Source organism: Streptomyces sp. NPDC088733, assembly GCF_044751185.1.
In the GTDB taxonomy this organism is placed as follows: domain Bacteria; phylum Actinomycetota; class Actinomycetes; order Streptomycetales; family Streptomycetaceae; genus Actinacidiphila.
Genome location: NZ_JBIVLH010000013.1, coordinates 1 through 113,165, shown reverse-complemented (window position 1 = coordinate 113,165; position 113,165 = coordinate 1). Strand labels below are relative to the sequence as shown.

Sequence of the window (113,165 nt, the reverse complement as noted above, 5' to 3'; positions counted from 1 at the left end):
GGCGCCGACCACGACCGCGTCGGCCTTGAGGTCGTCCGCCGCCTTGGACAGACCGCTGAAGGCGTCCCCCTGGAAGGTGTGGAACTCCCACCGCACGGCGAAGACCCCGCGCAGCCTCTGCACGGCCTTCTCTATCTCCGCCTTGAGCTCCTCGGCGATCCCGGCGGTGGCCTCCGCGACCGGCGCGCCGAACGCCGCGCCCGTGGCCAGGACCGGCTGGACGTAGACGATCGCCAGCAGCGACCCCTGCCGCCGGGCCAGCCCGGCCGCGTACGCGGCCGCCCGCCACGACGACTCGCTCCCGTCCACCCCGGCCACGATCACCTTCGGGCCGTCGGTGCCCCGTTCGAAGGGCCCTTTGTCGCTCACGTTCCGAGCCTACTGGCGCGGCCGCCGCGCGCGGCGCACAGGGCGCACGGAGTCCCTGGTCGTGGCCAAATGTCCCCCGACCAGGCGCGGCGACGCGGCCCGACCCGCCAGAACTCCGCCGCGCGCTGAGCCCGCGTCAACGGACGGGACCCGCTCGCACGGTCCCAATAATCGTTCGGCACGGCGGAGGGACGTCCCTACGATGAGCGGGCATGACGCACTCGCCCCGTCGGCATCACGACGTCCCTGCCCGGCCCTCTCTCGATGGGCTCGAAGCGACCTGGTCGCGGCGCTGGGACGAGACGGGCGTACACCGCTTCGACCGGTCGCGGCCCCGCGAGGAGATCTTCTCCATCGACACCCCGCCGCCCACGGCCAGCGGCACCCTGCACATCGGTCATGTCTTCTCGTACACCCACACCGACACCGTCGCGCGCTACCGGCGCATGCGCGGGCAGACGGTCTTCTACCCCATGGGGTGGGACGACAACGGCCTGCCCACCGAGCGCCGCGTCCAGAACGTCTACGGCGTCGCCTGCGACCCCTCGCTCCCGTACGACCCCGGCTTCACCCCGCAGGAACGGCCCGGCGCGGGCCGGATCCCGGTCTCCCGGCGGAACTTCATCGAACTGTGCGAACGCCTCACCGCCGAGGACGAGCAGACCTTCGAGGAACTGTGGCGCGGGCTCGGCCTGTCCGTCGACTGGACGCTCACCTACCGGACCGTCGGCGACCGCGCACGCGCCGCGTCCCAGCGCGCCTTCCTGCGCAACCTCGCCCGCGGCGAGGCCTACAGCGCGGAGGCGCCCACGCTCTGGGACACCACCTTCCGCACCGCGGTCGCCCAGGCGGAACTGGAGGACCGCGAACGGCCCGGCGCCTACCACCGGCTGGCCTTCCACCGGCCGGACGGCGGCCGGGTCGTCGTCGCCACCACCCGGCCGGAACTGCTGCCGGCCTGCGTCGCGCTCGTCGCCCACCCCGACGACCCGCGCTACCGCGAGCTGATCGGCACGACCGTCCGCACCCCCGTCCTCGGCGTCGAGGTCCCCGTCCACGCCCACCGGCTCGCCGACCCGGACAAGGGCACCGGCATCGCCATGATCTGCACCTTCGGCGACACCACGGACGTCACCTGGTGGCGCGAACTGCGGCTGCCCACCCGCCCGGTCCTCGGCCGCAACGGGCGCTTCCTGCCGGACCCCCCGCCCGGCCTGGACTCGGGCCGGGCCCGCACGGCGTACGCGGGACTTGCCGGTGCCGGCGCCTTCGCCGCACGGGAACGGCTGCTGGAACTGCTGAGGGAGAGCGGCGACCTGGAGGGCGAGCCCGAACCGGTCGTCCACGCCGTCAAGTTCTACGAGAAGGGCGACCGCCCGCTGGAGATCGTCACGACCCGCCAGTGGTACCTGCGCAACGGCGGCCGCGACGAGGCCGTGCGGGCCGCCCTGCTGGAGCGCGGCCGTGAACTGAGCTGGCACCCGGAGCACATGCGCGTCCGGTACGAGAGCTGGGTCGAGGGCCTCAACGGCGACTGGCTGATCAGCCGCCAGCGCTGGTTCGGCGTCCCGGTCCCCGTCTGGTACCCGCTGGACGCGGCGGGCGAGCCGGTCCACGACAAGCCCCTCGTCCCCGACGAGTCGGCACTGCCCGTCGACCCCGGCACCGACGTCCCCGCCGGCTACCGCGAGGAACAGCGCGGCATGCCCGGAGGCTTCGCCGGCGACCCCGATGTCATGGACACCTGGGCGACCTCCTCGCTCACCCCGCAGATCGCCGCGGGGTGGGGGACGGACGACGAGCTGTTCAACAAGGTCTTCCCGATGGACCTGCGCCCCCAGGCCCACGAGATCATCCGCACCTGGCTGTTCGCCACGGTCCTGCGCGCCCACACCGAGCACGGCACCCTGCCGTGGCGGCACGCCGCGATCTCCGGATGGATCCTGGACCCGGACCGCAAGAAGATGTCCAAGTCCCGCGGCAAGGCGATCACCCCGGGAGACCTGCTGGAGCAGTACGGCTCCGACGCCGTCCGCTACTGGGCGGCCAGCGCCCGCCCCGGCACGGACACCGCCTTCGACACCGGCCAGATGAAGATCGGCCGCCGCCTGGCGATCAAGATCCTCAACGTCGGCCGGTTCGTGCTCACTTCGGGGACGGACGGCTCCGGTACCGCTGACAGCACCGGCGGCGGCACGGACGCCGTCACCGCGCCGCTGGACCGCGCTCTGCTGGCCGCGCTCGCCGACACCGTCCGCGCGGTGACGGACGCCATGGAGGAGTTCGACCACGCCCGGGCCCTGGAATGCGCCGAGACCTTCTTCTGGGACTTCTGCGACGACTACGTCGAACTCGTCAAGGCCCGCGCCTACGCGGGTGACGCCTCCGCGCTCGCCACCCTCGACCTGGCACTCTCCGTCCAGCTCCGGCTCTTCGCGCCCTTCCTGCCCTTCGTCACCGAGGAGGTCTGGTCCTGGTGGCAGGAGGGCTCCGTCCACCGGGCCCCCTGGCCCGACGCGGACGCCCTCGACGCGGCGGCCGCGGACGGCGACCCCCTCGTCCTGGACACCGCGCGTGCGGCTGTCACCGCCGTCCGCCGGGCCAAGTCCGAGGCCCGGCTGTCGATGCGCGCCGACGTCGCGGGGCTCGTCGTGACCGGACCGTCCGCCGCCCTGGCCCGCTTCGCGCTCGTCGCCGACGAGGTCGGCGCGGCCGGACGGGCGGGCTCGGTGGAGCTCGCCCCGCCCTCCGGCGACGCGCTGGGGGTGGAGGTGCGCTTCTAGGGACGCGCCCGGCCCTTCCCGCCATCGGGACGTCACCCGCTACGGCACCGGCCGCGGCGGCCGGGGGCCCACGTAGTGGCCGCTGGGGCGCATGCGCAGGGGGGGTTCCTCGTACTCCTCCAGGGCGTGGGCGATCCAGCCGGCCGTGCGGGCCACCGAGAACACGGTCTCGCCGGCCTCGGGCGGCATGCCGCAAGAGAGGGAGAGCACGGCCAGGGCGAGGTCGACGTTGGCGTGCAGCGGCGTGTCGCGGGACGCGGTGGCGACGACCTCGCGGGCAGCGCCGAGAGCCGGGGCGGCGTGGGGAACCGCCTGGAGCAGGCGGAAGAGCATGACCGCGCGCGGGTCCTCGCGCGGGTAGAGACGGTGGCCCAGCCCCGGGACGCCCCGCCCGGCGCGCAGGTGGTCGGCGACGACGGCGGCCGCGCTGCCCCGCTCCAGCACCTCCGCGAGCATGCGGTGCGCCAGCCCGCTCGCGGCGCCGTGCAGCGGGCCGTCGAGCGCGCCGAGGCCGGCGGAGACCACGGCGTACGGGTGCGCGCGGGCGGAGGCCGCGACGCGCGCGGCGAGGGTCGAGGCGGCCAGGTCGTGGTCGATCAGCAGGACGAGGGCCGCGTCCAGCACCCGGAGTGACGCCTCGTCGGCAGGTCGCGCGGTCAGCCGTGACCACAGCCGCCACGCCGCCCGTCCCTCGCCGCGATGCTCCTGCCCGGCCGCGGGAAGCGCGTCGATCAGGACGGGGATCAGCGTGCGCCCCACGCCGACCACCGCCTCGGGGGCGAGGTCGAACCGCAGCGGGTCGGCGGCCGCCATGGCGATCGCGGCCACCCGCAGCCGGTCCGCCGTTCCGCTGTGCGCGGGCAGCGCGGCCACCGCCGCGCGGGCGGCGGCCAAGGCCTCGGCCGGCGCGGTGAAGCGCGTGCCCGGGGTCATCACCCCCGTCCACAGCCAGTCCGCCGTCTCCTCGAAGCGGTGGCGGTCGGCGAGCGCGGTGGCGTCGACGCCGCGGTAGTAGCAGCGGTCGCCGTCGATGAGCGTGATGCCGGTGCGCACCACGCCGATGCCGTTCCCGGCGTCGTCGCCCGACGGCTGCTGTGCGGGGCGCCGGGTGCGGCGGACCAGTGCGTCGACCTCCCGGGCGTCGAAGGTGCTGCCCCGTCCGTCCGGTGCGCGGCGGCTGCCGAGCAGGCCGCGGCTGACGTAGGCGTACACCGTCTCGGGCTTCACGCCGAGCCGTTCGGCGGCCTGCCGGGTGGTGAGCCGTTCCTCGGTCGTCATGACTCCATCCCATCACATATTGATTCAATCAATATTGACGTGCATTGAATCAATGACAGATGGTCGAGTCACGTTCGAAGGAGGACACCACCGTGACCGTCATGCCCGTCACCCCCGACGTGCCCCGCGTACCCCGCGGACTCAAGGGCGTCGTCGTCACCGAGACCGCGCTCGGGGACGTCCGCGGCACCGAGGGCTTCTACCACTACCGGCAGTACTCGGCCGTCGAACTCGCCCGCGGCCGCACCTTCGAGGACGTCTGGCACCTGATGCTGCTGGGCACGCTCCCCGACGCCGCCGGACGGGCCGCCTTCACCGCCCGCGTCGCGCCGCTGCGCCGGCTGCCACGCGACATCCGGGACGCGCTGCCCGCCATCGCCCGCTCCGGCGCGCTCAGCGGGCCCCTCGCCGGGCTGCGCACCGCGCTCTCACTGCTGGGCGCCGCCGCGGGATTCCGCCCGCTGTACGACATCGACGCCGAACGGCGCCTGGCCGACGCCCTCATTGCGAGCGCCGCCGTGCCGACCCTGCTCACCGCCCTGTACCGGCTCGGGCAGGGCCTGGAACCGGTCGAGCCCCGCGACGACCTGCCCTTCGCGGCCAACTACCTCCACATGCTCACCGGGGAGGAGCCCGACCCGGTCCGCGCACGGGCGATCGAGCGGTACCTGATCTCCACCGTCGACCACGGGTTCAACGCGTCCACCTTCACCGGCCGCGTCATCGCCTCCACCGGGGCCGACCTCGCCGCGTGCCTCGTCGGTGCCGTGGGCGCGCTGTCCGGCCCGCTGCACGGCGGCGCGCCGAGCCGTGCCCTGGACACGCTCGACGCGATCGGCATTCCCGACCGCATCGACCCCTGGATCCGCGAACGCGTCCTGGCCGGCGACCGCATCATGGGCTTCGGCCACCCCGTCTACCGCACGGAGGACCCCCGCTCCCGCATGCTCAAGGAGATCGCCCGCGACTTCGGCGGCCCGCTGGTCGACTTCGCGCTCCAGGTCGAGGCCCGCGTGGAGGCGATCCTCGCCGAGCTCAAGCCGGGCCGCGAGCTGCACACCAATGTCGAGTTCTACGCGGGCGTCGTCATGGAACTGTGCGGGCTGCCGCGGGAGATGTTCACCCCCACCTTCGCCTGCGCCCGCGTCGTCGGCTGGTCGGCGAACATCCTGGAACAGGCGGAGGACAGCAAGATCATCCGTCCGGCCGCGCGCTACGTCGGCCCCGTGCCGCCGCAACCCGTTCCCGCGGTGTAGCGCGACGGCGACTCCGGACCGGGCGCGCGCCCCCGGCACACCGCCGCCCGGGGCGTGCGCCCCCGGCACACCGCCGCCCGGGGCGTGCGCGCGGGTCGTTCCCCGCGGCGGGCGCCGGGCGGGCTTACGGTGCGGCACATGGCTCTGAGCATCCGCAACCAGATCGCCGGGAAGGCCGAGTCGGTGGTCACCGGCGAGGTCATGGCCGTGGTCACCGTCCACCTCGACGGCGGCGGCCCGGCCTTCACCGCAGCCGTGACCGCCGAGGCCGTCCGTGAACTCGGCATCATCCCCGGCGGCGGGGTGACCGTCCTGATCAAGGCCACCGAGATCTCCCTCGCCACACCACCGCTCCCCGGCGGCCTGACGATCCGCAACCGCGTCCCCGGCACCGTGACCGCGGTGACGGAGGGTCAGGCGATGGCGACGGTGCGGCTGGCGTTCGCCGGGGGCCGCGAACTCACCGCCGTGATCACCCGCGAGGCCCTCGACGAACTCCGGCTCGCCGAGGGCTCCGAGGTCGTCGCTCTGGTGAAGTCGACCGACGTCGCCCTGTCCACGTAGCGACTACTTCACGGCACCCGGAGGGCCGGCCGGCCTGCGGTCGACCGGAGTGATCGGCATCACCGTCTCCTCCAGAGTGCGGCGCGGACCGGACCAGGGCGCCGGGACCGCGTCGAGGAGATGCGCGAAGCGGTAGGCGAGGTCCTCGTAGTTCACCCGCCAGCCGCGGAAGTGCGGCCAGGCCTCCTCCGGGGTGCGCTCCAGCGGATAGCCGTTCGCGGCGGCGTGCGCGACGGCCGCCGCGAAGTCCTCGTACGTGAGCCGGATCGTCGCATCCGGGGAGGGGTCCTGTTCGTACGGGATCCGCCAGATGTCGGCGATGTCGCGCAGGCACACGAAACCCGCCCGCAGGGCCAGCCGTGCCTCGGCCTGCGGGCGGCCGGGGTTCAGGGCGAGCTGCATGGCGGCGGCGTCCATCACCGCGAGGAGGGCGACCAGCCAGTTGCGGTTGGACTGCGGCGAGCGGAAGCGGCTCAGCACTATGTAACTGGTGTGGCTCTCGCTCACCTCGGCCGCCCACCGCTCCCAGTTGCGGAACATGTCGGCCAGGCTGTCGGTCACACCGATCTGGGCGTAGCGCGCCAAGATCTCCGGCCCCCACGGCGGGCTGCCCGCCCGGGCCTGCAGCAGGGTCACCTCGGCCTCGCGGCGGGAGTACGCGGCGTACAGCGTCGGCAGGTAACCGATCTGCAGACCGATGGTGATCGGACCGGTCGCGGCGGCGCAGAAGTCGATGACGGTCAGGTCGACATGGCGGCTGCTGGCGAAGCCGAGCGTGAACAGCGAGGAGCCGGCCTCCCGCAGCGCGTCCAAGGCGCCGAGGTCGCTCACCGCCGCCTGCAGCAACGCGTACCCGAGCCAGAACGCGACCAGCCAGCTGATCAGGTTGAACAGGATGGACACCGCCGCCACCGGGGCGAGCACGCGGTCCTTGTTCTCCGGCGTGCGGCAGCGGTCGGCGACGAACTGGAAGGGGAAGTGCACCATGGCGTGCACGCTCCGGGTGAAGCCGGATCTTGTCGGCCGGGGGATGACCAGCGTGCGCAGGACGGAGGAGAACGTCCCCCCGACGATCAGCGCACCGAGCAGGCCGTACAGGACACGCACTGGTCTTCCTTCCGGGAACGGATCACAGCACCCGGCGGCGGACCAGGGCCGCGAGCACCAGAACACCGGGGAGCAACGGCAACCATACGGTGACGATCCGGTACGCGAGCACCGCGGAGGTCGCCGCCACTCCGGTCGCCCCGGCCGTGACCAGTGCCAGGGCCAGCGCGACGTCCAGCGAGCCGAGTCCGCCCGGCGTCGGCAGCAGCGCGGCGGCCGCGCTCCCCGCCAGGTACGCCAGGGCGACGTGCCCGGCCGGTACCGGCGCGTGCAGGGCCCGGACGACCGCGACGAGCACCGCCGCGTGCATTACGGGGAAGGCCAGGGAGCCGGTCCACAGTGCCGCCGCGCGCGAGGAACTGCCGTGCACGGCGCGTACGTCGGAGACGACCGTGCCGAGGAAGGAGGTGACCGGGCGCCGGATCGGGCGGACCGACAGCAGGACCACGAGCGCGGCGAACAGTGCGGCCCCGGCCGCCAGGGCGAGCCCGCGGTGCGCCTGGGGCGGGGCCACCCGGTGCAGGTCGAGCGCATGCGGGAAGACCGCCAGCAACACCGCGAGCAACGCCACCCGCACCACGCAGGCCGCCATCGCCCGTACCGCGAGCGCCGCCGCGCAGCGGCTGGGGGACAGGCCGCAGCGCAGCAGGAACCGCAGGTTGACCGCGTTGCCGCCGACACCGGCCGGCAGAATGTGGTTGACCGCCGAGGCCGCGAACTGCGTGGCCAGCAGCCGTCCCGCCGGGAGCTGTTCGAGCACGGCGCCCTGCTGCGCGGCGGCCGAGCAGACCCAGGCCAGCAGGGTCGCCGCACCGGCGGCGAGCAGCCACTCGCCGTCCGCGGAGCCCAGCCGGTCGGTGCCGGCGTCGACGGTCGGCCACTGGTGCAGCACGACGGCGGCGACCAGCAGCAGCGGTGCCACGGCGAGGATCTGACGCAGTGGGACGCGCCGCAGCATGGTCATCGCCCTTCCGGTTGGCGCGGTCGCCCGCGTCGCCGTGAGGCGCCCCCCTCGCCCTGCCCCGGCCGTACCTGTGCCCGACCATACGTGGCCGGGACCCGTACTGCTCAGCGGCCGTGCCGATGACATGGGCGGCGATGACCCACCTGCGTCGTGCCGCGAGCTACCTCGGGCGCTCGTCCACGACGCGGCGTATCTTCCCGACGGACCGCTCCAAGGTCTCGGGATCGGTGATCTCCACGGCCACCGTGACGCCGACGGCCTCCTTCACGCCGCGCCCGATGGCCTCGGCCGCCGCCGCGCGCGCCTGCGCGCCGGCATCGGGGCGGGCCTCGGCGCGCACGGTGAGTTCGTCGAGCCGTCCGGTGCGCGTCAGACGCAACTGGAAGTGCGGCGCGACTCCTTCCGTGCGCAGCACGATCTCCTCGACCTGGGTGGGGAAGAGGTTGACACCGCGCAGGATGATCATGTCGTCGCAGCGCCCGGTGATCCTCTCCATCCGCCGGAAGGCGGGCCGGGCCGTACCCGGCAGCAGCCGGGTGAGGTCGCGGGTGCGGTAGCGGATGATCGGCATGGCCTCCTTGGTGAGCGAGGTGAAGACCAGTTCGCCGCTGCCGCCGGCGGGCATGACCTCGTCGGTGACGGGGTCCACGATCTCCGGGAGGAAGTGGTCCTCCCAGATGTGCAGGCCGTCCTTGGTCTCCACGCACTCCTGCGCCACGCCGGGGCCGATCACCTCCGACAGGCCGTAGATGTCCACGGCGTCGATCCCGGCGCGCTCCTCGATCTCCTCGCGCATCGCCTCCGTCCACGGCTCGGCGCCGAAGACGCCGACGCGCAGCGAGGTGGAGCGCGGGTCGACGCCCTGGCGCTCGAACTCGTCGAGCAGGGTGAGCATGTAGGACGGCGTCACCATGATGATCTCGGGGCGCAGGTCCTGGATGAGCCGCACCTGCCGCGCGGTCATGCCGCCGGAGGCCGGGACGACGGTGCACCCGAGCCGCTCCGCCCCGTAGTGCGCCCCGAGGCCGCCGGTGAACAGGCCGTACCCGTAGGCGATGTGGACCTTGTCGCCCGGCCGGGCGCCGGCGGCCCGCAGGGACCGGGCCACCACGTCGGACCAGGTCTCCAGGTCGCGCTCGGTGTACCCGACGACGGTCGGCAGGCCGGTGGTGCCGCTGGACGCGTGGATGCGGCGGATGCGCGACTCCGGGACCGCGAACATGCCGTACGGGTACTGGTCGCGCAGGTCGGCCTTCGTGGTGAAGGGGAAGCGGTCCAGGTCCGCCAGGGTCCGGCAGTCCTCGGGGCGGACGCCGGCCTTGTCGAACGACGACCGGTAGAACGCCACGTTGTCGTACGCGTGCCGCAGGGTGCCCTGCAGACGCCGCAGTTGCACGGCCTCCAGCTCCTGCCGGGTCATCCGTTCGGCCGCGTCGCGGAACCCCTCGCCCACGGTGTCCATGGCCCCCACCCTTCCCAACCGATCGTTCGGTAGCCTCTGGCGGGACCAGTAATCCATCATCCGACCTGCGCGTCAAGACACCTGCCGGCCGCCTGTGGACAACCGCGCGGACAGCCTGCGGCGGCGCGGCTCCGGCACGGCCGCGCGGCGTGTCCCCGCGGCCCCGCCGTCGGACATACCGACTGGTCGGTGTTACGGGATATCGTGACCCCGGACGACACGACGTACGTACGCAAGCGGAGGGAGTCGCGGTGCGCGCGATCCAGATCACCGAGTTCGGCGGGCCGGAGGTGCTGCGGCAGGTGGAGCTGCCCGACCCCGTGCCCGGACCCGGACAGCTCCTGGTCGAGGTCGGCTCGGCGGGCGTCAACTACGCCGACACCCACATGGTCGAGAACTCCTACCTCTCCAAGGCCGTCCTCCCGCTGGTCCCCGGAGGCGAGGTCGCCGGCCGCACCCCCGACGGCCGCCGCGTGGTCGCCCTCACCGACAACGGCGGCTACGCCGAGAAGGCCGTCGTCGAGGAGTACCTCGCCCACGACATCCCCGACGGCGTCACCGACACGCAGGCGCTCGCCCTGGTCGTCCAGGGGCTCACCGCCTGGCACCTGCTGCGCACCTCCGCCCGGATCGCCGAGGGCGAGTCCGTCGTCGTGCACGCGGCCGCGGGCGGCACCGGCTCGCTCGCCGTCCAGCTCGCCAAGGAGTTCGGCGCGGGCCGGGTCATCGCCACCGCCTCGTCCAAGGAGAAGCGCGACCTGGCCCTCGAACTCGGCGCCGACGTCGCCCTGGACGGCAGCCCCGAGGGCCTCAAGGAGCGACTGACCGAGGCCAACGGCGGCAAGAAGGTCGACATCGTCCTGGAGATGACCGGCGGCCCCGTCTTCGACGCCTCCCTCGCCGCGCTGGCGCCCTTCGGCCGCATGGTCACCTACGGCCTCGCCTCCCGGGTCCCGCCCACGCCCGTGCAGGCCGCCCAGCTCATGGGCCGGTCGCGCGCGGTCGTCGGCTTCTGGCTGATGCACTGCGTCGGCCGCCCCGGCATGTACCGCGAGCCCATGGCGGAGCTGATGGCGATGACCGCCGAGGGCCGGCTGCGGCCGCAAGAAGGCGGCGTCTACCCGCTCTCCGAGGCCGCCCGGGCACACGAGGACCTGCGGGCCCGGCGTACTTACGGCAAGCTGACGCTCGACGCGGCACGCTGATCCCGTACTCCGGCCGCGCCGTCGCGACCCCGCCGTTCGTGCCTCTGCGGAGGCACAATCGAAGCGGAGCACGACGCCGCGGCCGGCGGCCCGAGAACACGGGAGGGGCCATGGACAGGACCCGTTTCGCCCCCGACAAGGGGCTGACCACACGCATGGTGGTCACCATGTTCATGATCGGGCTGCTCTACGTGGTCTTCGTCGGCGCGCTCCTGGCCCTGCTGCGCGGCGCCTGGCCGCTGATCCTGATCGTCGCAGGCGGCCTGTTCATCGCCCAGTTCTGGTTCAGCGACCGGATCGCCGCCTTCAGCATGGGCGCCCGTGAGGTGACCCCCGAGCAGGCACCCGAGCTGCACGGCGTCGTGGACCGCATCTGCGCCCTGGCCGACATGCCCAAACCGCGGGTCGCGATCGCCCAGAGCGACGTGCCCAACGCCTTCGCCACCGGACGCAACGAGAAGGCCGCCCTGGTGTGCGCCACCACCGGCCTGCTGCGCCGCCTGGAGCCCGACGAGCTGGAGGGCGTCATCGCCCACGAGCTCTCCCACGTGGCCCACCGCGACGTCGCGGTGATGACCATCGCCTCGTTCCTGGGGGTACTCGCCGGCATGATCACCCGCATCGGGCTGTGGGGCGGTCTCGGCCGCAACAGCCGCGACCCCGGCACCACCATCGTCGTCATCCTGATACCGCTGGTCAGCGCCATTGTGTACGCGGTCAGCTTCCTCCTCACCAGGATGCTGTCGCGCTACCGCGAGCTGTCCGCCGACCGCTCCGCCGCGATGCTCACCGGGCGCCCCTCCTCGCTCGCGTCCGCGCTCACCAAGGTCACCGGCCAGATGGCGCGGATCCCGACGGAGGACCTGCGCAAGGCCGAGCCGTTCAACGCCTTCTACTTCGCCCCCGCGTTCGCGGGCGGGCAGAGCCTGGCGCAGCTGCTGTCCACGCACCCCACCCTGGAACAGCGCCTCGCGCAGCTGGGCCGGATCTCCGCCGAACTCGGGCGGCGCTGATGGGGCTGTTCGACGCGCTCCTCGGCCGCAGCAAGCCCGTCAAGCCCGACCTGGACCAGCTCTTCGGGCTGCCCTCGGCCGCCGTGACCCTGGAGGCCGGCGCCGGGTTCCGGCCCACCGGGGTCGGCTCGGTGTGCTTCGCCGCCGTCGAGGGCGGCGCCTTCGCGGAGGTCCAGCAGGACGTCCGCGCACTGCTGGACCTCGACACCGGACAGGGCGGCGTCCCCGTGGAATCCACCCGGGACGCGTACGGCTACACCTGGCTCGTGGCACGCCATCCCGCGGACGACATGCCGACCCTGGTGGGCGATCTGCACGCCGTCAACTCAGCCCTGGAAAGCCATGGCTTCGGGCCGCAACTGCTCTGCTCCCTGGCCGGCTTCCGCGACGACTCCGGCCGCTCGCTCGCGCTGGTCTACCTCTACAAGCGCGGCACGTTCTATCCGCTGGCCGTCCGGCCCGGCGAGCAGAAGCGCGACAACGCGCTGGAGTTGCAGGTGGCCGGCCTCCTGAAGAACGACCTCCGCGTCGAGGAGGACCTCACCCGCTGGTTCCCCCTGTGGGGTGCCCCCGGCATGGGGGACTGAGGCTCCGCTTCACTTGCCTTCTCCGCCGCCGTGGGTCCTGAACACGCCGATGCCGTTGGCGACCGCGCGTTCGACGCCACCCGTGGGGTGGTTGCGGACGGTGACGCGGGGGGCGCCGGGGGCGCGGGTGACCAGGGTGGAGGAGCCGCCGCCGTCGAGGTTGACGGCGGAGTCGCAACCCAGCGCGTACATCAGGCCGGCCAGTTCACGTACCGTCAGCCCCGCGCCGCTCTCGGCGTTGCCGTCCAGGGCCATCAGGTACAGGGTCTGCCCGCCGTCGCCGAAGCCCGCGGCGGTGCGGGTCGCCGCGGTGCCGTTCTCCAGGCCCGCCAGCGGGGTGCGGTCGCGCAGGATCGGGTAGCCCCCGACGGCGAAGCGCAGGTCGCCGCGCTGGGAGACGGGCAGCAGCCGACTCTGCACGACCACCGGACGGCCGGGCGCGAGCGTGCGCAGGAAGCGCGCGCCGCCCTCGCGGCCGAGCAGGACGACCGTCCCCGGGGGAATGCGGCCGCGGCCCGCGGAGCCGCTCGTCTTGACGACCCGGCCGTTGCGGACGGTCACTTCGTACGTGGGTCTTCCGCACGGATCGGCGCGGCGGAGGTCGCTGCCGCAGACCGCGCGGCGCCGGGAGGCGGAGCCCCAGTCGGCGGTGTACGCGCCCACGCCGTTCTGCGGCAGCGCGTACTGGTTGAAGCCGCGCAGCGCGACGGTGCTCCGGCCGGAGCGCACCGTGCCCGTGAGACGGAGCCGGTCGAGGCGTGCCCTGCGGTCGGAGCCGATGCCGAGGACGTTCTCGGTGGAGGTGCCGGGGGGCAGCGAGGGGCCGAAGCGCTGACTCGACGGCACTGCCGCCTTGAGCTGCCGGCCGTGCGCGATCGCCGGGCCGACGGGGGCGCCCGTCGCCGGGACGCCTCGGTGCTGGGTCTCGCTCATGTGGAAGAAGTCCGCGTTGATCCCGCCCACGGCATGCGCCGTGTTGGCCAGCCGGGACACCGTGCCGCGGCCCGTGACGGTACCCGGGTAGAGCAGGTCGACGGAGAGGTCCCGGCGGCGCAGGTCCACCGTCAGCAGGTGGCCGTGGGCCGTGCCGTGGGAGCCCGCGTAGTCGAACCTCCGGTAGTCCACGCCCGGCGCGAGCGCCGTGCGTGCCGCGTAGCGCACGCCCTTGCCGGTCTTCGCGACCGCGCCGCCCGTGCCCGCCAGGAGCGTGCCCAGCGCCAGGACCACGGTGATCGCCGGGCGTGCCCGGCCCCAACGTCGGCTCATCGTCACCCCAGCTGAACGCCGTTCATCTGATGTCTGATGGGAGGTCAATCGTTTCCCGTGCAGGGCACGGTGCCCGTGCACCACGCCGCGCGCGGGCGAAATCGCGGCTCCGCACGGCGAGGACGGGTGAAGAACCGCCCCGCGTCCGGACCGTCGGCGGGTCAGCCGGGGAAGGCGTACACGGTGGTCGCGTGGGCCGCGGGCTCCTCCGCGCCCTCCGGCGTCATCTCGACGTCGATGAAGCCCAGGCGCCGGCCCAGCTTGGTGACGCGGGCGGTGACGAGGACGTCCGTGCCCGTGACGGCGCGCTGAAAGGTCGTGGACTGCTGAACGGTCGTCATGGGGCCGAAACCGCCTCGCGCGGCGGACACGGCGATCACGGTCGCGGTGTCGGCGGCCGCCATCAGGGCCTGGCCGGACAGGGCGCCGCCCTCGCGGGCCAGCCGGTCGGACCACGGCAGCCGCAGGATCGCGTGGCGTTCACCGGTCTCCTCGACCGTCAGGCCCAGATCCCGTACCCAGGGAGCGAAGTTGTCGGCCAGTACCTTGTCCGCCTCGGCGGTGGTGATCGTCACGCGCGACATTCTTCCGTTCACATCACGTCACCACCAGAGCGCGTGCGGTCGTCCTCGCGCGCTGCGCGCCCTCCCCTGTGCATCCGACGGGAGGTTTGCCCGTGAGCCCTACATGCCGTTGCGCGTATATAGCTGTAGGTGTATGTTCGAGACGTGTCCATTCCCTTTGACGTGCTCGCGGAACCCACCCGGCGGCGGATCCTGGACCTGCTGCTGGAGCGCCCACGGCTGGTCGGCGAACTCACCGAGCGGCTGGGGCTGAGCCAGCCCGGCACCTCCAAGCACCTGAGGGTGCTGCGCGAGGCCGGCCTGGTGCGGGTGCGCGCCGAGGCCCAGCGCCGGTGGTACGAACTGCGTCCCGAGCCGCTGCGCGAGGTCGACGCCTGGCTCACCCCCTACCGCAGGTTGTGGGGGGACGGACTCGACGCACTGGAGCGGCACTTGGACGCCATGCCGGACGAGACGGAGGAACCCCGATGACCGGTGAGCCCACCGAGACCCTGACCACCGCTCCGGACGGCCGCACCGCCCTGCGCCTGGTGCGCAGGCTCGCCCACCCGCCGGAGAAGGTCTGGCGGGCCCTGACCGAACCCGGGCATCTCGCGCACTGGTTCCCCTCCGACGTCGAGCTTGAGCTGCGGCCCGGCGGCAAGGTGCGTTTCGTCTTCCGGCACGGCGAGATGCCCGCTCTCGACGGCGAGGTCACCGAGGTCGACCCGCCCCGCGTGCTCGCCTACACCTGGGGCGGCGACCTGCTGCGCTGGGAGGTGGAACCCGCGGCCACCGGGTCCGTGCTCACCCTCACCCACACCTTCGCCGACCGCCCGGGCGCGGCGAGCTTCGCCTCCGGCTGGAACACCTGCATCGCGGGCATCGACCCCGCGCTGGACGGCCGCCCCGCGCCCCCGCCCGGCGACATCAACGCCGCGCACGAGCACTTCGTCGGCGAGTTCGGCCTGGACAGGGGAACCGCCTCCGGCGACGGGGAGGGCTGGCGGGTGCGCTTCGAACGGCAACTCACCCAGCCCGCCGCGACGGTCTGGCGGACCCTGCTCGGCGAGGCCGCCGCCCCCGAGGCCGGCGGCACCGTGCCGAGCGGCTTCGCGACCGGGGAGTTCCGCGCGGGCCCGGTGGCCGAGGTGCGGCCTCCCGTCCTGCTGGCGTACGCCTGGGACCAGGACGGCCGGCACGGCGGCACAGTGCGCTGGGAGCTGACCGAGGGCACCGGCCACGGGGCACGGCTGATCCTCACCCACACCGGCTCGGCCGAGGCCGCCGGCCGGCGCCCGGCTGCCCTCGACGCCTGGCACGACCATGTCGAGGATCTCGCCAGGAGCCTCGCGCGAATGCCACGCTGACGCCATGGTGGCGACGACGCACGGCAACACGGTCGACGGAGTCCTGCGGCGCAGCGCGCGCCGCGTGCCCGAGCGGACGGCGGTGCGCTTCGCCGACCGCGCCTGGACGTACCGCGAACTGGACGACGCGGTCTCCGCGGCCGCGGCCGTGCTCCTCTCCGAGGGACTGCGGCCGGGTGACCGCGTCGCCGCCTACGGCCACAACTCGGACGCCTACCTCGTCGCCTTCCTCGGCTGCGCGCGGGCCGGGCTGGTGCACGTCCCCGTCAACCACCACCTTGAGGGCGAGGAACTGCGCTATCTCGTCGAGCAGTCCGGCAGCGCCCTCGTCCTCGCCGACCCGGCGCTCGCCGGGCGGCTGCCGGCGGGCGTGCGCACCTTGGCGCTGCGCGACACCGAGGAGAGCCTGCTCGCCCGGCTGGCGGCCGCGGAACCCGCGGACGACCTGACGCCGCCCCGCGGTGAGGACCTCGTCCAGTTGCTCTACACCTCGGGCACCACGGCCCTCCCCAAGGGCGCGATGATGACGCATCGCGCCCTTGTGCACGAATACGTCAGCGCCATGGTCGCGCTGGACCTGAAGGAGACCGACCGGCCGCTGCACTCGCTGCCGCTGTACCACTCGGCGCAGATGCACGTCTTCCTGCTGCCCTACCTGGCGGTCGGCGCGGAGAACACCATTGTCGCGGCCCCCGACCCTGTCACGGTCTTCGGCGAGGTGGAGGCCGGCCGGGTGGACAGCCTCTTTGCGCCGCCCACGGTGTGGATCGCGCTCGCCAACCACCCGCATTTCGCCACCCGCGACCTGGGCGCGCTGCGCAAGGCGTACTACGGAGCGTCGATCATGCCCGTCCCCGTGCTGGAGCGGCTGCGCGGACGGCTGCCCGGACTGGCCGTCTACAACTGCTTCGGGCAGAGCGAGATCGGGCCGCTGGCCACCGTGCTCGGACCGGACGAGCACGAGGGCCGCATGGACTCCTGCGGCCGGCCGGTGCTGTTCGTGGAGGCGAAGGTCGTGGACGAGTCGGGCAAGGAGGTTCCCGACGGGACCCCCGGCGAGGTCGTCTACCGTTCCCCGCAGTTGTGCGAGGGCTACTGGGACAAGCCCGAGGAGACCGCGGAGGCCTTCCGGGACGGCTGGTTCCACTCCGGTGACCTGGTGGTGCGTGACGCGGAGGGCTTCTTCACCGTCGTGGACCGGGTGAAGGACGTCATCAACTCCGGTGGAGTGGTGGTGGCGTCACGGCAGGTGGAGGACGCGCTGTACGGCCACCCGGCGGTGGCCGAGGTGGCGGTCGTCGGGCTCCCGGACGAGCGGTGGATCGAGGCGATCACCGCCTTTGTCGTCGTGCGCGAGCAGGTGGTCGTCACCGAGCAGGAGCTGATCGCCTTCGCCCGGGAACGGCTCGCCGGCTTCACGACCCCCAAGCGCGTGGTGCTCGTGGACGGGCTGCCGCGCAACGCCAGCGGCAAGATCCTCAAGCGGGAGCTGCGCGACCGTTACGCGTCCGAACCGGCCGCGGAGGCGTAGGACGCCGCCTCCTCACGGACCTCGATCCCGCGGCGCACCGCCGCGTCCTCACCCGGCCACCACACGGCCGGGCGCACGGCCACGTCACCTGCAACCGACCTGCCCGGAGACGAAGGGTGTAACTTACTAGTGGTAGGTTACGAAAGGTAGGTTGTACGTCTTCTGGGAGTGGACTGATGATCTCTGTGTTCCTCGGCTCCGGAGCCGACGCGTGAAGCGGGTACTCGTGGTGGGCGGCTACGGAGTCGTCGGCCAATGGGTCGTGCGGCTGCTTCGGACCGCATGGGGCGACCTGGACGTGGTGATCGGCGGCCGCCGGCCCGAGGCGGGTGCGGCGCTGGCCGAGGAGTACGGCGCACGCCTCGCGCACACCGACACGGTCGACGCGGAGGCCGGACTCGCCGCCCTGGGGCCGGTCGACCTGGTGGTGGCCGCGGTGCAGGACCCGGACGACGCTCTGCTGCGGGCCTCGCTGCGGGCGGGCTCCGCGCACATCGGCATCGTCCGCAAGGTGGACAAGCTCGGCCCGACCGCGATCATTGCGGCTGATCTCGCGCAGCGCGCCGCCGTCGTCATGGGCCACTGGCAGGCCGGTGCCGCGACCTTCGCGGCGCTGACGACGGCGCGCGAGTTCCAGCGCGTCGAACGGGTGGAGCTCGCCGGCCTGTTCGACCCGGCGGACTCCGCCGGGCAGATGTCGGCCGACGACAGCGGAACGTTCTTCGCGAGGGCCCTGGTCCGCAGCGACGGCCGGTGGCGGCATCTCGCCGAGGGCGAGGGCGTCCGTACGGTCGACAGGGGAGATCCGCCGCCGTTCGCGGCGCAGCCGATGGGTGTGCTGGACGTTCCCGCGGTCGCGGCCGCCACCGGCGCCGCTCACGTGCGTTTCGACATCGGCACCGGTGACTCGCTGGGGACCCTGGCCGGTCTGCCGGCCTCGCACGAGATCTATGCCGACCTGTGGGGGCTGGACCGGCAGGGTCTGCCACTGGCCCGGCGGACGGTCGTGAGCGACCCGCGGGGGCAGGCCCATCTCACCGCGGCCGGCGCGGTGATCGGCGTCGAGCGCGTGCTGGGACTGGACGGCGGGACGCCGCCGCCCGCGGGGCTTGTCACGGCGGAGGGCCTGATCGACGCGGGCCGGGCCGTCGACCGGCTGCGGCAGTTCGGCGTCTCCGTGATGACCGGCCCGCTCGCCGCGCCGCACACGGGCTCCTGACCGAGTTCCTGTCGGAGCCGGTCAGGCGGAGCGCGGTCGCGGCGGAGGGCCGGCCGACGTGCCCAGCATGATGCGGCTGATCGCCCGGATCGCCGATGCGCGGTCCAGGCGCCCGTCGGCGACCTCGCGGGCGAGGACTTCGCAGGCGCCGACCACGCCCAGCATGACCGGACGGCTGTCGTCCTCCCCGGCGGGCCCGAAGCGCTCGAAGGCGTCGAGGACGATGGCCGCGTAGCGCTCGCGCGCCGTGCGGAGCAGGGTCTCGGTCCCCGCGATGGAGCCGAGGGCGGCCGTGACGGTGCCGAACTCCCTGCCCGCATTGAGCGCGCAGTCGACGTACGCCTCGGCGAGGACCGCGACCGCTTCCTCCAGACTGTCCGCTCGTGCGTCGAGTGCCGCGCGGGCGGACTGGACCTGGAGGTCGTCCATACGGTGGTAGAGCGCCGTGAGCAGGCCGGTGCGTGTCTCGAAGTGCTCGTAGACGACGGGCTTCGTGACGCCGGCCCGCTCGGCCACTCGGGCGAGCGTCAGAGCGCCCGCCCCCTCCGTGCCGGCCATCGCCGCCGCCGTGTCGAGCAACTGGAGGCGTCGTTCGTCGTGCGACATCCGACGCCTGGTCACCATGGTCTCCGTCCCCTCAAGCTACCGACAGTAGCTTAGACCGTGTCCTCTGGAGCGGGGCGGACGAGTCGCGTGCGGCGGCAGGGGGGTCAGAACCGGTCGCGGGCGTCCCGGAGGAAGTCACGGGTGGGCTCGGCCGGGAGGGCCTGGGCGCTCATGCGGTCCAGTGCCTCGCGGAACTGGGAGACGTCCTCGCGGTCGTCGAGGTAGACGGCGCCGATCAGGCTCTCCACGTACGCGATGTCCGGCAGCTCCGGGAGCGGGAAGCGGAAGATGTGGAAGGGCCCGTACATCGCCGGGTGCGGGCCCGAGGCGAACGGCATCACCTGGAGCCGGACCTGGGGCATGGCGCAGGCCTCGATCAGCCGGTCGACCTGGTCGCGCATCACCTGGGGGCCGCCGATGGGGCGGCGCAGCACGGTCTCGTCGATCACGACCCACAGCAGTGGCGGCTGCTCGCGGGAGAGCAGCGCCTGCCGCTCCATGCGCAGTGCCACCCCGCGCTCGATCTCCTCCTGGGAGGCGTGCGGGCGCCCGGCCCTGAGGACCGCCTCGGCGTACTGAGGGGTCTGCAGGAGTCCGGGCACATAGTGCGGTTCGTAGGCGCGGATGAGCTCGGCCTCGCCCTCCAGGCTGACGAAGGCGCTGAACCACTCGGGCAGCACGTCGCGGAAGCGGTGCCACCATCCGGGGCGGTTGGCTTCCCGCGCAAGGTCGAGGAAGTTGGCGATCTCCGCCGGGTCGGTCACGCCGTACGTCTGCAGCAGCTTCTCGACGTACGGGATGCGCAGACCGACTTCCGCCTTCTCGATGCGGCGGATCGTGGCGTGGGTGACGTCGAGGGCGCCGGCGGCGTCCTCGTAGGAGACGCCGGCTTTCTCGCGGAGGTCCTGGAGGCGCTTGCCGAGTACGACGCGCAGCACAGTGGGTGCACTCGACGATCGCGCTTCGCTCACGAGTAATCCTCCAACCCCACTGATCCACGGGCAGTTTGGCACGGTGTCAGTACGTTGCAAAGCGTGTCGGCGCCGCTTTGCACATTGCAGGTTGCACCTTGCCATGCATTCAGGCAGGCGCGCATAGTAGCGGAGTGGCATCCTCCCATGACGCGTTCCTCTTGGCCGCGCAAGGCGCCGCGGTCGCCGAGGCGCGACGCCGCGTCAGGGCGCGGCTGCGCGACTGGGGGGTCGCCGAGGGGATCTGCGACGACGCGGTCCTGGTGGTCTCCGAACTCTTCACCAACGCTGTCCGTCATTCCGGCGGCGAGAAGGTGGCCTGCGCCGTCCGTGTCGAACGCGGCGTCGTGCGCGTGGAGGTGGCCGACCAGGGCATAGGACTGACGGCCCCTCAGGTAAAGGTCGCTGACGTCGGCGAGGAGTGCGGACGCGGCCTGCTGCTGGTCGGAGCGGTGTCCCGGGCCTGGGGCGTGGTGACCGGCCCGGACGGCACGGGCCGCGTGGTCTGGGCCGAGTTGGGGGCCGCGACGGATCTTCCATAGGATCCGCCAATGATCATACGCAAACGGCTGGCGGCGGGAGTGTGCGCTCTCGCGGCCATGCTGGCCACCGCGCTCTTCCCGGCCGCGGCACCGGCCGCCGCGGACGACGGGCCGGAGACGCCGCGCGAGGCCCCCAAGGTCGAACTCGTCCTCGACGTGAGCGGTTCCATGCGCGCCACCGACATCGACGGCAGATCCCGCATGTCGGCCGCCAAGCAGGCCTTCAACGAGGTCATCGACGCGGTCCCGGAGGAAGTGCAGCTCGGCATCCGCACCCTCGGCGCCAACTACCCCGGCAAGGACAAGAAGGTCGGCTGCAGGGACACCGCGGCCCTCTACCCGGTGGGCTCGGTCGACCGCACGGAGGCCAAGACCGCGGTCGCCACCCTCGCCCCCACCGGCTGGACGCCGATCGGCCCCGCCCTGCAGGCCGCGGGCAAGGACCTCGCGGGCGGCGACGCCACCCGCCGGATCGTCCTCATCACCGACGGCGAGGACACCTGCCAGCCCCTCGACCCCTGCGAGGTGGCGCGCGAACTCGCCGCCGAGGGAACCCACCTGGTGGTCGACACGCTCGGCCTGGTCCCCACGACCAAGATCCGTGAACAGCTCAGCTGCATCGCCGAGGCCACCGGCGGCACCTACACCGCCGTGGACCACGCGGACCAGCTCACCGACCGCATCAAACAGCTCGTCGACCGCGCCGCGGACAACAACGTCGTCGTCACCCCGACGGCCACCGAGGGCGCCGGCACCTGTACCGACGCCCCGCTGCTCGGCGCCGGCATCTACACCGACCGCGAGGAGTTCGCGGAGCACCGCTGGTACCGGGTGAGCGTCACCGACGGCCAGGAGCTTCGCACGTCCGTCAGCGTCGGCGCCGACCGCGCCGTCAACCGCGACTACGGTGTGCTGGTGCGCGCCGTCACCCCCGGCGGCCGCGAACTCGTCCGCGGCACCGACGCGGGCAGCGACCGCACCGACGTCATCTCCGCGGGCCTGCGCTACGCGTGGCCCGAGCGCGACGACGCGGACGCCGCCACGGCGCGCACCGTCTGCCTGGAGATCAGCAACTCCTTCTCCGCACCGGACGCCGTCAAGCGCGCCCCGGGCCTGCCCGTCGAGCTGAGCATCGACCTCGTGTCCTCGCCCGACCAGCCCTCCGACGTCGCCTCCTACGGCCTCGGCCGCGGCTGGTGGCTGCTGGCCGTGCTCGCCGTCACCGGCCTGGTCGCCGGCATCCTGTGGGGCTGGATCTCGCGCTGGCGCCTCGCCGTCTGGAGGACCAACTGATGCGCAGCATACGTACGATCCGTACGGCCGCCGCCGGACTCCTGCTCGGCGGGGCACTGCTCGCGACCGGCGCGGGAACGGCCGTCGCCGACGACGCCACGCCCAGCCCGACCGGATCGGAGTCGTCGGGGACGACGGAGACCACCGCCCAGCCGGGAACGGGCTTCCGCACCGCGGGGCACATCGGTCAGGGCGTGACCTCCACCCCGGTCAGCGCCTCGACGGGCGACTACCTGTACTGGGTCACCCCCGCCAAGGCCGGCCAGATCCTCACGGTCTCCGCGACCGTGCAGCTCCCCGAGTCCGCCTCGCGGCACGGCGGACAGACCTGGCAGCTGGACGTCTACGACGGCATCCGCCGCCACCAGGCCTGCACCGCGGGCAAGCCGACCGTCACCGCGGCCGCGGACGCCGCCACGGTGGAGCTCAGTTGCCGGCTGCGCACCGTCCGCGCGTGGTCGGAGGCCTGGGCCAACGACCCGCTGCCGGGTGCCTACTACATCCGGCTGACCGTGGTCCGCCTCGCCGATCAGGACCTCGGCCTGCCGGTGCAGGTCCAGCTCGGCACCGCCACCAAGGACGCGGGCGGCTCTCAGGCCGTGGACGGCGAACTGGCCGCCCCGCTCACCCCGGTGGCCAAGGCGGGCGCGACGCTCGACCCCAACGCGCAGCCCTCACCGGCCGCGACCGAGGAGAGCCAGGAGGAGGCGGACCCCAGCGCCTCGCCCGTCGCGGCCGGGCTCACCGAGCCCGACGGCGGCTGGGGCGGCGGCTGGTGGTCCGACCGCTGGGTCTGGACCGCCGTGGGCGGTGCGGTCGGCGCCCTCGCGGGTGTGGCCGGGTACAGCATGACCCGTGGGCGGGGACGCCGCCCGGTCGCGTAACCCACGCCGACCGCCGACGCCGACGACGCGCCGGTCACGGGCCCGTGAAGGGGCCCGGGACCGGCGTGTCGTGCGTGCTCAGCGCGCGGCCGCGGCCGTCAGCAGCAGCGCCGTCAGCGGATGCCCGCCGCGCCCGGCCCAGTCGAGCGGCGCGCGTCCCGTGCCGTGGTCCTCGCGCAGGACGGGGTCGGCGCCGTGGGCCAGGAGCAGCCGTACCGTCTCGGTGTGGCCCCAGCAGGCGGCGGCGCACAACGGTGTGCCCTCGTCGCCGTGGCCGCTCTCGGTGTCGGGCCGGGCTCCGGCCGTCAGCAGCAGCGCCGTTACGTCCGCCGCGCCCTGGACCGCCGCCGCGTACAGGGGCGTCGTGCCGTCCGCGTCGGGGAGTTCGGGCGAGGCTCCGCGCCGCAGGAGCCGGGCGGCCGTCCCGGCGTCACCCAGCATCGCGGCCGTGACCAAGGCGCGGCTCAGCTTCTTGCGGCGTCTGCGGTTCACGGACGCAGCGTACGAGCGTCCGTTCGTGCCGGGAAGTCATCCCCCGTCCGCCTCAAGGCGCCGGGTCCCGGTCCGCGCCGTCCTCCGCGGTCAACAGGACGTCGTCGGCGGGGACTTCCCGGCCCAGGACGGACACCGCCTCCACGGCGCGTTCGGCGGTCTCCGTGGCGCGGGGGGAGAGGCACGCGCGGGCCAGGCGGGCGGCGCGGGCGGCGAGGGCGCGGGCGCCGTCGGGGTCGCCGGACAGGACTCGGGCGAGGGCGGCGTGGGCGGTGTGGAGGGCCAGGTCGCGGCGGTGGGACGGGGGCAGGAGCGGCAGGGCCTTGTCCAGGGTGCGGGCGGCCTCGCCGGGGTGGCCGAGGTCGAGCAGCGCGAGGCCGCTGTGGGCGAGGAGTCGGGCCTCGGCGTCGTCCCGGGCCGGGTCGAGCAGGCTTGCGGCCTCCTCCAGGGCGCGGCGGGCGGCCGGTTCCTCGCCCAGGCCCGCGTGGGCGCGGGCGCGGCACATGGCGAGCGTCGCGCGGACGGCGGGCGGAAGGGCGGCGGGCGCGTTCTCGGCGGCCGTCACGCCCGCGAGCGCGTCGTCGTGGCGCCCGTTGAGCACCGCCTGAAGGCTCAGTTCGCCCCACAGGCGGGCCGCCTGGGTGCTGTCGCCCGACGCGTGCGCGAGCCGCAGCCCGGTGAGGAAGTACCGCTGGGCGGCGCCGTGCCGGCCCGTGTCGACGGCGGCGCGGCCGCCCAGCCGGGTCAGTGCGGCGGCCGTCCGCAGCAGCCGGACGTCGTCGGCGGCCGCGAACGGCCCCCGCCGGATCAGTTCCAGGGCGATGCGCAGGTCGGCCTCGACGCGGTGCCGTACCGCTCCGCCGCCGAGCCGGTCGTCGAGCCGGCGCAGCCCGTGCAGTCCCCACTCCAGCCAGGCCGTGGTCTCCACGTCGAAGTCGTCTCCGTTCGCGGCCGGTCCGGACGCGTCGGGATCACCCGCGGGCGCCGCACGGGACCACTCCGCGATCGCGACGCGGAACTCCGGCCCCTCCACGACCGGGTAGCCCCGCGGGTCGCGCCCCCCGCTGTCGAGCAGCACCTCCAGCGCGCCGAGGGCGCCCGCTCGGTCCCAGCCCAGTCCGTCCGGCAGACCCGCCGGCGCCGGCAGCCAGCCGGGCCACGGCCGCGCGTCCACGTCCCGCAGGGGCACGCCGAGCGCGCGGGCGAGGGCGCGCTGGCTGTCCCGTTCGGGCACAACGCCCCAGTGCTCCCAGCGCCAGACCTTCTCCCGTCGCGCCGCCATGGGCACGCCGAGGGCGCGCGCGTTCTCCGCGACGACCCGGGCGAGGTCCTGGTAGCTCCAGCCATGGCTCCGCCTGACGTACGCCAGGGGATGCGACGGCGCGGGCGCGGTCTCGTCCGCCACCGAATGACTCCTTCGTTCCCGCTTCGTACGTTCGAATATCAGGCGTACGCCACCTTGCGCAGCCGTTCCCGCCGAACCTGTCCGTTCCGTGCCCTGATGCCCCGTTGGCTGTGGTGACAGGCGTTCGGCCGGGGGCGCGTGGGACTACATCGAGACAACGGGACCGCTCTTGAAGCGGACCTGTCTGTACCGGTTGGCTGTGCGTGATCAGCTGATCACCGGACGCCGAAGGGGAAGTCCCGACCCGGGCCGGAACATGACGTGCGCGCCGTGGAGGCACCCCGAGGATGACTCCTCCACCCCCGTTCGGATTCCGCTCCCGCGACGAACTGCGGTTCGACCCCGCCCTGGACGACGAACCGTTGGCGGCTGCCCGCGCCGCCTTCGCCCAGGGCCGCTGGTCCGCGGCCCGCACCCTGCTCGCCGAGACCGGGGACGCCTGGGACCGGCGCGGACACCGTGTGGTCGTGCTCGGCGAGGGCCGCGCGAGCGGCACATGGGCCCGCGAGTGGCAGCTCGCCGAACCGGACAGCCCCGACGCGGCCGCCCTGCTCGGCTGCGCCCTGGTCTTCCGCGCCGTCGCCGGCAAGGAGAGCCCCGAGAGCGCCCGCGAGGCCTGCCTGGCCGCCGCCGCGCTGGCCCCCGCCGATCCGACGCCCTGGCTGTGCCTGCTGATCCTGGCCCGCCACACCGGCACCGACGACGACCGCATGCGCGCCTTCGACCAGGTGCGCGGCCGTCACCGGGACCACCACCACGGCCACCAGCTGATGGCCGCCTGCCTGGCCGAGCGCCCCCTGTCCCCGGACGACGGCAGCCACTTCCACGAGGTGTACGAGTTCGCCGAGTGGGCCGCGGGCGACGCGCCCGAAGGATCCCCGCTGGCCGTGCTGCCGGTCGTCGCCCACGCCGAGCTCTACCGCGTGCAGGCGGCCGCGGGCGCCGAGCCCGAGGACCTGGCGGCCTCCGAGCACTGGCGCGGCTGGCGCGCCCGGCAGGCCCTCAAGCGGGCCTTCGACTGGTGGCTGGAGTGGGACGACCGCGACCATCCACGGCTCTACCTCGACCTCAACTTCCTTGTGCACGCCCAGTACCTGCAGGGCCGCAACGCCGAGGCGGCGGCCCTGTTCAACCGCATCGGCGGTTACGCCACCCGCATCCCGTGGGCGTACCCCGACCGCGACCCCAAGAAGGCCTTCCGCGCCGCGCGCGAGGCCGTGCTCGGCCCCGGATCCCCGTAGGGACCCCCATCGACGCACAGCACATCCCGTCATCCACAAGGAAAGGACCCGCCATGTTGAGGGGCAATACCGGGATCAGCACGTTCAAGGGCGAGGAGAGAGCCCTGCGGGCCGACCGGCTCGGCCTGCCCGGCCTGCTGCTGTCCGTGGTCGCCGCCAATGCCCCGCTGATGGTCGTCGCGGGCGTCATGCCCACCGCGTACGGCGTCATGGGCATCGTCGGGCAGCCGCTGCTGTTCGTGATCCTCGGTGTGGTGCTTGTCCTCTTCACCGTCGGATACGCCGAGATGAGCCGCCACGTGCACAACGCGGGCGCCTTCTACGCGTACATCGCGCGCGGCCTCGGCGGCACCGCCGGCGCCGGTGCGTCGATCGTGGCGCTCGTGTCCTACAGCGCGCTCCAGTTCGGCGTCTACGGCCTCTTCGGCTTCGAGATCTCCGGACTGTTCGAGACCTACCTCGACACCACGATCGCCTGGTGGATCCCGGCGCTCCTCGGGGTCCTCGTCGTCGGCGCGCTCGGCTGGCTGAAGATCGACCTCAACGCCAAGGTCCTGGGCGTCCTCCTGCTCATCGAGATCACGCTCGTCGTCGTTTTCGACATCGCCGCCATCGGCCATCCCTCCGCCAAGGAAGGGCTGTCGCTGCACGCGTTCGACCCGGGCACCCTCAGCGGCGCGGGACTCGGCACCGCGCTGTGCCTGTGCATCGCCGCGTTCGTCGGCTTCGAGCAGCCCCCGGTGTACGCGGAGGAGACCAGCCGGCCGCAGGTGCTCGTCGCCCGCGTGACCTTCCTCGCCGTCAGCTTCGTCGCGGTCTTCTTCGCCATCAGCTCCTGGGCGCTGAGCGTGGCCGCCGGCCCGTCGCAGATCGTCGGCCAGTCGCAGAAGCAGGGCCCTGGGCTGCTGTTCGGGCTCAGTGAGTCGATCATCGGCGCGACCTTCACCGACGTCCTCCACGTCCTGTACGTGACCGGCATGTTCGCCTGCCTGCTCAGCTTCCACAACGTCGTCGCCCGCTACGCCTTCGCCATGGGCCGCGAGGGCCTGCTGCCCGCGGCCTTCGGCCGCACGAACCCCAAGAGCGGTGCGCCCGCCCACGGTTCGCTGCTGCAGACCGTCATCTCCGTCGTCGCCGTTGTCGGCTTCGCCGTCGCCGACGGCAGCGCCGCCGCCGACCACGACCCGACCGCGCCCGTGCTCAAGCTCTTCACCTGGGGCGGCAACGTCGGCGCGCTGGGCATCATCGTGCTGCTGGCCACCACGGCCTTCGCCGTCATCGGCTACTTCGTCCGGCGCGACGCGCTGCGCACCCAGGCGCCGAGGATCGCCGCCTCCGCGCTGGCGGGCGTGGCACTGGTCGTCATCGCGGTGTACGCCGTCAAGGACTTCGACGTCCTGGTCGCCGGCGCCGGCTCCGCGGTCTCCTGGATCCTGCCCGGGATCATCGGGGTCACCGTCGTCGGCGGCCTCGTCTACGGACTGGTCCTGCGCAGCACGCGTCCCGAGCTGCACGCCCGTATCGGCCTGGGCAACGAGGCGTTCCGCATCGAGCAGGCCCGCGAGAGCGCGGCCGGCCCGGGACAGACGGAGCCCGCCGCCTCCTGACGCCGCCCGGCCCGCCGCACCCCGGCAGGGGAGCGGCGGGCCGGATGCATGTCCGCACCGTCCCGTAGCGCAACGACCCACGTACACCGGAGAGTTGTCCCATGTCCTCCTGCTGCCACACCGACGCCGGCACCTCTCCCGCCGCGCCGCACCCCCTCGATCCGCTGACCGCGGACGAGATCGCCGCCGCCCGCCGCATCCTCACCGAGGAGGGCCTGGTCGGCGACGCGACCCGCTTCCCCCTGGTGCTGCTCAACGAGCCCGACCGGCACACCGCGGACGCCCACCGCGACGGCGACCCCGTCGTCCGCCGTCTGCGCGTCACGCTGCTGGACTCCGCGACCGGCGCCGCCGCCGAGGTCCTGGTGGACGTCACCGCGGGCGCCGTCGTCGCCCACCGCGCGCTCGACACCGCGCAGGAGGGCCAGCCGCCCGTCACCTTCGAGGAGTACGAGATCGTCGAGCAGGTCGTCAAGGCCGACCCGGGCTGGCGCAAGGCCATGGCCGAGCGCGGCGTCACCGACCTGGACCTGGCCATCGCCGCCCCGCTCGGCGCCGGCCCGCTCCGCTTCGAGGACCGGCCCGGCGCCCGCCTCATGCGCTCGCTGACCTGGCTGCGCTGCGACGCCACCGACAGCCCCTGGGCGCACCCGGTGGCCGGGCTCGTCGCCGACGTGGACGTGATCGAGCGCAAGGTCGTCCGCCTCATCGACACCGGCGCCGTCCCCGTCCCGTCCGAATGCGGCCGCTACGAGGCCGAGTTCAACGGCCCCGCCCGCACGGACCTGCGCCCCCTGGAGATCACCCAGCCCGAGGGGCCGTCCTTCACCCTCACCGGCCGGCTGATGACCTGGCAGAAGTGGCGCTTCCGCATCGACTTCAACAGCCGCGAGGGCCTGGTCCTGCACCAGATCGGCTACGAGGACGGCGACCGCGTCCGCCCCGTGCTGCACCGCGCCTCGCTCGCCGAAATGGCCGTCGCCTACGCCGAGCCCGGCGACGACCGCAATTGGGTCGCCTTCCTCGACGCGGGCGAGTACCAGCTCGGCCGCAACGCCAACGCCCTGACACTGGGCTGCGACTGCCTCGGCGAGATCGCCTACCTCGACGCCGTGCTCTGCGACGACCTGGGCAACCCGGAGACGCTGCCGAACGCGATCTGCATCCACGAGGAGGACTACGGCCTGCTGTGGAAGCACACCGACATCTTCAACGGCATGGCCGCCGACAGCCGCCGCTCCCGCCGCCTGGTCGTCTCCTACATCGCCACCGTGGGCAACTACGACTACGGCTTCTACTGGTACTTCTACCAGGACGGCACGATCGGCTTCGAGGCCAAGTCCACCGGCATCGTGCAGACCTCCGCCGTCGTGCCGGGCACCGCCGACGCCGTCGGCACGGAGCTCGCCCCGGGCCTGCTGGCCCCGTTCCACCAGCACATGTTCTGCGTCCGGCTGGACGCGGCGGTCGACGGGCACGCCAACACCGTCGAGGAGGTGGACGTCGTCCCCGTCCCGCACGGCCCGGACAACCCCAACGGCAATGTCTTCACCACCCGGGTGACCGCGCTCGCGGACAGTGCCGAGGGCGGCCGCCTCGCCGACCCGCTCGCCGGCCGGCGCTGGCGGATCACCAACCCCGGCTCGCTCAACCGCATGGGCAAGCCGGTCGCGTACACCCTCGTCCCGCAGCCCGGCCCGGTGCTGCTGGCCCAGCCGGACTCCGCCGTCGCCCGGCGTGCGGCCTACGGCACCAAGCACGTGTGGGTGACCCGCCACCGTCCCGAACGGCGCTTCCCCGCGGGCGACTACCCCAACCAGAACGCGGGCGGCGCCGGGCTGCCCCGGTGGACCGAGCCCGGCGAGTCGCTGGAGAACACCGAGCTGACCGTCTGGCACACCTTCGGCCCCACCCACCTGCCCCGGCTGGAGGAGTGGCCCGTCATGCCGGTCGACCACAGCGGCTTCACGCTCAAGCCCACCGGCTTCTTCGACCGCAACCCCTCGCTCGACCTCCCCAAGGAGACGCCGGGCGGCGAAGGGGCGCACTGCCACGCCGAGTAGGCGGGTTCGGCCCCGCGGTCCGTGCGGACCGCGGGGCCTGCCGGTCAGGGGCGGCGGACCGGGACGTTGTCGTGGACCCGCTTGGGGTCGGTGACGGCGACCGGCTCGAGGATCTCCTCGATCCGCGCCATCAGCTCCTTCTCCAGGACGACACCCGACGCCTTGACGTTCTCCGCGACCTGCTCCGGGCGGGAGGCGCCGACGATGGCGGCGGAGACATTGGAGTTCTGGAGCACCCAGGCGACCGCCAACTGGGCCAGGGAGAGCCCGGCCTCGGCGGCCAGCGGCTGGAGCCGCTGGACGGCCTCCAGCACCTCGTCGCGCATCCACCGCGCGATCATGTTGGCGCCGCCCTTGTCGTCGGTGGCCCGCGAGCCCTCCGGCGGCTGCTGGCCGGGCGCGTACTTGCCGGTCAGCACACCCTGCGCGATCGGCGAGAAGACGACCTGCCCGATGCCCAGTTCGGCGCAGGTGGGAACGACCTCGCCCTCGATGACCCGCCACAGGGCGTTGTACTGCGGCTGGTTGGAGACCAGGGAGATGCGCAGCTCGCGCGCCAGCGCGTGGGCGCGGCGGATCTGCTCCGCCGGCCACTCGGAGACGCCGATGTACAGGGCCTTGCCGGAGTGGACGACGTCGGCGAACGCCTCCATCGTCTCCTCCAGCGGCGTCTCCACGTCGTAGCGGTGGGCCTGGTACAGGTCGACGTAGTCGGTCTGCAGGCGGCGCAGCGAGCCGGCGATCGACTCCATGATGTGCTTGCGCGACAGGCCGCGGTCGTTGCGGCCGCTGCCGGTGGGCCAGTAGACCTTGGTGAGGATCTCGATGCCCTCGCGGCGCTCGCCCTTCAGCGCCTCGCCGAGCACCGACTCGGCCCGCGTCCCCGCGTAGACGTCGGCGGTGTCGAAGGTGGTGATGCCGGCGTCCAGGGCGGCCTGCACACACGCGGTGGCGGCGTCGGCCTCCACCTGGGAACCGTGGGTGAGCCAGTTCCCGTAGGCGATCTCGCTGATGAGCAGACCGCTGCGGCCGAGATGGCGGTATTCCATGGGAGCGAAGCCTCCGTTGGCGGGTACGGGATGCGGAAAGTGTCAGTGCTGATAATGCTCTCCGATCATTACATGCCTGCCCCTGCCGCCCGTGAGCGGTCCCGGAGTTCGTGCCGCGACCGCGGTGCGCCGGCGCCGCACCCGCCTCAGCGGAAGTCCGGGGTCCACAGCCGCACCGCCGCGAACTCCGCGCCGGGGCGGGTGCGGGAGTACGCCGTGCTGCCGTCGGCCTCCAGGAACTCGACCGTCGGGCCGCCCGCGTCGCGCGGCCCGGAAACCCGGCCGCGGGCGCGGATCCGGGTGCCGGAGGGCTGGCTGAGGTAGGCGCGGACGTCGCAGGCGCCGTCCACCTGCCGGTACTTGCGGGACTCGGCGTCGAGCCGGTAGGCGCCGTTGGTGTCGGTGAACCAGAGCGCGCCCGGCTCCCCGTACACCGGTTGCAGATCCACGCCCTGCCCCTCGAAGTGGATCACGCTGTGCTCGGTCAGCATGGTCGCCGGGCCCCTGCCGGACAGCGCGTAGCGCACCAGCCGCTCCTCGCCGATCGCCCACAACGCCGCGCGCTCCGGGTCGTAGAGCACGCCGTGCGCCCGGGGCAGCGGGAGCGTGAGGAAGGGGCCGGACTGCTCGGTGTCCGTGTACAGCCGCAGCCGCCCGGGCGCCGCGGAGGCCACCGCGATCACCCCGCCCGGGATGCGCTCGATGGCGCGCGGGGTGTCGGCCGGCGTGATGGTCTGCCAGACGATCGCCCCGGTGTCCTCGCGGACCATCGCGGCACGCCCGCCGAGTGCGGTGACCAGCACGACCCGCCCGTACGCCTGGGTTCTGCGCAGGCGTACGTCCGACAGGTGCTGCCAGCTGGTGCCCGTCCCGCCCGGAGCCCTCCAGCGCCAGGCGACCGAGGCGTCCTGCGACCAGTCGGCGGCGCCGGGGTGGAAGACGAGGACGTCGTTCCCGGTCTGCTCCGTGGTGGCGATGGGATGGCCTGTGCGCGCGGCGTACCGCGTCATGTCCTGCCCCCGTGTCGTTGAGACGCCAACGAATAACCGGAGGATAGTCACGCGGCGCACTGCCACGATGGGCCCTGTGACCGTACCGCGACAGAACATCCACGCTTCGCCCGTATGGGAGATATCGCCGCTCTCCGTTGACGACCCGGTGTCGAGGGACCTGCTGTGGCGCTACTACGACGACATCGTCAGCCGCTACTACGGCAGGCCGATGACCCGGAAGGAGATCGACGACCTCCTCGCCGAGGACACCAGCGACGACCTCGCCGGCCCCACCGGCGCGTTCTTCGTCGGGCGGTACGGCGGGACCCCTTCCGGCTGCGCGGGCGTGCGGCTGCTGGCCCCCGGCGTCGCCGAACTGCGCCGGGTCTGGGTCGTTCCCGCCGCCCGCCGCACCGGAGGTGCCGCGCTGCTGGTCGCGGCGGTGGAACGAGCGGCCGCGGAGCACCTGGGCGCCCGCGTCGTCCGGCTCGACACCCGTCCCGACCTGGTGGAGGCCAGGGCGCTGTACGCCCGGCTCGGGTACCGCGAGATCGACGACTACAACGGTGACCGCTACGCCGGCCACTGGTTCGAGAAGCCGCTGGCCCAGGACTCCGGCGCGGCTTCGCCCCCAGGCTCGCGGCACGGGGGCCGGGCTCCGCAATAATGCAGCGGTAGTCCAGCCAGAAAGCAGGTCGCACATCGTGACGACAACGGTCTCGGTCGAGCGCAGGATCGCCGAGGAGCTCGGCGTACGGGAAGGGCAGGTCCAGGCGGCCGTCGATCTCCTCGACGGCGGCGCGACCGTGCCGTTCGTGGCCCGGTACCGCAAGGAGGCGACGGGCGCCCTCGACGACGCCCAGCTGCGCACGCTCGAGGAGCGGCTGCGCTACCTGCGGGAGCTCGACGAGCGGCGGGCCGCGATCCTGGAGTCCATCGAGTCCCAGGGCAAGCTCGACGACGCCCTCAAGGCGCAGATCCTCGCCGCCGACTCCAAGGCGCGCCTGGAGGACATCTACCTGCCCTTCAAGCCCAAGCGCCGCACCAAGGCGCAGATCGCCCGCGAGGCCGGTCTCGAACCGCTCGCCGACCGGCTGCTGGAGAACCCCGGGCTCGACCCGCAGCAGGAGGCGGCCGGCTTCGTCGACGCCGACAAGGGTGTGGCGGACACGGCGGCCGCCCTGGAGGGCGCCCGCGCGATCCTGACCGAGCGGTTCTCCGAGGACGCCGACCTCGTCGGCGAGCTGCGCACCCGCATGTGGGAGCGCGGCCGGCTGGTCTCCCATGTGCGCGAGGGCAAGGAGGAGGCCGGCGCGAAGTTCGCCGACTACTTCGACTTCGCCGAGCCGTTCGGGAAGCTTCCCTCGCACCGTGTGCTCGCCATGTTCCGCGGCGAGAAGGAGGAGGTCCTCGACCTCACCCTGGAGCCCGAGGAGCCGGTCGAGGACGGACCGTCCAGCTTCGAGCGCAAGATCGCCCACCACTTCGGTGTCACCGACCGCGGCCGCCCCGCCGACAAGTGGCTGGCCGACACGGTGCGCTGGGCCTGGCGCACGCGCTTCCTCGTCCGCCTCGGCCTCGACCTGCGCGTGCAACTGCGCCAGGACGCCGAGGACGAGGCGGTCCGGGTCTTCGCCGCCAACCTGCGCGACCTGCTGCTCGCCGCCCCGGCCGGCACGCGCGCCACGATGGGCCTGGACCCCGGCTTCCGCACCGGCGTGAAGGTCGCGGTCGTCGACGCCACCGGCAAGGTCGTCGCCACCGACACGATCTTCCCGCACGTGCCCCGCAACCAGTGGGACGCCTCCATCGCCACGCTTGCCAAGCTGGCGGCGGCGCACAAGGTCGACCTCGTCGCGATCGGCAACGGCACCGCGTCCCGCGAGACCGACAAGCTCGCCGGCGACCTGATCAAGCGGCACCCGGAGCTGAAGCTGACCAAGGCCGTCGTCTCGGAGGCCGGTGCCTCGGTCTACTCCGCCTCGGCCTACGCCTCCGCCGAACTGCCGGACATGGACGTCTCGCTGCGCGGCGCGGTCTCCATCGCCCGCCGCCTCCAGGACCCGCTGGCGGAGCTCGTGAAGATCGACCCCAAGTCGATCGGCGTCGGCCAGTACCAGCACGACTTGTCCGAGCTGAAGCTGTCGCGTTCGCTCGACGCCGTCGTCGAGGACTGCGTGAACGGTGTCGGCGTCGACGTCAACACCGCCTCGGTGCCGCTGCTGCGCCGCGTGTCCGGCATCACCGAGGGCCTGGCCGCCAACATCGTCGCGCACCGCGACACCAACGGCCCCTTCCGCAAGCGCACGGCGCTCAAGGAAGTCGCCCGGCTCGGCCCCAAGGCGTACGAGCAGTGCGCGGGCTTCCTGCGCATCCCGGGCGGCGACGACCCGCTCGACGCCTCCAGTGTGCACCCCGAGTCGTACCCGGTGGTCCGCCGGATGAGCACCGCTGCCGGCACCGGCATCGAGGCGCTCATCGGCAACAGCGCCGTCCTGCGCGGGCTCAAAGCCGACACGTTCGTGGACGACACCTTCGGTCTGCCGACGATCACCGACATCCTTGCCGAGCTGGAGAAGCCGGGCCGCGACCCCCGTCCGGCCTTCAAGACCGCCGAGTTCAAGGAGGGCGTGGAGGAACTCAAGCACCTTGAGCCCGGCATGCTCCTGGAGGGCGTCGTCACCAATGTCGCCGCTTTCGGTGCCTTTGTGGACGTCGGCGTCCACCAGGACGGTCTCGTCCACGTCTCCGCGATGTCGAAGACCTTCGTCAGCGACCCGCGCGACGTCGTGAAGCCGGGCGACATCGTCCGCGTCAAGGTGCTCGACGTCGACATCCCGCGCAAGCGCATCTCGCTGACGCTCCGGCTCGACGACGAGGCGGCCGCGGCGGCGGGCGGCGGTGCCGGAGCCGGCAGCGCCAAGGGCAACGTCGGCGGTGGACGCGGTGAACGGGGTCCGCGTCCCGAGCGGCGCGGCGGTGCGCCCCGTCAGTCGCGCGGCGGCGGCGACCGTCCCGCGCCCTCCGGGGCCATGGCGGACGCCCTGCGCCGCGCCGGCCTGGACAAGGGCCTGGGCGGCGGCGGGAACGGCCGCCGCGGCTGACGCCCAGGACGACGGGGAGGACGGGACCCGTCCCGTCCTCCCGGCGCGCGGGCGTCCGGCGACGGCTCAGCGGCAGACCGCGCCCGCGGGCGGCAAGGTGCCCCGCAGCAGGAAGCGGTCGACGGCCCTGTCGACGCAGGCGTTCCCCCGGTGGTAGCCGGTGTGGCCGTCGCCGACGCGCGTGAGCAGCCGCCCGGACTCCAACTGCCCCGCCAGTGCCACGGCCTGCGGGTACGGGGTGGCGGGGTCTCGGGTCGTGCCGATCACCAGGATCGGCGCGGCGCCCCGTGCGCGGATGGCGCGTGCGGGCTGGCTCGAAGGGACCGGCCAGTGCGTGCACATCACCAGGGTGTCGGCGAAGGCCCGGCCGAACTGGGGTGAGGCGCTGAGGAACCGGGGCAGCTCGGCCGTCGCCCTGACGGCACTGAGCCGCGGCCCGATCGTGGAGCTCAGGCAACTGACCGCGGTCTGCGCCTGGTCGCCCTCCCTGGTCGTCTCCTGGCCCGCGGCGATGATTTCCTGGAGGTCGTGGGTGTCGCCCGTCCGCAACCCGCGCAGGGCGTCCCGGAGCCGTCCCCACGCGGGAAAGCGGAGGCCGTCCACGACCGCCGAGGTCAGGTCGTCCCCGGTGACCTCGTCGTCCTTGCCCTGCCGGAGCGGCGCGCGGTCGAGGGCGGCCCGCAGGGTGTCCAGCGCGCGGGCGGCCCCCGGCAGGCTGCGGCCGACCGGGCAGTCGGGGCGGCTCGCGCAGTCGGCGGCGAAGGCCTCCCAGGCGACCTGGTAGCCGCGCGCCTGGTGCAGCGTGGTGCCGAACGCGTCGAGGGCGGGGTCGAGGGCGCCGTCCAGCACCACGCGGCCGACCCGTGAGGGGAACAACTCGGCATAGGTCGCGCCCAGGTAGGTGCCGTAGGAGAAGCCCGCATAGTGCAGCCGGCGGTCGCCGAGGAGCGAGCGCAACATGTCCATGTCCCGCGCGGCGTCGGGTGTCCCGACGTACGGGAGCAGCCCGCCGGCGTGCCGCTCGCAGTCCCCGGCGGTCTTTTGGAACATGGTGTCCCACGCGTTGATCTCCGCCCGGTCGGGCGTGGGCGGCACGGGGGACTGCATGAAGGAGACCGGCCGGCCCCTGCCGCAGTCGACCAGCGTGCTGTGGCCGACTCCTCTGGGGTCCATCGCGACGAGGTCGTAGGCGCCGCGCACCGAGGAGGAGTAGACCTTGGCGGCCTTCCACAGGTAGTCCATCGCGGACGCGCCGGGGCCGCCGGGATTGAGCTGGAGGGAGCCGAGCCGCCCGCCGCCGGTGGACCTCTTGCGGGTCGCCGACACCAGGATGTCGCCGGCCTCGGGATGGGCGTAGTCCAAGGGCACGCGCATGGTGGTGCACTGGAACCCGTCGGCCTGGTCGCAGGACCGCCACGCCAGCCTCTGCCCGTAGTAGGGACGCAACCGCGGTGCCACGGCGGCCGTGTCGTCCGTCACCAGGGCGCTGCCGGTCGGCGCGGGGCGCGGTGCGGAGGAGGTGCGGGCAGGGGCGGCACAAGCGGTCAGCAGCACAGTGCAGGCGCCCAGCGCCGCGAGCAGGCGCCGCGGCGTGCGGCGGGAGGCGGTGCCGGAAGGAAGGCCGGCGCCGGGGCCGGACAGGGGGCCGGTGGTGCGGGCAGCGGTCATTGCCGGCGTTCCTTTCGCGCCCCGGCGGTCCCCGGGGCCAATCGGGATTCGGCTGCGGTCCCCGGGGCGTGTGCCACCCGTCGAGCCGTGGTCCGGGTCCGCTGCGAGGGATGGCTTCGCGGTCCACCCGTCGACCCGGCTGCGTGACCAGCTCATCACGTGGTGTGTTCGCCGGACAGTTCGGCTACGCCGAAGGTGTGAACCGGACCGGGTGCCACGGCTGTCCCGCAGGGGTTTGCCGGCCGCGCCCGGCGTGGCGGGCGCCTGCCAAGATCCATGGCGCGGGCGAGAGTTGGCCGGGAACCTGCTGTTGGCATGCTACGGCCAAACGTTAGCGTCCGCGGGTGCCCTCGCTGCCGCGCATCCTCCGCCCCCGCGCGCTGTCCGTCGTCGCGACGGTCGTCGCCGCCCTCGCCGCCGTCCTCCTCCCCGTGACGACCGCGCACGCCGCCTCCGGCGGCACTGTGCGGGACGGCCTCAGCCGGCCCGACTACTCCTACGCCGACGCCATCCGCGAGGCGGTGTGGGTCGACACGGGACGCGACAGCGACGGCGACGGCCGCACCGACCGGGTCGCCGCGGACATCGTGCGGCCCCGGGAGGCCGCCGCCGCGGGCCGCAAAGTACCGGTGATCATGGACGCGAGCCCGTACTACTCCTGCTGCGGGCGCGGCAACGAGAGCCAGACCAAGACCTACGACGCCCAAGGGCGCATGGTCCAGGCGCCGTTGTTCTACGACAACTACTTCGTGCCGCGCGGCTACGCGGTCGTCCTGGTCGACCTCGCCGGGACGAACCGCTCCGACGGCTGCGTGGACGTCGGCGGCCCCTCGGACATCGGCTCCGCCAAGGCCGTCGTCGACTGGCTCGGCGGCCGCGCCACCGCGTACACCTCGCGCACCGGCACCGGCACCGCCGCCGCGCGCTGGTCGACCGGCGACGTCGGCATGATCGGCAAGAGCTGGGACGGCACCATCGCCAACGGCGTCGCCGCGACCGGGGTGAAGGGGCTGCGGACCATCGTCCCGATCAGCGCCATCAGCTCCTGGTACGACTACTACTTCCAGCAGGGCGCCGCCCTGTACGACTCCGGCCCCGACTGGCTGTCGGACTACGTCGAGAGCCCCGGCGCCCGCGCCCGCTGCGCCACCGTGCAGCAGCGGATCGTGGACGGCGCGCCCCGCACCGGCGACTGGACCGGCTTCTGGAGCGAACGCGACTACACCCGGCACGCCGGCAAGGTCCGCGCCAGCGTCCTAGCCGTCCACGGCATGCAGGACCTCAACGTCCGCACCAAGCACTTCGGTCAGTGGTGGCAGGCCCTGGCGGCCCACGGGGTGGAGCGCAAGGTGTGGCTGTCGCAGACCGGCCACGTCGACCCGTTCGACTACCGCCGCGACGCCTGGGTCGCGACGCTGCACCGCTGGTTCGACCACTACCTGCTGGGCGTCCGCAACGGCATCGACCACGAGCCCGCCGCCGACATCGAACGCGCCCCCGGCCACTGGACGACCGACCGTGCCTGGCCGCCGGCCGGTACCGCGCGGACCCGGCTGAGCCTGCGCCCCGGAGCCACGCCCGGGCTCGGGGTCCTCGGCCGCACACCGGCCGCGCCGGGCAGCACCGAGGTCTTCACCGACGCGCCGGGCCGCGGCGAGGAGGACTGGGCCGCCGCCGCGGACACCGCGGGCCCCGACAAGACGGTCTTCAGTACCGGCACCCTCACCGCCCCGCTGCGCCTGTCCGGCAGCGGCACCGTCACCGTGACCGCGTCGGCCTCCACCACGAGCGCGCACCTGTCGGCGGTCGTGGTGGACCTCGGCCCCGCCCGTATCAGGGACTTCCTCGGCCCCAAGGAGGGCATCACCGACCTCACCACCCGCTCCTGCTGGGGCGCGAGCGCCCCCGGTGACAGCGCCTGCTTCTTCGACACCGCGGCGGACGCCGCGGACGTCACCCATACCGTCGTCAGCCGCGGCTGGGCCGACCTTGGGCACGCGGCCTCCGCCCGGCACGGCCGCCCCCTCGTCCCGGGACGCGCCTACACCGCCACCATCACCCTCGCCGCCACCGACCACGTCGTCCCGCCCGGGCACCGGCTCGCGCTGATCGTCGCCGGCACCGACGCCGGCCTCCTGGAGCCGCCCGGCAGCACCCCGGCGGTGACGATCGATCTCGCCCGCTCGTCCGCCCTCCTGCCGCTCGCCGGAACCCTGCCGGGGGCAGCGCATTCCCGGTAGTGACCGGGGCGGGTAGGGTCGGCGGGTCAGCGATAGTTGTACAAGGAAGCAAAAGGCCCCGTGGACAGCACCAAGAACACCGCCGGCACCCCGATAGAGGACGCGGCGCGCGCCGCCGACGACGAGCCCTGCGAACCCGAGCGCCGCACCGGTGTGCGGCGCTGGCTGATGGACACCCGCCCCGTGCGGCACCCCGCCTACCGCCGCCTGTGGACCTCGACCACCGTGACCGCCGTGGGCAGTCAGCTCACCGCGGTCGCCGTGCCCAAGCAGATCTACGACATCACGGGCTCGTCCGCGTGGGTCGGCTACTCCAGCATCGCCGGACTCGTCCCGCTCGTCGTCTTCGCCCTGTGGGGCGGCGCCGTGGCCGACAGCATGGACCGCCGCAAGCTGATGCTCGTGACCAACATCGGCGTCGCCGTCACCTCACTGCTGTTCTGGGTGCAGGCCTTCCTCGGCGCCGGCTCGGTATGGCTGCTCATGCTGCTGCTCGCCGCACAGCAGGCCTGCGCCGGCATGAACGCCCCCGCGCGCAGCGCCGCCGTCGCGCGGCTCGTGCCCCCGCAGGAACTTCCCGCCGCGGTCGCGCTCGGCTCGACCGTCATGCAGACCGGTCTCGTCGTGGGCCCGCTCCTCGCCGGCGCCCTCATCCCCGTCCTCGGACTGTCCACCCTCTACCTCCTCGACGCCGTCGCGCTCACCGCGACCGTCTGGGCGGTCTTCCGGCTGCCCGCCCTGCCCCCGATGGACCAGAGCGGCGCCGCGGTCGCCCGGCGCGGCGGATGGCGCGAGGTCGGGGCCGGCTTCCGCTACATCACCGCCCAGCGCATCCTGCTCCTGTCGTTCGTCGCCGACATCATCGCGATGGTCTTCGGCATGCCGCGCGCCCTGTTCCCGCAGCTCGCCGCCACCACGTACGCGCCCTGGGGAGAAGGGCTGTCCCTCGGCCTGCTCTTCGCGGCGATCCCCATCGGCGCGGTCGCCGGCGGTCTGTTCTCGGGCACCTTCTCGCGGGCCAAACGGCACGGCCTGATGGTCGTCTTCGCCGTCGCCGGCTGGGGCGTGGCGATCGCGGGCCTCGGACTCAGCAGCAGCCTGTGGTGGGCGACGGCGTTCCTGGCGCTCGCCGGCTTCGCCGACATGGTGTCGATGGTCTTCCGCAGCGCGATCCTGCAGTCGGTGGCCACCGACGACATGCGCGGCCGCATGCAGGGCGTCTTCACCGTCGTCGTCGCGGGCGGGCCGCGCGTCGCGGACCTGCTGCACGGCACGGCCGGCTCGGCGCTCGGGACGCGGACGGCGGTCACCGCGGGCGGTGTGCTGGTCGTCGTGGCGATGCTGGGCCTCGCGGCCGCGTTCCCGGTGTTCACCCGCTACCGGGGGGCGTGAGACCCGGAGTTGCCGAGTGCCCCGGTCCCGCTGTGGCGGACCCCGGCGGCGACCCGGCCGCCCGCCCCGTCCGGGTCAGGACCACGGGGGCGGTGCACCACTGCGAGCGTGGTCGGCAGCGTGCCGGTCCCGAGGCTACCGGGTGGCCCCGTGCTATCCGGCGGCGGGACCGGCACGGCACCCGGATGGCGGCGGGATCCGTCAACCGGAGAACTCCCCGCGTACGGCCTCCGTATGAGCGCCGAGGGCCGGCACCTCCCGCATCGGGGCCTCCCTGCCCGCGACGCCCACCGGCGGCAGCAGCCCGCGCAGCGGTCCCACGGGGGAGCCGAACTCCCGCCAGCGCGCGCGTGCCGCGAGCTGCGGATGGCCGGCGAACTCCGGGACCGTGCGCAGCCGGGCATTGGCGATCCCGGCACGGTCCAGCAGCGCCATGGCGCCGTCCGCCGTGTGCCCGGCCAGGCACTTCTCCAGCTCCCCGGTGAGCTCCCCGTCGTGCGCGCTGCGCAGCGGGTTGTCGGCGAAGCGCGGGTCGCGGGTCAGCTCCGGGCGGCGCAGGACCTGTTCGCACAGCGCCACCCACTCCCGGTCGTTCTGGACACTGAGGAAGACCACCGCGCCGTCGCCGCAGCGGTAGGGCCCGTACGGCGAGATCGACGGATGCCGGGCGCCGCTGCGCGCGACCGGCTCGCCGCCGTAGGCCTGCGCGTAGAACGGGTGGCCCATCCACTCGGCGAGCGCGTCGAGCAGGGACACCTCCAGGGCCGTGCCCGCGCCGGTCCGCACCCGCTCGTACAGGGCGGACAGGATCCCCGCGTAGGCGTACATGCCACCGGCGATGTCGGCGACGGAGATGCCCGGCCGCGCGGGGGCCTCCGGGCCGCCGGTGATCGACACCAGCCCCGCCTCGCACTGGACCAGCAGGTCGTACGCCTTCTTGTCGCGGTAGGGCCCGTCCGGCCCGTAGCCGGAGATGTCGCACGTGATGAGCCGGGGGTCACGGGCGCGCAGCGCCTCCGCGGAGAGCCCGAGGCGCCCGGCCGCGCCCGGCGCGAGGTTCTGCACGAAGACGTCCGCGCGGGCGACGATCCGGTCCAGCAGCGCGCGGTCCCCGGGCCGCTTGAGGTCGAGCACGACGCTCTCCTTGCCCCGGTTGCACCACACGAAGTACGCCGACAGGCCCCGGACCGTGCGGTCGTAGTGGCGCGCGAAGTCGCCGCCGGGCCGCTCCACCTTGATGACGCGGGCCCCCAGGTCGGCCAGGTGCCGGGTCGCGTACGGCGCGGCGACGGCCTGCTCCAGGGCCACCACCGTGATGCCCTCCAGAGGCTGCATGCGCGGTTCCTTCCGCGGGCGTTGGGTCGGCAGGGTGAACGCGTGCGTCGATCAGCCTAGTGAGCAGCGGGGTTGCGCGCCCGGCCCGGTAAGGAGGGAGGAGTACCCATCCGGAGGAGCAGCGCATGCCGCACAACGCAGGGCGACCTCCGGGCCTGTTCCGGCCTGCGGGCCGGCCGGTGCTGTTCGTGGCCCTGGCATGCCTGTTGCACGCACTGTGCGTCCTGTGGGGACCGGTTGCCGAACCGCTGCCCGAGCGGACGGCGGCGGTGGCCGCCGTCACCGAGGGCGCGGGCGCGGAGACGCACCACCACCCGGCGCACGTCGCCCGGCGCGCCGCCCCGCACGCCGGCCCCCAGCACCGCGGCGCCGCTGCCCAGAACCACGCCTCGGACGCCGCCCACGACACGGCCGCCGCTGACCCCGTGGCCGCCGCCGTGTCCGGCCCGGCCCGGCACACGTCCCCCGCCGGGCCCCCCGGCCACCTGCACGCCGTCCTGCGCTGCTGACAGCGCCCGGCCGCCCACCGCATCGCCGAGGCACTGCGCCGTGCGGCCCGCCGTCATGCCCCGCACCAGGACGAACACCGCAGGAGAAGCACCATGCCCGTGGACATCTACGCCGCCCTGAGCGCGCTCGTGCGCGCCGAGGCCACCCGCGCCCTCGAACGGCGGGCCGCCGCCTCCGCCGCGGCCCCGGCCCCCGGGGACGCGCCGGAAGGCCCCCGGACGGCCGACGCGGGAGCGCAGCAGCCCCGTGAGGACTCCGCCGTGAAGGACGACTGATCCCGTCCCGGACCCCGTTCGCCTGCCGCACCCGATAGCCGGGTCCGCAGCACCGCCCGGCCGGGCGCCGGCCGGGAACCGCCACGGCGCGTGCCGCGTTTACCCATGTGAGCGCGGCGCGTGCCGCGGACGGAGGCAGGGAAGATGTCCAATCGCGCGAAGTACGTCATCGGCGGCCTCGCGGTCGGCCTCGTGGCGTTCTGGGTCCTTGCGGCGTTCCTCCCCAACTGGATCGCCCTGCTGATCGTCCTCGGCGTCCCCACGGCGGCCTACCTCACCCTCGACCCCTCCCAGCGCCGCCGCCTGCGCCGCGCGGGCCGCAAGCAGATCGGCCGCTAGACCACGCAGCACGGTCGGGCGTACGCCCGGCGAAGGGACGGCATGCGGGCCGAGGACCACACCGGGTGGGGCAGGGACTTCCCGGTCGCGTATCTGCTGGTCAAGGAGGACGAGGACGGCGTCGATCGCCTGTGGGCGCGGTGTGCCGGTGCCGACGGATTCTTCGCCGACCGGGTGGCGCCGCCCCGGGAGATCCTGACGCTGCGGGGGTGCCGTCCCGAGGGCCTGCTGCGTGACGCGATCGAGGAACTGGCCGACGACGGCCACGGCGGGCGGACGTTCGGGGACCTGCTGATCGAGGTCTGGGACGACCGGCGACCGGTCCAGTGGCTGACCCTACGCGACGCCGTGGTCATCGCCCGGCTGCCCTGCAGCACCGGGCCTTCGTCGGTGGACGTCGTTGTCGGGGCCTCGGTCGAGCAGGACCCCGCGGAAAGCCGCGAGGTGCCGAAGTCCCCGCGTTTCGAGCTGTACGCGAAGGGCTCCCTCGGGACCTGCCTCGGTGTGGACGGCCTGTTCGACGAGCGCGACGGTCCCCCGAGCGTGCCGATGCAACTCCTCGGGTGCGAGCCCGCCGAGCCGCTGCTCGCCGTGCTGCGCCGGCCGGAGAAGTGCCGGTGGACGTGGGTCGAGCTCTGGGCGCTGGACCGCACCGGCCGCAGGATGCACCGCCATCCGCTGCCACTGGACGTCGCCGGCACACGGCCGTCGGTCCTGGGCGGCGCCCTCGTCGACATCACGCTGGCCGACGGGGGCACCGACCGTCCTCCGCTGCTCGCGCGCCCGGTGTGGGAGACCTGGTACCGCGGCATGCCGGCAACCCCCAACCCGTGGGCCCGCCACGGCAGCGAGGGCAGGGACGCCTGGCTGCGGCTCACCCTCGGCGGCTACGTCGGCCGGCGCGGGCCGGACCGCTCGGGCGGGGTCCATCACATGGACGGACGGTATGCGACCGACGTTCCCGGGCTGCACTGCGCGATGGCGGAGGCGATCGTCGGACCGGGCCGGTACTACGGCTGGGGAGGAGACGCCTTCGACGACTGCCTGATCGGCGGTTTCGGTGTGAAGCCACCGTTCACGCTGGTCTGGCACGACGCCGCCGGCGCCCGGGAGGCGCTGGCGGACGTCGTGTCCGGCGCAGGGCTCGGCTACTTCGAGGAGATCGTGCGGCTCCTGCACAAGCGCGGGGTGACCGTCGTCCTCGACTGACGCCCCGGCGTCAGGTCACCGAGCCGGCCGCGGCGCCCGTGGCGAGGTCGGGGCCCCAGCGGTCGAGGGCGGCCTGGAGGTCGAGGGGACGGGGGCCGATGACCTCCTGGGTGGTCGGCCAGTCCTCGCGGGGGACGCGCCACATGACCTCGAACTCGTTGCCGTCGGGGTCCTTCGCGTACAGGGACTTGGACACCACGTGGTCGCTGGTGCCGACGAGCGCGCCCCGTTCGGTGAGCGCGCGGGCGGTGTCGGCGAGTTCGCCGAGCGTGCCCACTTCCCAGGCGAGGTGGTAGAGGCCGACCCGGCCCTGCTCGGGGCCCGGCGCGTCCGGGCCGATGGCGAACAGCCCCAGGTCGTGGTCGTTGAGGGTGTCCTTGGCGCTCAGGAAGGCGGCGCGTCCGGGGATCTCCACGTCGACCGTGAAGCCGAACACCTCGCGGTAGAACGCGACGGACCGGGCGACGTCGCGGATGTAGAGCACGGCGTGATTGAGGCGGCGTACAGGCATGGCCCCAGCGTAGGGAAAACTTCTTGAAGTCTCAACAATTGATTCGGCTAGGCTGACGATCGTGCAGCCTGGACGAGGGGAGCGCGTTCCATGACTGTTGCCGCGACCGGCACCGTCGTCTCCGTCAGCCGCGACGAGGGCCACCACTTCAGCAAACCGGCGCACCCGTGCATCCGTCTGCTCGCCGGCCTCGGCGTCGAGGGGGACGCGCATCTCGGAGTGACGGTGCAGCACCGATCGCGGGTGGCGCAGGACCCGACGCAGCCGAACCTGCGTCAGGTCCACCTGATCCACGGCGAACTGCTCGACGAACTGCTCGCGGCGGGATACGAGGTCGCCCCGGGCGAACTCGGCGAGAACGTCACCACCCGCGGCGTGGACCTGCTGGGCCTGCCCGTCGGCACCCGGCTGCGGCTGGGGGCCGAGGCGGTCGTCGAGGTGACCGGGCTGCGCAATCCGTGCCTGCAGATCGACGCGTTCCGCAGCGGGCTGCTCAAGCAGGTCGTCGGCCGCGACGAGCACGGCGCGGTCGTCCGCAAGGGCGGCATCATGGGCGTCGTGCTGACCGGCGGCGAGGTGCGGCCCGGGGACGGTGTCGGTGTCGAACTGCCCCAGGAGCCGCACCGCCGGCTGGAACGGGTCTGATCAGCCGAGCGTGCAGGAGTTGACCACGTCGCCGTCCGCCGGACGCGGGACCGTGCGGTCGCCGGGCGGCGTACGCCCGTGCTCCACCCAGGCCGTCAGCGCGCCCAGCGCCTCCCGGTAGCAGGGCAGGACCGGGCGCAGCCGGTCCGGGTAGGTGTCGTACAGGCCGTCCACGTGGTTGCCGCCCGCCACGCGGTAGTAGCGGTGCAGCCGGCCGCGGCCCGCGCCGTCGACCATGCGGTCGTAGACGTCGGAGTCGGCCGCGATCGGCAGGAGCGAGTCCAGGGTGCCGTGCAGGGTGATCATCGGTTTGCCGATCCGGCCGGTGAGCGCGACCCGGGCGACGGCGCGGTGCACCGAGGCGGGCCGGGCGGCGTAGTCGTAGTCCGCGTCCGAGGCGCAGGGCGCCAGGATCTCGGGGACGGTCGTGCCGGCGCTCGTTCCGGGGCAGGCCGGGTCGTAGGCGGGGTCGAACAGTGCCCGGTAGGTCTTCTGCGTGATTCCCCAGTACGCCTGCTGGTGGTACGGCCACAGGAATTCCGAGCCCGGCGCGAACCCGGCCGCGATGAGGTCCGCGTCGGTCGCCCGGCCCTGGGCGCGGGCCACCGTGACGGGGAGCGAGGTCAGCAGATTGGGTCCGTCCGCCGTCCAGAGGGTGCCCTCCCAGTCCACCCCGCCGTCGTAGAGCGCCGGGTGGTTCTCCAGCTGCCAGCGGGTGAGGTAGCCGCCGTTGGAGATCCCCGTCATGTAGGTGCGACGTGGCGCGTGGCCGTAGCGGCCGGCGACGGCGGCCTTCGCGGCGACGGTGAGCTGGGTCGTCCGCCGGTTCCACTCGGCGATCGCGTCCCCGGGGCGGCTGCCGTCGGTCCAGAAGTCCGGGCCGTTGTTGCCCTTGTCGGTCGCGGCGAAGGCATAGCCCTGCGCGACCGCCCAGTCGGAGATGAGCACGTCCAGCGAGTACTGCTTGCGGGTGCCCGGGGCGCCGGTGACGATCAGGCCGCCGTTCCAGCGGTCCGGCATGCGCAGCACGAACTGCGCGTCGTGGTTCCAGCCGTGCGTGGTGTTGAAGCCGGAGCTGTCCGGGAAGTAGCCGTCGACCTGGACGCCGGGCACACCGGAGGGGCGCACCGTGCCCGCGGCGGACAGCCCCGCCTGGTCGGCCGTGTCGGTGTACGGGGTGCCGGCCAGGCCCGTGGTTGTCAGGTCCGGCAGGCACGCGCGCTGCGCGAGGGCGGCGCCGGGCACCACCACCCGGTCCAGCCGGGCGCAGTGGCCCGCGGTCGCGGTCCGCGCCTCCGCGGGCACCGCGGCGGCACCCAGCACAAGGGCCGCGGCGGCGAGCAGGGGGACGCTCTTCGGGACACCTCTGGTGAGGCCTCTCCAGGGGCGCATGGTGCCTCCAGGGCACGTCGGGGTCGGTTGCCGCCACATCGTGTCCGCCGCCGCGCGCTCGGACCATGGCGCCGCCCCACGTTCGCGGACCCCGGTTCATGGGCCGGGGTGACATGGGTCACGGAGTGTCGCCGTCCCCGGCAGTACCCTTGGCCCATGCTTCTGCTCGTGCGCCGCCGACACGTGGACTTCGTCCGCGTCACGAGCATGTCCTGTCGCCGCAGCGGCTGACCCCCGGCACCTCGCCTTCTTCCCCCCCTCCCTTCACCCGGCCCGCGCCGCCGCCCCAACAGGGCCCCGCGCGGAGCGTCCGGCCGTCGCCGCCGCTGCCGGGACACACCCTGCGGAAAGACACATGACGCTCCAGCTCCCCGTGATCGACCTGTCGGCCGCCGACCGCGGCCCCGAGGCCCGCGCCCGGCTCCACCGAGACCTGCACGCCGCCGCCCACGACGTCGGCTTCTTCCAGCTGACCGGCCACGGCGTCACCGCCGAGGAGACCGCCGGCCTGATGCGCGTGATCCGCGCGTTCTTCGCGCTCCCCGAGGCGGAACGCCTCGCCCTCGGCAACCTCAACTCCCCGCACTTCCGCGGCTACACACGCATCGGCGACGAGCGCACCGGCGGCAGCCAGGACTGGCGCGACCAGCTCGACATCGGCGCCGAGCGGCCCCGGCACGTCCCCGCCGCGGGCGAACCCCCGTACTGGTGGCTCGAAGGCCCCAACCAGTGGCCCGCCGGCCTCCCCGAGCTGCGCGAGCGCTCGCTGCGCTGGATCGACCGGCTCAGCGGTGTCGCGCACCGCCTGCTGCACGAACTGCTGGCCTCCATCGGCGCCCCCGAGGACTTCTACGACGGCGCCTTCGCCGACGAACCGCATCTGCACCTGAAGCTGGTCCGCTACCCCGGCACCGCCCCCACAGGAGACGGCCAGGGCGTCGGCGCGCACAAGGACTACGGTTTCCTGACCCTGCTGCTCCAGGACGAGGTCGGCGGCCTCCAGGTGGAGCGCGCTGACGGCCGCTTCCACGACGTCCCGCCGCTGCCCGGCGCCTTTGTGGTCAATCTCGGCGAGCTCCTGGAGGTCGCCACCGACGGCTGGCTCAAGGCCACCAACCACCGCGTCGTCAGCCCGCCCGGCGCACGCGCGCGCTTCTCCGTCCCCTTCTTCTACAACCCGCGGCTCGACGCACGGATCGCCCCGCTGCCCTTCGCGCACGCCCACCACGCCCCGGGCGCCACCAAGGACCCCGCCAACCCCTTGTTCGCCGAGTACGGACGCAATGAGCTCAAGGGGTGGCTGCGCGCCCATCCCGAGGTCGCCCGGCGTCATCACCCGGAACTCGTCGCGGCCACGAGGGCGGCCGCCCGCTGACCCGGCGGCACCGGCCGACCGCGGTTACCGTGCCTCTATGGGGACGGTTCCCGCCGAGGACGGCACACTGCAGATCTCCCCGCTGCCCGGGTGGCTGCGCCTGCTGCCGGTCGCCCTCCTGGCCGCCCTGATCGTCGCGCAGGGCGTCACACCTGGTGACGTCGAACTGGGCGCGTACTATGCGGCGGTCTCACCGCTGGCCGCCCTCACCTACGGGGTGCTGGGCACGGCGGTCATCGCGGTCGCCGTGGTCGTCGTGATGATGCTCCCCGTTGTCGGCTCGGGCAGTCTCGCCGGCGAGGAAGTGGGCGCCGTTGTGCTGATCGGTGTTCTCAGCGTGGTGATCGCGGCGGTGGGCCAGCGGTCCCGGGGCCGTCTGGTGGAGGCCGGTTCGGTGGCCGAGGCCGCCCAGCACGCGGTACTGGCGCCCGTGCCGCCCCGGGTCGGCGCGGTCCGGTGCGGTGCGCTGTATCGCGCGGCGCAGCGCGGCACCCTGGTGGGCGGCGACCTGTTCGACGTACGGGACGGACCCCACGGCGTGCGGGCGCTGATCGCCGATGTGCAGGGCCACGGTCTCGCCGCGGTGTCGACCGTCGCGTCCCTTCTCGGCGCCTTCCGTGAGGCGGCGCTCGACCAGCCGGATCTGAGAAGCGTCGCCGGACGCCTGGAGCGGCGCCTGCTGCTGGACGCGGACGCCAATGGCGAGCTGTTCGCGACGGCGCTGCTGCTGGAGTTCCCCCAGGGCGGCTCGGTGGTGCGGGTGGCCTGTCACGGGCACCCGCCGGCCCTGCTGCTGCGCGACGGCGCGGTGCTGGAGCTGGCGGCCGACCCCGCGCCGCCGCTGGGCACCGGACTGCCGGGCCTGCCGCTGCCGGTGATCGCGGAAGTGGAGTTGCTGCGGGGCGACATGATCCTGGCCTACACCGACGGCGTGACGGAGGCCAGGAACGCGTCCGGGGTCTTCTATCCGCTCGCCGGCCGGCTGGCCGTGCTGCTGGCCCGGGCCGCGAACCCCTCGCCGCGCGAGGTGGTCGACGCGGTCTGGGAGGACCTGAGCCGGTACGCGGGCGCGGTCGGTGACGACGTCGCGCTGCTGGCGCTGACGTCCGCACGGCTCCGGCCGGAGAAGTGACGACGGGGCGGCTCCGGCCCCCGTTCTCGCCCGTCAGCCCTTGCGCGCCTGCGGCCGCCCCTGCAGCCGGGCGGCCTCGGCGCGGATGGCGGGCAGGGCGGCGTACAGGGCGTTGCCGGGGCAGTCGGTCATGAAGGCGTCCCGGTGGCCCGCGATCACGTGGAAGACCGCGTGCTGCCCCTTGTGGAAGCGGCTCTGGTCGTTGCTGGACACCAGGGTGACCTTGGAGCGGGGGTCGATGCCGGAGATCCCGAGTTTCCAGGCCGCGAGCCGGGCGATTCCCTCCTCCAGCGCGTGCGTCACGCTGCCGGGGGCGTCGAAGGTGCCGACCGCGGCGACGCCGATGGTGTCCTGGTTGAAGCCGACCGCGTGCGCGCCGGTCACCGGCTTGGCCAGGCCGCCGGCCCGTCCCTCGTAGATCGTGCCGCACTTGTCGACGAAGAAGTTGTAGGCCACGTCGTCCCAGTGCTTGCCGCGCACATGGCCGGTGTAGATGTTGCGGATGATGCGCGGCACGTCCTTGCAGGCGTAGCCGTTGCCGCTGTCCGTGTGGTGCAGGAAGACCGCCTCCACCACGTGACCGTAGTGGGGTGCCTCATGGCGCAGCGATTCGTCCGCCCCCCACGAGGCGCGGGTGACGATCCGCGGCTCCGCGGCCGGGTAGGCCGGGACCCGGTGCATGGTGACGCGGTCGGCGAGGTTGGGGAACGGCTGTTCCTGCGGGGTCGGTGCCGGGCGGGCGTACAGGACGGGGGAGGGGGAGTGGACGACGGCACTGTGCACGCCCCACGCCGTCAGGGCGACGAAGCCCACCGCTCCGGTGCCGACGACCAGGACGGTCAGCGTGCGGCGTGACCGCCGCACGGCCCGGTGCGCCCCCTTGGGGTGGCGGTGCGGCCCGTCCGACCCCTGGCGCGAGCCGCGGGTTCCGTGGTGCGAGCCCGCGGCCGCATGCCTTGACTGCATAAAGGAACATCAGCTCATATGCCTTAACGGGCAGGAGAGGACACGCCGCGCACCGCCACCGCCTCACCCGGATGCGCCGCCCGTGGACCCGGCGGCGTCTCGGCCGTCCCGGGCCGTCAGTAATAGCGGCGCATCAACTCCCCGGCCCATCCCGGTTCCACGACCTCGCCCCGCGGGCCGAAGCCGGTCATCCACGGCTTGATGTCGAGCACCGGAGTGCCGTCCACCGCGTCGAGGCCCCGCACGTGGACGTCCAGCCCCTCGACGCGCAGCAGCTCGCATCGTGAGACGCCCAGCCGGTTGGGCCGTTCCTTGCCGCGCTGCGCGAAGATGCCCACGAGCGGCCAGGCGCTGTTGCCGCGCGGATGGCGTGCCGCGGTCTGCTCCCGCTCCTCCGGCACACGGTCGAAGCGGTAGACCACCTCCAGGTGCGAGAAGGCGTCGAGTCCCAACAGCGCCTCGGGTCCGAACCGGGCGGCGTCCAGCCGGATCACCGCCTCCACCGCGCCCCAGTCGTCGTCCTCGACTGCGGTGCGGCCTCCGGCCACCCGGCCGACGGGACGCGCCTCGATCACGGACATGCCCACTCTCCTTCTCGTCCACTATGTGAGACGTTGGGTATCATTTGGTGGGCATTCGACGTCGCCGGTGCCGCACCTCCGCCTGCTCGACGCTACCCCCGTGCACGCCACTGACTGCGCCGGACCGGTGCGCGGCCGGCCGCGACCGAACTGCGCCTGGCCGAGGTCGGTTTCACCTGTACGACACAGGACTGCTCCGGTGCCCTGTCGCGCAATGCACTTGCGGCGCAGGACACCGGTGGCGGACGATCACTACCGCGCCGCCCCAGGCGCCCACGCCCCCGGCCACCGCCGGGGTCCAGGAACACTCCCGAAGAGAAGTCCGCACTCTGTACACGCACTTCGAGCACTTCGATCACCTTCCCTTCCCGGCCCGGATGCGGGCCGTCGCCGAGCACGGCCGTTCCCTCGATGAGGACGGCTATCGAGCCGCCCACGCGGCGCTCGCAAAGGGGAGCCCGGACGAGCGGCACCTCGCGCTCTTCCTCGCCGTCGTCCGCCGCGACATCGACGCCGTGGCCGTCGCGCTCGACGACCCCCGGTTGCGCCGCCGCGCCCTGGCGGCCGCCATCCGCCTGCCCGTTCCCGACGCCGCCCTGGCGCGGCTCGCGCTGAGCGGCACTCGTGGCGTACGACGCGACGCCTACCGCATCCTGCGGCTGTCCCGGCGCCGTGAACTCGCGGCACGGCTGCTGCCGGAGGTCCACGAGCGGTACGGGGAGGCCGAGGCGGCACAACTGCTGCCGGCCTGCCCTGCCGGCACGGTCGAGGAATGGCTGCCCCGGCTCGGCGCTCCCTTCGGCGTGCTGGCATCGCTGGTCCGTACGGCACCGCGGGCGGTCGCGGAACACCTCGTCCAGGCCGGCGAGCGGGCCGAGGGAGCCGGCGGGTGGTACCGGTTCGTCCGCCGTTACGCGGACCTGGCGGAGAGCGTGGCCCGGCGGGACCCCGGAGCCGCGCTGAGCCTCGCCGAGAAGGCGCCGCGCCTCCTGTCCGGCGAGGCCGTGGTCGCCGTCCTGCGCCGCCCGCGCGACCTGCTTGCCGCCGTCGGCCGCGCGGGCGTCACAGAACTGCCGCTGGCCGACGGACCGTTGCCCAGGAGCGTCCGTCGTGCGCTGCGCGAACTGGCCCCCGAGGAACTCGCGGCCCTGACAGCGGTGTGCCGCCCCCAGGACGACGAGCACCGGGAACTGACCGAACCCGTCACCGAGGATCCCCTCCTGGCGCTTCTTCCGCCCGTCGAGCGCGTCCGCCTGGTGCGCGAACGCGTGCCAGGCGGAAACCGGCACAAGGCGCCGGTCAGCGCGGTCGCCGCGTTGGAGCCCGCGGACCGCGCCGAGTTCCTCCAGGACCTGTCCGTCGTCCCGGGGCCCGAGCGCGACGTCCGGCTGCGCTTCGGCGTGCTCCTTCCGCTTGCGGAGGCCGAACCCCTCTTCCGCGGCCTGGCCGACGACTTCACCGTCCATCGGAGACGCTCCGCCTGGCCGGGACTCCTCGCCGCCGCGGCCCGGCACGGCGACCTCGCGGAGTACGCCCGCATCTTCGTCACGTGTGAACGCGCCTGGCACGACCAGTGCACCGTACGTCAGGCGGCATTGGAGCAGGCGGCGCTCGCACCGGCCCGGCTGCTCGCGGCCGTCCCGTACACGGCGTTGCGGGACGCGGCCCTGACCACCGTCCAGTCCTACGACTCGACCGCCTGCACCCTCCAAGCCGCCGAACGGCTCCTGCGCCGGGTGACCGTGGCGGCCGCCACGCGCGGTGACCACGAACGCGCCGCGGCTGTCGTGCCGTTGCTCGCCCAGGTCGTCACCGACGCCCGGTTCCCGGGTCGCGCGAGGCCGCTGGACGTCGACCGGTCGGCGGCCCGCGCGATCTGGGCGGCGGGCACCGGGGGCGGAAGCGCGCGGAACGCCCTCGGCATGGCCGCACTCCTGGAGCGCCACGCCGCCGCCCTGCCGGGCTGTGACGACCTGCTCGTCCGTACCGCCCTGGGGAGTGACGATCCCGACGCCGCCGCACACGCCGCCGGGGCCTGGCTCGCCGACCCCGCGACACGGGAGGCCCGTGCGGCGGAACTCCTGGCGTCCGGCAGGCGGTTCGCCGCGGTGCCGCGCCTTGAGGAGACGGTGACGCGGCGCCGTACCGACCTGCTGGAGCGTCTGCCCGCCGCGGTCCCGCAGCCGTGGCTGCCGGGGCTGCCCGGGACCGCCGAGGGGCGCTGGCTGCCGGTGCAGCGGGCGCTGATCGCCCGGCACTTGGCGGGCATCGCCGCCGACGAAGACCTGCCGCTGAGGCAACGCACCAAGGCCGCTGCCCATTTGCGCGACGCATCGGCCCTGCGGCGGCTCACCGGGGGAGAGGTCCCGCAGCCCGTTGTGGCTGCCGCCCTGGCCTCGCTCGGCCGGATGGCCGACCCCGCCGCGCTCGGTCCGCTGCTGGAGCACGCCGGCACGGGTGGCGTGCGCGGCCGGGCAGCGATGGCCGCGCTGCGCCGTCTCCTCGACGCGATTCCCGACACGGAGGCGATCGAACGGCTCGGTGCCATCGCAGCCGACCCGAGGGCACCGGTCGGCTCGCGGAAGGAGGCTGCGCGGGCCCTGGGCGAACGCTCCGGCGAGCAGGCGTTCCTCGCCCTGCTGGCCGCGTGGGACGTGCCGGGCCAGCACCACGACGTGCTCGCCGTTCTGGCCGTGCCGCTGACCGCCGCCCTGGACCGGCCCGGCATCGCCGCCTGCCTGCGGGCCCGGATGGGGCAGCCGGCGGTCCGCAAGGCCGTCATCGACAGCCGCCGGGACGCGGCCCCGGCCGCTGCGAAGGCCCACACGCACTTCCTGGCCGCCCTGGTGCGCGAGGGAGGCGACGCGGACGTCGTGGCGGCCGCCTGCGGTGCGCTGGGCGCGGTCGCCCGCGACCACGGCGCGGACGAGGTGGTGGCCGGAGCGCTGGCCGCCGCACTGTCCGACCCCGCACGCCCGCACGGCGAGCGGTACACCGCCGGGTACGCGCTCGCCAGTGCGGCTTCGCGCTCCGAGGCGGCGACCACCGCGCTGGACGGCGCGCTCCGCGCCCTGGGGTCGGGCCGGGAGGGGCTGCGCCTGCTCGACCGTCTGTCCACGAGCCACTACCGGTACGCCGCCCCGGCGCTGGACGCTTACGCGAAAGCCCTGGAACGTGCGGGGCTGGGACGCGCCGCCGCCCGCGCGGCCTTCGGCGCCGCATTCGCGGCGCTGCGCGAGGGCGACACCGGCGAGGAGCGGTGGGAGTACTGCCTTCGGCTTCTCGAGGGGCACCCGTACGTCCTGCCCTTGGACGACCAGCGTTCCGTGGTCGTCGGTGCCCGCGACGGCCGGACGTCCCCGGGTCTCCTTGATCTGGCCCGCGCCTTGAGCAGGCGCCCCGGCACGCCGGCCGGCCTGCTCGCGGTGCTCCTCGTCCGCGCGGGCGGGGATGCCACGGGATGGACGGACCCCTGGGCGGCCGAACTGGACTCCCTCACGGCGCACCCCGACCCCGACGTGGCGGAGGCCGCCCTGACCGCCGACCTGAGACGCCCGCTCGCCCCGGGCGCGGGAAGCTAATGCCGCATCACGCGACGTTCGCCCTGCCTGTACGGTCGCGGCATGGACGCCGGCAGCCCCCCGACTTTTGACGAGATCGAAGATCGCTTCCTTGGCCTTGTCGCGGGTCGGCTGTCCCGGGACGAGGTCGACCGCTGGGCGGCGGGCTGGGTACTGGAGGACGGGATCGTCTGGGGCGACCTCGAGTGGTGGGCGCTGAACTGCCTCTATGGAATCGATCTCCCTGCGGGCGAGAGCGGCGGTTACCTGCACGACGACGAACAGGTACGGGCATGGCTCGCTGAGCTGAGGCAGCGCCGGGCGATGTGAAGCGGGCGGCGCTGCCGCCACCCCCGCTCGCTGCCGGGACGTGCGCATGGCCGAGCGGGCCAGTGACTGCTGCGCATCATCCGCAGGGGCACCGGATCGGTGGTGAGAGGGCAGCGAGCTCAGATGGTGCTGCTGACCGCGCAGGGCGTGGCCCCTGGCGAAGGTCCTACCCCGCCGCGCGCACATGGAACCGGTCGGCATGATCCGTCGCTACGAACGTCGCCTGATAAGGCGCTAGTCCTCAGTCAGGGGCACCGCCGGTGCCTGCGGTGCCTGGAGCAGCACATTGTGCACGTAGTCCTCGACCGTGGCGTCCAGCCCGACATCGTGCTGCGCCTGCTCCGACATGAACCAGCGGTGCTCCAGCAGCTCGTGGTAGACCTGCGCCGTGTCCATGCCGCGGCGCAGCTCGCGCGGGACGGCGCGGACGGTCGGGCGGAAGACGTCGCGGACCCAGCGGTGGGCCAGCACCTCGGGACGGGCACCGAGGGGGTCGCCGGGGGCGTAGTCGTCCTGGGTGGCCATCCAGGTCTCCAGGTCGTTGAGGAGGCTGCGGGCCTGGTTCTCCTCGGCGTCGAGGCCGGTGAGCCGGAGCAGCTGGCGCTGGTGGTGGCCGGCGTCGACGACCTTGGGCAGGAACGTGACCTGGTCGCCGTCCGGCGACTTCTGGATCTGCATCTCGGCCACGTCGAAGCCGAGTTCGTTGAGCCGCCGGATGCGCCGGTCGATGTAGTGCCGCTTGGCCACCGGGTAGACCGACTCGCGGGTGAGCTCGTGCCACAGCTCGTCGTAGCGGTCGGCGATGGCCTGGCCGAAGGTGATCGGGTCCACGGAGGGGTGCAGGGAACCGCCCGCCTCCAGGTCCATCAGCTCGCCCGCGATGTTGACCCGGGCCACCTCGATGTCGTACTCGCGCTGGCCGCGGGAGAGGTTGGCCTGGATCTGGCCGGTCTCGGCGTCCACCAGGTAGGCCGCGTACGCACCCGCGTCGCGCCGGAACAGGGTGTTGGACAGCGAGCAGTCACCCCAGGCGAAGCCCGCAAGGTGCAGCCGGACCAGGAGGACGGCAAGCGCGTCGAGAAGGCGGTTGACGGTGCCCGGCCGCATCGTCGTCTCGAACATCGAGCGGTAGGGCTGAGAGCCGCCCAGGTGCCGGGTGATCAGCACGGGCTCGAGCGGCGTACCGCGGTCGTCCTTGCGGCCGGTGACCACGGCCAGCGGGTCCACCGCGGGGATGCCGATCCGGTCCAGGTCCCGCAGCAGCCCGTACTCGCGGACGGCCGCCCACTCGCCGACCTCCTTGACCGCCACCACCTCGTCCCCGGCGAGCGCGAAGCGCACCACGTGCCGCGAGATACCGCGGGGCAGGGCCACCAGGTACTCCTCGGGCCACTCCTCCAGCGGCACGTTCCACGGCAGGTCGAGGAGGGCGGCCGGATGCTCCGGGGAGGTCGCGGTGATCTGGAGGTCCATGACGCACAAGTGTGCGGCACGGGGGTGGCCGCGCACGATACCGGGGGGCGGGCGCATACGCTGCGTCCATGACGGAACGGCTGGTGGTCATCGGGGGCGACGCGGCGGGCATGTCGGCCGCGTCCCAGGCACGCCGACGCAGGGGCCCGGACGATCTGGAGATCATCGCCTTCGAACGCGGCCGCCGTACGTCCTACTCGGCCTGCGGCATCCCCTACTGGATCGCCGGGGACACCGAGGGCCCCGGCGAGCTGATCGCCCGCTCGCCCGAGGAGCACCGGGCCCGCCACATCGACGTGCGACTCGGTACCGAGGTGGTCGGCATCGACATGGACGCGCGCCGGGTGCGCACCCGCGACTCCTCCGGTGCCGAGGACTGGACCGGGTTCGACCAGCTCGTGATCGCCACCGGGGCCGTCCCCAAGCGCCCCGGCATCCCGGGGATCGACGCCGACGGGGTGCACGGGGTGCAGATCCTCGACGACGGGGAGGAGATCCTCAATGCGCTCGACGGCACCCCGGCACGGAACGCGGTCGTGGTCGGCGGCGGGTACATCGGCGTCGAGATGGCCGAGGCCATGCTGCGGCACGGGCTGCGCGTCACGCTGATCGAACGGGCCGACGAGCCCATGTCCACCCTCGACCCGGACATGGGGCACCTGGTGCGCAAGGCCATGGAGGGGCTCGGGATCACCGTTGTCACCGGTTCCGCTGTGCGCGAGGTGCTGACCGGCGCCGACGGCCGGGTCCGCGCGGTGGCCACCGATGCGGGCGAGTACCCGGCCGACGTCGTCGTGCTCGGCCTCGGCGTGGCTCCCAACACCGGATTGGCGCGGGAGGCCGGACTCCCGCTCGGCGAGCACGGCGGGCTGCTCACCGACCGCGCCATGCGGGTGCGGGGCGCGGATGGCATCTGGGCGGCGGGCGACTGCGTGGAGGTCCTCAACCTGGTGTCCGGCGGGATGCAGCACATCCCCCTCGGCACCCACGCGAACAAGCAGGGCCGGGTCGTCGGCACGAACATCGGCGGCGGCTACGCCACCTTCCCCGGGGTCGTCGGCACGGCGGTCAGCAAGGTCTGCGACCTGGAGATCGCCCGCACGGGCCTCAAGGCCTCGCAGGCCGCCGCGGCCGGCCTGCAGTACGTGACGGCCGTGGTGGAGTCCACCAGCCGGGCCCGCTACTACCCGGGCTCGGCGCCCATGACGGTCAAGGCGATCGCCGAACGCGGCACCGGGCGGCTGCTCGGGCTGCAGATCGTCGGACGCGAGGGCGCGGCCAAGCGGGTCGACATCGGCGCGGTGGCCCTGACGGCGGGCATGACGGCCGAGCAGGTGACCGCCCTCGACCTCGGCTACGCCCCGCCGTTCTCGCCGGTGTGGGACCCGGTGCTGGTGGCGGCCCGCAAGGTCGCCGAAAAGGTGCACCAGGACCCGCGCGAGGACCCCCGGGCGGGCTGAGCCGGGAGTGCCGGCCAGGGTGCTGCTGGTGCGCTGTCCTGCGACAACTGGCGGCGCCGGCCGTCAGATGGCTCCGCCGTTGATGAAGAGGGTCTGGCCGTTGATCCAGCGGCCGGTGCCCGCGAGAAAGGCGACCGTCCCTGAGACGTCGTCCGGCTCGCCGAGTCGCCCGAGCGGCGGCTCGGCGGAGATGCGGTCGATCACCTCCTGGCTCTTCCCTTCGAAGAACAGGGGCGTGGCGATGGGGCCGGGGGCCACGACGTTGACGGTGATGTCCCGCCCCCGCAGTTCGCGGGCGAGGATCAGGGCCATGGCCTGGATCGCGCCCTTGGTCGCCGCGTACGCGGTGTAGCCGGGCCGGCTGAACTTGGTGATGGAACTGGAGAAGTTGATGATGGCGCCGCCGGAGCGGAGCCGCTTCGCGGCCTGCTGGTTCACCACGTAGGTGCCGCGGACGTTGACGCGCAGCAGCCGGTCGAGCTGGTCGAGGTCGAAGTCGACCATCGGGCCGACGGGCATGATCCCAGCCGCGTGGACCAGGACGTCGACCCCGCCGAACTCGGTCTCCACCTCGTCGAACATGGCCGCGACCGCGACCTCGTCCGCCACGTCCGCGCGTTTTGCCACGACCGCCCCGCCACTGGCGGCAATCTCCTTGACGGTGTCGTTCGCCTGCGCCTCGTTCCCCGAGTAGTTCACCACGACCTGGTAGCCGAGCCGGGCGAGATAGCCCGCCGTCTCCCGGCCCATGCCGCGCGTACCGCCGGTAACAACAACCACGCGCCCCGCGCCTTGCTCTGCCTCGCTCATGATCTGCCTACCTCTCGTCCTGTTGTGAGTCCGACGACGGCCCCGTGGGGTCGAGCACAGCGGCGAACCGGTGGGGAGCACCACTGCGTGCGCCGCCGAAACCCCATCCAGTGTCTACTCATCCTGATGGCAGATGCACGGCGGCGCTTGTTCGCCGACGGTGCGCCGTCCGGGGGCGACGGGCCCGCACGGGGGCCCTGGCGGGCCGGCTCAGCTGGGCCGGGCGGCCAGCTTGTCCAGGGCTTCCAGCAGTCCCGGCAGTTCGGGGCCGCGGCCGACCGGGAGTACTTCGCCCGGCTCCTCGTCGAGCAGCACGAAGGCGACGTCGTCGGTGCGGGCCACCAGGCTCCAGTCCGTCCCGTCCACGCGCAGCGTGCGGACACCCTCCCCGGCCGCCGTCGACCGTATGCGGCCGGGCGGCGGAGGGGTGTTGACGTACTCCTGGGCGGCGGTCAACGCGCGGCGCACGCCCGGGTGGAGGCCGCTCCCCGTGTGCGTGTCCGGCTCTGCTTCCCCGTCCTCGCCGGACCCGGCCGGTTCGCCCAGCTGTTCACGCCAGGTGCGCCACTGGAGGGCGATCTCGTCGGCGCCCATGCGCCGCTGGGCCGGCCCCCACTGCTCGCTGTCCGGTGGCGAGAGCGGGTGTCCCGCGTCCTTCTCGTCGGGGTCGTGGGGTGCGGCGACCCCCGGGGCGGCGACGGCCACCGGCAGCGGCCAGCCGGGCAGGGCGGCGATCACCGAGTGCTCGTCGGGGGACAGGTCGTACTCCAGCCCGCAGTCCCAGGCGGCCAGGGCGCACGCCACAAGGGCGGTGTCGTTGACCGCCACGGTCCACCGGGCGCCGGCACCGTCCTGCCCGAAGATCAGGCCGTAGCCGCCGGTGACCGCTTCGAGGCCGAGCTCGGCGCAGGCCGCCGGGTAGTCGTCGGCGAGGACGCTCGGGAACTGCGCGGGCGTCAGCATCGCCGCCGTGAGCACGAACAGCGCGTCGTCGTCCGTCGCGGACACGGGCATCCCCTTCCGAGTGGTACTCCGTGGTGCGCGCACCCTAACCAGCCGGTGAGACCCGCGTCGAGAGCGGAGCCACGCCTGTGGAAAACCCTTCACCAGCCCGGAAGCGCTCCCGGGAACCGCCGCGGCGGCCAACTTCCGCACCCCGCAAGGCGGCTGCCTGCGCGGATGCGGTACGGGTGCCTCCGCTTCGCGGCCGTGCGGGAGCGGTGAACGGCATCGCGGTCGGCAAGGCCTATGCCTTCATCGCGGCCGTCGCCAGGAACCGGTCGCCGGTGTCCGCGTAGCCGGTCATCGTCCAGCCCGCCCCGTCGAGCAGGGGCCGCAGGTTGGGCTCGGCGCGCAGGTCGTCGGGGGTGAGCCGGCGGCCCTGCCGGGCGGCGAGTGCGGCCCGCCCGATGGGGTGGAAGAGGGCCAGCAACCCGCCGGGCCGGGTCACCCGGGCCAGTTCGCGCAGGCACGCAGCGGGGTCCGGCAGGTGGCCGATGAGCCCGGCCGCGAAGACGGCGTCCACGACGTCGTCGCGCAGCGGCAGGCGTGCGCAGTCGGCCAGCACCAGGGCGCCGTCCGCCCCACGACCCGCCCGGACCGCTGCGGTCAGCATCTCGGGGGTCAGGTCGGCGCCCACGACCGCCCCCGACGGGCCCACCGCGTGCCGGAGGAACGGCAGCGCGCGACCGGTGCCGCAGCCGGCGTCGAGCACGGTCTGTCCGGGACGCAGGCCGAGTTCGGCCACGGCCGCCCTGTAGGCGGGACCGTCGTTGGGGAACCGGGTGTCCCAGTCGGCGGCCCGGGCAGCGAAGAACTCACGCACATGAGCGGGGTCGGAATGCATGTCGGACACCTCTGGTGGGGCCGCGGTCGGCGCAGCGGGGGCGCGGGGCATCATGGTCGCATGCTCACGCTCCGTTCGATCGCCCTCTTCGTGCTTGCCGCGCTCCTTGAGATCGGCGGCGCCTGGCTGGTGTGGCAGGGCCTGCGCGAACACCGCGGCTGGGCCTGGATCGGCACCGGTGTGGTCGCGCTGGGCCTGTACGGATGTGTGGCCTCCCTGCAGCCGGACGCCCAATTCGGCCGCATTCTGGCCGCCTATGGCGGCGTGTTCATCGTGGGCTCGCTCGCCTGGGGAGTGGTTGCGGACGGTTACCGGCCCGACCGATTCGACGTCATCGGGGCACTGGTGTGCCTCGTGGGCGTCGGGGTCATCATGTATGCGCCCCGTGGCTCCTGAAACACCGCTGGCCTGTGCAGGTTCGGGCTCTGCGCGATCGTTCGGCAGCGCACGGGGAAAGCACCCTGTCAATTAACGCAGGGTTCCGTCATGGCCGAAGCCGGGTGCCGCGCCCGCACTAGCGTCCGGTGGCCATGGGACACATGGACCACGCCGCCTTCGGCTGGCTGACGCCGCTGCTCTCGTACGCCATGGCGTGCGTCGGGGCGGCCCTCGGACTGCGCTGCACCGGCCGCGCCCTCGCCGCCACCGGCCGCTCCCGCCGCAACTGGCTGCTCACGGCCACGAGCGCGCTCGCCACCGGCATCTGGACGATGCACTTCGTCGCGATGCTCGGTTTCCGCGTCAGCGGCACCGAGATCCGCTACAACGTGCCGCTCACGGTGCTGAGCCTGCTGGTCGCGCTCGTCGTCGTCGGTCTCGGCGTCTTCGCCGTCGGCTACGGCAAGGGGCGCTTCCTGGCGCTGGCGGCCGGCGGGCTCACCACCGGCCTGGGCGTCGCGAGCATGCACTATCTCGGGATGGCGGCGATGCGCCTGCATGGCGAGGTCTCCTACGACCCCTGGGAGGTGGCCCTGTCCGTGTCCGTCGCGGTGGCCGCCGCGACCGTCGCCCTGTGGGCGGTGCTCACCGTGCACCGGCCCGTCGTCGTCGCGGGGGCGTCGCTCCTCATGGGCGTCGCGGTGAGCAGCATGCACTACACGGGGATGCTCGCCGTACGGGTGGACGTGCGGCCCTCGGCCGCCGAGCTGGGCGGGGCCGGTGCGACCGCCTTCCTCTTCCCGCTCATCGTCGGTCTCGGTTCGTACCTCTTCCTCACCTCGGCCTTCGTCGCGCTGTCCCCGACGGCGAGGGAACGCGGGGCCTCGGCGGCCGCCGCGCGGCTCGGGGAGGGTGCCGCGTGACGCCGCAGCGCGGTCGCCGGGCGCACGCCGGTCTTCCCGCCGACGAGCGGCCGCCGCGGACGTCCCTGCCGGGCCTGCGGCCCAGAACCGTCCGCGCGAAGATCGTCTGCCTGCTGATGGTGCCCGTAGTCTCCCTGATGGCGCTGTGGGCCTTCGCCGCCGTCACCACTGCGCAGGACATATCCGGTCAGATCAGGGCGCAGCGCATTGCAGAAACGATCCGCGAACCGGTCGTCACCACCATCACCGCGCTGGAGGCCGAACGGCGCGCCGCGGGGCACTCCATGGCGGAGCCGACGTCCACGGCCGCCGCCGCCGAACTGCGGCGCCGGGCCGCGGCGACCGGCCGCGCCGTCGCCGAACTCCGCCTCGGCAAGGACCACACCGTGGCCGACGGAACCGGACTGCCCAGTGAAGTCGCCGACCGCGTGCGCGCCTTTGTCGGCGCCGTGGACGGCCTCGACGCGCTGCGCCCCGCCGACAGCGGGGCACCCGCCGAGTGGGGCCGGGTCTACCAGGCCTACACGGACGCGATCACGGACGCCTTCGCCATTGCCGACGCGATCGCCGAATCGCCCCAGTCCCGCGTCGCCCTGGACATCGGACGCGCGGCCGAGCAACTGGCATGCGAGGACGCCCTGCTGTCCACCGCCGCCTTGGAGCACGACCTGCCCACCGCGCGCTACGGCGACGTCAGCGGGGCCATCCGCGCCCGCCGGCTCCTCCTTGCCGCCGCCGTGCCAGGGCTGACCGGCGACAACCGCCGTGCCTGGGAGCGGCTCAGCGGGTCCGAGGAGTACGCGGACCTTGCGGTGGTGGAGGACGCAGTCCTGGCAGCGGGCCCCGGCAAGGCCGCGGCCGACGCGGCTCCCGCCGCCGCCTGGGAACCGGCCGCCAGCCGCGTGTCGAGTGGCCTGGCGGCGATCGCGGTGGGCACGGCCCCCGCCCAGCAGCCCGTTCTTCACAGCCTCCTCAGCCGATCCGGCACGGCCGTGCTCCTCGGACTGATCGCCGTCGTCGCCTCGCTGCTCATCTCCGTGCGCATCGGGCGCGGTCTGGTGGTCGAACTCGTCGAACTGCGCAACACCGCCTTCGACCTCGCCCGGCGCAGACTGCCGCGCGCCATGCGGCGCCTGCGCGCGGGGGAGTCGCTCGACCTGGAGGCCGAGGCCCCGCTCGGGCGCCACGGAAGCGACGAGATCGGACAGGTCGCCGAGGCACTGGCCACCGTGCAGCGCTCCGCCCTGCGGGCCGCCGCGGAGCGCGCGGAACTCCTGAGCGGCGTCTCCGGGGTTTTCGTCAACCTCGCCCGCCGCAGTCAGGTGCTGGTGCACCGTCAGCTCGCCCTGCTCGACTCCATGGAGCGGCGCACCGAGGACCCCGAGGAGCTGGAGGACCTGTTCCGGCTCGACCACCTCAGCACCAGGATGCGGCGCCACGCGGAGGGCCTGATCATCCTCTCCGGGGCGGCACCAGGTCGCGCCTGGCGCAAGCCCGTACCGCTCGCCAATGTGGTGCGCGCCGCGGTCGCCGAGGTCGAGGACTACGCGCGCGTCGAGGTCCGGCGGTTGCCCAGGACGGCCGTGGTCGGCGCCGCGGTCGCCGACCTCACGCACTTGGTGGCCGAACTGGTCGAGAACGCGACCCAGTTCTCGCCGCCGCACACCAAGGTGCGCGTCTACGGCGAGCAGGTCGGCAACGGCTTCGTCCTCGAAGTGGAGGACCGCGGGCTCGGCATGGGCGCGGGAGCCATGGCGGAGGCCAACCGCCGTATCGGCCAGTCCCAGGCGCTCGACCTGTTCGACAGCGACCGGCTCGGCCTGTTCGTCGTGAGCAGGCTCGCCGCCCGGCACGACGTCAAGGTCGCGCTGCGCCCCTCGCCCTACGGGGGCACGACCGCTGTCGTCCTGCTGCCCAGCGCCCTGCTGCAGATCGGCGCCCAGGAGCCCGACACCGCCAAGGCGCCCGTGACCAGGAGCGTGGCGCCCACGGTCCACGGGAGCGGCACCCTGGCCGAGGAGCCCGTGACCGCGGTGGCGGCGTCCCCGCGCCGGCCCGGTGAAGGAGCGCGGACCGCTGCATCCGGCCCGGTACCGGAACGCGAACCGGCCGCCACGCCGATGCCCTCGACCGGACCCGCCCCGGCTCCGACCCCTGTGTCCGTCGCCCCCGTGCCGGCCTCCGCCGAACGCGAAGGGGCGAACGCGGGGGACGGCCCGCTCCCGCGCCGGGTACGGCGGGCCAGCCTCGCCCCGCAACTGCTCGAACGGCCCGCCGTCGACGGCATGTCGGCCACCGGGCCGGAGCGGGAGGCGCCGGAGCGCTCCCCCGAGCAGGCACGCGCGACCCTGGCGGCCTACCGCAGCGGCTGGATCCGCGGCGGGGGCGCTCTGCCGCGCGAAGGCGACGGCGACACGGACAGTGCCGCCCGCCGTCCGCTGCGGGCCGCTCCGCCGTCCGAGCACGACCACAACGGTGCCCGCGGCCACGGCGGCCCGCGTACGGCCCCGGAGAACGGCGACACCGACACCGGCCGTACCCCCGGCAGGGCATCCCGCGAAGGAGAGCACGGATGATCGACGCATCGAACCGGTCCGGTGAGCTGGACTGGCTCCTGGACGACCTCACCGAGCGGGTCACCCAGGTCCGCCACGCCGTGGTGCTGTCCGGCGACGGACTGGCGGTGGGCGCCTCGCGCGGACTCAGCCGCGAGGACGCCGAGCACTTGGCGGCCGTCGCCTCGGGATTCCACAGCCTCGCCAAGGGCGCCGGCCGGCACTTCGACGCGGGTGCGGTCCGGCAGACCATGGTCGAACTCGACCACGGCTTCCTGTTCGTGGCCGCCGCGGGCGAGGGCTCCTGCCTCGCCGTGTTCACCACGGCGGGCGCCGATGTCGGCCTGATCGCCTACGAGATGGCCAGGCTCGTCAAGCGCGTCGGCGAACATCTGCACACACCGCCGCGCCTCGGGGCCGCCGGCCCCGTCGCCGGCTGACCGGGCCGAGGGGTGATGAACGGCGGGCACCCGCGCCGTACGGGCGACCACTGGTACGACGACGAAGCCGGGCCCATGGTGCGGCCGTACGCCCTGACAGGCGGCCGGACCCGCCCCGGGACGGCCGGTGCCGGACTGGACCTGATCGCCCAGGTGATCGCCGAGCCCGGTGCGGCCGACGACCCGTCGCTCACCCATGAGCACGCTGGCCTGCTCGGGCTGTGCCGGCGCACCGCCCAGTCGGTCGCGGAGCTCGCGGCCGAGTCCGACCTGCCGGTGGGCGTCGTGCGCGTCCTGCTCGGCGACCTGCTGGCGCTCGGCTGCGTACGGGTCCGCGGCCCGGTGCCGCCGGGGCAACTCCCTGACGTGAGCATTCTGCGAGAGGTGATCAATGGACTCCGGGCACTCTGACACACCGCCCATGGCGCTGAAGATCCTCATCGCCGGCGGCTTCGGGGTGGGCAAGACCACGCTGGTGGGGGCGGTGAGCGAGATCCGGCCGCTGCGCACCGAGGAGCAGCTCACCGAGGCCGGGCGGGGGGTCGACGACACAGATGGGGTGGAGCGCAAGACAACCACCACCGTGGCGATGGACTTCGGCCGCATCAGCATCAGGGCGGACCTGTCGCTGTACCTGTTCGGCACACCCGGGCAGGACCGCTTCTGGTTCCTCTGGGACGAGCTGGCACAAGGTGCGCTCGGCGCCGTGGTGCTGGCGGACACACGCCGCCTGGAGGACTGCTTCCCCGCGGTGGACTTCTTCGAGCACCGGCGCATCCCCTTCGCGGTGGCCGTCAACCGTTTCCCCGGAGCGCGCGACCACGGTCCCAAGGACATTGCCAGGGCGCTCGACCTGGACGACGGCACCCCTGTGCTGACGTGCGACGCGCGGGAGCGGGCGTCGAGCAGGGACGTGCTGATCGCTCTGGTGGAGCACGCGGGGAGGATGCATGCCGCCCGTCTGCTGGACTCCGTGAGCTGACGGTCCGTCGGCAGGCGGGCACCCTAGCAGAACGGCGCGGCCGAAAATGAATAACAGCGTGCATTGAGGGGCTTCCGAGCCGGGTGCGTACAGGTGGACAGGCGGGGCGTACGGCCCCCGAGCCTCTATCGCGCTAGGAGTTCAGATGCACAAGCGGATCGGTGCCGCAGTCGCCGGAACGGCCGCTGCCCTCCTCCTCGTCACCGCCTGCGGCAGCGGGGCGTCGTCCGGTTACGACCAGGCCAGCAACGTGGCCCCCGCGGCCGAGCAGCAGAACGCTGCCCAGTCGGCCCAGCCCGGTGCCGACTCCTCCGGCGCCTACGGTTACGACGACCCGTCGGTGGCGAGTCCTTCCGCGAGTTCCGACGACGGTTACGGCTACGGCGACGACAGCAACGGCTCCGGGGACACCGCGGAAGATGTCTCGGACAAGAAGTGGCCGATCCTGTCGGTCGTCAACGACGCCAAACTAGGCGACATCCTGGTCGACTCCAAGGGACGCACGCTCTACCGGTTCGACAAGGACACCGACTGGCCGATGGTGTCGAACTGCACGGGCGACTGCCTGAAGAAGTGGCCGCCGGCCAAGCCCGTCTCCAAGGCGGAGGCCGAGGCCGCGGGCCTCAACCCCAAGCTCGTCAGCACCTACACGCGGTCGGACGGCACCAAGCAGCTGTCGTACAACTGCTGGCCGGTCTACTGGTACACCGGCGACACCAAGGCCGGCGACACCAACGGTCACGGCGTCGGCGGCACTTGGTGGGCGGTCGCCGCGAACGGCAAGAAGGCCAACGGCGGCAAGCCGGTCAGCTGAGCCGGCGTGGCCGGCCGGCCCCTGGCGTCATCCGGCCACGTCGGCCTCGGCGAGCACCTTGTCGATCCGCACCCGCACCAGCAGCTCGCCGGGCACACCATTGCGCTTCCCGTACTCCACCGCCCGCTCTTCACCCATGTAGCGGGCCGCGATCCTGGTGGCCCACTCCAGCAGCGGGCCGGGATCATCGCTCACCTCGGCACGACCCTCCATGACCACGAACGAGAACGGCGGCCGGTCGTCGTCCACACACAGGGCGACCCGGCCGTCGCGTGCGATGTTCCGCCCCTTGGCGGTTCCCGCGCCGGTGTTGAAGACCAGATCGTCCCCGTCCAGCAAGAACCAGATGGGGGCGAGGTGCGGCCGCCCGTCCGTGCGGACCGTCGCCAGCTTGCCCGTCCGCGTCCCGGCGGACACAAAGGCCCGCCACTCTTCCTCGGTCATCCTGTGTCCCATACCCCCATCCTGCCCCGAGAGGGCGCCGAAGGGGTGTCCGGGGGCCGCTGGACGGGTGCGATGCGCGGCGCACCACCCGTTTTCCTGTGCGTGTGCGTTCCGACCGTCGAGTGTGCGACGCGGGCGTTTCCGCGACGTCGCCGGATCGTTGGCGTGGTGTGAACGCGCATCCGGCCGATTCGACGGGATTCGACGGCCGGCGGCCGCCCCGGGCTGTGACTTGTCACAGTCGCCGCTTGTCAGGGGGCCTTCTTCGGCCAGACTGTGCCCTTCCGTATCGAACCCATGGTCGACCGAGGACCTGACGCATGCGCCTGCGCCCCCGCACCATCCGCACGCAACTCGTGGCACTGATCCTGGTGCCGCTCCTGTCGCTGGCGGGTCTGTGGACGTACAGCACCTACACCTCGGTACGCGGAGCCTTCGCCCTCATCGGGATCGCCGAGACCTACCGCTACTACGGCACCCCGGCCGACGATCTGGCCCGCGCGCTGCAGGTGGAACGACGCCTCGCCGTCACCTATGTCGCCTCCGAGGGCGCACAGGGCGGCACCGAACTCGCCCGGAGCGAGAAGGACACCGACCATCTGCTGGCGGTCCTGCGCGACCACGCGCGCGACCAGGCCCGCGGCGCACCGCTCGACCTGGTGCAGAAGCAGCGGCTGACCGAGATCCTCACCGCTGCCGAGGATCTGCGGCCGCTGCGCGCCGAGTTGCGTCGGCCCGACTTCGGCTGGTCCATGGCGCTGCACCGCTACTCGTCTGTGATCGACCCCACCTTCCGCCTGCGCGGCGCACTCGCCTCCCTGCAGAGCGGTGAGGTGGCCCACCAGGGCGGTCTGGTCATCGAGCTCGTACGCGCCCGGGAGCTGCTGTCCCGCGAGGACGCGATGATCAGCGCCGTGCTGGCGGGACAGCCCATGTCCGTGAGCCAGTACCGCGAGTTCGTCAGCACCGTGGACGGCCGGAAGCTGCTGCACTCGATCGTCGACCCGGAACTGAGCAAGTCGGCCAAGGAACGCCTCGACCAGTTCGGCGGCGGCAGCGTCGCCTGGTCACTGGACTCCATGGAGTCCGCCGTGCGCTCCGCCGGAGCGGCGGACGTCGGCAGCGTCGTCTCGCACGACTGGCGGCTCAATGCCGACCGTGCCCTCGCGCAGCTCAGCACCATCAACCTGGAGGCCGCCCGCGAAATCGGCGACCAGGCGCGCGAGGACGGCATGAGCGTCCTTCTCAGGACCGGTGCGGTCAGCCTCGCCGGCCTGCTCGCGGTCGTCCTGACCGTCGTGGTCTCCCTCCTGATCGGCCGCAGCATCGCCCGGCGGCTCACACTGTTGCGCAACGAGGCGCTGGAGCTGTCGGGGAGCCGGCTTCCCGAGGTGCTGCACCGGCTGCGGTCCGGTGAGGAGCTCGACGACGACGCCGTGGCCCGCGCCGCCCCCGAACTGCACCTGGGCGCCGACGAGATCGGGCAGGTGGGAAGGGCCTTCAACACCGCGCAGCGCGCCGCGGTGCGGGCGGCCGTCGACCAGGAGCGGATGCGCCGCGGGGTGTCGGCGGTCTTCACCACGCTCGCCCGCCGCAGCCAGGTGCTGCTGCACCGCCAGCTCACCCTCCTCGACGGGATGGAACGCCGCTCGCAGGATCCTGCGGAGCTCGACGACCTGTTCCGCGTCGACCACATCGCCGTCCGCATGCGGCGGCACGCCGAAGGCCTGCTGATCCTCTCCGGCAACGCCCCGGGCCGCGCCTGGCGACGCCCGGTCCGGCTCGCGGAGGTGGTCAGGGCGGCGGTCGGCGAGGTGGAGGACTACCAGCGCGTGGTCGTACGGCGCATGCCCAGGGTGGCGCTCGTCGGCTCCGCGGTCGCCGACGTGCTCCACCTGCTCGCCGAACTCATCGACAACGCCACCGCGTTCTCCCCGCCCGAGAGCAGGGTCGAAGTGCGCGGCGAGGTGGTCGGCGGCGGCTACGTCCTGGAGATCGAGGACCGCGGACTCGGCATGAGCGCCGAACGACTCGCCGAGGCGAACAGCGAGATGGGCGAGGCCGCCGCCGGCACCGACCTGCCGGAGACCGACCGCCTCGGGCTGTTCACCGTCGGGCGGCTCGCGGCCCGCCAAGGTGTACGGGTCGCACTGCGCCGCGGCCGGTACGACGGCACGGTGGCCGTGGTGATGATCCCTCAGGCCGTGCTGGTCGACGGATCGTCGGACGACGCCGAGACCGGGGAGCACGTGCTGCGGCCCCGGTCCGTGGCGGAGCCGCCCAGTGGCGACCGCGCCGACAAGGCCCCGCGCACACCTCGCACCCGCCGCGGACCCTCGCGGCCCAAGGAGGACGGGCGCACCGGGGCGGGCTTGCCCAAGCGGGTGCGGCAGGCCAGTCTCGTAGCGCAGCTCAGGGAGGACGCCGTGCACGACAGCCCGGCCGAGCCGCCGGCCGGCGGACAGGAAAGGGAACGATCTCCGGAAGAGGCTCGTTCCACGATGACGGCGTTCACGCGCGGCCTCGCCCGCGGACGGGACGCTGCGACACCGCACGGGACTGCGGAGAACGGGGGCAACGGGGGATGACCGTGAGCAACGGACTCACCTGGCTGATGGACGACCTGACGGAACGGGTGCCGCACGTCCGGCACGCGCTCGTGCTGTCCGGCGACGGTCTGGTGACCGGCGCGAGCACCAGTCTGGACCGCGCGACGGCGGAGCACCTGGCCGCTGTCTCGTCCGGGTTCCACAGTCTCGCCAAGGGAGCCGGGCGGCACTTCGAGGCAGGCGGCGTACGGCAGACGATGGTCGAGTTCGACGACGGCTTCCTCTTCGTCACGGCCGCCGGCGAGGGCAGCTGCCTTTCGGTGCTGAGCGGGGTCCAGGCGGACGTCGGCCAGATCGCCTACGAGATGACCCTCATGGTTCACCGGGTCGGTGAGCACCTCGGTGTCGCACCGCGCCGGCACGACGCGGCGGCCCCCGGGGAGTGATGCAGCATGACGCCGAGCCCGCCGGAGGACGAGGGCGCGCTCTGGTATGACGACGAGGCCGGTCCGATGGTGCGCGCCTACACCATCACCGGTGGCCGCACCCGGCCGGACTCGGACGGCGATGTCGACCTGATAGCCGTCATGATCGCTGCCAACACCGCCCGCACCTCCCCCACCACCGCTGCCGCCGTCTCCGAGGACGGCCTCGACGACGAGCACCTCACCCTGCTCGACCTGTGCCGCGACGGGCCGTTGTCGGTCGCCGACCTCGCGTCGGAGGCCGACCTCGCCCTGGGCGTGGTCCGCGTGCTCCTCGGTGACCTGCTGCGCGAGGGCCACCTGAGGGCGATCCGCCCCGTGCCCCCGGCCGAACTGCCGGACGTCGGGGTGCTGCAGGACGTCATCAACGGGCTGCGGGCCTTGTGAGGCGGTCGTCCGCGGCATGATGTCGGTGCCCGGACGTACGGTGATGCCATGACCGGGATCACGTATGTCCGGGGCGACGCCACCGCCCCGCTGGGCGGGGGCGTGAAGCTGATCGCGCACGTGTGCAACGACCTCGGCGGGTGGGGCAAGGGTTTCGTGCTCGCGGTGTCCGCCCGCTGGCCGGAGCCCGAGGCGGCCTACCGGCGCTGGCACCGCGAACGCGCGACGAACGACTTCGGGCTGGGTGCGGTCCAGTTCGTCGAGGTCGGGCCGGCGCTCTGCGTGGCCAACATGATCGGTCAGCACGGGATCCGGCGGGGCAGCAAGGGCGTGCCGGTCCGGTACGAGGCGATCGACGCGGGGCTGGCCGCCGTGGCGGACCGGGCCGCCGCCCTCGGGGCATCCGTGCACATGCCGCGCATCGGTTGCGGTCTGGCGGGCGGGAGTTGGCAGCGCGTGGAGCCGATGATCGAGGAGCGGCTGGTGCGCCGGGGGACAGCCGTGACCGTCTACGACTACGGCGGGTGACGGAGTTATCCACAGGCCCGGGCGAGGTGTCGGTCCCGTGTTCTACATTCGTGACTGTCAGTGATGGACGGTCACGGAACGACGGGGGATCGACATGGGTGTGCAGGAGCTGGTCGGCGCGGAAGCGCTCGGTGTGCTGCGGGCGCGTGAGGAACTGGGTCTGGAGGCGGACGAGTTCGATGTCGCGCTGCGGACGGGAGAGATCCGCACGACCCCCGCGGCCGGAGGGCGGCGGCGCGTGGTGCGCAAGGACGTGGAACGGCTGCGGGCCGAGGAGGGCTTCCCGGACACCCTCAGGGAGCGGCTGAGGCTGGTGGGGAGCGTCGAGGGCGGTGAACTCATCGGCATCACCCGCGACCGGTTCACCAGATTTGCCAAGGGAGGTCTCATCCGCCCCGTGCGGTGGTACGTGAACCGGTACCGGACGGTCGTCTGGCTCTATCTGGCCGTCGAGGTGCGGCAACTGGCCGTCGACCACCCGGCCTTGCTCACGGGCCGCCTTCCGGCCGCTTTGCGTGACGCGCTGGACGAGGGGGAGGACCACCGTCCCCGCGGCTGGCGGGCCCGGCGTGTGGAGGAGATGGTGCGGGATGCCGCCGACTCCTGGGGCGAGGCGGCCGCCTGGGCCGCGCTGCTGGGACCGGAAGCTGCGGCGGAGGCCGTGCCGGATCCGCACGAGCGGGCCTATCTGCGTCGCCTTCGACCGGGACTGCCGCCCGGGAACACAGGTTCGTACGCCGTGCGCGAGGTGATCGACGCCCACATCGTGGCGGACCACCCCGACGAAGTCGCCTTCGCCCAGGTCTCGCTGGCGGACGCGCTGCTGCGGGCGCGCGCCGTCCGGCCGGCGCCCGGGTCGGGGGACGAACGGCAACCAGGACCCGCCGATCTCGCGCCGCCGAAGGGGGCCGCAGCTTCCTCGAGTGCCGCCCGGTCGCCTCGACCGCCCCGACGGACCGCGGGGGGCCGCTGGCGGCGGCTCCTGGGCCTCGGGGCGGGGTGAGGTGAGGGGCTTCAGGCGGCGGGGACCGGTGGTGTCACACGCGACCTACCTGGCGGTTCTCGGCGCTCACCATCCAGGCGTGCTCTTCGAGGGTGTCGATGACGGAGTGGAGGATGTCCGCGGTGGACGGGTCCTCCGCGTCCACACCGTCGTGCAGACGCCGCATGGTCGCCGTTGCCGCGTGCAGGCGCGTTGTGATGAGGTCCACCACGTCCGCGACGCTCTGCTCCCCCTCGGGGAACTTGGGCAGGGTCGTGGTGGCCGTGACCGTGTCGGAGCGCCCGTCCGGGACGGCGTGGAGGCTCCTCATGCGCTCGGCGATCGTGTCGCTGGCCTCGCGGGCGTCGTCAACGATGTGGTCCAGCTGCTTGTGCAGGTCACGGAAGTTGTGGCCGACCAGGTTCCAGTGGGCCTGCTTGCCCTGGAGGTGCAGTTCGACCAGCTCGACGAGAATCGCCTGAAGGGCCTCGGACAGCTGCCGGGAAGCCGTGAACCCCACGGCCGCCTCGTGCTCGGAGAGACGCGCAGTCGAGGGGACAGTGTGCGACGTCATGTCTCTGCTCCTTGGGTAGAAAGGTCTTTCCCGGACATCGAGAACCGAGGGGACGCGGGGTCTCGCGATCGATGCGCCGTGAGCGGTCGCCCGACTGCTCGTGCGCTCAAGCGCCGGCGGCCTCGTGCGCCTCAGAGATGGACGGTCCGTCGTCCTCGCCGCCGTTGGACAGGCCCCGCAGGCCGTCCTGGTGACAGGCACCCCTGGGAGGAGGCGCAGCTCGACATCGCCCTCACACGACCATCATGTGCACGGCACACGGGGATACGCCATTCGAGGGAGTGGCGTATCGCCGCGGGCCGCTGCACGGGGCAGCGGGACGGCTGTCAGTCCTCGTGCTTCCGGAACAGGCCCTCCTGGACCACCGAGACGAGCAGCCTGCCCTCGCGGTCGTAGATGCGTCCACGGGCCAGCCCGCGGGCGCCGGTGGCGACCGGGGACTCCTGGTCGTAGAGGAACCACTCGTCGGTGCGGAACGGCCGGTGGAACCACATCGCGTGGTCCAGCGAGGCCATGTCGAAGCCGCGCGGCCCCCACAGCGGCTCGATCGGCACCCGAACGGCGTCCAGCAGCATCATGTCGCTGGCGTACGTGAGCGCGCAGGTGTGCACGAGCGGGTCGTCGCCGAGGGGGCCTACGGCGCGCATCCAGACCGCGCTGCGCGGCTCCGCGCCCGCGACCTCCTCCGGGGTCCAGCGCAGCCGCTCCACATAGCGGATGTCGAACGGCTGCCGGCGCGCCATGCGCTCCAACTGCTCCGGCAGGCCGCCCAGATGCTCGCGGATCTCGTCCGCGAGGCTCGGCAGGGTCTCCGGGTCCGGGACCTCCCGCATCGGCAGCTGGTGCTCGAAGCCGGGTTCCGGCAGATGGAAGGAGGCAGTCAACGTGAAGATCGTCCTGCCCTGCTGCACCGCGACCACACGGCGTGTGGTGAACGACTTCCCGTCGCGTACGCGTTCCACCTCGTACACGATGGGCACGCCCGGACGGCCCGGCCGCAGGAAGTACGCGTGCAGGGAGTGCACCGGCCGGGTCGCGTCCGTGGTGCGGCCGGCGGCGACCAGCGCCTGGCCCGCGACCTGCCCGCCGAAGACCCGCTGGATCCGCTCGTCGGGGCTCTGCCCCCGGAAGATGTTCTCCTCGATCTTCTCGAGGTTCAGCAGGTCCACCAGCCGCTCGGCGGGGTTGGTCATCGGGCGTGCCCCTTCCGTTCCTGCTCCGCTTCGGTTGCCTGCCGTGCCTCGGCGGCGAGGGCGCGGGCGTCCGCAGCCGTGCGTATCGCGGGTGCGGCGGTCACAGAGTGCCCACCGCCGTCACCTTGACCACCGCGCGTCCCTCCTCGTCGGAAGCGGTCAGGTCGATGTCGGCCGAGATGCCCCAGTCGTGGTCGCCGGCCGGGTCCGCGAAGGTCTGCCGCACCTTCCACAGGGCGTCCTCGGGGCGCTCCTCGATCTGCAGCAGCTTGGGGCCGCGGGCATCCGGCCCGGTCCCCAGGTCCTCGTACTCGTCCCAGTAGGCGTCCATGGCGTCCGCCCACGCGTCCGCGTCCCAGCCGGACTCGGCGTCGAGTTCGGCCAGCTCGGAGTAGTGCTCCAGGGCGGCCAGCTCCACCCGGCGGAACATCGCGTTGCGCACCAGCACCCGGAAGGCCCGGGCGTTGGCCGTGACCGGCTTGACCTGGTCGGCGCGCTCCTGCGCCTCCTCGGCGGTCATCTCCGCGGGGTTCGCCAGCTGCTCCCACTCGTCGAGCAGGCTGGAGTCGACCTGGCGGACCAGTTCGCCCAGCCAGGCGATGAGGTCCTGGAGGTCCTCGGACTTCAAGTCGTCGGGGACGGTGTGCTCCAGCGCCTTGTAGGCGCTCGCCAGGTAGCGCAGCACGATGCCCTCGGTCCTGGCCAGCTCGTAGTGCGACACGAACTCGCTGAAGGTCATGGCGCGTTCGTACATGTCGCGCACCACGGACTTCGGCGAGAGCGGGTGGTCGCCGACCCAGGGGTGGCTCTTGCGGTAGACGCCGTAGGCGTGGGAGAGCACCTCCTCCAGCGGCTTGTCGTAGGAGATCTCCTGCAGCCGCTCCATCCGCTCCTCGTACTCGATCCCGTCGGCCTTCATCGCGGCCACCGCAGCGCCGCGCGCCTTGTTCTCCTGGGCGGCCAGGATCTGGCGCGGGTCGTCGAGGGTCGACTCGACGACCGACACCATGTCGAGCGCGTAGGAGGGCGATTCGGGCTCCAGCAGCTCGAAGGCGGCGAGCGCGAACGTGGACAGCGGCTGGTTGAGCGCGAAGTGCTGCTGGAGGTCCACGGTGAGCCGGACGATGCGGCCCTCCTCGTCCGGCTCGTCCAGGCGCTCCACCACTCCGCCCGCGAGCAGCGAGCGGTAGATCGCGATGGCCCGCCGGATGTGGCGCAGCTGCGACCTGCGGTCCTCGTGGTTGTCCTCCAGCAGCCTGCGCATGGCCTCGAAGGCATTGCCGGGGCGGGCGATCACCGACAGCAGCATCGCGTGGGTCACCCGGAAGCGGGAGGTCAGGGGCTCGGGGTCGGAGGCGATCAGCTTCTCGAAGGTGGTATCGGACCAGCCGACAAAGCCCTCGGGCGCCTTCTTGCGGACGACCTTGCGGCGCTTCTTCGGGTCGTCCCCGGCCTTGGCCAGCGACTTCTCGTTCTCGATGACGTGCTCGGGGGCCTGGGCTACGACCAGCCCGGCGGTGTCGAAGCCGGCGCGGCCGGCCCGCCCGGCGATCTGGTGGAACTCCCGGGAGCGCAGCACCCGCACGCGGCTGCCGTCGTACTTGGTGAGCGCGGTGAACAGCACCGTGCGGATCGGCACGTTCACCCCGACACCGAGGGTGTCGGTGCCGCAGATGACCTTCAGCAGGCCCGCCTGGGCGAGCTTCTCCACCAGGCGCCGGTACTTGGGCAGCATGCCCGCGTGGTGCACGCCGATTCCGTGCCGGACGTAACGGGATAGATTGCGCCCGAACTTGGTGGTGAAGCGGAAGTTCCCGATGAGCTCGGCGATGGCGTCCTTCTCGGCCCGGGTGCACATGTTGATGCTCATGAGCGCCTGCGCCCGCTCCACGGCGGCTGCCTGCGTGAAGTGCACGATGTACACCGGAGCCTGCCGGGTCTCCAGCAGCTCCGTCAGCGTCTCGGTGAGCGGTGTCAGCCTGTACTCGTACGACAGGGGCACCGGACGGGTCGCCGAGCGCACGACCGACGTGGGCCGGCCGGTACGGCGGGTCAGGTCCTTCTCGAAGCGGCTGACGTCACCGAGGGTCGCCGACATCAGCAGGAACTGCGCCTGGGGCAGCTCCAGCAGCGGGATCTGCCACGCCCAGCCGCGGTCCGCCTCGGCATAGAAGTGGAACTCGTCCATGACGACCTGGCCGATGTCCGCGTCCTTGCCGTCGCGAAGCGCTATCGACGCCAGGACCTCCGCCGTGCAGCAGATGACGGGCGCGTCCGGGTTGACGGAGGCGTCACCGGTGAGCATGCCGACGTTCTCGGTGCCGAAGAGCTTGCAGAGGTCGAAGAACTTCTCCGAGACCAGCGCCTTGATCGGCGCGGTGTAGAAGGTGACCTCGTCACGCGCCAGGGCGGCGAAGTGCGCACCCGCCGCGACCAGGCTCTTTCCCGAGCCGGTGGGCGTCGACAGGATGACGTTCGCCCCCGAGACCACCTCGATCAGCGCCTCCTCCTGGGCGGGATAGAGCGAGATGCCCCGGCCCTCCGCCCAGGTGGCGAAAGCTTCGAAAAGGGCGTCGGGGTCGGCCTCGGCAGGGAGCTGATCGATAAGGGTCACACCCCCATCTTGCCTGCCGCGGGGTCCGGGGGATGAACCGGCGGTACGAGCGAAGATCGGCCGACGGTATGGTGTGCCGTCGATTGGACGTCAACTCCGCTTCAGGGCGGGTCGAAAGGGGCGGGACACGCCATGATGGGACCGGCACATTCTGTCTCCGGAGCGGCAGCTTGGCTGGCAGTGGGTGCGGTCGCCGCGGGGCTCAATCATCCGATGCCCTGGCCGACCCTCGTGGTCGGTGCGCTGATCTGTGCCGGTGCGGCTCTCGCTCCTGATCTGGATCACAAGGCGGCCACGATTTCCCGGGCCTTCGGCCCGATTTCCCGATGGCTGTGCGAGGTCATCGACAAGCTGTCCTTCGCCGCCTACCGAAAGACCCGCAAGCCCGGCGACCCGATACGCCAGGGCGGGCACCGCACTCTGACCCACACATGGCTCTGGGCGGTCATGATGGGCGCCGCCGCCTCCGGCCTGGCATGGGTCGGCGGCCGGTGGGCCGTGGTCTTCATCCTCTTCGTGCACGCCGTGCTGGCGGTCGAAGGGCTGTTGTGGCGGCAGGCCCGGATGTCCAGCGACATCCTGGTCTGGCTGCTCGGTGCCACCAGCGCCTGGGTGCTCGCCGACACCCTGGACAGCACGCAGAGCGGCAAGGGCTGGCTGCTGACCGAGCCCAGTCAGCAGTACCTGTGGATCGGCATCCCGATCGTGCTCGGCTCCATCGTGCACTGCCTCGGCGACGCGCTGACCGTCTCGGGCTGCCCGGTGCTGTGGCCCATCCCCATTGGGCGCCGGCGCTGGTACCCGCTGGGCACCCCCAAGCCCATGCGGTTCCGTGCGGGCAGCAAGGTCGAGATCAAGGTGCTGACCCCGATCTTCTTCGTGATCGGCGGCGTGGGTGCGGTGGGGGCGCTGGTCTTCGGCGCCTGAGCACCCCCACCGCGGCTCGGCGCGCGGCGCCGTGGCGGCCGGCTATCCGTGCCAGGACCGCCACAGCGCCGCGTAGGCGCCGTCCGCGTCCACGAGCTGGTGGTGGCTGCCCAGCTCGCTGATCCGGCCGCCCTCGACGACCGCGATCAGGTCCGCGTCGTGCGCGGTGTGCAGCCGGTGCGCGATGGCCACCACCGTGCGGCCGTCCAGGACACGGGCCAGTGACCGCTCCAGGTGCCGTGCCGCCCGCGGGTCGAGCAGCGAGGTGGCCTCGTCCAGCACCAGGGTGTGCGGGTCGGCCAGGACCAGGCGGGCGAGCGCCACCTGCTGCGCCTGGGCCGGGGTGAGCGCGGCCCCACCCGAACCCACCTCGGTGTCCAGACCCGACTCCAGCGCCCGCGCCCAGCCCTCGGCGTCCACCGCCGTCAGGGCCGCCCACAGCTCGGTGTCGTCCGCCCCGGCGCGGGCGAGCAGCAGATTGTCGCGCAGCGTCCCGACGAAGACGTGGTGCTCCTGGTTGACCAGGGCCACGTGCTCGCGGACCCGCTCCGCGGGCATCCGTGCCAACTGGGCGCCGCCGAGGGTGATCTCACCCGTACGGGGCGCGTAGATCCCCGCCAGCAGCCGGCCCAGGGTCGACTTCCCGGCGCCGGAGGGCCCGACGAGGGCGACCCGGGTGCCGGGGCGCACCCGCAGCGTGACGCCGTGCAGCACGTCGCTGCCGGCGCGGTAGCCGAAGCGCACCTCGTCGGCGTGGACGTCGCGGCCGTCCGGCGTCACCTCGGTGTCGCCGGCGCCCGGCTCGATCTCCCGTACGCCCACCAGACGGGCCAGGGAGACCTGGGCCACCTGGAGTTCGTCGTACCAGCGCAGGATGAGATTGATCGGGTCGACCAGCATCTGCGCGTACAGCGCGCCGGTGGTGAGTTCGCCGACCGAGACCCAGCCGTGCAGGACCAGCGTCCCCCCGATGAGCAGCACCGCCGCCAGGATCAGGGTGTACGTCGCGTTGATCACCGGGAAGAGCACGCTGCGCAGCCACATCGTGTAGCGCTCCCAGGCCACCCACTGCCGGATGCGCAGGCGGGAGAGCTCCTCGCGCCGTTCCTCCAGCCGGTGGGCCTCGATGGTGCGCCCGGCGTCCACCGACTCGGCGAGGACGGCCGAGACGGCCGCGTAGCCGGCCGCCTCGGAGCGGTAGCCGGCCGGTGCCCGGCGGAAGTACCAGCGGCAGCCCAGCAGAAGGACCGGCAGCGCCACGAGCACGGCGAGTGCCAGCGGGGGCGAGGTGACGGTCAGGGCGCCGAGCAGCAGTCCGCCCCAGACCACGGCGATCGCCAGCTGGGGCACGGCCTCGCGCATCGCGTTGGCCAGCCGGTCGATGTCCGTGGTGATCCGGGACAGCAGGTCGCCGGTGCCCGCCCGTTCGAGGACGCCCGGCGGCAGCGCGACCGACCGTACGAGGAAGTCCTCGCGGAGGTCGGCGAGCATCCGTTCGCCCAGGACGGCCCCGCGCAGCCGCACCTCGCGCACGAAGAACGTCTGCACGGCGAGGGCGGCGGCGAAGAACGCCATCGTGCGCCCGAGGTGCAGGTTCCTGTCGCCCGCCGACAGGCGCTCGACCAGGTGTCCCAGCAGGTAGGGGCCGACCATCGAGGCGAGGACGGCCACCGCGTTCAGCGCGATGAGGGCGACGAAGGCGCGCCGGTGGCGGCCGACGAGTTCCCTGACGTAACCGCGCACCGTGGTGGGCGACCCCACCGGCAGGGTGCTGGCCTGCTGCGGCGCGGCCGGGTCGTAGTCCGGCGGTGGCACGCCGATCATGCGGGTTCCTCGGCTTTCCGTAGTGACTCGAAGGGGTGGAGTTCGGTTTCGGTCTCCCGGGTGACCACGGCGCGGTAGCCGGGGTCGGTGAGGAGCAGTTCGCGGTGCGTCCCCGCGCCCCGCACCGAGCCCTCCTCGACGAAGACGACCCGGTCCGCCAGGTCCAGCAGCAGAGGGCTGGAGGTGAGGACCACCGTGGTCCGCTCGACGCGCAGCGCCCGCAGGCCGTGCGCGATCCTGGCCTCGGTGTGCGTGTCGACAGCGCTGGTCGGTTCGTCGAGCACCAGCACCTCCGGGTCGACCATCAGCGAGCGGGCCAGCGCCAGGCGCTGCCGCTGCCCTCCGGAGAGCGACCGTCCCCGCTCGGTGATCCGGGTGCGCATCGGGTCACCCGACGCGTCCACGGAGGCCTGGGCCAGCGCCTCCAGCACGTCGTCGCACTGTGCCGCGGCCAGGGCGTCCGCAGGCGCGACGGCGCCCGACCGCGGCACGTCCAGCAACTCGGCCAGCGTCCCCGACAGCAGCACGGGGTCCTTGTCCTGCACGAGCACCAGGGCCCGTGCGGCGGCCAGCGGGAGCCCGTCCAGCGCCGTGTCGCCCAGCAGTACCGAGGGGTCCTCCTCGGTACGTTCCGGGCTGTGGCCGCCGAGCCGGTCGGCCAGCGCACCCGCCGCGTCCGGATCGCCGCACACGACGGCGGTCAGCTTTCCGGCGGGCGCCAGCAGGCCTGTGGCGGGGTCGTACAGGTCTCCCGGCGCCGTCGGCGCCTTCGAGACATTCGGCGCCTTCGACGGCGAGTCGGCGGAGGCGCCCGTGTCCGGCCGCCCCACCGTGTCCCGCCGCAGTGACAGGACCCGCGCCGCGCGCTTGGCGGAGGGCTTGGAGAAGGAGTACGCCATCGCGATCTCCTCGAAGCCCCGCAGCGGGAAGAGCAGGAAGACCACGGCGCCGTAGACGGTGACCAGTTCGCCGACCGAGATCCGGCCGTCCAGCGCGAGGCGCGCTCCGTACCAGGTCACCGCCAGCAGCAGCAGTCCGGGCAGCGCCACCTGGAGCGCGCTGATCAGGGACCACATCCGGGCGCTGCGCACGGCGGCCTGCCGGACCTCCTGGGACGCGTGCCGGTAGCGGGTGAGGAACTGCTCCTCGCCGCCGATGCCGCGCAGCACCCGCAGTCCGGCCACCGTGTCCGAGGCGAGTGCGGTGGCCTTGCCGGCCTTGGTGCGCTGCTCGTCCGCCCGCCGGGTCGCGTGCGGCAGGAGCGGGAGTACCGCGAGCGCCAGGACGGGGACGCAGGCCGCCACGATCAGACCGAGTTCGGGGCGGTAGACGACGAGGGCGACCGTCACGCCGACGGTCGCCAGGAGGCTGGACGCGAAGCGGGCCAGCGCCTCCACGAACCACCCGATCTTCTCGACGTCACCGGTGCTGACGGCGACGACCTCACCGGCCGCGACCCGCCGGGTGAGCACCGAGCCCAGTTCGGCCGTCTTGCGGGCCAGCAGCTGCTGCACCCGGGCGGCGGCGGTGATCCAGTTGGTGACGGCGGTGCGGTGCAGCATGACGTCGCCCACCGCCGAGACCACTCCCAGAGCGAGGATGAGGCCGCCTGCGAGCGCGAGCCTGCCGCCCGAGCGGTCCACGGCCGCCTGGACGGCAAGGCCGACCGCCGCGGGCACGCCCGCGAACGCCGCCATGTTGAGGGTGCCCCAGAACGTGGCCGTCGCCTGGGCGCGGATCTGGCGTTTCTCGAGCCAGAGCAGAAGTCGGAAGCCGGACCGGGTGTCGGGGACACCCGGATCGGCATGGGGGAGAGAACGTAGCGACATGGCGTCCCGGCATCGGAGATGGGGGTGAGTGAGGACGTGCCAGGGTCGCTTGCCGACGGGGTGAATTCAACCGGTTTTTTCCTCGGTCCGGGGAAGGCGCCCTGTTCGTGATCCCTCACGACTGAGGGCCGCGGCAGAGGCGGGTGACACAGGTGACTGACGGGAACTCAGAGTGCGCACACACCCTCTGAGTTGTTCTTCCGGAACCGTCACGCAGGTTGTTTCTGCAAGAGGTTGAAAGTTTTTCCACGCGACGTATTGACGGTGTCCGTCCGCGGGGCCAGTCTCCTGTCCGGAGTTCCCACGGGCGGGAACTCCGCCCCCCACTCGATGGCCTGGCGCGTGGCTGTCTTCGGGGCACCTTTGTGCCCGAAAACGAAGGAGCCGCACCATGAGATCGCGTTTCGTGCGCGCGGGACTGGCGGCGCTGCTCGCCACGGCCGGCCTCGCCGTCGTGTCGCAGGAGCCGGCCCAGGCCGCACCCCCCGGGAACAAGGACGTCACCGCGACGCTCTTCGAATGGAAATTCGCCTCCGTCGCCAAGGAGTGCACCAGCACCCTCGGCCCCGCGGGCTACGGCTACGTGGAGGTCTCGCCGCCCCAGGAGCACATCCAGGGCTCGCAGTGGTGGACCTCGTACCAGCCCGTCAGCTACCGCATCGCCGGCCGGCTCGGGGACAGCACGGCCTTCAAGAACATGGTCGACACCTGCCACGCGGCGGGCGTCAAGGTGATCGCGGACGCGGTCGTCAACCACATGAGCGCGGGTTCGGGAACGGGCACCGGCGGGACGTCGTACACGAAGTACAACTACCCCGGTTACTACCAGGACCAGGACTTCCACTCCTGCCGGTCCAGCATCGTGGACTACACCAACCGCGACAATGTCCAGAACTGCGAACTCGTCGGTCTCGCGGACCTGAACACCGGCAGCGACTACGTCCGTTCCACCATCGCCGCCTACCTGAACAACCTGATCTCCCTCGGCGTCGACGGATTCCGGATCGACGCGGCCAAGCACATCGCCTCCGGCGATCTCGCCGCCGTCAAAGCGAAGCTCAGCAAGCCCTCCGTCTTCTGGGCGCAGGAGGTCATCTACGGTTCCGGCGAGGCGGTCCAGGCCGGTGAGTACACCGGGACCGGCGACGTCGACGCCTTCCAGGGCGCCTACGACCTCAAGCGGATCTTCAGCAACGAGAAACTGTCCTACCTGAGCAACTGGGGCGCCTCCTGGGGCGCCGGGTACCTGCCGAGCGGGCAGGCGCGCACCTTTGTGGACAACTGGGACACCGAGCGCAACGGCTCGACCCTCAACTACAAGGCCGGGGCGACCTACACGCTGGCCAACGTCTACATGCTCGCGTGGCCCTACGGCTCGCCCAATGTGTACTCGGGCTACGAGTTCTCCGACAACGACTCCGGCCCGCCCAATGGCGGCACCGTCAACGCCTGCTACAGCGACGGCTGGAAGTGCCAGCACGCCTGGCCGCAGATCGCGGGCATGGTCGGCTTCCGCAACGCCGTCGCTGGGACGGCCGTGACCAACTGGTGGTCCAACGGCAACAACGCCATCGCCTTCGGTCGCGGCAGCAAGGGCTTCGTGGCGATCAACCACGAGAGCGGCCAGATCAGCCAGACCTTCACCACCTCGCTGCCCGCCGGCACCTATTGCGACGTCCAGCACAGCGGCGCCACCTACACCGTCGCGTCGAACGGCACCTTCACCGCCACTGTCGGCGCCAACGACGCGGTCGCGCTGTACGCCGGAGCTCCCTGCGGCGGCGGTGGCACGGCCCCGGCGAGCGGCGCGTCCTTCTCGGTGAACGCCACCACTGTGTGGGGCCAGAACGTCTACGTGGTGGGCGGCAACGCCGCGCTCGGTAATTGGAACACCGCAGGGGCGCTGCTGCTGTCCTCGTCGGCCTACCCGGTGTGGAAGCTGGACGTCGCCATGGGCGCGGGCACGTCCTTCGAGTACAAGTACATCAAGAAGGACGCGAACGGGAACGTCACGTGGGAGTCCGGCGCCAACCGCACGGCGACCGTCCCCGCCAGTGGCAAGGTGACGCTCGGCGACACCTGGCGCGCCTGACCCCGCGTCCCAGGGGTCGCGCCGAGCGCGGCGCCACATGGCCCCGCGGGACCGGACGGCTCAGCAGTGGCCCGGCGCGGTGTCCAGGACGGCGAGCAGCGCCGTCAGGGCATCGCGCTGGGCCGCGTCCAGTGGCGCCAGCATCTCCTCTGCGGCCGCCCGCCGGGCCTGCCGCAGCCGCCGCAGCGCTCCCTCGCCCTCCGCCGTCATCTCGATGCGCACCACGCGGCGGTTGGCCGGGTCCGGCACGCGGCGCACGAAGCCCCGCTCCTCCAGGGCGTCGGTGAGCGTGGTCACCGCCCGCGGCACGACCTCCAGGCGCTGGGCGAGATCGGCCATCCGGGGCGGCTCCTCGCTGTGCGCGACGCTGCGCAGCATGCGCGACTGGGCCGGCGTGATGCCGAGCGGCTCCAGGTGACGTCGCTGGACGCGGTGCAGCCGGCGGGTCAGCCGCAGCAGTTGTTCGGCGAGGCTGCTCGACCCGTCGGCGTCCGCGGCGGAGATACGCGATTCCATGGCCCAAGATTATCAGGATGCGGTTCATTGTGAGTATAGGTAACAATGAACTACACTCGCATCGTCCTGTTGTACCGCTGTCCGGCTGAACGTGCGTGTCCTGCCGCAGTTCCATCCCCCCGCCCTCGGAGGCCCTTTGCATCCCGGTGACTCCCCGCAGTGGACCCCACCGCCCAAGAACCCCGCCCGGACCACCGACGTACGACGTGTCCTGGGCCTGTTCACTCCCTACCGCGGCCGCCTCGCCCTCGTCGGGCTGCTGGTCGGCGCCGCCTCCCTCGTCTCGGTCGCCTCGCCCTTCCTGCTGCGCGCGATCCTCGACACCGCGATCCCGCGGGGCCGCACCGGGCTGCTGAGCCTGCTGGCCCTCGGCATGATCGCCACCGCCGTCCTCAACAGCGTCTTCGGCGTCCTCCAGACGCTCATATCCACCACGGTCGGCCAGCGCGTCATGCACGACCTGCGCACCGCCGTCTACGAGCGGCTGCAGCGCATGTCGCTCGCCTTCTTCACCCGGACCCGCACCGGCGAGGTGCAGTCCCGCATCGCCAACGACATCGGCGGCATGCAGGCCACCGTCACGTCCACCGCGACCTCGCTGGTCTCCAACGCCACCAGCGTCGTCGCCGGCGTCGTCGCCATGCTCGCCCTGGACTGGCGCCTCACGCTCGTCTCCCTGGTGCTGCTCCCGGTCTTCGTGTGGATCAGCCGCCGGGTGGGCACGGAACGGAAGAAGATCACCACCCAGCGGCAGCGGCAGATGGCCGCGATGTCCGCCATCGTGACCGAGTCCCTGTCGGTCAGCGGCATCCTGCTCGGCCGCACCATGGGGCGCTCCGCGTCCCTGACCCGCTCCTTCGCCGACGAGTCCGAGCGACTGGTCGACCTCGAGGTGCGCTCCAACATGGCCGGGCGGTGGCGGATGTCCACCATCGGCATCGTGATGGCCGCCATGCCCGCCCTGATCTACTGGGCGGCCGGTGTCGTCGTCCAGGGCTCGGGCACCCTGGTGTCCATCGGCACCCTGGTCGCCTTCGTCTCGCTGCAACAGGGGCTGTTCCGGCCCACGGTGAGCCTGCTGGCGACCGGTGTGCAGGTGCAGACCTCGCTGGCACTGTTCCAGCGCATCTTCGAATACCTCGACCTGCCGGTCGACATCACCGAGCGGCCCGATCCCGTACGGATCGAACGCGCCCGCGGCGACGTGCGCTTCGAGGGCGTCGGCTTCTCCTACGACTCCGCCTCGCCCGAGCGGACCCTGGACGGCATCGACCTGGAGGTGCCGGCCGGCACGAGTCTCGCGGTCGTCGGCGCCACCGGCTCCGGCAAGAGCACGCTGAGCTACCTCGTGCCCCGCCTGTACGACGTTACCGAGGGCCGTGTCACGCTCGACGGCACCGATGTGCGGGATCTCGCCTTCGACACCCTCGCCGCGTCCGTGGGCGTCGTCTCGCAGGAGACGTACCTCTTCCACGCCTCCGTCGCGGAGAACCTGCGCTTCGCCAAGCCGGACGCCACCGACGAGGAGATCTTCGGCGCGGCGCGCGCGGCCCAGATCCACGACCACATCGCCGGCCTGCCCGACGGCTACGACACCGTCGTCGGCGAACGCGGCTACCGCTTCTCCGGCGGCGAGAAGCAGCGCCTGGCGATAGCCCGCACCATTCTGCGCGATCCACCGGTCCTCATCCTCGACGAGGCCACCAGCGCCCTGGACACCCGCACCGAGCACGCCGTCCAGGAGGCCATCGACGCCCTCTCGGCGGGCCGGACCACCATCACCATCGCGCACCGCCTGTCCACGGTCCGCGACGCCGACCAGATCGTCGTGCTGGACCACGGGCGGATCACCGAGCGCGGCACGCACGACCAACTGCTCGCCCTCGACGGCCGGTACGCGGCCCTGGTGCGCCGTGACACCGAACTCGCCCCTACGGCATGATCGTTGCGCATGGGACCACTCGACGGTGCGGACCTGCCGGGCTACCGGCAGGTCGCCGAGCACGCCTGGGCCGATGACCACGGCGATGTGATCAGCCTGCACTTCTTCGATCTGCCGCCGGACATACCGGCGCCCCTGGAGGAGCCGGACCGGCTGCGGCAGGCACTCGCCCGCGTCACGACCGACGCGGGCGGCGGCCTCATCGAGGCAGACGTCGTACGGGTCGCCGGGCTGCCGGCGCTGCGCCAGGTGCTCAAAGTGCCGCTGCCGGACCGGCCGAGAGGCCAGGCGTTCCTGGGCACGTACACCCTGCCGCGGGCAGCCTGCAGCGCCGTGGCCAAGGTGCAGGCCTTTGAAGACGGCGTCACAGGGATGCGCGAGGCCATGGTGCTCGACGAACTCGGGCCCGAACAGTACTTCCTGGATCATCCCTACGCCCCCGGGCTGCGCGGCGGGCTGCCCTTCCACCGTGCCGACGCCGAGGAGTACGACGCGCGCTTCCCCGGCCACCCGCTCACCCGGGTGCGGACGGCGCTCGCGCGGCTCGCCGGGACCCTGGGCGCCGAACCCGGCTTCGCGGAGCTCCCGCCGTTCACCGGGCCCGTGCGCCGCGGCCTCCTGGGACGGGTGAGCAAGCGCACACGCCGGGACCGGTGATCCGCCGCGCGGTGCCGGGGGCCGCCGCTAACGTGAGCCGCGGCGCCGACATCCGCAGGAGGTCCCCGATGGCAGAGCCAGGCCGCTCCGTTCGCTCCGGCCGATCCGACCTTTCCGCCACGCTGCTGGCCCGGCTGCTCGCCACCTCGGGCACCGCGCACTTCGTGGTGCCCGGGCCCTTCGACGCGATCGTCCCGAAGGTCCTGCCCGGCGACGCCCGCACCTGGACCTATGCCAGCGGTGCGGTGGAACTCGTCCTCGCCGCCGGTATCGCGCTGCCGCGCACCCGCCGTGCCGGGGCGCTGCTGGCGGCCGCCTTCTTCGCCGGGGTGTTCCCGGCGAACGTGAAGATGGCCCGCGACTGGCGCGACCGCCCCGCGCCGCTGCGCAAGGCCGCCTACGCGCGGTTGCCGCTTCAGCTGCCGCTCGTGCTGTGGGCGCTGAAGGTGAGCCGCGACGCCGACGGCTGACGGCCGTCCCGGGGCGTTGTCGGTGCCCCGTCCTACGCTCGGTGTGTGACCTCGCCGAGGAGCCTGTCCGTCGCCGTCGTCGCCGATCCCCTGGGGGCCGGCGGGCGGCTTCGGGCGCTGCGCGAGGACGGCACCCCGGCAGGCCCGCCGGAGAGCGTCCCCGATCTCGCCGCGGCCGTCGCCGACCGCGAGAGGCACCAGGCGCCCCGCTGGGTCTGGGCCGCCACGGACGAGGTCTACCCGCCTCTGCTGGAACGGCTGCCGGTCCGCCCCGCGAGGTGCCACGACCTCAAGCTCGTCGAGGCCCTGCTGCTCGGGTCGGAGGAGCGCTTCGGCCTGCCCCGCTCCCTGGGCGCCGCCTGGGCACGCCTGCACGGGCTGCCGGTGCCCGCGGACGCGCCCGAGGGCGGGGCCGACGACCAGCCGGTGCTCTTCGCCGCCGACCGCCATCACCTGCCGCCCGGCACCGATCCCCTGGACGCCGTGATCGCCGTCCACGCCGAACAGCAGCGCCGTATCGCCCTGTCGGAACACCCCGACCGGATGCGCCTGCTGTGCGCCGCCGAGTCCGCCGGCGCACTCGCCGCGGCGGAGATGTCCCATGACGGCCTGCCCTGGAGTGCCGCCGCCCACGACGAGGTGCTGATCGGGCTGCTCGGCCCGCGCCCGCCGGGGGGCACCCGGCCCAAGGTGCTCAGCGAACTGTCCACCGCCATCCAGGAGGCGCTGGGCCGCCCGGTCAACCCTGACTCTCCCGCCCAGCTGCTGCCCGCCTTCGAACGGGTGGGCGTGCACATCACCTCGACCCGCTCCCATGTCCTGCGGAAGGTGGAGCACCCCGCTGCCGGCCTTCTGCTGCGCTACAAGGAGCTCTCCCGCATCCACAGCGCCCACGGCTGGGCGTGGCGTGAACACTGGGCGCCCGCCGGGCGGTTCCGCCCCGAGTACGTCGTCGGCGGTGTCGTCTCCGGCCGCTGGGCCACCCGCGGGGGCGGTGCGCTGCAGATCCCGCGGCAGCTGCGGGCGGCCGTGGTCGCCGACCCCGGGCACCGCCTGGTCGTGGCCGACGCGGGGCAACTGGAGCCGCGGGTGCTCGCCGCCCTCTCCGGTGATCCCGGGCTTGCGGCCGCCGCGGCCGAGGGCGACCTCTACGCGGCCCTGGCCCGTACGGCCTTCGGCGGCGACCGCGCCCGGGCCAAACTCGGCCTGCTGGGCGCCATGTACGGGCAGACCACTGGCGAGGTGGGACCCCTGCTGGAGGTGCTGCGGCGCCGCTTCCCCGACGCCATGGGGCTGGTGGAGTCCGCCGCGCGAACCGGCGAGGGCGGTGGCGTGGTCCGCTCCCACCTAGGCCGTACGTCGCCGCCGCCCGCGGCCGACCGCCAGGACCTCAGCGACGCGCAGGCACGGGCCTGGGGCCGCTTCACGCGCAACTTCGTCATCCAGGCCACCGCGGCGGAGTGGGCGCTCGCGGTGCTGGCCTCGCTGCGCCGGCGCCTGGCCGCGCTCGACGGCCCCCGGCTGGTGTTCTTCCTTCACGACGAGGTCATCGTGCACACCCCCGAGGAGCTCGCCCCCGCAGCGGGGAACGCCGTCGCGGAGGCCGCGGACGAGGCCCGCCGCCTGCTGTTCGGGCCGACGCCGGTGTCCTTCCCGCTGGAGACGCACGTGGTGCGGTCCTACGCGGAGGCGAAGTGAGCCCCCGCGCAGGACCGCGGGACGGTTACTGCGTGACGAGCACGACCTCCAGGGTGCGGGGGCCGTGCACGCCCTCCACCCGGTCCAGCTCGATGTCGCTCGTCGCCGAGGGCCCGGATATCCACGTCAGCGGACGCGCCGGGTCCAGCCGCTCCAGCGCCTGCGGCACCGAGTCGACGACCTGCTCCGGCGCCCGTACCACCACCACATGGTGGTCCGGCACCAGCGTGATCCTGCGCCGCCCCTGGTCCGGCCCGGCGTCCAGCACGATGGTGCCCGTCTCGGCGATCGCCACGGCGCAGCCCGTGACGACACTGTCCACGGCATCGAGCGCATAGGCGGTCAACTCCGCCGTGTCCGTGACCTGTTCGACGTCCTTCGCCTCGGCGAGCCAGCCGCCGGGCAGCCCCGCGGGCGCCACCACGCTGCGTGCCCCGCGGGCGGCCAGCAGGGCCGCGAGCCGCAGGGGCAACTCGGCCGCGGTCGTACGGTGCACAATGGCGCGGTAGTCGGCGAGGTTCTCGGCGAGCAGATCCGCGCTCTGACCGGGATCCCGCTCACCGTGCACGCGCAGATAGCCGGGCCCGCCCGGCCCCCCGCCCGGTGCCTCGTCGCGCGGGACGTCGGCCAGGGCGCGGCGGATGCGGCCCAGGATCTGTTCACGGGTGCTCATGTGCGGTCCTCCGAGCCCTCGGTGCCCCGGGTGCGCCGCCACCAGTCGCGGAAGGACTCCGCCGGTACGGCCGGGATGTCACGTGTGTCGGTCCAGGCGCGGCCCGCACCGGGGAGCCTGCGCGGGTGCAGGCTCCGTGTGCGGGACGCCAGTCGCTGCCCGGCGCGGAGCGCCGCGGGATGGTCCAGCGCCCAGCGCGCGGCGCGCATGGCGGCGCGCTCGGCGGCGTGCCCCTTGGCGGGCTTCAGGACGACCTTGTTGCCGCCGCGCGTCACCTCGCCGCCCTGGACGACCCGCTCGCGCAGATGGACCAGCACCTCCGGGATGTCGATCGCGACCGGGCAGACCTCGTAGCAGGCCCCGCACAGGGACGAGGCGTACGGGAGGGAGGCGTCCAGCGCGGTGTCCGTGCCGCGCAGTTGCGGGGTGAGGATGGCCCCGATCGGGCCGGGATAGGCCGAACCGTAGGCATGGCCGCCGGCCCGTTCGTACACCGGGCAGGCGTTGAGGCAGGCCGAGCAGCGGATGCAGCGCAGCGCCTGGCGGCCGACCTCGTCGGCCAGGGTGTCGCTGCGGCCGTTGTCGACCAGCACCAGGTGGAAGACGCGGGGCCCGTCCTCGTCGGTCGTGCCCGTCCAGGTGCTGGTGTACGGGTTCATGCGCTCGGCCGTCGAGGACCGCGGCAGCAACTGGAGGAAGACTTCGAGGTCCTGCCAGGCCGGCAGCACCTTCTCGATGCCGACCACCGAGATCAGCGTCTCGGGCAGCGTCAGGCACATCCGGCCGTTGCCCTCGGACTCCACCACGACCAGCGTCCCGGTCTCGGCGATCATGAAGTTGGCACCCGAGATGCCCACCTTGGCGCGCAGGAACTTCTCCCTGAGGTGCAGTCGCGCCGCTTCGGCAAGTTCGGCCGGGGTGTCGGTCAGGTCCTCGGGCGCCGGGCGGCCCCAGCGCGCCATCGCGTCGTTGAAGATGTCGCGGATCTCGCTGCGGTTGCGGTGGATGGCCGGCACCAGGATGTGGCTGGGCCGGTCGTCGCCGAGCTGCACGATGAGTTCGGCCAGGTCCGTCTCGTAGGCGGCGATCCCCGCTTCGGCGAGGGCCTCGTTGAGCCCGATCTCCTGCGTGGCCATGGACTTGACCTTGACGACCTCGGTCTCGCCGGTCGCCTTGACCAGTTCCGTCACGATCCGGTTGGCCTCGTCTGCGTCGGCGGCCCAGTGCACGATGCCCCCGGCGGCGGTGACCGCCTGCTCCAGGCGCTCCAGGTAGTGGTCGAGGTGGCGCAGGACGTCGTCCTTGATGCGCTTGCCCGCCGTGCGCAGCTGCTGCCAGTCGGAGAGTTCGGCCACCGCCTTGGCGCGCTTGTCGCGGATCGTGTGCGTGGCGTGCCGCAGATTGCCGCGCAGGGTCTCGTTCTGCACGGCCTCCCCGGCGGCCACCGGGAAGGCGGGCATGCCCAGATAGGTGCCGCTCATCGGATGCCTCCGTAGGGACGGTCCTCGGTGGAGGCCAGGATCTCGGCGAGGTGGACCGGACGCACTGTGGAGCCGAGCCGCGCCAGTGTGCCGCCTATGTGCATCAGGCACGAGTTGTCGACCGTGCACACGGCCGACGCGCCGGTGCCGGTGATGTGGCGGGCCTTGTCGGCGCCCATGGCGGAGGAGACGGCGGCGTTCTTCACCGCGAAGGTGCCGCCGAAGCCGCAGCACTCCTCGGCGCCCGGCAGCTCTGCCAGCTCCAGGCCCTTCACGTGGCTCAGCAGCTCCAGGGGGCGGCGGCCCAGGCCGAGCATGCGCAGGCCGTGACAGGTCGGATGATAGGTGACCTTGTGCGGGAAGTATGCCCCCACATCGGTCACCTTGAGAACGTCGGTGAGGAATTCGGTCAGTTCGTACGTGCGCGGCACGACCGACTCGGCCAGCGCGGCGAGTTCGCCGCCGCGTCCCTCGGCGCGCGCCCGGTCGCCCATGCGCGGGTAGTTGTCCCGCACCATGGCGGCGCAGGAACCTGAGGGGGTGACGATGTGGTCGTACCCCTCGAAGGCGCTCGCGTAGCGCCTCATCAGCGGTTCCGTCTCGTGCCGGTAGCCGGTGTTGAACTGCGGCTGGCCGCAGCAGGTCTGTGCGGCGGGGAAGTCCACGGTCACCCCCAGCCGCTCCAGCAGTGTGACGACCGCCTTGCCCGTCTCCGGGTACAGCGTGTCGTTCACACAGGTCACGAAGAGCGCTACGCGCATCTGGCCTCCTCCCGGTGCATGCGGCCGCCCGCAGGCCCCTCATACTGCCGCAGCTGTCGATCGCTGTGAAGCAGAGATCGGATGTCTGCGCATGCCGGCGCAGCGCATTGACGTGCCATGCCGGAGTGTCCTAACGTCCCCGGCATCTCATTGAAACCTTTCATATCAGATTCGGGAAGGCCGGGACCGAGCATGGAGCGCGTCTGTTTTCTCTTGAAGGTCCGCGCGGACCGGCTGGACGAGTACAAGGAGCGGCACGCCTCCGTCTGGCCCGAGATGCTCGAGGCGTTGTCCGCCACCGGTTGGCACAACTACTCCCTTTTCCTCCGGGAGGACGGGCTGCTCGTGGGCTACCTCGAGACGGAGGACTTCGGGGCCGCGCAGGCGGCCATGGCGGAGACCGACGTCAACGCGCGCTGGCAGGCGGAGATGGGGGAGTTCTTCGAGGCGCTGGACGGTGCCCGGCCCGACGAGGCGATGCGCCCCCTGACGGAGGTCTTCCACCTGGCGTGACAGGGCGCAGGGGTGCGCTCCGGCACGGTGCGCCGCCGCCACCTTGGGGCGGCTTCTGGACACGGAGGAGAAGACGGCGCGTAACCCGGACGACAGGTGTATGACGACGGCGGGCGCCGATGTCGTCACCAGTGCGTAGCATGAACCCGCGGCCTGCGGCGGGTCGCGGAAGGCGGTGGGGCGGAACCCGTGACACGCATGGTGGGGATCAAGGATGTCGCCCGGCAGGCGGGCGTCTCGGTCGGCACGGTGTCGAACGTCATCAACCGGCCCGGCATGGTCTCCGAGGACACGCGCGCGCGGGTGCTGTCGGTCATCGAGCAACTCGGCTACGTCCGCAGTGAGTCCGCCCGTCAGCTGCGCGCCGGGCACAGCCGCATCATCGCCCTGCTCGTCCTGGACATGGCCAACCCCTTCTTCGTGGACGTCGCCTCCGGCGCGGAGCGCGCCGCGCGCGAGACCGGGCTCGGGGTGATGCTCTGCAACAGCGCGGAGAGCCCGGCGGAGGAGTCCGAGTACCTGGGGCTGTTCGCGGAGCAGCGGGTCCGCGGGGTGCTCGTGACGCCCGCGGACACCAGCGGCCGGAACATCGAGTCGTTCCGGCGGCACGGCATCCCCTTCGTGTTCGTGGACCGCGTCGTGCCGAGCGCGGAGGCGTGCTCGGTGTCCGTCGACGACATCGAGGGCGGCCGGCTGGCCGTCGACCACCTCATCGAGCGCGGCCACGAGCGCATCGTCTACGTGAGCGGCCCGATGCACCTGGCCCAGTGCCAGGACCGGCGCACGGGCGCGCTGGCGGCGCTCGGCGCGGCGGGGCTGCCGGCGGACGCGCTCGCCCACATCGAGGCCGACCGGCTCGACGTCGCCTCGGGGCGGGACGCGGGCGCGCGGCTGCTGGGCATGGCCAAGCGGCCCACGGCGGTCTTCTGCGCGAACGACCTGCTGGCGCTCGGGGTCCTCCAGTCGCTGTACGCGGCGGGGATCGCGGTGCCCGAGGAGATCGCGCTCGTCGGGTACGACGACATCGAGTTCGCCGCCGCGGCCGCGGTGCCGCTGACCTCCGTGCGGCAGCCCGCGTACCGGATGGGCCGGGCGGCCGCCGACCTGCTGATAGAGGAGACCGGCGACCTCGCGGAGGAGCACGAGCACCGGCGCATCGTCTTCCAGCCGGAGCTGGTCGTGCGTGGCTCCACGCTGGGCAAGGGGCGCGCGGGGCGCTGACCCGGGAGGGGTCAGCCCGCGACAGCCACCTCAGTCGTTTCGGCCGCCTCGGCGGCGCCGGCGCGCAGATAGGCCCGGATCTCGCGGACGGCGCTGCGGCCCGCACGGTTGGCGCCGATGGTGCTCGCGGAGGGGCCGTAGCCGATGAGGTGCACCCGCGGGTCGAGGGCCGCCTGGGTGAGCCCCTGGAGGCGGATGCCGCCGCCCGGCTCTCGCAGGTGCAGCGGGGCGAGGTGGTCCAGCGCCGCCCGGAAGCCGGTGGCCCACAGGATTGCGTCCGCCCGCACATGGTGTCCGTCGGCCCAGGTGACGCCGTCCGGGGTGACGCGGTCGAACATGGGCTGCCGGACGAGGATGCCGCGCTCCTGGGCGCGTTGCATCGCCTCCGTCATGGGCAGCCCGGTCACGCTGACGACGCTCTGCGGCGGCAGGCCCTGCTTGACGCGCTCCTCGACGAGCGCGACGGCCTCCCGGCCCTGGTCCTCGCCGAAGGGACCCGAGCGGAAGACCGGCGGTCGTCGGGTCACCCAGGTCGTGCCGGCCGCGCCGCCCGGCTCGCGCAGTTCCATCAGCAGCTGCACCGCGGAGGTCCCGCCGCCGACCACGATCACATGCCGGCCGGCGAACTCCTCGCGGCCGCGGTAGTTCGCGGTGTGCAGCTGGCGCCCGCGGAAGGTCTCCTGGCCCGGGTAGCGGGGGACGAAGGGCCGGTCCCAGGTGCCGGTGGCGTTGATCAGGGCGCGGGTGGACCAGGTGCCCGCGTCGGTCTCGACCAGGAGCCGGCCGTCGCCCGCGTCCCGCACCGTCGAGACGTCGACCGGGCGGTGAACGCGGAGGTCGAAGGTGCGCTCGTAGCGGTCGAAGTACTCCGCGACGACCTCGGAGGAGGGCCGCGCGGGATCGGCGCCCTCGAGCTCCATCCCGGGCAGGGAGTGCACGCCGTGCGCCCTGCCGTAGGTGAGGGTGGGCCAGCGGAACTGCCAGGCGCCGCCGGGCCCGGGGGAGTGGTCCAGGACGACGAAGTCCTCGTCCGGGAGCATGCCGGAGCGGCGCAGGAAGTACGCCCCCGACAGTCCGGCCTGACCGGCTCCGATGACGGCTGCTTCGACGTGCCTGACGCCCGTGGCGTCCGTGTGGTTCACGTTTCCACCAACTACGGCGATGCCGGGAAGCTTCCCGGTGCCTCCGGCGCCGCCTCGCGCCGCAGCCGCGCGACCCGTGCCGCCGCCTCCTCCAGCCGGGACAGGGGCAGGTCGCCGTCGGCCACGGCGCGTGCCGCGGCGGTGCGGATGGCCTCCTGGACGCCCGCGTCGCAGCCGGGGCCGAGCTGGAGCAGGTCCACTCCGGAGAGCCAGGCCAGTACGGCGGCGCCCGGCACGCCCCAGCCCTCGACGACCTCGGCGGTGTCCAGCGGCTCGCTGATCACGACGGCGCCCTGCCCGGTCTCGTCCCGGAGGAGTTCCGTCACGACGGGTCCGCCGCTGAGCGCCGCGGGGACGGCGATGGTGACGGCGCCCGCGAGCTCGAGTCCGCGGCGGAGCCACTCCGGTGGCCGCCGGGTGCGCGGGACGGGCAGCAGGCAGGCGTCGACGAGGGCGGCGACGCGGCGCGATGCGTACACGTGGTTTCCCCTTCGGCGCGCGGACGGGCAACGGGACACTATCCCGGTTCGGGGAAGTGGTCCAGACCAATAGGTTACGACCGCCTGGCGGGGAGCCGTACCGGGCCACCCTCGCGTGCGGCTCCACCAGCGCCCCGTGCGCGGCGAGTTCAGGCCGGAATACCCCTTGCCGTGAACGCCCCGGGACGGGACGGCCCCGGTGCGCCCGGCCCCCGGAACGCGTGTCCGGGCCGCCTGCGCCACCATGGACGCATGGCCGACGCTTTCACCACCCGTCTCGTCGATGTGACCACCGGCGGCACCGAGACCGTCCACGATCTGACCGCCGCCTGCGCCCACTTCCTGCGCGAGGTGGCGCGCGGCCGGGACGGCCTGCTCAACGTCTTCGTCCCGCACGCCACCGCCGGTGTCGCCGTCATCGAGACCGGTTCCGGCAGCGACGACGACCTGCTCGCCGTGCTCCACGACCTCCTGCCGGCCGACGACCGCTGGCGGCACCGCCACGGCAGCCCCGGCCACGGCCGCGACCATGTGCTGCCCGCCCTGGTCCCGCCGCACGCGACGCTCCCGGTGGTCGGCGGCTCGCTGGAACTCGGCACCTGGCAGTCCGTGGTGCTGGTCGACACGAACAAGGACAACCCCTACCGCCAGGTACGGTTGAGCTTCCTGGGCTGAACGACGTGCTCCAGGCGTTTTCTGTCGTCGGCTCAGCGGACGTGCCGTTCAGCCGTCCGTGAGCAGGCGCTCACGCTCGGCCGCCACGATTTCCCGTGCCAGTTCGGCGTCCGTGATGTCGAACGCTTCCGGTGCGCTGTCGGCGGTTTCGGAGACGCGGGCAAAATCCGCGAAGAGTTGGTTCTTACGTGCCAGCATCTCAATGATGCGCTGGTCGACACTGTCTTCGGACAGCAGACGATGTACCTGTACTGTCTCCAACTGCCCCATCCTGTGGGAACGACCGATGGCTTGCCATTCGGTCGTCGGTTTGAGCTGCGGCTCGCAGATCACTACGACCGATGCCGACTGGATGTTCAGGCCGACGCCGCCTGCCACGATCTGCGCGACCAAGACAGCGCCATGGTGGGCTTGGGAGAACTCGTCAACCATGGCTTGTCGCTTCGCGGCGGGCACAGAGCCGGTGAGGGGCCCGAATACCTTTCCCGGAAGCACCGACGCCACTTCATCGAGGACGTCACGGAAGTATGAGAAGACCAGCACCTTGCGCTCGTTGTCCTCGGCCTCCTGAACTATGTCGATGAGGCGCTGCATCTTCTCGGACTTGGCTCCTGCGCGTAGTGCGGCCTGGCGCATGGCCATGAAATTTCCTTCGATGACAGCCGCTCTGTACAGCTGTTTGTCGGCGTTGGACATCGGCATCCACTCGTCGACCTCGAAGCGCTCCGGAAGTTCGGTGAGGACGTCTTCCTGGTTGCGCCGCAAGTAAGCGGGTGCCACCTGCTTTCGAAACTGACGAGGAGCGAGCTCCGAAGCACTGATCGTCAAGTCCGGGCGTAGGTAACCGACGAGATTTCGGAATTCCTCGATTCGGTTTTCCAGTGGGGTTCCGGTCAAAAGGATCGTTCGCTCAGAACGGTTGATCAAGGCCGTTGAGCGCCGAGTTCGCTGGGCCTCCGGGTTCTTGATGTAGTGCGCCTCATCGAACACCAGGCACGCAGGCTCGGCGCGGTGGGGGATCCTGCCTTCCAGCCAACCGAGGATGTCGTAGGTGGTGACCGCGACTCCACCGTTGCGGATCCAGGATTTCAGAGCGTCCTCGCGAGCCGGCCCGTGCATGCGGTACGCATGGAGACCGGACTTGGCTTGGACTTCACGCACCCAGTTGGTCACGACTGCGGCGGGGCACACAACGAGGAAATGAGAAGATCCCTTGGCTCGCAAGTGGGCGAGTACGGCGAGCGATTCGACCGTCTTCCCCAGTCCCATCTCGTCGCCGATGATGACCTTCCGTTGCACGATCGCGAATCGGGCACCGAATGACTGGTACCCGCGCAGTGAGGCCTTCAGATGGCTGGTGTCGAGTGTGAGTCCTCTGACCGCCTCGACGATTTCGGCCGGCAGGTCGCCGTGACTCTTCTCGGCGTCGTCGGCCAGGAATCCGAGCTCCGCGAGCATCGCGTAGTAGTCGGCAGGGCGGGCGATGAAATCCTCCCATGGGTCACCGCCCGCCGCGTCGTTCCCGCCGTTGAGCATCGATCCGCGACGGGCGACGGCCGCCAGTGCGGTGCGCAACTCGGCAACGGAGCGCTGTCGAGGGATGAGGACCACATGGGATGTCCTGGAACCGAGGCCCTGGAGGAGCGGTCGAACCATGTCGGCCGCGGCGAGATCGGCTGTCGCGCTGCGGATCGAGCGCGCTGCGTCCCAAGCACGCATCGCTGTGAGGAGTTTCGTGGTGGTGTGGGATCGATTCTTGATGTCGATCCGGACCGGCATTTCGTCCAGCGTGGTCTGCCAGATGGTCCTCGCGGCGCCGACCATCCGGTTGCCCGTCGTCTCGCCGACTCCAGGGAGAGATCGAATCCGTGATTTCTGGTCGAGGACTTGCTGCACGTTGCTGATTCCGGCATCGGTCAATGCTGTGATGCGCAGTTGGCCGCTCGTTGCCTCTTTGAGTCGCTCAACGGGCATGTTGGCGACCAATTTGCGCGCCTCGTCCTGTCGGACTGCATTGCCCGCGGAATTGACTGCCGTTCGGAATTGGTCCTCGCGCTGCAAGGCCTGATCGATCGCACTGAGTGCTGTTTTGGCGACGTCAAGTTCATGCCGTTGGAGGAGTTCCGCCCGCCCGCCGAGGCGTTGGGCGAGGCCGACAGTGTCATCGAGGATTGCCGAGATCGCGGGTGCGGGGACAGTCTTCTTGTCCCACGCTGTCAGGCTTTCCAATTCCGCGACGAGTTGGGCACTCGCGGCCCACCCGTGAAGGAAGGTCAGGTACGTTGCGGCTTGTGCTGCGTCGTCTTTGCGGCTCCTGCCCGACCATATCCGGCGGGCACCGAAGAGTGCGCGGACGGCAGTCAGCGCCTCGTCGACCTCTTGGGTCAATTGCGCGATGCCCTGCTGGGCGTTGGCCGTGAGCGTCGGAAGAGCACGACGCCGGACCATGGAGGTCACCAGATCGACATCGGACGGCGAGACCTGCAGGGCGCGCCACGCGGTGGTGGCCGGGGCGTTGAGAGGCGTCACACGGTCGAGAAGCTGCCTGGTGGCATCTTCCGCCGCCGCTTCGACGCGCTCACGCTCTTCGGTGATCCCCACCGCGAGCCTGCGCCACCCGCTGACTTCCTCCGCCACACGACGAAGGTGCTTACGTTCTTCTCGCTCCATTGCCCCCGCCGACTCGTCTGGCCTCTGCGAAGATTATCGATCCCGGTTGGCGAAGTCGACGGGACCGCGGAACCGCCGGAACGTCCGGGGGCGGTTCGCAGGCTGACGCCCAGGAGGTTCTGTACGTGTTGCTCGAGGAGCTCAAGCCTGGCCTGCGGGTGGACGGACTCGTGCCGGCGGAGGTCGTCACGATCATCGCCGCGCAGTGGCACGGTGCGAACGCCCTGGAGTTGACCTTCAAGACAGCCGCAGGTGGCCTTGACCAGCGGGTTGTCTTCCGGAAGGACGAGGATAAGCTGAGCGCAGCCCGCAACGGCAGCCGGGCGTTCGACGCGAACGCACGTGACTTCAAGCTGGTCGCCGAGGCCCAGCGGATCTCACTGGCAGGGCTGTTCGACTCGATGCTTGCCGTGGCGACCAGCGATGTTCAGCCCCTCCCGCATCAGATCCGCGCCGTGTACGACGAGCTTGTGCCCCGTACGCCGCTGCGCTTCCTGCTCGCGGATGATCCGGGCGCCGGCAAAACAGTCATGGCCGGGCTCTACATCAAGGAGCTCCTGCTGCGTGACGACGTCAAGCAATGTCTGATCGTGGCTCCGGGAAGCCTGGTCGATCAGTGGCAGGACGAGCTCTTCTTCAAGTTCGGCCTCCGTTTCGACCTGCTCACGAACCAGCTCATCGACGCCCAGATCAATGTCAACGTATTTGAGTCCTATCCACTTCTGATCGCGCGCATGGACCAGCTCTCTCGTAACGAGCATCTGAAGGCGCAGCTTCAGGAGTCGGAGTGGGACCTGATCGTCGTTGACGAGGCGCACCGCATGGGCGGTCATTACTTCGGTGGCAAGGTGGAGAAGACTAAACGGTTTCAGCTCGGCGAGATGCTCGGGGAGATCACACGCCACCTGCTCCTGATGACTGCGACCCCGCACTCCGGCAAGGAGGAGGACTTCCAACTCTTCCTTACCTTGCTGGACCGTGACCGGTTCGAGGGCAAGCAGAAGAGGAATGCCGACGTCAGTGGCGTCATGCGACGCATGATCAAGGAAGACCTGCTGACGTTCGAGGGCAAGAATCTCTTCCCCGAGCGCATCGCGCAGACTGTCCCCTACCAACTGACGGCACTCGAGTACGATCTTTACGAGGATGTGACCCACTACGTCCGGGAGGGCATGAACCGCGCCGATCGCATCGGCGGCAAGCGCAAAAATACCGTGGGTTTCGCACTGACCGTCCTGCAGCGACGCCTGGCTTCGAGCCCCGAGGCGATCTACAAGAGCCTCGTGCGGCGTACCGAACGCCTGGAGCGAAAAAAGCGCGAGATACTCAACGGAACCGTTCGTGAGCACACGGCCACCGTTGATTTCGCCGGCCTGGACAATGGCGACCTCAATGCCGAGGAGATCGAGGAGATCGAGGAGGAACTGCTCGATGCCGCGACGGCGGCGCAGACGGTTGATGAGCTCAACGTCGAGCTCGTTGAACTGAGGGCGCTGGTGAAGACGGCGCAGAAAGTCCGGGAATCAGGTACAGACCGAAAGTGGACCGAGCTGTCCGCTCTCCTCCGGGACCACGCGCTGTCGACAGATCCCCATGGCTGGCCCAGGAAGTTCATCATCTTCACGGAGCACCGTGACACCCTCCAATATCTGCGAGGAAAGATCGGCTCGCTCCTGGGAAATCCCGATGCCGTCCGAGCCATTCACGGCGGTGTACGCCGGGCCGAGCGGCGGAACATCACGGAGGAGTTCACCAAGAACCGTGACGTGCAGATTTTGGTGGCCACGGACGCAGCCGGCGAGGGACTCAACCTGCACGTCGCGCACCTGATGGTCAACTATGACCTGCCCTGGAACCCCAACCGTATCGAGCAGCGCTTCGGCCGCATCCATCGCATCGGCCAGGAGGAGGTCTGCCGCCTGTGGAACCTTGTAGCTGTCAATACTCGCGAGGGTGAGGTCTTTGCGCGTCTGCTGGAGAAGCTCGACCAAATGCGCGAGACGTACGGCGGCAAGGTTTTTGACGTACTGGGAGAGGCGTTCGCCGAAACCCCGCTGCGGGAGTTGCTTCTCAACGCCATCCAGTACGGTGAGCGGCCAGATGTAAAGAACAGGATGCGCGAAGTCATCGACAGTACCGTCGGAGACGGCCTCAGAGAGCTTCTCGGCGAGCGGGCACTCGCTTCCGAGCACATCTCGGATGCCGATCTGTGCGCCTTGCTCACTGAGATGGACGAAGCCCGCGCTCGACGTCTTGAGCCGCATCACATCGAATCGACCTTCAAGGACGCATTCACCCGGCTCGGCGGCCGGATCGTCAGACGTGAACAAGGCCGCTACGAGATCGTCAACGTACCCCAGCACATTCGCTCAGCCGGTAACGGGCCGATTGCCACGAAGTACGACCGTGTCACCTTCGACCTGGGCCACGTCCAGACTGACGGCCGCGCCCGGGCCGACCTGCTCGCCCCCGGCCACCCCCTGCACGACGCTGTCATGAACGAAACCATGCGGAACTTTGGGGGTGCCCTCAACCAAGGCACCGTCCTTGTCTCGGCTGCCCTCGAAGAACCGCATCTCCTTGTCGGGGTCGTCGAAGAGGTTGCGGACGGCACCGGTGAGTCGGTGGCCCGACGGTTCGCCTATGCCTATGTCGACAGCCACGGCACAGTGCACCCTGCTGGTCCCGCGCCCTATCTCGACTGCGTTGAGGCGCCCAAGGGCGCGGCGACGGACATCGCAGGCAGAATGCCCTGGCTCGCGGACGCAGAAGACAAGGCAACGAGTTGGATCATTGCCAACCAGTTGCCCGCATACCTCGCCGAGGTCCAGCCTCGTCGCCTGGCTGAGTTGATCAAGACTCGGGAACTGGTGACCAAGCGTTTGCTTTCGGAGAGCGAGCGGCTGCTCGTCGATGCCGCAGCGGCTTCTGAGAAGGAGCGGAAGGGCGAGAGGCCCAAGGAGTCCGCCGAGAGCCTGCGTCGAAAGGCTGACGAGCTCCACGTAAGGCTCAAGAAACGTCTCGCTCTGCTCGACAAGCAGCAGCTGATGTCCACGAAGCCACCACAGATCCTGACTGCGGCGCTTGTACTCAGCGCTTCCGATCTACGCTCGTGCGGGTGACCGCCGCCTTGGTGTGGGAGGTGCGCGAAGCGCGGCCTCGGCCGGGCTGATCGTCAATAGGTCGAGGATCCGCTCCCGCGCTCTACCTGTGGCCGGGCATGTTTCACCGCCGCGCTCAGGCACGCACTCCGTCGCACTCGATCCGCAGGTGGCGCGGCCCGCGCAGCACCGGGCTGGGCCGGTACGGCGGCGGGTCCTCGGCGAGGCGCGGGTTGTCCAGGCGGCGGATCATCGCGGTGAGCGCGATCTGTGTCTCCAGACGGGCCAGTGGCGCGCCGAAGCAGCTGTGGATGCCGCTGCCGAAGCCGAAGTGCTGGTTGTCGGTGCGGGCCGGGTCGAAGTGGTCGGGGTCGGCGAAGCGGCCCGGGTCCCGGTTGCCCGCGGCGAGGACGAGGATCAGCGGCGAGCCCTTGGGCACCGTGACGCCGGCGATCTCGATGTCGGTGAGCGGTGTGCGCTGCGGCAGCATGTGCACGGGCGGCTCGAAGCGCAGCAGCTCCTCCACCGCCGAGGGCATCAACTCCGGCTCCTGCCGAAGCCGTTCCATCGCCTCCGGGTAGCGCAGCAGCGTGAGCATCCCATTGGTGATGAGGTTGACGGTGGTCTCGTGTCCCGCGATGAACAGCAGCACCATGCTGCCGATCAGCTCCATCGGCGCCATCCGCCCGTCCGGGCCGTCGTCGTGGACCAGGCCGGACATCAGGTCCTCGGTGGGGCTGTCGCGGCGTTCCTCCAGCAGCCCCGCCATGTAGACGCCCATCTCCGTGATCGCCTCTTTGCGGGCCTGTTCGTCGTCCTCGCTGAAGGTGCTGCCGCGGGTGCGCACACCGGTGGAGGACACGATGCGGTCCGCCCAGGCGCGGAACCGGTGCTCGTCCTCGCGCGGGACGCCCAGCAGGCGGCAGATGACGCTGACCGGCAGCGGGTAGGCGAAGTCCTCGACGACGTCGATGCGGCCGTGCCCTTCAAGGGAGTTGATCAGTCCGTCGGTCACCCGCGCGATCTCGTCGTGCAGACCCGCGATGCGGTCAGGGGTGTGCGGCGGCCCGAAGGGGCGCATGGCCTGCCGGCGCACCCGGTCGTGGTCCGGCGGGTCCATCCGGATGAAGGACGGGGGCTGCCCCTCGGCCTGCGCGGCCTGCGGGTCGCCGGGCAGACGGTGGCTCAGGTCGGAACTGATGCGCGGGTCGTGCAGCAGCGCCTTGATCTCGCGGTACGTGCTGACCAGGTACGCGCCGTCGTCCTGGCGTACCACGGGGGTGCGGCGCAGCTCGGCGTAGAGCGGGTACGGGTCGCCGCGGTGGGCGAAGTCGTTGATCCGCTTCAGCATCGTCTCGTTGGTCATGCGCGGGCCTCCTGGACGGTCGGGGGGACGCGGACCACGCGGCGCTCGTCGGGCAGGTGCCCCGTGACCGCGACCGTGGGGCCGTGCGAGAGCTGGGACGGGTCGGGCACGTCGGCGGCCTGCACCACGACGTCCTCCGGCCGGTCGAAGGTGCCGGGGTCGGGCGGGAAGGGCGCGGCGGCCTCGATCAGCGTGCAGTAATAGTCCAGCCAGCGGCTCTGGTTGAAGGAGACCGCGGCGGTGAGGCGGCCCCGGTAGCCGTAGACGGCCACGAAGGAACGTTTTTCCATCGACCCCTGGACGATCGCGACCTCGTCGGAGAACGACGGCACCCCGACCGACTTGATGTTCACCCCGAACTGGCTGGACCAGAACGCGGGGACGGCCAGGTGCGGGCGGCGCCTGGGCCCGCAGCTGACCATGTTGTGCGCCGCCACCTCGGCCTGCGCCACCGCGTTGCCCCAGTGCTCCAGGGCCAGCAGCTGGTACTCGTAGAGCGGGTGGGGGGTGCGCGCCACATCGCCGGCCACGAACACGTCGTCGGTCACGACCCCGTTGATGTCGAACGCCCGGCAGCCCGCGTCGCTCGCCAGCCCCCGCGGCCCGGCGCCGAGGCCCGAGTCGTGCAGCCACTCGGTGTTGCGGACCGCGCCCAGCGCCACGACCGCCACGTCGCAGTCGAGGGTGGAGCCGTCCGACAGGCGCGCCGAGCGCAGCCGGCCGTCCTCGTCGCCCACCAGCTCGGTGACGGTGATCCCGCACCGCAGGTCGACGCCGTGCTCGCGCTGCAGGTCGGCGGCGACGGCGGCGATCACCCCGCCGAGCGCGCCGACCAGGGGCGCGGGGCCGCGTTCCGCGACCGTCACCTGGAGGCCGCGTTCCCGGCACACCGAGGCGATCTCCGAGCCGGTGAATCCGGCGCCGATCACCAGTACCCGGCGCGGCCCGGCGTCCAGGCGGGCCACGAGCTGCCGGGCGTCCTCCATGGTGCGCAGCGTGAACACCCCCTCCAGGGAGGCCTGCGCGGCGTCCGGCCAGGGCCTGGCGCGGACGCCCGTCGCGATCAGTACGCGGTCGTACTCCACATGGCTGCCGTCGCGCAGCAGCACCCGCCGTGCGGCCAGGTCCAGGCCGGTGGCCGGCACCCCGAGGCGCCAGTGGGCGTCCACCTCGCGCCGGGCGGGCAGCGCGGCGTGCTCGGGGGGCATGCGGCCGAGCAGCACGGCCTTGGACATCGGCGGACGGTCGTAGGGCCGTTCGGTCTCCTCGCCGATGATGGTCAGCGACCCGGTGAAGCCCTCGTCGCGCAGCACCTCGGCGGCCCGCAGCCCGGCGAGCGAGGCGCCGACGATCACGATGCGCTCGGGCGCCGTGAGCCAGTCCCCCCGCTGGTCCGCCCGCCTTTCCGTGCGCTGGTCAGTCATCGGAGCCCACCCCCGCGGCCACTCCGGCCGGACCTTCGACGAGGATCGCCTGAACGGGGCAGGCGGACGCGGCGCGGGACACCCGGTCGTACTCCTCGTCCGAGGCGCCGGCGTCGTAGAGCAGCGCCTCCTCGCCGTGGAGCTCGAACACGCCGGGCGCGAGGAACGCACACTGCGCGTACCCCTGGCACCGGTTGAGGTCGACGACAATCTTCACCGTTCCGCCTCCTCCTGCTGCGGGCCGTGGCGGGCGGGGACGGCGACGAGCGCGGTCCCCACACCACCAATAAGGCCGGGGGGCCACGCGCGCCATTCGAGCGGTGCCGCCGAAGTCCCCCTCAGCTCCGAGCCCGGGGAACCCTCCCCGGCCGTGCGCTCAGGAGGTCAGCCAGGCGTGCACGGCGCGCGCGTCGAAGGAGTGCTGTCCGCCGCGGACCAGCAGCCCCGCCGTCGCGAAGGCGGGGTCGTCCGCCTGGGACGGCAGGTACGGGACCGCGACGCACCGCATGCCCGCGCGGTGCGCCGCCTCCGCGCCCGGCGGGGCGTCCTCGACGACGACGCAGTCGGCCGGGTCGACCCCGAGGCGCGCCGCCGCCTCCAGGAAGACGTCGGGCTCCGGCTTGCCGCGCGGGACCTCCTCCGCCGACACGACGGTGGTCAGCACCGCACCCAGCCCGGTGCCGGCCAGGACCGCGGCGATCGCCTCCCGCGAGGACCCCGAGGCGACCGCCATCGGGTGCCCCTCGGAGTGCAGGAGGTCGACGAACGCGCGCATCCCGGGGAAGACATGGGTCGCCTCGCGCGCCAGCCGCAGATAGAGCCGGTTCTTCGCGTCCAGCAGTTCCTGGACGGAGGCGCTGAGCCCGTACTCGGCGCGCAGGGTCTCCAGCGTCTCGCGGGTGCCGATGCCGATGAAGCGCGCGTGCTGCTCCCAGGTGAAGTCGTCGACGCCGTGGCCGGCCAGCAGCCGGCGGCCGGCCTCGAAGTAGTTGGGCTCGCTGTCGACCAGCGTGCCGTCCAGGTCGAAGATCACCGCGGGGAGAGTCATGCCCTCCAGCATGCCAAGCCCGCGATCAGGGCGTACGAGTGGCCGCCGCCCTGCCGACCTCCTCCACCAGGGGGAGCATGCGCTGCGGCACCCGCTCCCGCAGCGCCACTTCGGTGCGGGTCCGCACGACGCCCGGCAACTGGATCAGCCGCTGGATGACGTCCTCCAGGTGCGCGGCGTCGCGTGCCACGACACGCGTCAGCAGGTCGCCGCCCCCGGTGATGGAAAAGGCCTCGATGATCTCGGGCACGGCGGCCAGCGCCTTCCCCGTGTCGTCCAGATGCCCCTGGGTCACCTCCAGGTGCACGAAAGCGAGCATGCGGTAGCCCAGGGCCTCGGGCGACAGGTGCGGCCGGTAGTCCGTGATCACCCCGTCCCGTTCCATCCGGTCCAGCCGGGCCTGCAGCGTCCCGCGCGCGATCCCCAGGATCCGCGCGCACTCGCGCACACTGGTCCGCGGCCGTTCCAGCAGCAGCACCAGGATGCGGGCGTCCAGCTCGTCGGCGGGCACGGGCCGGCTCAGAGCAGGGCGTCGAGCGTGATCGGGAGTCGGTTGAGGCGCTTTCCGGTGGCATGGTGCACGGCGTTGGCGATCGCGGCCGCGATGCCGACCAGGCCGACCTCGCCCACACCCTTGGTGCCGGTCGGGGTGCCGCGGTCCGGCTCGCCCACGAAGACCACGTCCAGGTCAGGGATGTCGGCGTTCACGGCCACCAGGTAGTCCGCGAAGGTGCCGTTGGCGATGCGCCCGGTGCGCGGGTCGGTGACGGTGTCCTCGAACAGCGCCATGCCGATACCGCCGACCGTGCCGCCGATGATCTGGCTCCTGGCCGTCTTCGCGTTCAGGATGCGGCCGCCGTCGATCGCGGACACCACCCGTGCGACCCGGACGAGGCCGAGGTCGGCGTCGACCCGGACCTCCACGAACTTCGCGCCGTAGGCGCCGGCCGGGGACATGCCGAGTTCCTCGGCGACGGGCGGGGTACTGCCCCCGGTCGCCGTGAGCTGGGGCAGGCCGTGACGGGCGAGGATGTCGACGTAGGACTCCCCGCGGTCCGGCCGGCCGGCGGGGAAGACCCGGCCGTCTCCGCACTCCACGTCGTCGGGGTTCACGCCCTTCAGGGGCGACTCGTCGTCCTCGCGCGCGAGTTCCGCGAACGAGCGCAGCAGCCGCCGGCAGGCGTCGTGCACCGCGTTGCCGAGCGCGCCGGTCAGCCCGGACCCGCCCGCCATCATCGAGTCGGGCATGTCGGAGTCGCCGAGGTCGAACCGGACCTTCTCCAGGGGCAGTCCCAGTTCCTCGGCGGACAGCTGGGCCATCACGGTGTACGTGCCGGTGCCGATGTCCGTTGCCGCGCTGCGCACAAAGGCGCTGCCGTCGCGGTGGACGGTCGCCTCGGCCATGCACGGCGTCGCGAAGTACGGGAACATCGCGCTGGCCATGCCGTAGCCGATGAGCCAGTTCCCCTCGCGCATGGAGCGCGGCTCGGGATTCCGCTCGGACCAGCCGAAGCGGCGCGCGCCTTCCTCGTAGCACTCCAGGATCGCCTTGCCGGTCCAGGGCAGCCCGTTGCGCGGGTCGACGTCGGTGTGGTTGCGCACCCGCAGTTCCACCGGGTCCATGCCCAAGGTGTACGCCAGTTCGTCGAGGGCGCATTCCAGGGCGAAGTTGCCCTGCGCCTCGGCAGGGGCGCGCATGGACGTCGGCACGGAGACGTTCATCCTGGCCTGCCGGTCCTGGGTGATCACATTGGGGCACCGGTAGGCGAAGGCGGTTCCGTGGGTGAAGGGCTCAAAGTCGTTGTCCTCCATGCTCAAGGAGGTAAGGCTGCGGTGGTCGAGGGCGGTCAGCACGCCGTCCCGCGTGGCGCCGAGGCTGAGCCACTGCACGCCGTGGGGGCGGTGCCCGACGGAGGTGAACATCTGCGGCCGCGTCAGGACCAGTTTGACCGGGCGCTTGAGCACCCGGGCGGCCATCGCGGTGAGGACGACGTGCGGCCACGCGCGCAGCCCGGCGCCGAAGCCGCCGCCGACGTAGGGCACCAGGACCCGTACCGAGCTCTCGGGAATGCCGAAGACCATGGCGAGCGTGGTGCGCACCATGGAGGGCCACTGGCTGGTGTCGTGCACGGTGAGCGTGTCGCCCTCCCACGCGGCCAGCGTGGCGAACAGCCCGAGCGGGTTGTTGGTGTTGTCCGGGGTGGTGTACGTGGCGCGCACGGTCACCTCGGCGCTCTCCAGGGCCGCGGCGGCGTCGCCGCGCGAGGTGTCCATCCCCCAGGGGTCGGTCACGTGCTCGGCACGCGGGTCCTGGAGGTCGAGCAGCGGCTCGGCCGTCTCGTAGTCGGCGCGGACCAGGCGCGCCGCCGCGGTGGCCTGCTCCGGGGTCTCGGCCACCACGAAGGCGATGTGCTGGCCCTGGTGGATGATCCGGTCGTTGCGCAGCGGCGCGGCCGGGGAGGGGCCGAGCGCCGTCACCGGTCCCGTCCCGACCTCGGGGGCGTTCTCGTGCGTGAGCACGCTGATCACGCCGGGGGCGGTCTCGGCCGCCTCGGTGTGCATGCGGACGATCCGCCCCGCGGCGATCGTGCTCTGCACCAGGGCGCCGTAGACCTGCCCCGGGACGCTGAAGTCCATCGGGTAGGGAGCGGTGCCGGTGACCTTGCGCGGACCGTCGACCCGGTTGATGCCCGTACCGACCAGGGGCCTGCTTTCGACGGTGCTCATGCCGACACTCCTGACACTGTCTGCAGTTCGCGCACAAGGGTGCGCCGGGCGAGCGGCACCTTGAACGCCGTGCCCGGGAGGGTCCACGCGTCGCCCATCGTCGCCTGGGCCGCGTCCATGAACGCGGCCGTCGTGGCGGGCGCGCCGGTCAGCACGTGCTCGGCCTCGTAGGCCCGCCAGGGCTTCGACCCCACTCCGCCGAGCCCGACGCGGGCCTGGCGGATCGTTCCGCCGTCGAGGACGAGCAGCACCGCGGCAGAGGTGAGGGCGAACTCGTACGACATCCGGTCGCGCACCTTGAGGTAGCCCGACAAGGCGGCCGGCGGCGGCAGCGGGATCTCGACCTCGGTGATCAGTTCGGCGTGCTCCAGCACGTTCTCGCGCTCGGGGCTCTCGTCGGCGGTGAAGTAGAACTCCGTCAGCGGCACACTGCGGCGGCCCGACGGCCCCTGGATGTGCACGACGGCGTCGAGCGCCACCAGGGCGACGGCGAGGTCCGAGGCGTGCAGCGCCACGCACCGCTCGCTCACCCCGAGCACGGCGTGCATGCGTGCCGCGCCCAGGACTGCCGCGCAACCCGAGCCCGGAGAGCGCTTGTTGCACTCGAAGACACCGGGATCGCGGAAGTAGCGGCAGCGTGTGCGCTGCAGCAGGTTGCCGCCGATGGTGGCCATGTTCCGCAACTGGACCGACGCGCCGAGCAGCAGCGCCTCGCGCACCACGGGCAGTCGTTCGGCCACCGTGGCGTCGGCGGCCAGCTCCTCCATGGTGGCCAGCGCCCCCACGTGCAGGGTCTCGCCGCGGCGCTCGATGCCGTGCAGCGGGAGCCGCGTGATGTCGATCAGCCGCGGCGGCTCCAGCACCCCGTCCTTCATCAGGTCGAGCTGTGTCGTGCCGCCCGCCAGGCAGGACGCCTCCGGGTCGTCCGCCAGCATCCGCACCGCTTCCTGGGTGGCCGTGGCCCGCACGTACTCAAAGATGCGCATCGCGACCTCCCTCGGACGCCGCCTCGCGTATCGCGGCGACGATGTTCGGATAGGCGCCGCAGCGGCACAGGTTGCCGCTCATGAACTCCCGGATCTCCTCGTCGGAGCCGGCCCGGCCCTCCGCCGTCAGCGCCACGGCGGACATGATCTGCCCGGGGGTGCAGAAGCCGCACTGGAAGCCGTCGTGCTCCATGAAAGCCCGCTGCACCGGATGCGCCCCCTCGCTGCCGGACAGGCCCTCGACGGTGGTGACGGCCCGGCCCTCCGCCTGGGCGGCCAGGGTCAGGCAGGCCAGCACCCTGTGGCCGTCCAGGTGCACCGTGCACGCACCGCAGGCGCCCTGGTCGCAGCCCTTCTTCGTGCCGACCAGCCCCAACCGGTCCCGCAGGGCGTCCAGCAGCGTCACCCGGGTGTCCAGGCGCAGGGTGTACGACCGGCCGTTCACGTCGAGCGTCACGACCCGCTCGATGATCGCGGGACGGTCGTCCACGTCCCGCTCGCTCGCCACGTCCCTCATCGCGTCCTCCTCCGGACGGGCCGGATACGACTGGAGCCCCTTCCGGGGCGGATCCGGTGCGTTGGTTCGTCAGGAGCCGTGAAAGGCGGGAACCAACCGTTAGGTGTCGGTATGCCCGCCTTTGGCACCAATATACGCCGTATGGGTGGTCCGGCATGGGCCACTGGTCCGGCGCCGGGACGACGGGCGTCCCGGGCGGCTGTGCCAATGGCCCAGGACATCGGGCGCCGGTTGAGCCAGGGGCCCGGGTGATGCTTGTCTGGAGCGGACGATGGCGTTGCGGGAGGCCGGTGTCCTGGTCCCCGCAGCGCCTTCGCCATGCACGGCACGGCACAGCACGGACAGAGCAGGGGGCGGGACGGCATCCGTGGTCAGGCACATCTTCCACGCACCGGACCCGGGGCGGGCCCGGCTGCGCGCCGCCACCCGCGCCGTCCTCGGCATCGGCGCCGGCGTCGCCTCGGTCGCCGCGGTGGGGCTGCCGCTGCCCGCCGTCGTCGCGGGCGGCCTCGCGGCGCTGCTCGCGCTGTTCGTCGTGGCGGACCCGGGACCGGCCCGCCAGGCCGTGACGACCGCGCTCCTGCCGGTCGTCGGCTTCCCGGTGCTGGCACTGGCCGTCTGCCTGCACGCCGCCCCCGGCGCCCGGGACGCGGCCTTCCTGGCCGTGGTCTTCGCCGGCGTCTACGCGCGCCGCTGGGGGCCGCGCGGCCACGCCCTGGGCGTCTTCGCCTTCATGATGTTCTTCGCCGCCCAGTTCCTGCGCGCCGGTCCCGGGCTGCTGCCGCAGCTCTGCGCGGCCGTGGGGCTCGGACTGGGCTGCGCCGCCGCCGTCCGCTTCGGCGTGTGGTGCTACGAGCGCGGCACCGCCCCCGCCCCGGTGCCCGTCCTGCCGCAGGAGCGCGGGCTGCGCCGTGCGACAACCCGGCAGGCCTTCCAGGCGCTGCTCGCCGCGGCGATCGCCGTGGCGGCCGGTCAGGCGCTGTCGCAGGACCGCTGGTACTGGGCGGTCGGCACCGCCTGGTGGATCTTCGTGAACACGGCGTCGCGCGGCGAGACGCTGGTCCGCGGCTTCCGCCGGGTGCTCGGCACCGTCGCGGGCATCGCAGGAGGCCTGGCGGTCGCGCTGCCCCTGCACGGGGCGCCCGCGCCGACCGCCGCGCTGGTCGCCGTGTGCGTCTTCGGGATCTTCTGGAGCGCCCCGGTCTCGTACAGCTGGATGATGTTCTTCGTCACCGTCATGGCGGGGCTGCTCTACGGACTGTTCGGCATCCTCCGTCCGGGGCTGCTCGCGCTCCGGCTGGGGGAGACCGCCGTCGGCGCGCTGGCCGCGGCCGTGGCGGTCCTGGCGGTGCTGCCCGTGACGACGCACGCGGCCACGGACGCGTGGATCCGGCGCGCGCTGCACGCCGTGCGCGACGTCACCGGCGAGGCCGCACGGCACCTGGCGGGCGGGTCGGCCTCCGGGGATCTCGCCCGTCACGTTGCCGAACTGGACGCGCTGCTCGTGCGGGTGCGGCTGTCCGTGGCACCGCTGGTGCACCCCCTGAGCCCCCTGCGGGCCCGCAAGGCGCGCGCCCGGGCCGTCCTCGCCCTCCTGGACGAGTGCGCCCGCCAGGCCGCCGGTCTCGCCGAGGCCGCCGCCGACCCGCGGGCCTGCCACGACGAACGCCTCACCGCCGCCTGCCGGCGCGTGGAGACCGCCCTGCGGCGGCTCCTGGCACCGCCGGCGCCCGAGCCCCCGCCCCCGGCCGTCTCCGGCGCCCGCGGCGGCCACCCGCACGCCGAGCGCGCCCTCGCCCATCTCCACGGCCTCGAAGCCGCCCTGACCGGTCTGGCCGTCCCGCTGGGCACCGGGCCGCGCACCACCGTCCCGGTCTGACCCGTCAGCCGCAGCCGCATCGACACGCACTGCTGTCGAAGCGTGACGCAAAGCAATCACCGGCGGCACGGCGCATAGACACCCGGCGCGGTTTTGGGTCGTATTCACCCCTGGAAGACCGGATGGATCGTTCCTTCCGCGCAGTAGACCGGTTCCATCTCGCGTCCGACACGCGGGCCGTCACGGGACACGGCCCGCGCGGAACCGTCTTGGGGGTACGTGGCGTGCTGAGGTTTCTGCGCCGTGCAGGAGGAACGAATCAGCGGACGTCGGCGGGGGCAGGCCGCGCCCCCGCCGACGTCCAGCACATACGGATGGAGGATCCGGAACCGGTGACGAGGTGCCCGGCCGGGCACCCCGCGCCGCAGGAGGAGCCGGCGGCGGGGGAGCGGCCGGCGGACGGCCGCGACCAGGCCGGCGACGCGGACCGGGAACCCGGCATACGGGCCCTGGCGGCGGACTTCGTGCGGCAGTTCCACACGGAGTTCCCCGCCGCGGGCGACCCGGGGCGCCGACTGGCCGCGGTCCTCGCCGAGATCGAGGCGACGGGCACGTACCGGCACACGCGCGAGGAACTCGTCTTTGGAGCCCGCGTCGCCTGGCGGAACAACACCCGCTGCATCGGCCGGCTGTACTGGAACTCCCTTCAGGTGCGCGACCGCCGGCACATCACCACCGCCGAGGGCGTCGCGCTGGAGTCCGTGGCCCATCTGCGGGCCGCCACCAACGAGGGCCGGATCCGCCCGGTCATCACCGTCTTCGCCCCGGACACCCCGGAGCGGCAGGGCCCGCGGATATGGAACGAGCAGCTGATCCGCTACGCGGGCCACCGCGCGCCGGACGGCACCGTGGTCGGCGACCCGGTCAACACCGGTATCACCGAGGCGGCCGTGCGCCTCGGCTGGTCGGGCGGTGCCGGTACGCCCTTCGACGTACTGCCGCTCATCGTCCAGGGGGCGGGCGGCGGGCAGCCGCGCTGCTTCCGGTTGCCCGACGAGGCCGTGCTCGAGGTCCCGATCGTGCACCCGGAGTTCGACTGGCTCGCGGAGTGGGGCCTGCGCTGGCACGCCGTCCCGGCGATCTCCTGCATGTGCCTGGAGATCGGCGGGGTCTGCTACCCCGCCGCCCCCTTCAACGGGTGGTACATGGGCACCGAGATCGGCGCCCGCAACTTCGCCGACACCGACCGCTACGACCTCCTCCCGCGCGTCGCCGAGGCACTCGGCCTGGACACGGCCAAGGACCGGACGCTCTGGCGCGACCGCGCCCTGGTCGAGCTCAACCGGGCCGTGCTGCACTCCTTCGACCAGGTGGGCGCCACCGTCACCGACCACCACACCGAGTCCCGCCGCTTCCTCGCCCACATCGACCGCGAGGAGCGCAGGGGCCGTACCGTGCCCGCCGACTGGTCGTGGATCGTGCCGCCCATGTCGGGCTCCGCGACCGGGGTGTTCCACCGCTACTACGAGACCGGGGAGCGGACCCCGGCGTACGTGCACCATCCGCAGGCGCTCGCCCTCGCCCGCGGCGAAACGATGGTGTGACGGGGGCAGCGGGAGCGGATTCCGGCCACTGCGTTACTCTCAGCCGCCGTACGTACAACCAGTGGAAGAGGTACGGCAGTGGCCGGGCACGTTTACATCGGGTCGTTCACCTCGGCGGGCGGCAAAGGGCTGACCACCGCGGCCGTCGACCCCGACTCGGGGGCGCTGACGGCGCTGCACGCCGACGCCGCGGTGGACGACCCGTCCTTCCTCGTCCTCTCGGAGGACCGCACGCGCCTCTACGCGGTGTCGGAGCAGCAGGAGAACGGCGGCGCCGCCGCGTTCTCGCTGAGCGACCCCGCGCGCCCCGAACTCCTCGGCGCGGTCGTGCCGGTGGGAGGCGGCTCCCCGACCCACCTGTGCCTGCACCAGGGACACCTGCTGACCGCCAACTACGGCACCGGCACCATCAGCGTGCTGCCCGTCGACGGCGAGGGGAAGCCGGGCGCCACCCGGCACGTGATGGAGCACGAGGGCGACGGCCCCGACCCGGACCGGCAGACCGGCCCGCACGCCCACATGGTGCTGCCGGACCCGGCGGGCCGCTGGGTGCTCACCGTGGACCTCGGCACCGACTCGGTGCGTGTGTGCGAACTCGACGCCGCCACCGGCGAGCTGGAGATCGAGCGGGAGATGGGCCTGCGGTCCGGCAGCGGCCCGCGCCACCTGACGTTCCACCCGCGCGGCGACCGCGCGTACATCATGAACGAGCTGGCCTCGGTCGTCACCGTCTGCCACTGGGACGCCGAAGTGGGACGGCTGAAGCCGGTCGCCGAGGTGTCCGTGCTGCCCGAGGGCGCCACGGGCCCCAACTACCCGTCCGAGCTGGTCGTCTCGCCCGACGGGCGGTTCGCCTGGGTCGCCAACCGGGGCCACAACAGCATCGCCGTGCTCTCCGTCGACGCCGACGGCGACACGCTCGAACTGCTGGAGACCGTGGACTGCGGCGGCGACTGGCCCCGCCACCTGACCCTCGACCCGTCGGGCACCAGGCTGTACGCCGCCAACGAGCGCTCCGGCGACGTCAGCTGGTTCGACGTGGACCCCGCGACCGGCACGCCCGAGCTCGCCGGCTCGCTGACCGTTCCGGCCGCCTCCTGCGTCGTGTTCGGCTGACGTCCGGGCCCACCGCACCACGAACAACGGCGTGGTGGGGGGGGCCCCGGGGGGGGGGGGGGGGGGGCCCCCCCCCCCCCCCGGGGGGGGGGGGGGGGGGCCCCCCCCGGGGGGGGCCCCCCCCCCCCGGGGGGGGGGGGGGGGGGGCAAACGATCGTGGGGACGGGGAATGCGCTGTGGCGCGACCTGGCGTCACCACGGGAG

Annotated in this window: 99 protein-coding genes (1 of these 99 running past the window's edge); 55 read left to right on the top strand and 44 right to left on the bottom strand. The window is 72.6% G+C overall.

What is annotated here, in order from left to right:
* Nucleotides 1-369 carry the 5' portion of a universal stress protein gene (locus tag ACIP64_RS24250; RefSeq protein WP_401590391.1) on the bottom strand. Its footprint begins 87 nt before the window's first position, so only the first 369 of its 456 coding nucleotides appear in the window; the start codon lies at nt 367-369; its stop codon lies off the left edge, out of view.
* Between the two features lie 212 nt (nt 370-581).
* Here ACIP64_RS24250 and valS point away from each other — a divergent pair, with 212 nt between their 5' ends.
* Entirely contained in the window at nt 582-3,152 is a 2,571-nt protein-coding gene (valS, locus tag ACIP64_RS24245; protein WP_401590388.1) for a valine--tRNA ligase, read from the top strand.
* 39 nt (nt 3,153-3,191) lie between these two features.
* Here valS and ACIP64_RS24240 read toward each other — a convergent pair whose 3' ends face one another.
* A complete protein-coding gene (locus tag ACIP64_RS24240) occupies nt 3,192-4,430 on the bottom strand; it encodes a citrate synthase (protein ID WP_401590386.1) in 1,239 nt (412 codons plus the stop codon).
* Nucleotides 4,431-4,531: 101 nt separating this feature from the next.
* Here ACIP64_RS24240 and ACIP64_RS24235 point away from each other — a divergent pair, with 101 nt between their 5' ends.
* Together ACIP64_RS24235 and ACIP64_RS24230 are read left to right on the top strand one after the other, a co-directional pair.
* A complete protein-coding gene (locus ACIP64_RS24235; protein ID WP_401590625.1) occupies nt 4,532-5,686 on the top strand; it encodes a citrate synthase in 1,155 nt (384 codons plus the stop codon).
* 138 nt (nt 5,687-5,824) lie between these two features.
* Nucleotides 5,825-6,250, top strand: a complete 426-nt coding sequence (locus ACIP64_RS24230; RefSeq protein ID WP_401590383.1) for a molybdopterin-binding protein — start codon at nt 5,825-5,827, stop codon at nt 6,248-6,250.
* Between the two features lie 3 nt (nt 6,251-6,253).
* Here ACIP64_RS24230 and ACIP64_RS24225 read toward each other — a convergent pair whose 3' ends face one another.
* The 3 genes from ACIP64_RS24225 to paaK all read right to left on the bottom strand — a co-directional run bounded on the left by ACIP64_RS24225 (nt 6,254) and on the right by paaK (nt 9,783).
* The gene (locus tag ACIP64_RS24225) at nt 6,254-7,357 is read right to left on the bottom strand and encodes a hypothetical protein (RefSeq protein WP_401590381.1); all 1,104 of its coding nucleotides are present in this window, start codon (nt 7,355-7,357) and stop codon (nt 6,254-6,256) included.
* A gap of 22 nt (nt 7,358-7,379) precedes the next feature.
* Nucleotides 7,380-8,321 carry a lysylphosphatidylglycerol synthase domain-containing protein gene (locus ACIP64_RS24220; RefSeq protein WP_401590378.1) on the bottom strand — a complete coding sequence of 314 codons (942 nt, stop codon included), beginning with the start codon at nt 8,319-8,321 and terminating at the stop codon, nt 7,380-7,382.
* Nucleotides 8,322-8,481: 160 nt separating this feature from the next.
* Entirely contained in the window at nt 8,482-9,783 is a 1,302-nt protein-coding gene (paaK, locus tag ACIP64_RS24215) for a phenylacetate--CoA ligase PaaK (protein ID WP_401590375.1), read from the bottom strand.
* Between the two features lie 251 nt (nt 9,784-10,034).
* Here paaK and ACIP64_RS24210 point away from each other — a divergent pair, with 251 nt between their 5' ends.
* The 3 genes from ACIP64_RS24210 to ACIP64_RS24200 all read left to right on the top strand — a co-directional run bounded on the left by ACIP64_RS24210 (nt 10,035) and on the right by ACIP64_RS24200 (nt 12,588).
* Entirely contained in the window at nt 10,035-10,988 is a 954-nt protein-coding gene (locus ACIP64_RS24210; protein ID WP_401590373.1) for a zinc-binding alcohol dehydrogenase family protein, read from the top strand.
* Nucleotides 10,989-11,098: 110 nt separating this feature from the next.
* Nucleotides 11,099-12,001: a zinc metalloprotease HtpX gene (gene htpX, locus ACIP64_RS24205; RefSeq protein WP_401590370.1), complete on the top strand. Its 903-nt coding sequence runs from the start codon at nt 11,099-11,101 to the stop codon at nt 11,999-12,001.
* On the top strand, nt 12,001-12,588 hold the full coding sequence (locus ACIP64_RS24200; RefSeq protein WP_360899936.1) for a hypothetical protein: 588 nt from the start codon (nt 12,001-12,003) through the stop codon (nt 12,586-12,588). The genes htpX and ACIP64_RS24200 overlap by 1 nt, the downstream gene beginning before the upstream one ends.
* Nucleotides 12,589-12,597: 9 nt before the next feature.
* Here the strand turns inward: ACIP64_RS24200 and ACIP64_RS24195 are convergent, their stop codons facing one another.
* Together ACIP64_RS24195 and ACIP64_RS24190 are read right to left on the bottom strand one after the other, a co-directional pair.
* On the bottom strand, nt 12,598-13,854 hold the full coding sequence (locus ACIP64_RS24195) for a phosphodiester glycosidase family protein (protein WP_401590367.1): 1,257 nt from the start codon (nt 13,852-13,854) through the stop codon (nt 12,598-12,600).
* Between the two features lie 161 nt (nt 13,855-14,015).
* Complete coding sequence (locus ACIP64_RS24190) at nt 14,016-14,429, bottom strand: PaaI family thioesterase (protein ID WP_401590365.1); 414 nt, start codon at nt 14,427-14,429, stop codon at nt 14,016-14,018.
* 153 nt (nt 14,430-14,582) lie between these two features.
* Between ACIP64_RS24190 and ACIP64_RS24185 the strand changes: the two genes are divergently transcribed.
* From ACIP64_RS24185 to ACIP64_RS24170, 4 genes are all read left to right on the top strand, one after another.
* Nucleotides 14,583-14,909 carry a metalloregulator ArsR/SmtB family transcription factor gene (locus ACIP64_RS24185; RefSeq protein ID WP_360899945.1) on the top strand — a complete coding sequence of 109 codons (327 nt, stop codon included), beginning with the start codon at nt 14,583-14,585 and terminating at the stop codon, nt 14,907-14,909.
* Nucleotides 14,906-15,787 carry an SRPBCC family protein gene (locus tag ACIP64_RS24180; RefSeq protein ID WP_401590362.1) on the top strand — a complete coding sequence of 294 codons (882 nt, stop codon included), beginning with the start codon at nt 14,906-14,908 and terminating at the stop codon, nt 15,785-15,787. Before ACIP64_RS24185 ends, ACIP64_RS24180 begins: the two co-directional genes overlap by 4 nt.
* A gap of 4 nt (nt 15,788-15,791) precedes the next feature.
* Complete coding sequence (locus ACIP64_RS24175) at nt 15,792-17,318, top strand: fatty acyl-CoA synthetase (protein ID WP_401590359.1); 1,527 nt, start codon at nt 15,792-15,794, stop codon at nt 17,316-17,318.
* Between the two features lie 211 nt (nt 17,319-17,529).
* Nucleotides 17,530-18,537 carry a hypothetical protein gene (locus ACIP64_RS24170; protein ID WP_401590357.1) on the top strand — a complete coding sequence of 336 codons (1,008 nt, stop codon included), beginning with the start codon at nt 17,530-17,532 and terminating at the stop codon, nt 18,535-18,537.
* Nucleotides 18,538-18,558: 21 nt separating this feature from the next.
* On the opposite strand, the gene ACIP64_RS24165 is transcribed toward ACIP64_RS24170, so the two are convergent.
* Nucleotides 18,559-19,161, bottom strand: coding sequence for a TetR/AcrR family transcriptional regulator (locus ACIP64_RS24165; protein ID WP_401590354.1), 603 nt, complete (start codon nt 19,159-19,161; stop codon nt 18,559-18,561).
* An 86-nt stretch (nt 19,162-19,247) separates the two neighbouring features.
* Nucleotides 19,248-20,114: a helix-turn-helix domain-containing protein gene (locus tag ACIP64_RS24160; RefSeq protein ID WP_401590351.1), complete on the bottom strand. Its 867-nt coding sequence runs from the start codon at nt 20,112-20,114 to the stop codon at nt 19,248-19,250.
* A gap of 134 nt (nt 20,115-20,248) precedes the next feature.
* Here ACIP64_RS24160 and ACIP64_RS24155 point away from each other — a divergent pair, with 134 nt between their 5' ends.
* The 3 genes from ACIP64_RS24155 to ACIP64_RS24145 are packed head-to-tail and all read left to right on the top strand — an operon-like array spanning nt 20,249 to nt 22,833.
* Entirely contained in the window at nt 20,249-20,656 is a 408-nt protein-coding gene (locus tag ACIP64_RS24155; RefSeq protein WP_360899958.1) for an ATP-binding protein, read from the top strand.
* Nucleotides 20,657-20,665: 9 nt separating this feature from the next.
* The gene (locus ACIP64_RS24150) at nt 20,666-21,949 is read left to right on the top strand and encodes a VWA domain-containing protein (RefSeq protein WP_401590349.1); all 1,284 of its coding nucleotides are present in this window, start codon (nt 20,666-20,668) and stop codon (nt 21,947-21,949) included.
* Complete coding sequence (locus ACIP64_RS24145) at nt 21,949-22,833, top strand: hypothetical protein (protein ID WP_401590347.1); 885 nt, start codon at nt 21,949-21,951, stop codon at nt 22,831-22,833. Before ACIP64_RS24150 ends, ACIP64_RS24145 begins: the two co-directional genes overlap by 1 nt.
* A 78-nt stretch (nt 22,834-22,911) precedes the next feature.
* On the opposite strand, the gene ACIP64_RS24140 is transcribed toward ACIP64_RS24145, so the two are convergent.
* Both ACIP64_RS24140 and ACIP64_RS24135 read right to left on the bottom strand, forming a co-directional pair.
* The gene (locus tag ACIP64_RS24140) at nt 22,912-23,325 is read right to left on the bottom strand and encodes an ankyrin repeat domain-containing protein (RefSeq protein ID WP_401590344.1); all 414 of its coding nucleotides are present in this window, start codon (nt 23,323-23,325) and stop codon (nt 22,912-22,914) included.
* Nucleotides 23,326-23,377: 52 nt separating this feature from the next.
* Nucleotides 23,378-24,730: a hypothetical protein gene (locus ACIP64_RS24135; protein ID WP_401590341.1), complete on the bottom strand. Its 1,353-nt coding sequence runs from the start codon at nt 24,728-24,730 to the stop codon at nt 23,378-23,380.
* A gap of 287 nt (nt 24,731-25,017) precedes the next feature.
* Here ACIP64_RS24135 and ACIP64_RS24130 point away from each other — a divergent pair, with 287 nt between their 5' ends.
* The 3 genes from ACIP64_RS24130 to ACIP64_RS24120 all read left to right on the top strand — a co-directional run bounded on the left by ACIP64_RS24130 (nt 25,018) and on the right by ACIP64_RS24120 (nt 29,641).
* Nucleotides 25,018-25,971: a hypothetical protein gene (locus ACIP64_RS24130; RefSeq protein WP_401590338.1), complete on the top strand. Its 954-nt coding sequence runs from the start codon at nt 25,018-25,020 to the stop codon at nt 25,969-25,971.
* 53 nt (nt 25,972-26,024) lie between these two features.
* Nucleotides 26,025-27,578, top strand: coding sequence for an APC family permease (locus ACIP64_RS24125; protein WP_401590335.1), 1,554 nt, complete (start codon nt 26,025-26,027; stop codon nt 27,576-27,578).
* A gap of 101 nt (nt 27,579-27,679) precedes the next feature.
* A complete protein-coding gene (locus tag ACIP64_RS24120) occupies nt 27,680-29,641 on the top strand; it encodes a primary-amine oxidase (RefSeq protein ID WP_401590333.1) in 1,962 nt (653 codons plus the stop codon).
* A 44-nt stretch (nt 29,642-29,685) separates the two neighbouring features.
* On the opposite strand, the gene ACIP64_RS24115 is transcribed toward ACIP64_RS24120, so the two are convergent.
* Nucleotides 29,686-30,690 carry an aldo/keto reductase family protein gene (locus ACIP64_RS24115; RefSeq protein ID WP_401590331.1) on the bottom strand — a complete coding sequence of 335 codons (1,005 nt, stop codon included), beginning with the start codon at nt 30,688-30,690 and terminating at the stop codon, nt 29,686-29,688.
* Nucleotides 30,691-30,836: 146 nt separating this feature from the next.
* Nucleotides 30,837-31,700: a DUF6528 family protein gene (locus tag ACIP64_RS24110; RefSeq protein WP_401590328.1), complete on the bottom strand. Its 864-nt coding sequence runs from the start codon at nt 31,698-31,700 to the stop codon at nt 30,837-30,839.
* Between the two features lie 67 nt (nt 31,701-31,767).
* On the opposite strand from ACIP64_RS24110, the gene ACIP64_RS24105 reads away from it, so the two are divergent.
* Both ACIP64_RS24105 and ACIP64_RS24100 read left to right on the top strand, forming a co-directional pair.
* Nucleotides 31,768-32,349: a GNAT family N-acetyltransferase gene (locus ACIP64_RS24105; RefSeq protein ID WP_401590325.1), complete on the top strand. Its 582-nt coding sequence runs from the start codon at nt 31,768-31,770 to the stop codon at nt 32,347-32,349.
* Between the two features lie 37 nt (nt 32,350-32,386).
* Nucleotides 32,387-34,786, top strand: coding sequence for a Tex family protein (locus tag ACIP64_RS24100; RefSeq protein WP_401590323.1), 2,400 nt, complete (start codon nt 32,387-32,389; stop codon nt 34,784-34,786).
* A gap of 66 nt (nt 34,787-34,852) precedes the next feature.
* Here the strand turns inward: ACIP64_RS24100 and ACIP64_RS24095 are convergent, their stop codons facing one another.
* Nucleotides 34,853-36,454 carry an alpha/beta hydrolase gene (locus ACIP64_RS24095; protein ID WP_401590321.1) on the bottom strand — a complete coding sequence of 534 codons (1,602 nt, stop codon included), beginning with the start codon at nt 36,452-36,454 and terminating at the stop codon, nt 34,853-34,855.
* Nucleotides 36,455-36,798: 344 nt separating this feature from the next.
* Here ACIP64_RS24095 and ACIP64_RS24090 point away from each other — a divergent pair, with 344 nt between their 5' ends.
* Nucleotides 36,799-38,694 (top strand): Xaa-Pro dipeptidyl-peptidase, encoded by a 1,896-nt coding sequence (locus ACIP64_RS24090; protein WP_401590318.1) that lies wholly within the window; start codon nt 36,799-36,801, stop codon nt 38,692-38,694.
* Nucleotides 38,695-38,754: 60 nt separating this feature from the next.
* Complete coding sequence (locus ACIP64_RS24085) at nt 38,755-40,086, top strand: MFS transporter (RefSeq protein WP_401590315.1); 1,332 nt, start codon at nt 38,755-38,757, stop codon at nt 40,084-40,086.
* A 201-nt stretch (nt 40,087-40,287) separates the two neighbouring features.
* Here ACIP64_RS24085 and ACIP64_RS24080 read toward each other — a convergent pair whose 3' ends face one another.
* Nucleotides 40,288-41,421 (bottom strand): CaiB/BaiF CoA transferase family protein, encoded by a 1,134-nt coding sequence (locus tag ACIP64_RS24080; protein ID WP_401590312.1) that lies wholly within the window; start codon nt 41,419-41,421, stop codon nt 40,288-40,290.
* Between the two features lie 125 nt (nt 41,422-41,546).
* Between ACIP64_RS24080 and ACIP64_RS24075 the strand changes: the two genes are divergently transcribed.
* From ACIP64_RS24075 to ACIP64_RS24060, 4 genes are all read left to right on the top strand, one after another.
* Nucleotides 41,547-41,930 (top strand): hypothetical protein, encoded by a 384-nt coding sequence (locus ACIP64_RS24075; RefSeq protein WP_401590309.1) that lies wholly within the window; start codon nt 41,547-41,549, stop codon nt 41,928-41,930.
* Between the two features lie 93 nt (nt 41,931-42,023).
* On the top strand, nt 42,024-42,206 hold the full coding sequence (locus ACIP64_RS24070) for a hypothetical protein (protein WP_401590307.1): 183 nt from the start codon (nt 42,024-42,026) through the stop codon (nt 42,204-42,206).
* 144 nt (nt 42,207-42,350) lie between these two features.
* The gene (locus ACIP64_RS24065) at nt 42,351-42,545 is read left to right on the top strand and encodes a hypothetical protein (protein WP_360900006.1); all 195 of its coding nucleotides are present in this window, start codon (nt 42,351-42,353) and stop codon (nt 42,543-42,545) included.
* A 42-nt stretch (nt 42,546-42,587) separates the two neighbouring features.
* Nucleotides 42,588-43,754, top strand: a complete 1,167-nt coding sequence (locus tag ACIP64_RS24060; protein WP_401590304.1) for a barstar family protein — start codon at nt 42,588-42,590, stop codon at nt 43,752-43,754.
* A 10-nt stretch (nt 43,755-43,764) separates the two neighbouring features.
* On the opposite strand, the gene ACIP64_RS24055 is transcribed toward ACIP64_RS24060, so the two are convergent.
* A complete protein-coding gene (locus tag ACIP64_RS24055; protein ID WP_401590301.1) occupies nt 43,765-44,265 on the bottom strand; it encodes a VOC family protein in 501 nt (166 codons plus the stop codon).
* 90 nt (nt 44,266-44,355) lie between these two features.
* Here ACIP64_RS24055 and ACIP64_RS24050 point away from each other — a divergent pair, with 90 nt between their 5' ends.
* A complete protein-coding gene (locus ACIP64_RS24050; RefSeq protein ID WP_401590298.1) occupies nt 44,356-44,910 on the top strand; it encodes an MOSC domain-containing protein in 555 nt (184 codons plus the stop codon).
* Here ACIP64_RS24050 and ACIP64_RS24045 read toward each other — a convergent pair whose 3' ends face one another.
* Complete coding sequence (locus ACIP64_RS24045) at nt 44,911-46,302, bottom strand: tannase/feruloyl esterase family alpha/beta hydrolase (protein ID WP_401590295.1); 1,392 nt, start codon at nt 46,300-46,302, stop codon at nt 44,911-44,913.
* 355 nt (nt 46,303-46,657) lie between these two features.
* Here ACIP64_RS24045 and ACIP64_RS24040 point away from each other — a divergent pair, with 355 nt between their 5' ends.
* Nucleotides 46,658-47,677 carry an isopenicillin N synthase family dioxygenase gene (locus ACIP64_RS24040; protein WP_401590292.1) on the top strand — a complete coding sequence of 340 codons (1,020 nt, stop codon included), beginning with the start codon at nt 46,658-46,660 and terminating at the stop codon, nt 47,675-47,677.
* Nucleotides 47,678-47,714: 37 nt separating this feature from the next.
* Entirely contained in the window at nt 47,715-48,809 is a 1,095-nt protein-coding gene (locus ACIP64_RS24035) for a PP2C family protein-serine/threonine phosphatase (RefSeq protein ID WP_401590289.1), read from the top strand.
* A 33-nt stretch (nt 48,810-48,842) separates the two neighbouring features.
* Here the strand turns inward: ACIP64_RS24035 and ACIP64_RS24030 are convergent, their stop codons facing one another.
* Together ACIP64_RS24030 and ACIP64_RS24025 are read right to left on the bottom strand one after the other, a co-directional pair.
* Nucleotides 48,843-49,673 (bottom strand): peptidoglycan recognition protein, encoded by an 831-nt coding sequence (locus ACIP64_RS24030; protein WP_401590286.1) that lies wholly within the window; start codon nt 49,671-49,673, stop codon nt 48,843-48,845.
* 218 nt (nt 49,674-49,891) lie between these two features.
* The gene (locus tag ACIP64_RS24025; RefSeq protein ID WP_401590283.1) at nt 49,892-50,356 is read right to left on the bottom strand and encodes an SAM-dependent methyltransferase; all 465 of its coding nucleotides are present in this window, start codon (nt 50,354-50,356) and stop codon (nt 49,892-49,894) included.
* Between the two features lie 377 nt (nt 50,357-50,733).
* On the opposite strand from ACIP64_RS24025, the gene ACIP64_RS24020 reads away from it, so the two are divergent.
* Nucleotides 50,734-53,937 (top strand): hypothetical protein, encoded by a 3,204-nt coding sequence (locus ACIP64_RS24020; RefSeq protein ID WP_401590281.1) that lies wholly within the window; start codon nt 50,734-50,736, stop codon nt 53,935-53,937.
* A gap of 42 nt (nt 53,938-53,979) precedes the next feature.
* Nucleotides 53,980-54,246: a hypothetical protein gene (locus tag ACIP64_RS24015; RefSeq protein WP_401590279.1), complete on the top strand. Its 267-nt coding sequence runs from the start codon at nt 53,980-53,982 to the stop codon at nt 54,244-54,246.
* 234 nt (nt 54,247-54,480) lie between these two features.
* On the opposite strand, the gene ACIP64_RS24010 is transcribed toward ACIP64_RS24015, so the two are convergent.
* Nucleotides 54,481-55,719, bottom strand: a complete 1,239-nt coding sequence (locus tag ACIP64_RS24010; protein WP_401590276.1) for a DUF4032 domain-containing protein — start codon at nt 55,717-55,719, stop codon at nt 54,481-54,483.
* Between the two features lie 68 nt (nt 55,720-55,787).
* Between ACIP64_RS24010 and ACIP64_RS24005 the strand changes: the two genes are divergently transcribed.
* A complete protein-coding gene (locus ACIP64_RS24005) occupies nt 55,788-57,179 on the top strand; it encodes an FAD-dependent oxidoreductase (protein ID WP_401590273.1) in 1,392 nt (463 codons plus the stop codon).
* 63 nt (nt 57,180-57,242) lie between these two features.
* Here ACIP64_RS24005 and ACIP64_RS24000 read toward each other — a convergent pair whose 3' ends face one another.
* The 3 genes from ACIP64_RS24000 to ACIP64_RS23990 all read right to left on the bottom strand — a co-directional run bounded on the left by ACIP64_RS24000 (nt 57,243) and on the right by ACIP64_RS23990 (nt 59,835).
* A complete protein-coding gene (locus tag ACIP64_RS24000) occupies nt 57,243-57,989 on the bottom strand; it encodes an SDR family oxidoreductase (RefSeq protein WP_401590271.1) in 747 nt (248 codons plus the stop codon).
* Between the two features lie 210 nt (nt 57,990-58,199).
* Nucleotides 58,200-59,003 carry a hypothetical protein gene (locus tag ACIP64_RS23995; RefSeq protein ID WP_401590268.1) on the bottom strand — a complete coding sequence of 268 codons (804 nt, stop codon included), beginning with the start codon at nt 59,001-59,003 and terminating at the stop codon, nt 58,200-58,202.
* A 232-nt stretch (nt 59,004-59,235) separates the two neighbouring features.
* Nucleotides 59,236-59,835, bottom strand: a complete 600-nt coding sequence (locus ACIP64_RS23990) for a class I SAM-dependent methyltransferase (protein WP_401590265.1) — start codon at nt 59,833-59,835, stop codon at nt 59,236-59,238.
* A 60-nt stretch (nt 59,836-59,895) separates the two neighbouring features.
* Here ACIP64_RS23990 and ACIP64_RS23985 point away from each other — a divergent pair, with 60 nt between their 5' ends.
* The 7 genes from ACIP64_RS23985 to ACIP64_RS23955 all read left to right on the top strand — a co-directional run bounded on the left by ACIP64_RS23985 (nt 59,896) and on the right by ACIP64_RS23955 (nt 65,927).
* Nucleotides 59,896-60,231 carry a YnfA family protein gene (locus ACIP64_RS23985; protein WP_401590263.1) on the top strand — a complete coding sequence of 112 codons (336 nt, stop codon included), beginning with the start codon at nt 59,896-59,898 and terminating at the stop codon, nt 60,229-60,231.
* A 134-nt stretch (nt 60,232-60,365) separates the two neighbouring features.
* Complete coding sequence (locus ACIP64_RS23980; protein WP_401590260.1) at nt 60,366-61,136, top strand: MHYT domain-containing protein; 771 nt, start codon at nt 60,366-60,368, stop codon at nt 61,134-61,136.
* A 116-nt stretch (nt 61,137-61,252) separates the two neighbouring features.
* Nucleotides 61,253-63,712, top strand: a complete 2,460-nt coding sequence (locus ACIP64_RS23975) for a nitrate- and nitrite sensing domain-containing protein (protein ID WP_401590623.1) — start codon at nt 61,253-61,255, stop codon at nt 63,710-63,712.
* On the top strand, nt 63,709-64,131 hold the full coding sequence (locus tag ACIP64_RS23970; protein ID WP_401590257.1) for a roadblock/LC7 domain-containing protein: 423 nt from the start codon (nt 63,709-63,711) through the stop codon (nt 64,129-64,131). The genes ACIP64_RS23975 and ACIP64_RS23970 overlap by 4 nt, the downstream gene beginning before the upstream one ends.
* A gap of 15 nt (nt 64,132-64,146) precedes the next feature.
* The gene (locus ACIP64_RS23965) at nt 64,147-64,542 is read left to right on the top strand and encodes a DUF742 domain-containing protein (RefSeq protein ID WP_401590254.1); all 396 of its coding nucleotides are present in this window, start codon (nt 64,147-64,149) and stop codon (nt 64,540-64,542) included.
* On the top strand, nt 64,523-65,113 hold the full coding sequence (locus ACIP64_RS23960) for a GTP-binding protein (protein ID WP_401590252.1): 591 nt from the start codon (nt 64,523-64,525) through the stop codon (nt 65,111-65,113). The genes ACIP64_RS23965 and ACIP64_RS23960 overlap by 20 nt, the downstream gene beginning before the upstream one ends.
* 145 nt (nt 65,114-65,258) lie before the next feature.
* Nucleotides 65,259-65,927 (top strand): hypothetical protein, encoded by a 669-nt coding sequence (locus tag ACIP64_RS23955; protein ID WP_401590249.1) that lies wholly within the window; start codon nt 65,259-65,261, stop codon nt 65,925-65,927.
* A gap of 27 nt (nt 65,928-65,954) precedes the next feature.
* On the opposite strand, the gene ACIP64_RS23950 is transcribed toward ACIP64_RS23955, so the two are convergent.
* Nucleotides 65,955-66,383 carry a PPOX class F420-dependent oxidoreductase gene (locus ACIP64_RS23950; RefSeq protein ID WP_401590246.1) on the bottom strand — a complete coding sequence of 143 codons (429 nt, stop codon included), beginning with the start codon at nt 66,381-66,383 and terminating at the stop codon, nt 65,955-65,957.
* Between the two features lie 308 nt (nt 66,384-66,691).
* Here ACIP64_RS23950 and ACIP64_RS23945 point away from each other — a divergent pair, with 308 nt between their 5' ends.
* The 5 genes from ACIP64_RS23945 (at nt 66,692) to ACIP64_RS23925 (ending at nt 71,323) form a co-directional block, all read left to right on the top strand.
* Complete coding sequence (locus tag ACIP64_RS23945; RefSeq protein ID WP_401590243.1) at nt 66,692-68,959, top strand: nitrate- and nitrite sensing domain-containing protein; 2,268 nt, start codon at nt 66,692-66,694, stop codon at nt 68,957-68,959.
* Nucleotides 68,956-69,366 carry a roadblock/LC7 domain-containing protein gene (locus ACIP64_RS23940; protein WP_360900069.1) on the top strand — a complete coding sequence of 137 codons (411 nt, stop codon included), beginning with the start codon at nt 68,956-68,958 and terminating at the stop codon, nt 69,364-69,366. Before ACIP64_RS23945 ends, ACIP64_RS23940 begins: the two co-directional genes overlap by 4 nt.
* A 6-nt stretch (nt 69,367-69,372) precedes the next feature.
* Complete coding sequence (locus ACIP64_RS23935) at nt 69,373-69,792, top strand: DUF742 domain-containing protein (RefSeq protein WP_401590240.1); 420 nt, start codon at nt 69,373-69,375, stop codon at nt 69,790-69,792.
* 48 nt (nt 69,793-69,840) lie between these two features.
* Nucleotides 69,841-70,320, top strand: coding sequence for a macro domain-containing protein (locus ACIP64_RS23930; protein WP_401590237.1), 480 nt, complete (start codon nt 69,841-69,843; stop codon nt 70,318-70,320).
* Between the two features lie 94 nt (nt 70,321-70,414).
* Nucleotides 70,415-71,323: a DUF6397 family protein gene (locus tag ACIP64_RS23925; protein ID WP_401590235.1), complete on the top strand. Its 909-nt coding sequence runs from the start codon at nt 70,415-70,417 to the stop codon at nt 71,321-71,323.
* A gap of 34 nt (nt 71,324-71,357) precedes the next feature.
* Here ACIP64_RS23925 and ACIP64_RS23920 read toward each other — a convergent pair whose 3' ends face one another.
* The 3 genes from ACIP64_RS23920 to ACIP64_RS23910 all read right to left on the bottom strand — a co-directional run bounded on the left by ACIP64_RS23920 (nt 71,358) and on the right by ACIP64_RS23910 (nt 75,683).
* Nucleotides 71,358-71,876: a DNA starvation/stationary phase protection protein gene (locus ACIP64_RS23920; protein ID WP_360900081.1), complete on the bottom strand. Its 519-nt coding sequence runs from the start codon at nt 71,874-71,876 to the stop codon at nt 71,358-71,360.
* Nucleotides 71,877-72,202: 326 nt separating this feature from the next.
* Entirely contained in the window at nt 72,203-73,069 is an 867-nt protein-coding gene (locus ACIP64_RS23915; RefSeq protein ID WP_401590232.1) for an acyl-CoA thioesterase, read from the bottom strand.
* Nucleotides 73,070-73,169: 100 nt separating this feature from the next.
* The gene (locus ACIP64_RS23910) at nt 73,170-75,683 is read right to left on the bottom strand and encodes a DEAD/DEAH box helicase (protein ID WP_401590229.1); all 2,514 of its coding nucleotides are present in this window, start codon (nt 75,681-75,683) and stop codon (nt 73,170-73,172) included.
* 132 nt (nt 75,684-75,815) lie between these two features.
* Between ACIP64_RS23910 and ACIP64_RS23905 the strand changes: the two genes are divergently transcribed.
* Nucleotides 75,816-76,610 carry a metal-dependent hydrolase gene (locus ACIP64_RS23905; protein WP_401590227.1) on the top strand — a complete coding sequence of 265 codons (795 nt, stop codon included), beginning with the start codon at nt 75,816-75,818 and terminating at the stop codon, nt 76,608-76,610.
* A gap of 42 nt (nt 76,611-76,652) precedes the next feature.
* Here ACIP64_RS23905 and ACIP64_RS23900 read toward each other — a convergent pair whose 3' ends face one another.
* Nucleotides 76,653-78,434 carry an ABC transporter ATP-binding protein gene (locus ACIP64_RS23900; RefSeq protein ID WP_401590224.1) on the bottom strand — a complete coding sequence of 594 codons (1,782 nt, stop codon included), beginning with the start codon at nt 78,432-78,434 and terminating at the stop codon, nt 76,653-76,655.
* The gene (locus tag ACIP64_RS23895; RefSeq protein ID WP_401590222.1) at nt 78,431-80,263 is read right to left on the bottom strand and encodes an ABC transporter transmembrane domain-containing protein; all 1,833 of its coding nucleotides are present in this window, start codon (nt 80,261-80,263) and stop codon (nt 78,431-78,433) included. The genes ACIP64_RS23900 and ACIP64_RS23895 overlap by 4 nt, the downstream gene beginning before the upstream one ends.
* A 391-nt stretch (nt 80,264-80,654) precedes the next feature.
* Between ACIP64_RS23895 and ACIP64_RS23890 the strand changes: the two genes are divergently transcribed.
* On the top strand, nt 80,655-82,355 hold the full coding sequence (locus ACIP64_RS23890; protein ID WP_401590220.1) for a carbohydrate-binding module family 20 domain-containing protein: 1,701 nt from the start codon (nt 80,655-80,657) through the stop codon (nt 82,353-82,355).
* 60 nt (nt 82,356-82,415) lie between these two features.
* Here ACIP64_RS23890 and ACIP64_RS23885 read toward each other — a convergent pair whose 3' ends face one another.
* The gene (locus ACIP64_RS23885; protein ID WP_360900101.1) at nt 82,416-82,871 is read right to left on the bottom strand and encodes a MarR family transcriptional regulator; all 456 of its coding nucleotides are present in this window, start codon (nt 82,869-82,871) and stop codon (nt 82,416-82,418) included.
* 136 nt (nt 82,872-83,007) lie between these two features.
* Between ACIP64_RS23885 and ACIP64_RS23880 the strand changes: the two genes are divergently transcribed.
* The 4 genes from ACIP64_RS23880 to ACIP64_RS23865 all read left to right on the top strand — a co-directional run bounded on the left by ACIP64_RS23880 (nt 83,008) and on the right by ACIP64_RS23865 (nt 87,638).
* Nucleotides 83,008-84,813, top strand: coding sequence for an ABC transporter ATP-binding protein (locus tag ACIP64_RS23880; RefSeq protein WP_401590217.1), 1,806 nt, complete (start codon nt 83,008-83,010; stop codon nt 84,811-84,813).
* 9 nt (nt 84,814-84,822) lie between these two features.
* Nucleotides 84,823-85,470 carry a hypothetical protein gene (locus ACIP64_RS23875; RefSeq protein ID WP_401590214.1) on the top strand — a complete coding sequence of 216 codons (648 nt, stop codon included), beginning with the start codon at nt 84,823-84,825 and terminating at the stop codon, nt 85,468-85,470.
* 68 nt (nt 85,471-85,538) lie between these two features.
* Nucleotides 85,539-85,940, top strand: coding sequence for a hypothetical protein (locus ACIP64_RS23870; protein WP_401590211.1), 402 nt, complete (start codon nt 85,539-85,541; stop codon nt 85,938-85,940).
* Between the two features lie 45 nt (nt 85,941-85,985).
* On the top strand, nt 85,986-87,638 hold the full coding sequence (locus ACIP64_RS23865; RefSeq protein WP_401590208.1) for a bifunctional 3'-5' exonuclease/DNA polymerase: 1,653 nt from the start codon (nt 85,986-85,988) through the stop codon (nt 87,636-87,638).
* Between the two features lie 25 nt (nt 87,639-87,663).
* Here ACIP64_RS23865 and ACIP64_RS23860 read toward each other — a convergent pair whose 3' ends face one another.
* From ACIP64_RS23860 to ACIP64_RS23850, 3 genes are read right to left on the bottom strand one after another with little or no spacing between them, the layout of a single operon-like run.
* Entirely contained in the window at nt 87,664-88,311 is a 648-nt protein-coding gene (locus ACIP64_RS23860; RefSeq protein ID WP_401590205.1) for a lactate utilization protein C, read from the bottom strand.
* Nucleotides 88,308-89,792, bottom strand: a complete 1,485-nt coding sequence (locus ACIP64_RS23855; protein ID WP_401590202.1) for a LutB/LldF family L-lactate oxidation iron-sulfur protein — start codon at nt 89,790-89,792, stop codon at nt 88,308-88,310. The genes ACIP64_RS23860 and ACIP64_RS23855 overlap by 4 nt, the downstream gene beginning before the upstream one ends.
* On the bottom strand, nt 89,789-90,553 hold the full coding sequence (locus ACIP64_RS23850; protein ID WP_401590200.1) for a (Fe-S)-binding protein: 765 nt from the start codon (nt 90,551-90,553) through the stop codon (nt 89,789-89,791). The genes ACIP64_RS23855 and ACIP64_RS23850 overlap by 4 nt, the downstream gene beginning before the upstream one ends.
* A gap of 192 nt (nt 90,554-90,745) precedes the next feature.
* Here ACIP64_RS23850 and ACIP64_RS23845 point away from each other — a divergent pair, with 192 nt between their 5' ends.
* Nucleotides 90,746-91,066 (top strand): L-rhamnose mutarotase, encoded by a 321-nt coding sequence (locus ACIP64_RS23845; RefSeq protein ID WP_401590198.1) that lies wholly within the window; start codon nt 90,746-90,748, stop codon nt 91,064-91,066.
* 198 nt (nt 91,067-91,264) lie between these two features.
* Complete coding sequence (locus ACIP64_RS23840; protein WP_360900227.1) at nt 91,265-92,287, top strand: LacI family DNA-binding transcriptional regulator; 1,023 nt, start codon at nt 91,265-91,267, stop codon at nt 92,285-92,287.
* An 11-nt stretch (nt 92,288-92,298) separates the two neighbouring features.
* Here the strand turns inward: ACIP64_RS23840 and ACIP64_RS23835 are convergent, their stop codons facing one another.
* Both ACIP64_RS23835 and ACIP64_RS23830 read right to left on the bottom strand, forming a co-directional pair.
* Nucleotides 92,299-93,429 (bottom strand): NAD(P)-binding domain-containing protein, encoded by a 1,131-nt coding sequence (locus ACIP64_RS23835; protein ID WP_401590195.1) that lies wholly within the window; start codon nt 93,427-93,429, stop codon nt 92,299-92,301.
* Nucleotides 93,430-93,440: 11 nt separating this feature from the next.
* Nucleotides 93,441-93,908: a hypothetical protein gene (locus tag ACIP64_RS23830; protein ID WP_401590193.1), complete on the bottom strand. Its 468-nt coding sequence runs from the start codon at nt 93,906-93,908 to the stop codon at nt 93,441-93,443.
* Between the two features lie 252 nt (nt 93,909-94,160).
* Between ACIP64_RS23830 and ACIP64_RS23825 the strand changes: the two genes are divergently transcribed.
* Nucleotides 94,161-94,583 (top strand): YjbQ family protein, encoded by a 423-nt coding sequence (locus ACIP64_RS23825; RefSeq protein ID WP_401590190.1) that lies wholly within the window; start codon nt 94,161-94,163, stop codon nt 94,581-94,583.
* Nucleotides 94,584-94,631: 48 nt separating this feature from the next.
* On the opposite strand, the gene ACIP64_RS23820 is transcribed toward ACIP64_RS23825, so the two are convergent.
* Nucleotides 94,632-97,220 carry a DEAD/DEAH box helicase gene (locus ACIP64_RS23820; RefSeq protein WP_401590189.1) on the bottom strand — a complete coding sequence of 863 codons (2,589 nt, stop codon included), beginning with the start codon at nt 97,218-97,220 and terminating at the stop codon, nt 94,632-94,634.
* A 158-nt stretch (nt 97,221-97,378) separates the two neighbouring features.
* Here ACIP64_RS23820 and ACIP64_RS23815 point away from each other — a divergent pair, with 158 nt between their 5' ends.
* Nucleotides 97,379-100,375, top strand: coding sequence for a DEAD/DEAH box helicase (locus tag ACIP64_RS23815; protein ID WP_401590187.1), 2,997 nt, complete (start codon nt 97,379-97,381; stop codon nt 100,373-100,375).
* A gap of 115 nt (nt 100,376-100,490) precedes the next feature.
* Here the strand turns inward: ACIP64_RS23815 and ACIP64_RS23810 are convergent, their stop codons facing one another.
* The 8 genes from ACIP64_RS23810 to ACIP64_RS23775 all read right to left on the bottom strand — a co-directional run bounded on the left by ACIP64_RS23810 (nt 100,491) and on the right by ACIP64_RS23775 (nt 108,422).
* The gene (locus ACIP64_RS23810) at nt 100,491-101,720 is read right to left on the bottom strand and encodes a cytochrome P450 (protein WP_401590185.1); all 1,230 of its coding nucleotides are present in this window, start codon (nt 101,718-101,720) and stop codon (nt 100,491-100,493) included.
* On the bottom strand, nt 101,717-103,144 hold the full coding sequence (locus ACIP64_RS23805; protein WP_401590183.1) for an NAD(P)/FAD-dependent oxidoreductase: 1,428 nt from the start codon (nt 103,142-103,144) through the stop codon (nt 101,717-101,719). The genes ACIP64_RS23810 and ACIP64_RS23805 overlap by 4 nt, the downstream gene beginning before the upstream one ends.
* The gene (locus ACIP64_RS23800) at nt 103,137-103,361 is read right to left on the bottom strand and encodes a ferredoxin (protein ID WP_401590180.1); all 225 of its coding nucleotides are present in this window, start codon (nt 103,359-103,361) and stop codon (nt 103,137-103,139) included. Before ACIP64_RS23800 ends, ACIP64_RS23805 begins: the two co-directional genes overlap by 8 nt.
* 159 nt (nt 103,362-103,520) lie before the next feature.
* Nucleotides 103,521-104,192, bottom strand: coding sequence for an HAD family hydrolase (locus tag ACIP64_RS23795; RefSeq protein WP_401590177.1), 672 nt, complete (start codon nt 104,190-104,192; stop codon nt 103,521-103,523).
* A 25-nt stretch (nt 104,193-104,217) separates the two neighbouring features.
* Complete coding sequence (locus ACIP64_RS23790; RefSeq protein ID WP_401590174.1) at nt 104,218-104,703, bottom strand: Lrp/AsnC family transcriptional regulator; 486 nt, start codon at nt 104,701-104,703, stop codon at nt 104,218-104,220.
* 8 nt (nt 104,704-104,711) lie between these two features.
* Entirely contained in the window at nt 104,712-106,919 is a 2,208-nt protein-coding gene (locus tag ACIP64_RS23785) for a xanthine dehydrogenase family protein molybdopterin-binding subunit (protein WP_401590171.1), read from the bottom strand.
* Nucleotides 106,916-107,905, bottom strand: a complete 990-nt coding sequence (locus tag ACIP64_RS23780) for an FAD binding domain-containing protein (RefSeq protein ID WP_401590168.1) — start codon at nt 107,903-107,905, stop codon at nt 106,916-106,918. Before ACIP64_RS23780 ends, ACIP64_RS23785 begins: the two co-directional genes overlap by 4 nt.
* Complete coding sequence (locus ACIP64_RS23775) at nt 107,892-108,422, bottom strand: (2Fe-2S)-binding protein (protein ID WP_401590166.1); 531 nt, start codon at nt 108,420-108,422, stop codon at nt 107,892-107,894. The genes ACIP64_RS23780 and ACIP64_RS23775 overlap by 14 nt, the downstream gene beginning before the upstream one ends.
* A 367-nt stretch (nt 108,423-108,789) precedes the next feature.
* On the opposite strand from ACIP64_RS23775, the gene ACIP64_RS23770 reads away from it, so the two are divergent.
* The 3 genes from ACIP64_RS23770 (at nt 108,790) to ACIP64_RS23760 (ending at nt 112,961) form a co-directional block, all read left to right on the top strand.
* The gene (locus tag ACIP64_RS23770; protein ID WP_401590163.1) at nt 108,790-110,301 is read left to right on the top strand and encodes an FUSC family protein; all 1,512 of its coding nucleotides are present in this window, start codon (nt 108,790-108,792) and stop codon (nt 110,299-110,301) included.
* Nucleotides 110,302-110,615: 314 nt separating this feature from the next.
* Nucleotides 110,616-111,845, top strand: a complete 1,230-nt coding sequence (locus ACIP64_RS23765) for a nitric oxide synthase oxygenase (RefSeq protein WP_401590160.1) — start codon at nt 110,616-110,618, stop codon at nt 111,843-111,845.
* A 78-nt stretch (nt 111,846-111,923) separates the two neighbouring features.
* Nucleotides 111,924-112,961: a lactonase family protein gene (locus ACIP64_RS23760; RefSeq protein WP_401590157.1), complete on the top strand. Its 1,038-nt coding sequence runs from the start codon at nt 111,924-111,926 to the stop codon at nt 112,959-112,961.
* Nucleotides 112,962-113,165: the final 204 nt, after the last annotated feature.

Bases quoted from the DNA above. Each gene is read 5' to 3' on its own strand.
- valS (WP_401590388.1), top strand. From the start codon at position 582: ATGACGCACTCGCCCCGTCGGCATCACGACGTCCCTGCCCGGCCCTCT.
- ACIP64_RS24240 (WP_401590386.1), bottom strand. From the start codon at position 4,430: ATGACGACCGAGGAACGGCTCACCACCCGGCAGGCCGCCGAACGGCTC.
- ACIP64_RS24235 (WP_401590625.1), top strand. From the start codon at position 4,532: ATGCCCGTCACCCCCGACGTGCCCCGCGTACCCCGCGGACTCAAGGGC.
- ACIP64_RS24230 (WP_401590383.1), top strand. From the start codon at position 5,825: ATGGCTCTGAGCATCCGCAACCAGATCGCCGGGAAGGCCGAGTCGGTG.
- ACIP64_RS24220 (WP_401590378.1), bottom strand. From the start codon at position 8,321: ATGACCATGCTGCGGCGCGTCCCACTGCGTCAGATCCTCGCCGTGGCA.
- paaK (WP_401590375.1), bottom strand. From the start codon at position 9,783: ATGGACACCGTGGGCGAGGGGTTCCGCGACGCGGCCGAACGGATGACC.
- htpX (WP_401590370.1), top strand. From the start codon at position 11,099: ATGGACAGGACCCGTTTCGCCCCCGACAAGGGGCTGACCACACGCATG.
- ACIP64_RS24200 (WP_360899936.1), top strand. From the start codon at position 12,001: ATGGGGCTGTTCGACGCGCTCCTCGGCCGCAGCAAGCCCGTCAAGCCC.
- ACIP64_RS24195 (WP_401590367.1), bottom strand. From the start codon at position 13,854: ATGAGCCGACGTTGGGGCCGGGCACGCCCGGCGATCACCGTGGTCCTG.
- ACIP64_RS24180 (WP_401590362.1), top strand. From the start codon at position 14,906: ATGACCGGTGAGCCCACCGAGACCCTGACCACCGCTCCGGACGGCCGC.
- ACIP64_RS24175 (WP_401590359.1), top strand. From the start codon at position 15,792: ATGGTGGCGACGACGCACGGCAACACGGTCGACGGAGTCCTGCGGCGC.
- ACIP64_RS24165 (WP_401590354.1), bottom strand. From the start codon at position 19,161: ATGGTGACCAGGCGTCGGATGTCGCACGACGAACGACGCCTCCAGTTG.
- ACIP64_RS24150 (WP_401590349.1), top strand. From the start codon at position 20,666: ATGATCATACGCAAACGGCTGGCGGCGGGAGTGTGCGCTCTCGCGGCC.
- ACIP64_RS24145 (WP_401590347.1), top strand. From the start codon at position 21,949: ATGCGCAGCATACGTACGATCCGTACGGCCGCCGCCGGACTCCTGCTC.
- ACIP64_RS24130 (WP_401590338.1), top strand. From the start codon at position 25,018: ATGACTCCTCCACCCCCGTTCGGATTCCGCTCCCGCGACGAACTGCGG.
- ACIP64_RS24125 (WP_401590335.1), top strand. From the start codon at position 26,025: ATGTTGAGGGGCAATACCGGGATCAGCACGTTCAAGGGCGAGGAGAGA.
- ACIP64_RS24120 (WP_401590333.1), top strand. From the start codon at position 27,680: ATGTCCTCCTGCTGCCACACCGACGCCGGCACCTCTCCCGCCGCGCCG.
- ACIP64_RS24115 (WP_401590331.1), bottom strand. From the start codon at position 30,690: ATGGAATACCGCCATCTCGGCCGCAGCGGTCTGCTCATCAGCGAGATC.
- ACIP64_RS24110 (WP_401590328.1), bottom strand. From the start codon at position 31,700: ATGACGCGGTACGCCGCGCGCACAGGCCATCCCATCGCCACCACGGAG.
- ACIP64_RS24105 (WP_401590325.1), top strand. From the start codon at position 31,768: ATGGGCCCTGTGACCGTACCGCGACAGAACATCCACGCTTCGCCCGTA.
- ACIP64_RS24095 (WP_401590321.1), bottom strand. From the start codon at position 36,454: ATGACCGCTGCCCGCACCACCGGCCCCCTGTCCGGCCCCGGCGCCGGC.
- ACIP64_RS24080 (WP_401590312.1), bottom strand. From the start codon at position 41,421: ATGCAGCCTCTGGAGGGCATCACGGTGGTGGCCCTGGAGCAGGCCGTC.
- ACIP64_RS24075 (WP_401590309.1), top strand. From the start codon at position 41,547: ATGCCGCACAACGCAGGGCGACCTCCGGGCCTGTTCCGGCCTGCGGGC.
- ACIP64_RS24070 (WP_401590307.1), top strand. From the start codon at position 42,024: ATGCCCGTGGACATCTACGCCGCCCTGAGCGCGCTCGTGCGCGCCGAG.
- ACIP64_RS24065 (WP_360900006.1), top strand. From the start codon at position 42,351: ATGTCCAATCGCGCGAAGTACGTCATCGGCGGCCTCGCGGTCGGCCTC.
- ACIP64_RS24060 (WP_401590304.1), top strand. From the start codon at position 42,588: ATGCGGGCCGAGGACCACACCGGGTGGGGCAGGGACTTCCCGGTCGCG.
- ACIP64_RS24055 (WP_401590301.1), bottom strand. From the start codon at position 44,265: ATGCCTGTACGCCGCCTCAATCACGCCGTGCTCTACATCCGCGACGTC.
- ACIP64_RS24050 (WP_401590298.1), top strand. From the start codon at position 44,356: ATGACTGTTGCCGCGACCGGCACCGTCGTCTCCGTCAGCCGCGACGAG.
- ACIP64_RS24045 (WP_401590295.1), bottom strand. From the start codon at position 46,302: ATGCGCCCCTGGAGAGGCCTCACCAGAGGTGTCCCGAAGAGCGTCCCC.
- ACIP64_RS24040 (WP_401590292.1), top strand. From the start codon at position 46,658: ATGACGCTCCAGCTCCCCGTGATCGACCTGTCGGCCGCCGACCGCGGC.
- ACIP64_RS24035 (WP_401590289.1), top strand. From the start codon at position 47,715: ATGGGGACGGTTCCCGCCGAGGACGGCACACTGCAGATCTCCCCGCTG.
- ACIP64_RS24025 (WP_401590283.1), bottom strand. From the start codon at position 50,356: ATGTCCGTGATCGAGGCGCGTCCCGTCGGCCGGGTGGCCGGAGGCCGC.
- ACIP64_RS24020 (WP_401590281.1), top strand. From the start codon at position 50,734: ATGCGGGCCGTCGCCGAGCACGGCCGTTCCCTCGATGAGGACGGCTAT.
- ACIP64_RS24015 (WP_401590279.1), top strand. From the start codon at position 53,980: ATGGACGCCGGCAGCCCCCCGACTTTTGACGAGATCGAAGATCGCTTC.
- ACIP64_RS24010 (WP_401590276.1), bottom strand. From the start codon at position 55,719: ATGGACCTCCAGATCACCGCGACCTCCCCGGAGCATCCGGCCGCCCTC.
- ACIP64_RS24005 (WP_401590273.1), top strand. From the start codon at position 55,788: ATGACGGAACGGCTGGTGGTCATCGGGGGCGACGCGGCGGGCATGTCG.
- ACIP64_RS24000 (WP_401590271.1), bottom strand. From the start codon at position 57,989: ATGAGCGAGGCAGAGCAAGGCGCGGGGCGCGTGGTTGTTGTTACCGGC.
- ACIP64_RS23995 (WP_401590268.1), bottom strand. From the start codon at position 59,003: ATGCCCGTGTCCGCGACGGACGACGACGCGCTGTTCGTGCTCACGGCG.
- ACIP64_RS23990 (WP_401590265.1), bottom strand. From the start codon at position 59,835: ATGCATTCCGACCCCGCTCATGTGCGTGAGTTCTTCGCTGCCCGGGCC.
- ACIP64_RS23985 (WP_401590263.1), top strand. From the start codon at position 59,896: ATGCTCACGCTCCGTTCGATCGCCCTCTTCGTGCTTGCCGCGCTCCTT.
- ACIP64_RS23980 (WP_401590260.1), top strand. From the start codon at position 60,366: ATGGGACACATGGACCACGCCGCCTTCGGCTGGCTGACGCCGCTGCTC.
- ACIP64_RS23975 (WP_401590623.1), top strand. From the start codon at position 61,253: ATGGTGCCCGTAGTCTCCCTGATGGCGCTGTGGGCCTTCGCCGCCGTC.
- ACIP64_RS23970 (WP_401590257.1), top strand. From the start codon at position 63,709: ATGATCGACGCATCGAACCGGTCCGGTGAGCTGGACTGGCTCCTGGAC.
- ACIP64_RS23965 (WP_401590254.1), top strand. From the start codon at position 64,147: ATGAACGGCGGGCACCCGCGCCGTACGGGCGACCACTGGTACGACGAC.
- ACIP64_RS23960 (WP_401590252.1), top strand. From the start codon at position 64,523: ATGGACTCCGGGCACTCTGACACACCGCCCATGGCGCTGAAGATCCTC.
- ACIP64_RS23955 (WP_401590249.1), top strand. From the start codon at position 65,259: ATGCACAAGCGGATCGGTGCCGCAGTCGCCGGAACGGCCGCTGCCCTC.
- ACIP64_RS23950 (WP_401590246.1), bottom strand. From the start codon at position 66,383: ATGGGACACAGGATGACCGAGGAAGAGTGGCGGGCCTTTGTGTCCGCC.
- ACIP64_RS23945 (WP_401590243.1), top strand. From the start codon at position 66,692: ATGCGCCTGCGCCCCCGCACCATCCGCACGCAACTCGTGGCACTGATC.
- ACIP64_RS23940 (WP_360900069.1), top strand. From the start codon at position 68,956: ATGACCGTGAGCAACGGACTCACCTGGCTGATGGACGACCTGACGGAA.
- ACIP64_RS23935 (WP_401590240.1), top strand. From the start codon at position 69,373: ATGACGCCGAGCCCGCCGGAGGACGAGGGCGCGCTCTGGTATGACGAC.
- ACIP64_RS23930 (WP_401590237.1), top strand. From the start codon at position 69,841: ATGACCGGGATCACGTATGTCCGGGGCGACGCCACCGCCCCGCTGGGC.
- ACIP64_RS23925 (WP_401590235.1), top strand. From the start codon at position 70,415: ATGGGTGTGCAGGAGCTGGTCGGCGCGGAAGCGCTCGGTGTGCTGCGG.
- ACIP64_RS23920 (WP_360900081.1), bottom strand. From the start codon at position 71,876: ATGACGTCGCACACTGTCCCCTCGACTGCGCGTCTCTCCGAGCACGAG.
- ACIP64_RS23915 (WP_401590232.1), bottom strand. From the start codon at position 73,069: ATGACCAACCCCGCCGAGCGGCTGGTGGACCTGCTGAACCTCGAGAAG.
- ACIP64_RS23905 (WP_401590227.1), top strand. From the start codon at position 75,816: ATGATGGGACCGGCACATTCTGTCTCCGGAGCGGCAGCTTGGCTGGCA.
- ACIP64_RS23900 (WP_401590224.1), bottom strand. From the start codon at position 78,434: ATGATCGGCGTGCCACCGCCGGACTACGACCCGGCCGCGCCGCAGCAG.
- ACIP64_RS23895 (WP_401590222.1), bottom strand. From the start codon at position 80,263: ATGTCGCTACGTTCTCTCCCCCATGCCGATCCGGGTGTCCCCGACACC.
- ACIP64_RS23890 (WP_401590220.1), top strand. From the start codon at position 80,655: ATGAGATCGCGTTTCGTGCGCGCGGGACTGGCGGCGCTGCTCGCCACG.
- ACIP64_RS23885 (WP_360900101.1), bottom strand. From the start codon at position 82,871: ATGGAATCGCGTATCTCCGCCGCGGACGCCGACGGGTCGAGCAGCCTC.
- ACIP64_RS23875 (WP_401590214.1), top strand. From the start codon at position 84,823: ATGGGACCACTCGACGGTGCGGACCTGCCGGGCTACCGGCAGGTCGCC.
- ACIP64_RS23870 (WP_401590211.1), top strand. From the start codon at position 85,539: ATGGCAGAGCCAGGCCGCTCCGTTCGCTCCGGCCGATCCGACCTTTCC.
- ACIP64_RS23860 (WP_401590205.1), bottom strand. From the start codon at position 88,311: ATGAGCACCCGTGAACAGATCCTGGGCCGCATCCGCCGCGCCCTGGCC.
- ACIP64_RS23855 (WP_401590202.1), bottom strand. From the start codon at position 89,792: ATGAGCGGCACCTATCTGGGCATGCCCGCCTTCCCGGTGGCCGCCGGG.
- ACIP64_RS23850 (WP_401590200.1), bottom strand. From the start codon at position 90,553: ATGCGCGTAGCGCTCTTCGTGACCTGTGTGAACGACACGCTGTACCCG.
- ACIP64_RS23845 (WP_401590198.1), top strand. From the start codon at position 90,746: ATGGAGCGCGTCTGTTTTCTCTTGAAGGTCCGCGCGGACCGGCTGGAC.
- ACIP64_RS23840 (WP_360900227.1), top strand. From the start codon at position 91,265: ATGGTGGGGATCAAGGATGTCGCCCGGCAGGCGGGCGTCTCGGTCGGC.
- ACIP64_RS23825 (WP_401590190.1), top strand. From the start codon at position 94,161: ATGGCCGACGCTTTCACCACCCGTCTCGTCGATGTGACCACCGGCGGC.
- ACIP64_RS23810 (WP_401590185.1), bottom strand. From the start codon at position 101,720: ATGACCAACGAGACGATGCTGAAGCGGATCAACGACTTCGCCCACCGC.
- ACIP64_RS23805 (WP_401590183.1), bottom strand. From the start codon at position 103,144: ATGACTGACCAGCGCACGGAAAGGCGGGCGGACCAGCGGGGGGACTGG.
- ACIP64_RS23795 (WP_401590177.1), bottom strand. From the start codon at position 104,192: ATGACTCTCCCCGCGGTGATCTTCGACCTGGACGGCACGCTGGTCGAC.
- ACIP64_RS23785 (WP_401590171.1), bottom strand. From the start codon at position 106,919: ATGAGCACCGTCGAAAGCAGGCCCCTGGTCGGTACGGGCATCAACCGG.
- ACIP64_RS23780 (WP_401590168.1), bottom strand. From the start codon at position 107,905: ATGCGCATCTTTGAGTACGTGCGGGCCACGGCCACCCAGGAAGCGGTG.
- ACIP64_RS23775 (WP_401590166.1), bottom strand. From the start codon at position 108,422: ATGAGGGACGTGGCGAGCGAGCGGGACGTGGACGACCGTCCCGCGATC.
- ACIP64_RS23765 (WP_401590160.1), top strand. From the start codon at position 110,616: ATGGAGGATCCGGAACCGGTGACGAGGTGCCCGGCCGGGCACCCCGCG.